Consider the following 113,614-nt stretch of genomic DNA (forward strand, 5'->3'; position numbering starts at 1 on the left):
GCCCGAATGGGTCGACGTCCCGAACCCGGAAGGGGGCGGCGAGGCCCAGCTGGACATGTCGGCGTCCTCGACCGGACGGTCGCCGGCGCCGCCCTCTCCCGACGAGCGGTTCTACGCCATGACGCCGCGCCAGATCGCCGAGCTGCCCACCGATCCGAAGGCGCTGGAGAACGCCCTGCTCGGCCTCAAGGACTATTGGCGCGCGGTCTCCAAGGACGGCGTCGGCCCGGAGCCGATGCGCGCACTGCGGGGGGAGGAGCGCGTCCGGGCGCTGACGGACGTGGCCGGAACCCTGCTGTCCACGGCGCCCGCTCCGCCCGAGGTGCGCGCGGCGGTGTTCCGGATGCTCGCGAACCAGCCCGGCGTCAGGGACGAGGGCCAGACGACCGACCCGCTGGGCCGCAGGGGAACGGCCGTCTCGCTGCCGCTGAAGACCACCACGGCCCTCGGCGTCTACACCGCTCCCAAGCAGCTCGGCACCTACCGGCGTCAGTTCATCCTCAACCCGGACACGGGGACCCTGCTCGCCATCCGGGACCTCGTGGCCGACCCGCCGCGCGGCAGCCGGAAACTGCCTCCGGGCGACGACGGCCAGCCGCGCTCCCTGCGGGCGGAGGACATGCCCGACCGCTTCCACCGTTCCGGTGAACTGGCCTCCTACCAGGCGTTCGCCGTCACGGAATGGACGAACACCGAGCCGCCGCACTGAACCCGCCACCGCTCCGCGGGAGGGCCCGTTCCGCCCGGAACGGGCCCTCCCGTGTGCAAGGCCTGCGTTCAGCGGCCGGACGGCTCGTCAGCGGACGAATTCGGTGCGGACGCCTAGCAGCCGTACGGGACGGCGTCGGGTGAAGGCGTCGAGTGCGGCGAGGGCGGCGTCCTCGATCAGGTCGGGCTCGGCGGACGGGGTCTCCAGCGTCCGGCCATGGGTCTGGGTGGTGAACGGCGCGTACCGGACCTTGACGACGACGCGGGCGACGTCCCTGCCGTCCTCGGCGATGTCGTCGGCGACGTGCCGCGCCAGCTTGGAGACTTCGCGGCGGACGTCGTCCCAGTCCGGCAGATCGCGCTGGAACGTGGTCTCCCGCCCGCGCGACCTCGGGACGTGCGGCGCGTCGCTCACCGGCGAATTGTCGAGGCCCCGCGCGAGCAGCACCAGCCACGGCCCGTTCGTCGGCCCGAACTCCTTGGCGAGGACGTCGGGATCGGCGGCCGCGAGTTCGCTGACCGTGGCGATGTCCAGGCTCTTCAGCCGCTTGGCGGTCTTGGCGCCGATGCCCCAGAGCGCGTCCGCGGGACGGTCGCCGAGGACGTCGAACCAGGTCGACCCGGTGAGGCGGAAGATCCCGGCGGGCTTGCCGAAGCCGGTCGCCAGCTTCGCCTGGAGTTTGTTCTGCCCGATGCCCACCGTGCATTCGAGTCCCGTCGCCGCGCGCACCCGGTCACGGATCTCCTGGGCCACCGCTTCCGGGTCGTCGCCGTCGACGGCGAGGAACGCCTCGTCCCAGCCGAGCACCTCGACGACGACGCCGAGGCTCCGCAGCGCCGCCATGACCTGGTCGGATGCGGCCTCGTACAGGTCCCTGTCGACGGGCAGGAACACCGCGTCCGGGCATCGGCGTGCCGCCGTTCGCAGGGGCAGCCCGGAGTGCACGCCGTAGGCGCGGGCCTCGTACGAGGCCGTGCTCACCACGCCGCGCTTCGTCGGATCGCCGTCACCGCCGACGACGATCGGCCGCCCGCGCAGTTCCGGGTGGCGCAGCACCTCGACGGCGGCGATGAACTGGTCCAGATCGACGTGCAGGACCCATCGAGCCACCCCACCATTGTCGCTCTACCAGCGCAAACGTCCTACAGCCGGGGGTCGGCGGGGTGAGACGACCGGCGGCCTGTCCCGCCGGGCGGACGCCACACCCACTTGCCGCAACGGAAAGTTGTGAGTTGACATGTTGGAAACTAAGCATCATAGTTTCCAACATGGAAACACACGAGGACGCAGGCGACGCGAGCCCCCGGCCGACCCCCGGCGAAGCAGCGGCGGCACTGCACGAGGTCGAGCGCACCCAAGCCGAGATGGACGCCATCCGGACCCCGCTGTGGTACTTCGTCGCCCTCGGGATCTGGACAGCGCCGATCGGCCCCCTGGTGGCGATCACACCGGACCCGCCGGCGGGCGTGGTGATCCTGCTCGCCGGGGTGGCGGTCTGGGCGGCGGGGCTCGCGACGCTCATGCACGTGGTCGTCAAGCGGATGCGGGTGCTGATGTGGCTGACCGATCGGCAGCTGCGGCCGTTCGCCATGATCATGCTCCCGCTGCTGGGCCTGTACGCCCTCGTGGAGAGCACCACCGAGCCGCCGTGGGGCCCCGAGGCCGTCACCGTGGTGGCCGCAGTGGGGATCATCGCCTTCGGCGTTCATCACCGGCTGACGGGCCGCCGGAGGACGGACGGCCCGACGCCATGACCCGACGGGCCGAAGCGGCCAAGGCGGCCAAGGCGGCCGACGCCACCGACGATGCCACCGGTGCGTTCGACACCGTCGTCCACGCGCCGCAGCGGCTGCGCATCTGCGCGATGCTCGACGCGGTGACCCAGATCGAGTTCGGCCTGGTCCAGGAGCGGCTGGGGGTCAGCGCCTCGGTGCTCAGCAAGCACGTGAGCGTCCTGATGGACGCCGGTTACGTCGAGCAGCGCAAGGCGGTTCGCGATACGCGCCAACGGGTGTGGCTCGTACTCACCGCCAAGGGCCGCGCCGCCTACCGGGGCCATGTCGCCGCCCTCCGCGAGATCGTCGACCAGCCGCCGGAATAGCGCCCGCCGCGCCCGCCGCGCGCGGACAGGGCGGTCAGTCGATGAGGCCGCCGATGCCCTTGCCGAGCAGCACGACGCCGATGACCAGCAGGAGCATGAACATCACCGTGGTGCTGTTGCGTTCCAGCCACGCCTTCAACGCGTCCAGCGGGCCGCGCACTCGTTCGGCGTCGGCGGCGTACACCGCCACCGGGACCGCGACGGTGCACGCCGCGATCACGGTGAAGACGGCGACCGCCACGACTTCGCCGCCGACGCTCATGTCGCCCTGCGAGATGGCGATCCCGGCCGCGACGCACATGATCAGGTTCTTGGGGTTGACGGCCGACAGCAGCAGCCCGAACGACGCCGCTCTGGCCGGGGTGAGCTCGTCGACCGCCCTCATCCAGGCGGGCGTCCCGGCGTCCGCGTGGTCCCCCTGGCGGGACGTCCACTGCCTGGCGGCGAGGGTCAGCAGGAGCACGCCCAGCAGCAGCTCGATCCACGAGACCGGCGTCTTGGGCTCGCCGGCCGAGCCGTTCATCCCGATGGCGTTCGCGATCAGCACCAGCACGGTCGTGGCGATCACGATTCCGGCCGCCCATCCGGCCAGGAACCCCGGCCCGGTGGTGCGGGCCCGCGGCGCCAGCAGCATGAGGATCACCGCGATGATCGGGATCGGGCTGATCGCGACCCCGACCGCCAGCGGCAGCAGCTGCCCGATGACCTCGCCCATGTCAGGCCCCCTCTCCGATGTCCGCTGCGGTCAGGGCGTGACGATGGGGAAGTCGGGCTCGGCGCCGTCCATGACGGCGAGCAGCCGGTGCAACGCCGCCGCGTCGCCGGTGCTGGTGATGCCGTCGGTGCCGCCTCCCGCGATGAGCGCGAACAGGTCCGGACGGCTGAGCGTCAGCGTCAGATCGGCGCCGTCGCCCGGGTCGCCGATGGTTCGCCGGTGGATGAGGACGCCGTTCGACAAGATCATGCGGTACCGGTCGCCCGTGTCGGTGAAATCCCAGTCGATGGTCAGGTGCTCGTCCCACGCCTTGGGGCCGTTCACCCGGATCGCCATCGAGTCGAAGACCTGCTCGATCGTCAATCCCGCCGTCATTCCTCCGGCGATGCTCGTCGGGAAGGGTTTGGCGCCTTCACGCAGTTCCATGGCGCCGGTGAGGTAGAAATTGCGCCACGTCCCGCATTCAGCGCCCTGGCCGAGCCGCTGGTATACGTCCGCGAGAGCGCTTTTCGCGTCGGCGTTGCCGGGGTCGGCGAACACCACGTGGTTCAGCAGCGTCGCGGCGAACCGCAGATCGCCCTGGCTCGTGTAGTCGCGGGCCATCGCCATTACCCTGGACGCGCCGCCCATGCATTCCACGTACCGTTTCGCCGCCTCGACCGGCGGATGCTCCCACAGATGGGCGGGGTTCCCGTCGAACCAGCCCATGTACCGCTGGTAGATCGCCTTGACGTTGTGGCTGACCGACCCGTAGTAGCCGCGGGCGTGCCAGGCCCCGGCCAGGGCGGGCGGCAGGTCGATCATCTCGGCGATCTCGATGCCGGTGTGCCCCTGGTTGAGCAGCCGCAGCGTCTGATCGTGCAGGTAGGCGTACAGGTCCCGCTGCTGCGACAGGTACGCCACGATGTCGTCGCGGCCCCAGGTCGGCCAGTGGTGGGACGCGAACGCGACGTCGGTGCCGTCGGCGAACAGCGTGATGGCGTCGTCCAGGTAGCGCGCCCAGACCCGCGCGTCGCGGACGAGCGCACCCCGCAACGTCAATATGTTGTGCAGATTGTGCGTCGCGTTCTCGGCCATGCAGAGCGCGCGCCGCTCCGGGAAATGGAAGTTCATCTCCGCCGGGGCCTCGGTGCCCGGCGTCAATTGAAACACGATCCGGACGCCGTCCAGGACCTCTTCCTGTCCGGTGCGCGTGATGTCCTTGTTCGGCAGGACGAGCGACACCCGCCCCGAGGACGCGGTCTGCCCGAGCCCCGTCCCGACCATTCCGTCCGGGCTCCGCTCCAATTGGACGCCCGTGTGGTAGGCGCCGCGACGCGCCATGGCGGTCCCGGCGTACACGTTCTCCGAAACGGCGTTCTCCAGGAACCCGGCCGGAGCCAGAATCGGCACCCCACCGGGATTCCCGGGCTCGATGACGCCTTCCGCGCCGCCGAAATGGTCGACGTGCGAATGGGTGTAGATCAGCCCAGTGACCGGACGGTCACCACGGTGCTCCCGGTACAGCGCCAGCGCCGCCGCCGCGGTCTCCACCGACACCAGCGGATCGACCACGATCACCCCGCGGTCGCCCTCGACCAGCGTCATGTTCGACAGGTCCAGGCCCCGGACCTGGTAGATGCCGTCCGTCACCTCGAACAGGCCCTGCTTGGCGCACAGCTGCGACTGCCGCCACAGCGACGGGTTCACCGTCTCCGGGCACGGGCCTTCGAGGAACGCGAACACGTCGTTGTCCCAGACGACCCGTCCGTCGGCGTCCCGCACCACCCCGGGCGACAGCGACGCGACAAGCCCCCGCTCGGCGTTCTCGAAATCCGTCCGGTCCCCGAACGCAAGATCCCCCATGCCCAGCATCTATCCACGCCGCACCAACCCAAAGCCGCCGCGCAGCAAAGACTCTGTGCACTCCAGCCCGGCGACGCGCGCGACAGACGCCGGTGCGGCCCGACGCGGCTCCGTCGTATGGCGGTGCCTGGCGGGAAAGGCTAGCTCGACTGTTCGGTGACGAGATCCGCCAAATGGAACGGAACGGTTCGGCCGATCTGGTCCCCGATCTGCTGGACCAGTTTGGCGGCCTGATCGGAGAAGTATCCGTACTCGGCGGCCAATGTGCCGCCGACGTCCTCGACGTTCACCAGGAGATGGCGCTTGAGGTGGCTCTTGCCGTCGGCGGTCGTGATCCGGAGTTCCACCACGCCCAAGCCGCGGACGACGGAATCGTCCTGACCGGCGGGCGACGTCTGCGCTCCCTGGAACCTGGCCGTGGCGCTCGCCTCGACGACCGAGTCCTTGATCTTTTCGAGCCACTCCAGAAGTCCACGCTCCTGGAGATCGGTGTCCAGCCAGAAAGCGCGCACGTCGGGACGGGGTGTTTCGGCGAAGCGTTCCCGCACGAAGTCCTTGTCGAGAAAAGCCAGCAGATTGCCCGCCTTGGGGCCGGAGGACCGGGCGAGCAGCGCGCAATAGATCGCTTGGAACGCCTTGGGCTGGGCCAGCGGGATAAGCCTGGCGGTATCGAAGATACGCGTTTGGATCTTGTCCGGATGCCAGCTGACTTCGGCCAGGTCCTTCGAGAGCTGGTGCAGGAACTCGCGCTGCGCCGGAGCGAGCTCTCCGACCTCTCGCGGAAGCGTTTCCTGGAGTTCCAGGCGGTCTTCGTCCTGCGCGTAGGCGTCGAGCCAAACCTGCGCCGACCGCACCCGCGCGCGCAGATGCTTGAGGTCCAGCTCGGTCAGCTCGGCGCCCTTGAGCCCGGTCACCTCTCGCTCCACGTCGAGGTGGGGCATCTGCACCACGCTCAGCAGAAGGTCGAAAGGCGGCGCGTAGTAGTCGTCCTCCAATGTGACCTGGGCGACGTCGTACAGGCGCTTTTCGTTGGGGTTCTCGTCGGGCTGCCTCGCCTTGGCGCGCAGCCGGTCGAAGTCGTCGTACAGACGGACGATCTTGTCGTGCTCGGGCGCGAAATCCACCGGACGCTTCGGCTGGGACCTGATCATCAGAAAGCGCAGCAGTTCCGGTGACAGCAGGTCGGCCATCTCCCGGGCCGAGACGCCGACCCCCCGCGAGGAACTCATCTTGGCACCGCGGACGAGAAAGAACTCGTACGGAATGTTCATCGGCCCCGGCTTGCCGAATATCTCGCCCAGGCAGCGGACGGCCACCTCACGCGAGCCGCCCCGGGTGTTGTGGTCCTTTCCGGCGCCCTCGATGGTGACCCCGAAGTTGTTCCACTTGGCCACCCACTCCAGCTTCCAGGAGAGCTTGCCGTTGCCGCCGAACGGAGAGATCCGCCCGGAGTGGCCGCACCCCGTCGCCCACTTGACCAGGTTCGGCTCGCACCGGTAGGTGACCTGCTCGCCGTCATAGTGCGTGACGCGGGTGGTGCCGATCCGACCGCACTGCTCGCAGATGACCTGGAAGGGGTGCCAGTCGTCCGGGCGTTGCGCGTTGGCGACCTCCCGGTCGACGCGCCGCACCACGTCGCTGTTCCGGAGGATCTGGTCTATCTCGGCGTCGAACCGCCCGCTGCGATAGATGTCCCGCATCCGATAGACCTCTGGGTCTACGCCGAGTTCGGCGAACACGTCCAGGAATTCGGAAATGTAGTACTCGGCCAGATCGCCGGCCTCCGACCCCGCCGGGGCGGGCACGTTGCACAGCGGCATTCCGAGATACTCGCGAAAGAGTTCACCGCCGACCGGCGGCAGCTCGTCCAGCGGATCGTAGTCGTCGATGCCGTAGAGATAGCGAGCGGGAACGCCGCGCAATTCCAGGGCGCGATAAACGGCATCATGGATCAGGACACCGCGCAGCGATCCCACATGCACACGACCCGAAGGCGTTTTGGAATCGTTCACGACTTGCGGGACGCTCACCTGGCTGGCAAGTTGGTCATACCAAAGCACGGCGGTTCCTTAATGCGTACGTCAGGATCAGATCCGGCAGAGCGCGGACGCCGCCTGCAGACCGGCGGCGTGGCATCGGCCTCGCGTGCTGCGCGAGCCTACGCGCGAATCAACGCCCGGCAGTCTAGCATCCGCCCCGGCCACGGCCGCGATCACCTTTCCAGCGGCCGATCATCAAGGAGCCGGGCAGAGGAAGAAGTATTAGCTCGTGAGCGACTTCGGGCTTTCATCGCGGCTTGTGATCAGCAGGGTGAGGACGGTCATCGCGGAGAGGACGCCCCAGACCGGGGTGAAGCTGCCGGTCACGTCCTTGAGGAGTCCGAGGGCGGGCGGGGCGAGGATGACGGCGGTCTGGGTGACGGCCATGGCCAGGCCGAGGGCGAATCCCGTCTGGCCGGGCGGCGCCGATTCGGCCAGGTAGGCGACCCATGGGCCGTACCAGCCGATTCCGAAGAAGCCGAGCCAGACGAACAGCAGGGAAGCCGCGACGGGCGAGTGCCCGGCCGGGGTCATCAGCGCCGTCATCCCGGCGGTGACGGCGACCATGCAGGTCATGACGGTTCCGTAGCGTCCGGAGCCGACTCGGTCGCTCCAGGCCGCCAGGCAGACGCGTCCGGCGGCGCCGGCTCCCTGGGCCGCGACGAGGACGAGCGCCGCGGCCCCGGCTCCGACGGACGCCGTCTCGTGGAGGTACAGCACGGTCAGGACGTTCACACCGCTGTGCACCGAGATCAGGCACACCCCGGAGAGGATGATCTTCGCCATGGGCGGTTCGCGGAGCGTCCGCAGGCGGGCCCTGAGCGGGGCTTGCGGTCGTCCTGCGTGGGCTTCCCGGGGAGAGCCTTGGACGGGCGGCCTGCGATAGAAGCCCATGAACGCGGCGGCTCCGAGGAGCGCGACGAGTCCGCCGGTCGTGAGGGTCGTCCGCCAGCCGTGGGCGGCGGCGAGGGCGGGCATCGCCGCGGCGGCGACCACGCCGCCCAGCGGCAGGCCCGCCTGGCGTACGCCCATCGCCAGCCCGCGCTGGGACTCGTCGAACCAGGACGCCACCGACTTGCTCCCGCCGGGCTGGACGGTGCTGTACCCCGCGCCCACCATCAGCAGGACGAGGAGCAGCGACGTGTATCCCGGCGCCATGCTGCCCACGCCGAGGCTCACGGCGACGACGGCCGCGCCCGTCCCGACGACCCAGCGCTCGTTGTAGCGGTCGAGGAGTTCCCCGGCCACCAGCAGTCCGGCCAGGGGGACGAGTTGGGCCGCCGAGATCAGCAGCCCCAGCTGAGCCGTGCTCAGGTGCAGGTCACGCTGCAGATGGACGCCCATCGCCCCGATGCCCTGCACGAAGAAGCCGGACGCGGCCTGGGTGAAGGTGGCGACCCCGAGGATGACCCACCGATAACGCCAGCCGTGGTGCGGCGGCGGCCCGGCTCCGGTGGCCGCTCGCGGTCGGACGTTCGTCACGGGCACCTGCACAAGTCGTGACGCGAGACGGCGGAGGTCATCACGGGCGCCAGCACAGGGCGGGGTCGGGGTGGTCGAAGAAGCCGAGGTCCCGGTAGAGCGGTTCGCCGTCGTGCGAGGCGTACAGGTCGACTCGGACGGCGTCGCGTTGACGGAACCAGCCGAGCAGGCCCTGCATGATCGCGCGCCCGTGGCCGCGCCGCCGGTGCGCCGGGTCGGTGACCATGCCGATCACGTGCCCGATGCGGCCGTTCCGCGAGTGCGGGCCGGGGAACCACTGCTCGACCGTCCCGATGCCGCAGGCGGCCAGACCGCGGTCGCCGTCCACGACCAGGATCCGCGCGTCGTCGGACTTCAGCTTCTCCCTGAAGACCTGGGCCAGGGCGTCCCGCCAGTCGTCGCCCGCCGAGGCGGGGTTGAAGAAGTCGCCGCCGAGGGTGTCGAACAACAGCGCGCGCAGGCGGACGAGCTCCGGGATGTCGGTCTCCTCCGCCTGCCGGACCCGGGTGTGGTGTGCCATGGCCTCCACGGTGCTGTAATAGGCTTATGCACCTCAACCCTTACGGTGCGGACGCCGTGAACCTGGCCGCGGACCTGGCCAACCGGCGACCGGCCACCGCCGAAGAACTCGCGGACCGCTGCCGCGCCGCCGGGCTGCTGGTGGAACGTCCGGTCACACCGCGGGACCTGGAGCAGACCCTCGCCCTGCTGGACGCCTGGGAGGACGTCGTCGACGCGCCCGGCGAGCCCGAACGCGCCGAGTTGGTCAACCGGCTGCTGGCGGCGGCCGCGGCCTACCCGCGGCTGACGGACCACACGGGCAGCGGCTGGCACCTGCACTACCGCGACGACGTGCAGCCGCTCGGCACCGTGCTGTCCGCGCTGATCCCCGTCGGCACCGCGCTGCACCTGGCCGGACGCGGCATGCACCGGCTCGGACGGTGCGCCGTCCACGAGTGCACCACGATCTTCGCCGACACGACCCGCCTCGGACGCCAGCGCTACTGCTCCCACCGGTGCGCCAACCGCGACGCCGTCCGCCGCCACCGCGCCCGAACCGCCCAACCGGTCACGCCATAATCGTCCGTCTACCGCTTGATATCCGACAGCAGCGCCGCGAAAGCACGGCGGTCCACCAGCAGCTTCGGGCCGTCCGGATCCTTGCTGTCGCGGACGGCCACCGTGCCGGGAACTGAGGCCAGCTCCACACAATCACCGCCATTGGCAGTTGTGTAGCTGGACTTACGCCACACGACGCTGGTCAGGTCCATCGTTTACCGCCTGAGGTCGGACAACAGCGCGGCGAACGCACGACGGGTCACGAACAGCTTGGGCCCGTCCGGGTCCTTGCTGTCACGGACGGCGACCGTGCTGCTGACGGGTGCTAGCTCGACACAGTCACCACCGTTATTGGTGCTACGGCCAGCCTTGCGCCAAACAACGTTGTTCACGTCCATCATCTACCGCCTGATGTCGGACAGGAGTGCCGCGAAGGCGCGGCGGGTCACGAACAGCTTGGGCCCATCCGGATCCTTGCTGTCACGGACGGCAACCGTGCTGCTGACGGGTGCTAGCTCGACACAGGCACCACCGTTATTGGTGCTGCGGCTGGCTTTGCGCCACTGAATGTTGCTCACGTCCATCGTCTACCGCTTGATGTCGGACAGGAGCGCTGCGAAAGCGCGGCGGGTCACCAGCAGCTTCGGACCGTCCGGGTCCTTGCTGTCACGAACGGCCACCATTTCGGGAACTGCGGCCAGCTCCACGCACTCACCGCCGTTAGGGCCGGTGTAACTGGACTTACGCCAACCAGCCTTGGTCAGGTCCATTTTTCCTGTACCACCTTACGGATTAATTCGATCGACTGATCTACAGACAGAGCCCGCGAACGGACTGAGATGAGAGCCCGGCTGACAGCCGCGATGTCTTCCGAGTCGGTGAGCGTGACTCCACGCACCACCATGTCGGCGTAGGCGATTTCGCTTCTGTCGGGCATCGTAGCGAGCGTGAACGAGCCGAGGTTGCCGAGATGCTCGCCTCTGCTCGGCAGCACCTGAAGGGTGACCACGCCTTGCTCGGCGAGGTAGATGACGTGCTCCAGTTGCTCCTTCATGATCTCGGGGCTGCCGGTCAGGCGGTTGAGGGACACCTCGTCCTGGAGGACGGAGAAGTCGGGCGGGGGCGGGCTCTCCCTGGTCAGGACGCTCTGGCGGTTGATGCGCGCCTCAACCGCCTCCTTGTCGCCTTTGAGGAGCGCGGAGGCGTAGGCGGGGGTTTGGAGCAGGCCGTGGATGAGGAGCGGCTGGTACGACTGGAGCATGTCCGCCTCGGGTTCGACGGTGTGCCAGTCGAACCACGTCGGGAACGTGGCGTCCTTGACGAGGTCGTCGTAGAGGTAGAGCAGCTCGCCGTTCGCGTCGAGGTGGTGGTCCATCGCCTCGGCGAATTCGCGGGTGCAGCGGGTGCGGCCGTTCTCGACGGCTCCGATGTACTGCGGTGTTACGCCCTGGCCGTCGTTCGCGCGTCGCGCCAGGGCGTCCTGCGTCCAGCCCTTGGCCTCCCGGAGCCGCCGGAATCGGCGGCCGAACGCGAGCAGCGTCGGCGAGACGGTCCCGCGCTTCCGCTGTGGAGCCATGTCCTCATCCTCCCTTGTAAAGGGCGCCCAACCAACACCCAAGTGAGGCGGACGCAACGCACCTGACTTGCCACCCATGGTCTGCGATTTGTAACGCAGAGTACTTCCATTGTGGCTGACTGTGGCTGGAAATTCTCGTCATAGTCAAAAGGTGGTGCCTGATGCCTCCGACAGTTGTTGCGCCTGAGGTGCCGACGATCGTCCTTCCGCCGTCCGAGCGGGCGCCGGGGCTGGCGCGGCGGTTCGTCGGCGGGCAGTTCCGGGGATGGGGGATCGCGGACGACGCGGACGCGCTGGTCATCGTGTCCGAGCTGGTCACGAACGCGCTGCTGCACGGGGGCGGGGCGATCGTCGTCCGGCTGCTGCGGGACGGGCGGGACGGGCGGCCCGTGATCGAGGTGTGGGACGGCGGCGACGGGCGTCCCGAGGTCCAGCCGGAGGATCACGCGACGACGAGCGGGCGCGGGTTGCTGATGGTGTCGCTGCTCGCGGCGGACTGGGGCACGCGGCCGCTGCTCGAAAACGGGAAGGCCACGTGGGCGAAGTGCTGAGCGCCCGGACGGAGCGCCTGCTGCTGTGGTGGCGGACGCAGACGGGGCGGGAAACCGCGACGGAGTATCTGGACGCGCTCGCGATGGCGCTCCGTCCGCAGGGCTGGCGGTTCGTCAGGTACTACCGGCCGGAGGAGTTCCTCGTCCCGCTTCCGCTGCTCTGGGTCTACGCGAGCGGGGGCGAGGACATCGGGATCGTGGTGAACGTCCTCGCCACCCCGGGCGGGATGTGGGCGTACCACGAGGCCCAGCGCGGGCGGCGCGGCTACCTGCACCCGTGCGGCGACGTCGAGGCGGCGGCCGCGGTGCTCGACGACCTGCTCAGGCACCGCGTGTCCGTTGCCGCCTTTCGCGGGCGGCGTCAGGCGCGCCTCGGACGGTAGCGCGTCGAGATGATCCCCGACGGGTAGGGCTTGGCCTCGACGAGGTCCAGGTCCAGGCGGCCGAGGTCGTCGGGGAAGAGTCTCCGGCCGTCGCCGATGGCGACGGGGACGACGCGGAGTTGAAGCTCGTCCAGCAGGTCCGCCCTGGTCAGCGCGCGGGCCAGCGAGAGGCTGCCCCAGACCATGAGGTCCTTGCCGGGCTGCCGCTTGAGGTCGGCGACCTTGGCCGCCGCATCGCCCTTGACGACTTCTGCCGGACGCCACGTCCCCCACGGCGCTTCGTCCAGCGTCGAGGAGAAGACCAGCTTGGGCATGGTGTTCACCATGGCGGCGACCGTCTCGTCGGCCGTGGGCCAGTACTGCACGAACATCCGGTAGGTGTCGGCGCCCAGCAGGACGGTGTCTACGTCCTCCAGAATCTGGAGGTTGTCCCGGTCCACATGGCTGTAGTCGGAGACGGAGTCGAAGAAATCGAGCTCCCCCTGGGGCCCGGCCACATAACCGTCGACGGTGACCAGTTCTTGGACGATGAGTCTGCGCATAAGACTGTGACCCTACGAGTCGGCCGGACTCATCGGTGTCTCAGACGCGCGGCATCACGTGCAGGGCTTCCAGAGGAGGTCGTAGGTGGCGTAGTCGTCGGGAGTGTCCAGGCCCATGATGTTGGTCTTGGACGGGTCCGAGGTGCCCGCGGACACGCTCAACTCCGAGTCGAGGCTGAGGTCGCGTCCCTCGCCGCAGGGGTTGAAGGCCAATTGATCGACGGGGATCTGGTCGTCGAACACGAAGGGCGCGGCGTAGGGCCCGGGGAGCTCATGGACCCAGGTCTGGGACGGCGGCGTGCCCACGAAGTTGTGCTGCGACTTCAGCACGCCGTTCGCTCCGGCCATCAGTTCGGCGGATCCGACGAAGTGGAGCCCGCTTATCGCGTAGGTGAAGCCCGGCACACCGGCGGCCACCCTCAGGACGACCTGGCACTTCTGCTGGTTGTCTTCAGGGTACGAATCGCGTCCCGCCAGGGCGTGGAAGCCCCAGTAGCGGACGGTGAACTTGGTCGAGGAAGGGTGCACCGTCACCTCCCCGACCTCGCAGCCCTCGCTGACGCTCACCACGGTGACGGTCACTCCGGGCGGCGGCGGGTCCGCAGGGGCGGCCGACGCGCCGGGAGCCATCATGGCGGACGGGACGACAACGGCACCGAATATCGCGATCGCCTTGCGCAAGACATGCGTCATGGCCTGTCTCCGAAATCAGGCAGTGGATTCAATCGCGACAGTAAATCTGCCCAAGAAAGGCGTCAACACGGATGCCTTTTCGATCCTTATTGACTTTTAACTTCGCCTGGTCAGCCGAAGGCGCGGCACTCCACCTCGGCGCGGCGTTCGGTCATGCCCTGCTGGACCGCCGAGGTCACGCACGCGCGCTGCTTCTCGTTGAGCCGCGGCTCGCCGCACTCTGTGGCACTGGAGTAGGTGCGGCAGTCCTGGCGCGTGGTCTGCTCGCCGGAGGACGAGGCGGCGGTGGCGCTGCCGAGTCCCCCGATCCCCAGGACGGCGACGATCAATGCCCCGGTCATGACCCGCTTCATCTGTGTCTCTCCCCCGTCGCGTGCATCGTCAACGACGAGGTACCTCCCCGTCCGCACCACCACAAAACACAGCAAAGGGTCAAGAAATTCGGAATACCCGCAGGTCAAGCTCGTCAGGCCCGCGTCACGCCCGGCCGAGCCGGGGCGCGAGGACGCCCAGGGCGCCCGTCACGATCAGCAGCACGGCCATGGTGACGCGCAGCCCGGCCGCCTCCGCGACGCCGCCGACGATCGGCGGTCCGGCGAGGAAGCCGACGTAGCCGACCGTGGACACGGCGGCGATCGAGGGGCCCGGCCCTCGCGGAGCGCGCGACGCGGCATGGGTGAACGCCACCGGGACGACCGGTGCCAGCCCGAGGCCGATCAGGGCGTAGGCCGCCAGGCCCGTCCCCGGGGCGGGCACGGCGAGAGCGAGTACGGCGCCGGTCCCGGCGAGGAGCGAGCATCCCTGGACGAACCGGTCCGTTCCCGCGCGGGCGCGCATCCGGTCGGCGGCCAGCCTGCCGACGACCATGCCCGCCGAGAAGACCGCGAAGCCGGCGGCCGCGGCGCCGGCCGACGAACCGGCGACGTCCTGCAGATAGACGGCACCCCAGTCGTTCATCAGGCCCTCGCCCATCAGCGCGGAGAGCGCGACGAGCGCCGGGGCCCACAGGCCCCGGGCGGGGAACGCGAACGTCGGCCCCGCGACACCGGTGCTCGGCGCGTCCGGGAGCAGGAAACTCGTCGCGACGGCGCAGACGGCGAGGAGGATGACCGCGGTCAGCAGGAAATGCGTTCCGGCTCCCACGCCCCCGGCGGCCGCCAGGCCGCCGGCCGCCGCACCCGAGATCCCGCCCAGGCTGAACATGGCGTGGAAGCCGCCCATCACGGGACGGGAACTGGCGCGTTCCACCAGCACGCCCTGGGTGTTCATGGCGACGTCGACGGCGCTGTTGCCGGCCGCGAACATCGCCGCCGCCACGGTCAGCGGCACGAGACCCGGCGCCGACGGGATCAGCGGGAGCGTTCCGAAGAAGAGGACCGCGCCGCCGATCAGCGTCCGGCGGCTGCCCCACCGGGCCACCAGGACGCCCGCCAGCGGCAACCCCGCGAGCGCGCCGGCCGCCAGCCCGGCGAGCGCCACGGCCAGCCCGCCCGTGGAAATGCCCAGGCCGTCCCGGACGGCCGGCACCCGCGCGGCCCAGGAGGCGAACGCGGCGCCGTTGGCGAAGAAGACGCCGCGGACGGCGACACGCGCCGCCCGGCTCCGGGCGGCCGGCGACGCGGCGCGCCCCGGGGCCGATACGCGCGCGGGTACGGAACGGGCCAAACCCTTGATCTCGTTCACGGTCTCCTGCCTTGACGGTCTCCTGCCTTGGCCGTCCGGGCCGTCCGGGCCGTCCGGGCCGTCCGGGCCGCCGGGCCGTCGCTCAGGGCTGCGGGACGCGCTCGCGACGGAAGATGGCCGTCGTCGACGGAAGCTCGGGGAAGGGGCCGAGCCGGTCGGCGAGCGACGCGAGGCCGCTCTCCAGCGTGACGCCGGGCCGGAAGCCCAAGGACCGGAGCTTGGAGATGTCGGCCACCAGCCGGAAGCTGTCCTCCAGGCTGGAGGCGTCCGGTCGCAGGCGGGCCGGACGCCCGGTGGCCTTCGCCACGGCGTCGGCGAGGTCGCGCATGGACACCTCCCGCCCGCTGCCGATGTTGTAGACCTCCCCGGGGGCCCCGGCGTCCGCGAGAGTGATCAGGGCCTGGCACACATCGGAGACGTGGACGAAGTCGCGGGTCTTGCGGTCGACGTCCCCGACCAGCGGGATCGGCAGCTCGTTGAGCTGCCAGCGCAGGAACTGCGAGACCTCGCCGCCGGCGGAGCGCGGGTCCTCGCCCGGCCCGTAGACCACGAAGGAGCGGCCGATCACGACCGGCAGGCCGACGGCGTCGTACAGGCTTCGCAGCGCGAGCTCGCCCGACAGCTTGGACGCGCCGTAAGGCAGGAACGGCCGCGTCGGATGCTCCTCGGTCATGGGGAATCGCTGCGGGACGCCGTAAACGATCGCCGAGGAGAGGCAGACCAGACGCCGGACGCCGAGCTCGACGCACGCGTTTCCCACATTGCAGGAGCCGAGCCCGTTGATCTGGAAATCGAATCTCGGGAACTCCACCGAGCGGGAGCCGCTCGCGTTTCCCGCCAGATGGAAGACCGTGTCGGCGCCGCGCAGCGCCAAGATCGTCTCGCCGTAGTCGCGCACGTCCGCGCGCACATGCCGGACGCCGGGAAGGGCGGCCAGTTCCGGCGGCGGATCGGCCAGATCGACGATCGTCACGCTCCTGCCCGCCCCGCTCAGCGCGGTGACGAGGTGGCCGCCGACGAAACCGGAGCCGCCGGTGACGGCGACGTCTGCGGTCTCGGAGCCAGTGGATTCCTGCAACGTTCCAGCCATGGGGGAACCTCCAGTTCTCACGCATGCGAAAGGGAGCACGTGATGGTGCGGAAGTCGGGAAAGGTCGGGGGTCCGTCCGCCCCGATCGCGGGGCGCGTCGGTCACCGGTTCGCGGCGAGCCTCGCGACCCCTCGGGACACGGCGCCGATCATGTGCTCCACCTGGTCGTCGGTGAGGTGGTCATAGATCGGCAACTGGATCTGACGCTCGAAGTAGGTCTTCTCCGCGACCGGGCACTCGCCGTAGCGGTGCCCCAGCGCCCGGAACTCCGGCAGCAGGTGAATGGGGAAGTACCGGATGACGATCTCGATCCCCTCCCGTTCCTGCAGGTGCCGGATGAACTCGTCCTTCGGGGCGCCGACGGTCTCGGGATCGTAGAAGAGGGTGTAGAGGTGGTGGACGTGGCGGGCGTAGGGCTTCTCGTTCTGGACGCCGATGCCGGGCACCCGCCGCAGCCCTGCGTCGAGGCGGTGCGCGATGTCACGGCGCCGTCCGTTGAGGCGGTCCAGCTTGCCGAGCTGGACGATGCCGAGCGCCGCGCTCAATTCGCTCATCCGGTAGTTGTTGCCGACGAGATAACGCCCGTCGACGTAGTCGTGCGTGTAGGACCTGCGGACGTGCGCGTCCCGGTAATACGCCGGTTGCCGGTACGGGCCGATGCGAGGATCGCCGCGCTCGCTCATCTCGCCCCACACGTGAATGGTCCCCAGCGCGCGGGCCATTTCCGCATACCGATCGTTGCCGGTGACGAATGCTCCGCCCTCGCCGGTGGTCATGTTCTTCAGGGAATGGAAGCTGAAACATCCGATATCGCCGATGGCGCCCAGCGGCCGGCCTTTGTAGGTGCCGCCGGCGACATGGGCGCAGTCTTCGACCACGCTCAAACCGTGGCGCCGGGCGATGGCCATGACCGGGTCCATGTCCACGGCCTGGCCGCCGTAGTGGACGACCCATATCGACCTGGTCCGTTCGGTGATGAGAGGCTCGATCGCGGCCGGATCGAGATTGAGGCTGTCGGGATCGATGTCGGCGAACTTGATGACGCAGCCGCGGGCCTGCAAGGGCCAGGTGGTGACCCAGAAGGTCTGCGGCGTCGTGATGACCTCGTCGCCCGGACCCAGCCCGAGCACCTGCGCGGCCAGGAACAGGGCGGTGGTGCAGGAGCTGGTCGCCTGCACGTGGCGGGCGTCCAGCAGCTCGGCGAAGCGCCGCTCGAACTCGGCGCCCGCGGGGCCCATCGCCAGGGTGTCCTGCGACAGCACGTCGGTGACGGCCTTGATCTCTTCCGCGCCCAGCCGGTTGGAGATGCCGCTGTACGGCACCATGTACGTCATGCACCCGCTCCTCTCAGTCGACCTCGGCATTCTCCGGTGAAACCTTGTTCTCGCCGGTAAGGGCCACAATCGGGCCGCGTCGGTTAATAGGAGGTGAAATTGCGTCGACCTTTGCCTGCGACTCGCTCGACAACCGATTCATGGGGTATGCGTCATGATCTCTGTCATGAAGATATCGACCTCATCTGCTCGACGGCAAGCCCCCAATTGAACACGCGGCGCGGGAAAACGGGACCAGCAGCTCGTTTTGCCTTGATTTTACCGCTGCCCCGTGCCGCCGAAGTGACGTGGCTCACCGTCACGGGCGCGCGAGTATACCCATATGTTCGAGCAGATTAAGTGCGAGTTTCCCGGAGTTGTTTCCGATGGACCAAGACCAAGACCAGGACCAGGACCAGGACCAGGACCATGACCAGGAGCACGACACGACCGGGCGGAGAGTGGCCTTGGTGACCGGTGCGTCCAGAGGGCTCGGCGCCGCGATCTCGGCCGCTCTGGCCCGCGACGGCGCCGCCGTGGCGATCAACTACCTGCGCGACCGGTCCGCGGCCGAGGTCCTGCGGGACGAGATCGCCGCGGCGGGCGGCCGCGCCGCGCTCTTCCGCGCCGACGTCACCGACGAGGACGAGGCCGACGAGCTGTACCACCGGGTGCTCGCCGCCTTCGGCGGGATCGACATCCTCGTCCTCAACGCGACCGGGCCCCAGCCCGACCTGCCCATCGAGGACCTGACCTGGCAGGACGTCCTCGACCAGCTCGCCTTCTTCGTCAAGAGCCCGCTGCTGCTCACCCAGCGGGCGATCACCGGCATGAAGCGGCGCGGACACGGCCGCATCATCCACATCGGATCGGACGTCGTGGAGCTGGGGCCGCCCGCGTCCAGCGCCTACGTCGCGGCCAAGGCCGCCCAGCTCGGGCTCACCCGCTCCTGGGCACGCGAGCTCGGCCCGCACGGGATCACCGTGAATCTCGTCGCCCCCGGCTGGATCCCCACCGACCGGCATGCGGACATACCCGACGGGGCCAGGGGCGAGTACGCCGGACGCCTGCCGCTGGGACACATGGGCGTCCCCGGCGACGTCGCGGAGGCCGTCGCGTTCCTCGCCTCGGACAGGGGCCGTTTCATCACCGGCCAGAAGATCGCCGTCAACGGCGGCGCCACCCTGACGTGACGGCCGGAGAACGGCAGACGGCCGGAAACGGCGGAGGGCCGCCGCCCGCGCGATGCGGGTGACGGCCCTCTGCGTGTCGTGCGTTACCGGTTGTACTGGCCGAAGTCGTACTCCTCCAGCGGGACGGCCTCGCCGGAGCCCTGCCCGAAGGCGTACTCGGCGCCGTCGTCGTAGGAGCCGACGGAGTACACCGCCGCCTTCGCCTCCTCGGTCGGCTCGACCCGGACGTTGCGGTACTGCGGCATGCCGGTACCGGCCGGGATGAGCTTGCCGATGATGACGTTCTCCTTGAGGCCGAGCAGCGGGTCGCTCTTGGCGTGCATCGCGGCCTCGGTGAGCACCCGGGTCGTCTCCTGGAAGGACGCCGCCGACAGCCACGACTCGGTCGCGAGCGAGGCCTTGGTGATGCCCATCAGGACCGGACGGCCGGCGGCGGGGACCCCGCCCTCGGCGACGACGTTCCGGTTCGTCTCCTCGAAGATCGGACGCTCCACCAGGTCACCCGGGAGCAGCGAGGTGTCGCCCGACTCGAGGATGTTCACCCGCTTCAGCATCTGGCGGACGATGATCTCGATGTGCTTGTCGTGGATCGACACGCCCTGCGACCGGTACACCTCCTGCACCTCCTGGACGAGGTGCAGCTGCACGGCGCGCGGGCCGAGGATGCGCAGCACCTCGTGCGGGTTGATCGCACCCGCGATGAGCTGCTGGCCGACGCCCACGGACTCGCCCTCCTTGACCAGGAGGCGGGACCGCATCGGAATCGGGTAGGCGATCTCGTCGGAGCCGTCGTCCGGGACGATGACGACCTTGCGGGCCTTCTCCGTCTCGTCGATCTTGACGCGGCCGGCGACCTCGCTGATCGGCGCCACACCCTTCGGGATGCGGGCCTCGAACAGCTCCTGCACGCGCGGCAGGCCGTGCGTGATGTCGCCGCCCGCCACACCGCCGGTGTGGAAGGTCCGCATGGTGAGCTGCGTGCCGGGCTCGCCGATGGACTGCGCGGCGATGATGCCGACGGCCTCGCCGACGTCCACCCGCTTGCCGGTGGCCAGCGAACGGCCGTAGCAGGCGGCGCAGACACCGATCTTGGCCTCGCAGACCAGGGCGCTGCGGGTGCGGACGCGGTCCACGCCGGCCTCGACCAGGCGGGACACGACCGCGTCGGACAGGTCGGTGTCGGCCGGGAAGATGACCGTCCCGTCGACGACGACGTCCTCGGCGATGGTGCGGCCCACCAGGCTGGTCTCCGACGTGGCCAGCTTCACCAGCGTGCCGTCGGCCAGCTTCTCGGCGACCTCGAACGGGATCGTGCGGTCGGTGCCGCAGTCCTCCTCGCGGACGATCACGTCCTGTGCGACGTCCACCAGGCGCCGGGTCAGGTAACCCGAGTCGGCGGTGCGCAGCGCGGTGTCGGCGAGGCCCTTCCGGGCGCCGTGCGTCGAGATGAAGTACTCGACGACCGACAGCCCCTCACGGAACGACGACTTGATCGGACGCGGGATCGTCTCGCCCTTCGGGTTGGAGACCAGCCCGCGCATGCCGGCGATCTGGCGGAGCTGCAGCGGGTTGCCGCGGGCGCCCGACTGGATCATCATCCAGATCGGGTTGGCCCTCGGGAACGCCTTCTCCATGTCCACCGCGACGTCCGCGGTGGCCTTGTTCCAGATCTCGATGAGCTCCTGCTTGCGCTCGTCGTCGGTGATCAGGCCGCGGTTGAACTCCCGCTGCACCTTGTCGGCGCGCTGCTCGTAGCCGCCCAGGATCTCCTGCTTGTTCGGCGGCGTGATGACGTCGTCGATCGCGATCGTGACGCCGGACCTGGTCGCCCAGTGGAACCCGGTGCTCTTCAGCGCGTCCAGCGCGTTGGCGACGGCGACCTTCGGGTACGTCTCCGCCAGCTCGTTGACGATCGCCGAGAGCTGCTTCTTGCCGATCTCGTCGTCGACGAACGGGAAGTCGTCCGGCAGCGTCTCGTTGAAGATGGCGCGGCCGAGCGTCGTCTCCAGCCGGTACGGCTGGCCGGGGTCGTAGCCCTCCGGCGCGATCCACTCGCGCGGCGGCGGGACGTCCTTCAGCCGGATCTGGATCTTGGCCTGGAGGTCCAGCTCGTTCCGGTCGTAGGCCATGATCGCCTCGGCGACCGAGCCGAACGCGCGGCCCTCGCCCTCCGCGCCGTCCTTCTGCGTCGTCAGCCAGTACAGGCCGATGACCATGTCCTGGGTGGGCATGGTGACGGGCTTGCCGTCGGACGGCTTCAGGATGTTGTTCGTCGACAGCATCAGGATCCGCGCCTCGGCCTGCGCCTCGGCGGACAGCGGCAGGTGCACGGCCATCTGGTCGCCGTCGAAGTCCGCGTTGAACGCGGTGCAGACGAGCGGGTGGATCTGGATGGCCTTGCCCTCGACCAGCTGCGGCTCGAACGCCTGGATGCCGAGACGGTGCAGGGTCGGCGCCCGGTTCAGCAGCACCGGGTGCTCGGTGATGACCTCTTCGAGGACGTCCCACACCACGGGGCGGGCGCGCTCGACCATGCGCTTCGCGGACTTGATGTTCTGCGCGTGGTTGAGGTCGACCAGCCGCTTCATCACGAACGGCTTGAACAGCTCCAGCGCCATCTGCTTGGGCAGGCCGCACTCGTGCAGCTTCAGCTGCGGGCCGACGACGATGACCGAACGGCCCGAGTAGTCGACGCGCTTGCCCAGCAGGTTCTGCCGGAACCGGCCCTGCTTGCCCTTCAGCATGTCGGACAGCGACTTCAGCGGACGGTTGCCGGGCCCGGTGACCGGACGGCCGCGGCGGCCGTTGTCGAACAGCGCGTCGACGGCCTCCTGCAGCATCCGCTTCTCGTTGTTCACGATGATCTCGGGCGCGCCGAGGTCGAGCAGCCGCTTGAGCCGGTTGTTCCGGTTGATGACCCGGCGGTACAGGTCGTTCAGGTCGGACGTCGCGAAACGTCCGCCGTCCAGCTGCACCATCGGACGCAGGTCCGGCGGGATGACCGGGATGCAGTCCAGCACCATGCCGAGCGGGCTGTTGCGGGTGTTGAGGAACGCCGAGACGACCTTCAGCCGCTTCAGCGCGCGGGCCTTCTTCTGGCCCTTGCCGGTGCGGATCGTGTCGCGCAGGCGCTCGGCCTCGGCGTCGAGGTCGAAGTTCTGGAGCCGCGCCTGGATGGCCGCGGCGCCCATGCCGCCCTCGAAGTACTTGCCGAACCGGTCGCGCATCTCGCGGTAGAGCAGCTCGTCGCCCTCAAGGTCCTGGACCTTGAGGTTCTTGAAGCGGCTCCACACCTCGTCGAGACGGTCGAGTTCGCGCTGCGCGCGGTCGCGCAGCTGCTTCATCTCCCGCTCGGCGCCGTCGCGCACCTTGCGCTTCTGGTCGGCCTTCGCGCCGGCCTCCTCCAGCTCGCCGAGGTCGCCCTCCAGCTTCTGCTGGCGCGCCTCGACCTGCGCGTCGCGGGCCTGCTCGATCTGCTGGCGCTCCACGGAGATGTGGGCCTCCAGCGTCGGCAGGTCGCGGTCGCGCCGCTCGGCGTCCACACTGGTGATCATGTAGGCCGCGAAGTAGATGATCTTTTCGAGATCCTTCGGGGCCAGGTCCAGCAGGTAGCCGAGCCGGGACGGGACGCCCTTGAAGTACCAGATGTGCGTGACCGGCGCGGCCAGCTCGATGTGGCCCATCCGCTCACGGCGCACCTTGGCCCGGGTCACCTCGACGCCACAGCGCTCACAGATGATGCCCTTGAACCGGACGCGCTTGTACTTGCCGCAGTAGCACTCCCAGTCGCGGGTCGGACCGAAGATCTTCTCGCAGAAGAGCCCGTCCTTCTCCGGCTTCAGGGTGCGGTAGTTGATCGTCTCCGGCTTCTTGACCTCGCCATGCGACCACTGGCGGATGTCGTCAGCGGTCGCCAGGCCGATGCGTAGCTCGTCGAAGAAGTTGACGTCAAGCAACAGATTTCCCCTTGAGTTGATCAGACCTCTTCGACACTGCTCGGCTCACGCCGGGACAGGTCGATGCCGAGCTCCTCCGCCGCGCGGAAGACGTCCTCGTCGGTGTCGCGCATCTCGATGGACATGCCGTCGCTGGAGAGCACCTCGACGTTGAGGCACAGCGACTGCATCTCCTTGATGAGCACCTTGAAGGACTCGGGAATGCCGGGCTCGGGGATGTTCTCGCCCTTGACGATGGCCTCGTACACCTTCACGCGGCCGAGGACGTCGTCGGACTTGATGGTCAGAAGCTCCTGCAGGGCGTAGGCGGCGCCGTACGCCTCCAGCGCCCACACCTCCATCTCACCGAAACGCTGGCCGCCGAACTGCGCCTTACCGCCGAGCGGCTGCTGGGTGATCATGGAGTACGGACCGGTCGAGCGCGCGTGGATCTTGTCGTCGACCAGGTGCAGCAGCTTAAGGATGTAGATGTAGCCGACCGAGATCGGGTCGCGGTAGGGCTCGCCGGTGCGGCCGTCGAACAGCTTCGCCTTGCCGCCGGGACCGACCATGCGCTTCCCGTCGCGGTTCGGCAGGGTGCTCTCCAGCAGGCCGGTGACGTCGTCCTCACGGGCGCCGTCGAACACCGGCGTGGCGGCGTTCGTCCACGGCGGCGCCTCGGACGCGCCGATGGCGTTGAGCGCCTTCTTCCAGTCCTGATCGTCGCCCTCGACCTTCCAGCCGCGGGACGCGACCCAGCCGAGGTGGGTCTCCAGGACCTGGCCCACGTTCATGCGCCCGGGGACGCCGAGCGGGTTCAGGACGATGTCGACCGCGGTGCCGTCCTCAAGGAACGGCATGTCCTCGACGGGGAGCACCTTGGAGATGACGCCCTTGTTGCCGTGCCGGCCCGCCAGCTTGTCGCCGTCGGTGATCTTGCGCTTCTGCGCGACGTACACCCGGACCAGCTCGTTCACGCCGGGCGGGAGCTCGTCGCCCTCGTCGCGGGAGAACACCCGGACGCCGATGACCTTGCCCTGCTCGCCGTGCGGCACCTTCAGCGACGTGTCCCGCACCTCGCGGGCCTTCTCGCCGAAGATCGCGCGGAGCAGCCGCTCCTCCGGGGTCAGCTCCGTCTCGCCCTTCGGCGTGACCTTGCCGACCAGGATGTCGCCGGGGACGACGTCCGCGCCGATGCGGATGATGCCGCGCTCGTCGAGGTCGGCGAGGACCTCCTCGGAGACGTTCGGGATGTCCCGGGTGATCTCCTCGGGGCCGAGCTTGGTGTCGCGGGCGTCGACCTCGTGCTCCTCGATGTGGATCGAGGACAGGACGTCGTCCTGCACCAGGCGCTGGCTGAGGATGATCGCGTCCTCGTAGTTGTGGCCCTCCCACGGCATGAACGCCACGAGGAGGTTCTTGCCGAGCGCCATCTCGCCGTCGTCGGTGCAGGGGCCGTCCGCGATGACCTGGCCCAGCTCGACCCGCGCGCCCTCGTCCACGATCGGCTTCTGGTTGAAGCAGGTGCCCTGGTTCGACCGCTTGAACTTGGAGACGCGGTAGGTCGTCCTGGTGCCGTCGTCGTTCATGACGGTCACGTAGTCGGCGGAGACCTCCTCGACGACGCCGGCCTTCTCGGCCGTGATGACGTCGCCGGCGTCGGTCGCCGCGCGGTACTCCATGCCGGTGCCGACCAGCGGCGCCTCGCTGCGCAGCAGCGGGACGGACTGGCGCTGCATGTTGGAGCCCATCAGCGCGCGGTTCGCGTCGTCGTGCTCCAGGAACGGGATCATCGCGGTGGCGACCGAGGTCATCTGCCGCGCCGAGACGTCCATGTACTGGACCTCGCGGGCGGGGACCAGCTCGACCTCGCCGCCCTTGCGGCGGACCAGGATGCGGTCGTCGACGAAGGTGCCGTCGTCGTTGAGCAGGGAGTTGGCCTGCGCGATGACGTAACGGTCCTCCTCGTCGGCGGTGAGGTAGTCGATGTCCTCCTGGACGACGCCCTCGGTGACCCGCCGGTACGGGGTCTCGACGAACCCGAACGGGTTCACCCGGCCGAACGCGGCGAGCGAGCCGATCAGGCCGATGTTCGGGCCTTCCGGCGTCTCGATCGGGCACATGCGGCCGTAGTGCGACGGGTGGACGTCGCGGACCTCCATGCCCGCCCGCTCACGGGACAGGCCGCCGGGGCCGAGCGCGTTCAGGCGACGCTTGTGCGTCAGCCCGGCCAGCGGGTTGGTCTGGTCCATGAACTGGGACAGCTGGCTGGTGCCGAAGAACTCCTTGATGGAGGCGACGACCGGCCGGATGTTGATCAGCGTCTGCGGCGTGATCGCCTCGACGTCCTGGGTGGTCATCCGCTCGCGGACGACGCGCTCCATCCGGGCCAGGCCGAGCCGGACCTGGTTCTGGATGAGCTCGCCGACCGTGCGCAGCCGCCGGTTGCCGAAGTGGTCGATGTCGTCGACCTCGATCGGCACCGGGACGGCGCCGAGGGTCGCCTCCTCCTCACCGGCGTGCAGCCGGACGAGGTACTCGATCGTCCCGACGATGTCGTCCTCGGTGAGGGTGCCCTGGTTCATGTCCAGGTCGAGGCCCAGCTTCTTGTTGATCTTGTAGCGGCCGACCTTGGCGACGTCGTAGCGCTTCGGGTTGAAGTACAGGTTCTCCAGGAGCGTCTGCGCCGACTCGCGCGTGGGCGGCTCGCCCGGGCGCAGCTTGCGGTAGATGTCGAGGAGCGCGTCGTCCTGGCCTGAGGTGTGGTCCTTCTCCAGGGTCACGTTGATCGACTCGTAGGAGCCGAAGCGCTCGCGGATGCGGGCCTCGTCCCAGCCGAGCGCCTTGAGCAGCACCGTGACGGGCTGCTTGCGCTTGCGGTCGATGCGCACGCCGACGTTGTCGCGCTTGTCGATCTCGAACTCGAGCCACGCGCCGCGGCTCGGGATGACCCGGCAACCGTAGATGTCCTTGTCGGAGGCCTTGTCGAGCGCGCGGTCGAAGTACACGCCCGGCGACCGGACGAGCTGGGAGACGACGACGCGTTCGGTGCCGTTGATGATGAACGTGCCCTTCGGGCTCATGAGCGGGAAATCGCCCATGAACACCGTCTGGCTCTTGATCTCGCCCGTGGTGTTGTTGATGAACTCCGCCGTGACGAACATCGGGGCGGAGTAGGTCATGTCCTTGTCCTTGCACTCCTCGACGGAGTACTTGGGCGGCTCGAACCGGTGGTCGCGGAACGACAGCGACATGGTTCCGGAGAAGTCCTCGATCGGGCTGATCTCTTCGAAGATCTCCTCCAGCCCCGACTGGGTCGGGACGCTCTTACTTCCGGCCTTCTGGGCCGCCTCGACCCGGGCCTTCCACCTCTCGTTGCCCAGCAGCCAGTCGAAAGAGTTGGTCTGCAGAGCAAGGAGGTCCGGGACTTCGAGCGGCTCCTTGATGCGCGCGAAGGAGACGCGGTTCGGACCGGTTGCGGTATTCGAGGCGTTGCGCGAGGCTGCCAAGAGTGGTCCTTCCGAGGGCTCGCGGCGTAACTGGTGACACGCACGCCAGACGATCCACGTCCGAGACCTGCACAGAGAGGTCCTATACGGACCGGGGCAGGGGTTCTCTCACACGCGGATAGTCAGAGGGCAGCGCAAAGGGGCAGTGTAGCCGACATGCCACACCGCTCGCAACTCTAGCGCCGCAGTATGCATCACGTTGCCATGGAGCATCGCCCCTCAGCGCCTTTCAGTCAAGAGCGGACTTGGACTTTTCGGGCTCTGACCTGCAGTGAGGAAAGACACGTTTAGCCCAGGGGGAACGCCCCCCTGGACGCGGGTCTGACCCGTCCTCCTGCGGCTATGAGATGACGGTGAGTTCGGAGGCCAGCCACTTGCCGTCCTTCTTCACCATCGTCAGCCTGATGCGGAGCGGCTCGGGCAGGCGCTGCTGCTTGTCGGCCTTGGTGGCGGACGAGCGGTTCGCGTAGACGAGGGCGACGACCTTGTCGGGCGTGGCGTCCACGACGCCGACCTTCATGACGGTGGTCGTCGAGACGGCCTGCTGCTGGACGGCTACCGTCCTGAGCTGCTGGGCGAGCTTGTCGTAGTCGGTGCGGAGCTTGCCGGTCGTCGTGGCGGACGCGGACTTCAGGTCGGCGTCCAGCGTCTGGAAGTCGTACGACGACAGCTTCTGCGCCGCGCGGGACGCGGCGAACGAGGCCTCCTTGCTCGCCGTCTCGGTCGCGTTCTGCTCGCGGACCTTCAGGGCGAGGACGGTGGTGCCGGTGCCGAACGCGATCGCCAGGACGGCCAGGACGGCGATGACCATCGTGAGGCTTCCCGAACGGAACCTGCCGCGAGGCTCGAACCTCGTGGTCTTTGTGGTCCTCGTAGTCCTCGTGGCCTTCGGCTCGTCGGTGGCTTCGTCCGCGGCTTCGTCGGCGGTCGCGGAGGCGACCTCCGGGGGCGCTGAGTCTTCTTCTGACGGGTTGTCGCCGTCGGGCGTGTCTTCGGAGCCCTTCAGGTCGTCTTGAGACTTCTGGAGGGATTTGGCGGCTTTCTCGGTCTCTTCGGGCTGCTCGTCGGATTCTTCGGCCTCGGCGGCGGCCTCCTCCGCGGCGAGCTGCGCGAGCCGTGCGGCCTCGCGGGCCTTGGCCGCGGCCTCCTCGGCGAGACGGGCGGCCTCGGCGGCCTCCTCCGCCTTGGTCGCCTTGTCCTTCGCGTTCTTCTCGGAATTCGCGTTCTTCTCAGAATCGGAGCGCTTGCCCCGGCCGAGCATCGTCACGGGACAACCTCCAGTCCGGACACGAGCCATCGATCGTCGACCCGCGTGAGGTCCATCTGGTAGCGATAGCCCTGGGGCGTGCCGTTCTTCACCTTGTCGTTGGTGACGGTGCCGTTCAGGGAGACCATCACTTCGGCAGAGTCGTCGTCGATGGAGACCAGTGCGGCGTCTACGTCGCTGACCGTCGACGTGGCCTTGTGCTTGGTGACCTGGTCCATGAAGGCCTTCGACTGTGACGCCAGCTTGTTCTTCAGGTCACCGGTGGTGCCGTCCACGATGCGGTCGAGGTCGCGCTGGGCGGTGGTCGCGCTCAGCGACATCAGGTTGACGCCCATCTGCCTCGCCGACTGCGTCGCCTTGGCCTTCTGGTCGGCCTCGTCCCGGTTCTGGAGGGTGACCACGCCGAGCCAGCCGGACGCGACGGCCAGGGCGATCACGACGGCGCTCAGGGCGATGACGATCGCCAGAGCCTGGCGGCGCCTCATTGGCTCAGCGGTCCGAGAAGGAGCCACTTCCACGAGGATTCCTCTCCCAACTGACGGGTACCGGCGCTGCGGGGCATGACGTATCGCTTGCCGTCGGGGCCGTAGACCGCACCGGTCGTTGGATCGTATCCAGCGAACTCGACTGAGTCGGCCGGATACGACAGGTAGAGCCGTCCGTCGGACAACTGGCCGGTCGGGGCCGCCGCGGTCTTGGTGCCGCCGGTGTTCTCGGTGGTGTTCTTGCCCGAGCCCTTGGCCTCGGACTTGCCGTCGTCGTTCCCGGTGGCGCCGCCTTCGGGGAATCCGGCGCCCGCGGTCGCGCCCGGCGGGACCTGCGGGTACGGGGCGACGGCGTCGCGCGGGAAGTTGCGGGTGCCGCGCACGCCCGTGGGCGCGTCGTGCGGGGCCTTGCAGCCAGCGTCGAGGCGCGGCTTCTTCTTCGATGTGTCCTGCGGCCACCGGTGCTTGGTCTTCTCGTAGCCCTCGGTGCACGCGGGCGGCGCGTCGATGTTCAGCGCGAGACCCAGGTGCTGGGTTCCGTCGCCGGGGTTGACGGTGGACGCGCCCGCGACCGTCACCGGGTACAGGATGAACAGCGAACGCAGTCCCGCCTTGCGCGACGAGATGATCTGGCCGGTGGTGGTGAGGTTCGCCAAGAAGACGGGCAGTGTGGGCGCCAGTTGATCGATGGCTTTGTGGGTTTCGTCGACGGTGCCCGGTGCGCCTTCAATGGTCTTGCGGAGGGCCGGGTCGTCATTGCGCAAGGACGTGGTCAGATCGTTCAGGTTGCGGGCGAAACCCTGGATGTTCGCGGCCTGGCCGCGCTGGGTGTCCAGGACGGTCACGCTGTTGTCCAAGAGCCGCTTGGTGTCCGGGTAGGCGGCGTCGGCGGTCTTCAGGAGGCGGTCGGTGTCGTCCAGGATCGACTGGAGGTCCTCGGCGGAGCCGGAGAACGCCTTGTCCAGCTCGTCCACGATGACGCCGAGGTCCTTGGTGTTCACCGAGCCGACCAGCGAGTCGACGTTGCGGAGCAGCTCGGCGGTCGACACGGGCAGCGTGGTGCGGGTCCGCGGGATCGTGTACGGGTCGCCCTCGTCCAGGTAGGGGCCGCTCTTCTTGGTGGGCTCCAGGTCGATGTACTGCTCGCCGACCGCCGATCTGTTGGCGACGACCGCCTTCGTCCCGTCGCGTGGGATCCGCTTGCCCCGTTCGAGGAGGAGCTTGACGCGGATGCCGTCCTCGGTGAGTTCGAGCGGCCCGACCCGTCCGACCGGGACGCCCCGGTAGGTGACCTCGGCGTTGGTGAACACGCCACCGGAGTCGGTGAGGTCGACGTAGGCGGTGTACTCCTTGCCGAGCAGGCCGCGGCCGACGCCGATGTAGTTCACCGACACGATCGTCACGCCGACGGCGGTGATGACCGCGAAGGCGATCAGCTGGAGGATGACGCCGCGTTTGAGGATCACGGGTTGCCCCCCTTCTTCGTGCCGGACGGTGCCTTCGTCGGCGCCGGAGTGGTCGCCCCCGGAACCCCCGGAGCCCCCGGCATGCCGGGGAGACCGGGGAGGCCCGGCAGGCCGCCGCCGGAGCCGGTGTCGCCCGGCATCGGCGGCAGGACGCCCAGCGGGGTGTCGGGCAGCGTGACGTTCGGCACCTGGAGCATGGTGCGCATCTCCTGGCCGGTGCCGAGCAGGCCCTCCAGGTCGGTGCCGCCGAGCAGGTTCTGGGCGATGGCCTCAAGATCCAGGTCAAGGGACAGCCGGACGTTGCCGTAGTCGCCCTCGATCGTGTTCCCGAACGTCGCGGGGAACGGGAACGTGATCAGCGACTCCAGCGACTTCGGCAGGTCGGAGCCCGCCTTGTTGAGGTTCCGCAGGATCTTGTCGAGGCTCTGGAGGTTCGCGAGCAGGTCGGCCTTCGACTGGTCGATCACGGAGGTGGTGGTGCGGCTGAGCTTGTTCAGCGCGACCAGCATCTTCGTCAGGTCGGCGCGGTTGCGGTCGAGGACGGCGATCGCCGGGCCAGTCTTGTCGACGGTGTCCTGGATCGTCTTGCGCTCGTCCGACAGCTTGCCGGTCAGCCGGTCGATGCTGTCCAGCGCGCGGGTGATCGCGGCGCGGTTGCGGTCCAGCGTCCCGGCGAACGTGTCGACCTGGTGGAGCACCGACCTGATCGTGGGTTCGCGGCCGCGCATCGCGGCCTGGAGCTCGTGGCTGATCGTGGAGACCTGCTCAAGGCCGCCGCCGTTCAGCAGCAGCGACATCGCCGACAGCACCTCTTCGATCTCGGTGCCCTGGGTCGTGCGGTTCAGCGGGATCAGGTCGCCGGACGCCAGTTCCCCGGACGGGGTCTCGTTCTTCGGCGGCTCGATCTGCACGAACTTCTCGCCGAGGAGGCTGGTCTGGCCGATCGTGGCGACGGCGTTGTCGGGCAGCTCGACGTCGCCGCGCATCTTGACGGTGATGACGGCGTGCCAGCCGCGCCGTCCACCCGGCCCGCCAGGCCCGCCTTGTCCGCCGCCTCCGCCGGCGAGCTCGATCTTGTCGACCTTGCCGACCGAGACGTCGTTGACCTTGACCGCGGACTGCGGGACGAGGTCCAGCACGTTCGCGAACTCGATCTTCACGGTCTTCGGGTTCGAGCCGAGGTCGGGGCCGCCAGGCAGCGGCAGGGACTCCACGCCGGTGAACGAGCAGCCCGACAGGGCCACCGCGCCCGCCGCGGCCGCCGCGACGCCGAACAGCCGGGCCCGCCGTGTCGTGGTCATCGGCCACCTCCGGGCAGAAGCGCGGTGACGTCCTTCGGCTTGCCTGCGTTGCCGTTCCCGTTCGTGGTGTTCGACTTGGGCGGGCCCTGCGGGCCGTAGGCGTCCGGTGGGATCGGGACGGGCTCGTAATGCGTGGTCAGCGCCGTGATCCAGGACAGGTCGAGGCTGAAGCCCGTCAGCGCCTTGCCGATGCCGTTGATCGGAGTGAGGAAGTCCAGGCACTGCTTCGCGGGCGCGCCCACGGAGTAGGCGAGCGAGCAGAGCCAGTCGGCGAGGTCGTGGAACTGGCGGAAGTTGTCGCGGGTGTGGATGGTGCCGCTGATCGGGTCGTACGCGCGGGCCAGGTTGTTGATCGCGAGCGGGCCCGCGGTGAGGATCTCGGCGAGCGAGTCCTTCTCCTTCACCAGCACGCCGGTGATCTGGGCGAGCTGCCGGACGTTCGCGGCCAGCTCCGTCCGGTTGTCCTTGACGAACCGCTGCACGTTCCGCAGCGTCGGCGCGAGGGTGTTGAGGGCCGCGCTGAGCTCCTCCTTCTCCCCCGCGAGCTGCCCGGACACGCCGTTGAGGTGCCCGGTGAACGACTTGATCTGCTGGTCGTTCGCCTTCATCGCGTCGGTGATGATCCGCAGGTTCCTGATCGTCGCGGCGACGTCGCCGCGGTCGGTGCTGAGCGTGCTGAGCGCCTTGGACGCGTCCGCGATCGTCTGCCGGATGTCGTCGCCCTGCCCGTTCAGGTTCGCCGCGCCGACCTGCAGCAGCCGCGACAGCGAGCCCTCCTGACCGCCCGGGCCCGGCGCGTTCGCGCCCTGCGGGCCCAGGGCCTTGGACAGGTCGTTCAGGCTGCCGCCGACCTCGTCCACCTCGACCGGGACGGCGGTGCGGCTCGTCGTCAGCGTCGCCCCGTCGGCGAGGACGCCGCCGCCTTTGTAGACGGGCGTGAGCTGGATGTAGCGGTCCGCGACCAGGGTCTGGTTGATGATGACGGCCTGCGCGTTCGCGGGCACCTTGTACTTGGCGTCGTACTTCAGCTCGACCTTCACCGAGTCGCCGACCGGCTCCACGCTCGTGACCTCGCCGACCGGGATGCCGAGGATGCGGACGTCCGCGCCCTTGTACAGCCCGACGGTCTTGGTGAAGTACGCCGTCAGATGACGCTGCTCCGGCCCCTGCAACAGCAGCGTGACCGCGGCCGCCAGCAACGCGACGGCGAGGACCGCGCCGCCGAGGCGAAGGATGGTTGCGGAGTTGCGCACTGGGACCTGCCTGCTAGATCACGGGAGGAAGGGGAGGGGGTTGTCGGTGCCGCCGGTCTGGCCGCCCTGCTTCTTGTTCGAGGTACCGCTGCCGCCCTTCGGGGCCTGGATGGACGCGGGGATCGGGATCAGGTTCTGGATCCAGGAGTCGAACCAGCGGCCGGTGCCGGTGACGTCCGCGAACTGGCGGGCGAACGGCGCGAACAGCTGGAGGATCCGGTCGAGGTTGTCCTGGTTCTTGAGGAGCACCTGGTTGACCTTCGCCAGGTTGTCCAGCATCGGCTTGAGCTGCTTCTCGTTCTCGTTGATCAGGGCGTTGACCTGCTGCGACAGGGCGACGGTGTTGAGCAGGAGCTGGTGGATGACCGCGCGCCTCGCCTGGACGGCCCGCAGCACCCTGTCGCCGTCCGCGACGAGCTCGGCGAAGTCCTGGTTGCGGTCGGCGAGGAGCTTCGACACGTCCTTGGCCTTGCCCGCCAGCTCGTGCAGCTGGTCGTCGCGCGACGCGACCGTGTTGGAGAGGCGGCGCAAGCCCTGCAAGGACGCGCGGACCTCCTCCGGGGAGTTCTTGAACGTCTCCGACAGCACGTCGAACGACTTCGCGACCTGCTTGACGTCGATCGCGCCGACCCGCCGGCTCAGCTCGCTGATCGCCGGGACGACCTCGAACGGGACGTGCGTCCGCTCGATCGGGATGTGCCGGCCGAGCCTGCCCTTGCCGCGCGGCGTGAGCGCCAGGTAGTGCGCGCCGAGCACCGTCTTGATCTTGATGCCGGCCTCGGTGCGGTCGCCGAGCCGGACGCCGTCGTCCACCCGGAAGGTGACCTTGACGTGGTCGCCGTCCAGTTCGAGATCGGTGACCTTGCCGACCTTGACGCCCGCGATGCGGACCTCCTCGTCCTTCCGCAGCCCGGCGGCCTCCTTGAACGCGGCGGTGTGCGTGTCGCCGCCCGCGACGAACGGGATGCTCTCCAGGTTCATCGCCAGCAGCACCAGGACGAGGATGACCGCGAACCCGCCGAAGGCGATGGGCACCGGGTTGCGCTCCCGGAACGAGACCCTCATCTACTTGCACCTCGCGTTCTCGTTCATGATCGCCGGTGTCTGGTAGACGGGCCCGCCGGGGAGGCGCACCTTCGCGTCCATGCCGCAGATGTACATGTTGAACCAGGACCCGTAGGACGAGATGTTGACCAGCTTCTCCAGCCGGACCGGGGTCCGCTGCAGGCCCTTGTCGAGGTCGCGCTCGTTGGCGTCCAGCGTCGCCGTCAGCCTGCGGAGCCCGGCGATGTCGTTCCTCAGGCCGGGGCGGGCGTCGGCGAGCAGGTCCTGCGTGGTGCCGGTCAGGTCGTTGATCGCCGTGACCGAGTCGAAGATCGCCTGCCGGTCGTCGGAGACGCCGCTGACGAAGCTCCGCAGGTCCCTGATCAGCCGGTCGACCTGGTCGTGCCGCTGGTCGATCGTGCCGAGGACGCTGTTCAGGTTGTCGATCACGCGGCCGATGACCTTGTCCCGGTCGGCGAGCGTGTTGGTCAGCGACGCGACGTGCGCGAGCAGGCTGTTGATCGTCCCGCCCTCGCCCTGCAACACCTGGACAAGCTGCATCGCGAGCGTGTTGACGTCCTTCGGCTCCAGCGCGCGGAACAGCGGCCGGAACCCGTTGAACAGCGTCGTGAGGTCGAGCGCCGGCTCGGTCTGCGTGACCGGGATCGTGTCGCCCGCGTCGAGGTAGGCGTTGGACGCGCCCGCGCCGTCGGTCAGCGCGAGGTACCGCTGGCCCATCAGGTTGCGGTAGCGGATCTGCGCCTTCGTGGACGACGGCAGCCCGCTCCTGAGCGCGCCGCCGTCCTCGACGCTGAACGTCACCTCCGCCTGGTTCCCCTTGTACAGCCGGATCTTCTCGATCTGACCGACCCGGACGCCGGCGACGCGGACGTCGTCGTTGTCCAGCAGCCCGGTCACGTCCGTGAAGATCGCCTTGTACTCGACGGTGTCCCGGAACCGCAGGTTGGAGATCGTCATCGCCAGCACGCCGGTGGCCACCGAGGTGACGACCACGAAGATCGTCAGCTTGATCGCGGCGCCGGTCGTCTTCACTTGATCGTCACCACCGATCCGTTGCCGAGCAGCGGGCCGAACAGCAGCGACGACACATCGGAGACCTCGTCGGCGGGAGTCCGGGTCATCGGCCCGACCACGTTCTTGATCTTTTCCTTCTCGCTCATGGAGCCGGGGTCGACGAACACGTTGGACAGCGCCCGGCCACGGTTGCCGGCGGGGGCGTTCGGGTCATCGGGGTTCTTCCACCACAGGTCGTCTTCGGTGCCGTCCAGGGCCAGGTAGTCGGGGAAGGGGACCTTCGGGTTCGGCAGGCCGTAGCAGCGCGGGTTGCGCTGGTCCTTCGCCTCGGGCAGGTCCAGCGGGTACTTGTAGCCAGGCCGCGGCTTGACGATCTCGATGGTCAGGTTGAACGTCTTGGAGCCGTTGCCGCCGCCCGCCTCCTCGGCGTCCGGCCTGATCTTGGTGAGGCCGGCGAACACGCACGGCAGCGAGGGCGCGTAGCGGGCGACCACGCCCAGCCCGTCGCGGTTCGCGATGTTGACACCGATGATCTTCGGGCCGTTGTGCCGCATGAACGCGTCGGCGTCCAGCGCCAGCGCGGTCGTCGCCGGGATCAGCTCCTCGATCGTCGCCCTCTCGTCGGTGATCGTCCGGCTGGTCACGTTGAGGTTGCGGAGCGTCTGCAGCAGGTCGGGCGCCGCGCGATGGTAGATGTCGGACACGTCCGCGAGGCCGTTCAGGTCGTGCACCAGCGTGCCGAGCTGCGGGTTGATCTTCTTCAGCAGCGCGTCCGCCTGCTCCAGGTTGCGGCCGATCTGGTCGCCGCGGCCCTGCAGCGCCGTCGCCAGCGCGTTCAGCGTCGCGTTCAGCTCCGCGGGCTTCACCGCCCGCAGCAGCGGCAGCAGGTCGTTCAGCACCTTGTCGATCTCGACGGCGGTCTGCGAGCGGTCCTGCTGGATGACGGCCCCCTCCCGCAGCCCCAGCGCGCCCGGCCGCTCGGGGATCTCCAGGTCGACGTACTTCTCGCCGAACAGCGTCTTCGGCAGCAGCCGCGCCTGGACGTTGCGCGGGATCAGCTTCGCCTTGCCCGGATCGAGCGCGAGGTGCAGCGTCGCGCCCTTCGCGGTCGCGTCGGCGCCGCGGACCTCGCCGACGATCAGGCCGCGGACCTTCACGTCCGAGTGCGGCAGCAGTTGCAGACCGGCGCGCTCGGCGTCCACGGTCACCTCGGTCACCGGGGTGAACGCCTTGTTGAACAGCGCGACCGTCAGCGCCAGCAGCAGGACGATCACGATGACCATCGCCGTGCCGAGCAGCCGATACCGGATCCGTTCGCTCATGTAGTCATCACCCCGCGATCGGGACCTTGGGAACCGGGCCCCAGATCGCCATTCCGAGCATCAGGTCCACCACGTTGATCACGACGATGCTGGTGCGCACCGCACGGCCCACCGCGACGCCGACGCCCGCCGGGCCGCCGCTCGCGTGGTAGCCGTAGTAGCAGTGGATCAGCATCACCAGCACCGAGAAGATGATCACTTTGCCGAACGACCAGAGGATGTCGTCCGGCGGCAGGAACAGATGGAAGTAGTGATCGTAGGTGCCGGTCGACTGCCCGTAGAACACGGTCACGATCAGCCGGGTCGCGCCGTAGGACGCGAGCAGGCCCACGATGTACAGCGGGACGACCGCGATCATCCCGGCCAGCAGCCGGGTCGTGACGAGGAACGGCATGGACGGGACCGCCATGACCTCCAGCGCGTCGATCTCGTCCGAGATCCGCATCGCGCCGAGCTGCGCGGTGAACCCGCAGCCGACCGTCGCCGACAGCGCCAGCGCCGACACCAGCGGCGCGATCTCCCGCGTGTTGAAGTAGGACGCGACGAACCCGGTGAACGCGGCCGTGCCGATCTGGTCCAGCGACTCGAAGCCCTGCAGGCCGACCTGGCTGCCGGTGAAGAACGTCATGAAGCCGACGATCGCCACCGAGCCGCCGATCACGGCGAGGCCGCCGGTGCCGAGGCTGACCTCCGCCAGCAGCCGCAGCACCTCGCCGCGGTAGCGGCGCAGCACCCGGAACGTCCACGCGAACACGCGGGCGTAGAACGACATCTGGTGGCCGAAGTCGTCCAGCCGCTGCAGCGGGGCGTTCACCACCCGGGAGACCGTCTTCCCCGTCTTTCCAGGCGCCGCCATCACATGCCCTTCGCGGGGACGAGCTGGAAGTACAAGGTGGAGATCAGGAAATTCTCCAGGAACAGCAGCATGAACGTGATGACGACGGTCTGGTTGACGGCGTCCCCGACTCCCTTCGGGCCGCCCTTGGCGTTCAGGCCCTTGTAGGCGGCGACGAGCCCGGCGGTGAGACCGAACACGAACGCCTTGAACTCCGCCTGCAGCAGGTCGGGCAGCTGCGCGATCGCGTTGAAGGACGCCAGGTACGCGCCGGGGGTGCCGTCCTGCAGCATGACGTTGAAGAAGTAGCCGCTCATCAGGCCGACCACCGACACCAGGCCGTTCAGGAACACCGCGACGAACGCGCACGCGAGCATCCGCGGGACGACGAGGCGGTGCAGCGGGTCGATGCCCAGCACCTCCATGGCGTCGATCTCCTCGCGGATCTTCCGGGAGCCGATGTCGGCGCACATCGCCGACCCGGCGGCGCCCGCGACCAGCAGCGAGGTGACCAGCGGGCTGGCCTCCCGGACGATCCCGACCACCGCGGTCGCACCGGTGAACGACTGCGCGCCGAGCTGCCGGATCAGCCCGCCGATCTGCAGCGACAGGACGCCGCCGAACGGGATCGCGACCAGCATCGTGGGGACGACGGTGACGCTGACGATGAACCAGGCCTGCTGGACGAACTCGCGCCACTGGAACGGCCATCTGAACATCGCGCGGAACGTGTCCAGGCACAGGGCGAAGAACCGTCCCGGCTCCCTGACCAGGACGTTGGCCGCGCCGTCCCCGACCTTGCGAAACGTGACGGAGGAGCCGCCGCCCTTCCCGCCCCCTCGCCGGTCCGCGCCGGCACCGGTATCAGGAGCGGACATCAGTACCCTGCACCCGCCCCGGGGTGGCCTGGCGGCGGGCTGCCCGGGAAGTTCCCGCCCGGGCCGGCGGGCGGCTGGCCACCGGGCGACGGGCCACCCGGAGGCGGGCCGCCGGGTGCGGCGTGCGCGCCGACCGGTCCCATGGACGCGACGTACCGCGGCCACTCCTCCACCCAGTTGCGTCCCAGGTCGTCGACGAACGAGCCGGGCGGCGGGGTGACGCCGTGCGCCGCGCACCAGGCGCCGGGCGCGTGCATCCCGGCGCGGAGCATCCCGTTGCTCGGCATCTGCTGCGGCGGGATCGGCGGCAGCTTGCCGGGGTCGTGGCCGAGTTTCGCCTCGGCCTCCAGCTCGGACTCGTCCTTCTCCTCGGACATGCCGATCGGGCCGACCCTGCTGGCGTTGAGGAACTGCCGGACGACCGGCTCCTCGCTGGTCAGCAGCATCTCCCGCGGCCCGAACATCGCGAGGTGCCGCTGGTACAGCAGGCCGATGTTGTCGGGCAGCGTGCGGGCCGTGTTGATGTCGTGGGTGACGATCAGGAACGTCGCGCCGATCTGCGCGTTGAGGTCGATGAACACCTGGTTCAGGAACGCGGTGCGGACGGGGTCGAGGCCGGAGTCGGGCTCGTCCACCAGGAGGATCTCGGGGTCGAGCACCAGCGCGCGGGCCAGCCCGGCGCGCTTCTTCATCCCGCCGGAGATCTCGCCGGGCAGCTTGTGCTCGGCGCCGAGCAGGCCGACCATCTCCATCTTCTCCAGGACGATGCCCTTGATCTCGGACTCGCGCTTCCTGGTGTGCTCGCGCAGCGGGAAGGCGATGTTGTCGAAGAGGTTCATGGAGCCGAACAGGGCGCCGTCCTGGAACAGGACGCCGAACAGCTTGCGCGTCTCGTAGAGCTGCGACTCGGGCAGGCGGGGCAGGTCGCGGTCGCCGATCCAGATGTGCCCGCGGTCGGGCTTGAGCAGCCCGACGAGGGACTTCAGGAACACCGACTTGCCGGTGCCGGACGGGCCCAGCAGAACGGAGATCTCACCCGCGGGAATGGTCAGCGACACGTCCTGCCAGATCACCTGGCGGCCGAAGGACTTGGTCAGGCCCTCGACTCTTATCTCGACGCCCACTCGTCACCTTTCGTCCAGGCCGGGGGGAAATCCCGAACCAATGAGCGAGTAGCACTCAGGCTCTGTCGTTCGTCACGCGCCGTCTGCCGCACGCGCTGTCTGCTCGTCGCACGTCCTGTCGTCACACCGGGTGGCCACCGTCTTACTACCGCTCGGTAGCCGGAAGGGTTCAACTACCGTAGCGGCACTCCGGCCAAATGGAAGAGGTTCCCGCCCAGATCAGCGGCCAAATGCGACGTCGTAAGACAATCGTTACTTACAACCCCTATGAGACCGGGCGTCCAAGACCGGCGCGGCCAGGTGTGGCCAAAGTGACGGAACCGGACGCTACGCGGTCGGCGGAGAACCGCACAACCCCCGGACCGACACGCGGCGGAGAACCGCACAACCCGGGCCGACACGCGAAGGAGGCGGCCGCGCCCACCCTGGGGTGGGACGACCGCCTCCCGAGAAGCGGTGGCTCCGAAGAGCCGCAGAGAACGTCTCCGGAGCGCCCTACTTGACGGTGACCGAAGCGCCGGCCTTCTCCAGGGCCTCCTTGGCCTTGTCGGCGGCCTCCTTGTTGACCTTCTCCAGCAGCGGCTTCGGCGCGCCGTCGACCAGGTCCTTTGCCTCCTTGAGGCCGAGGCTCGTCAGCGCGCGAACCTCCTTGATGACCTGGATCTTCTTGTCGCCGGCACCCTCCAGGATGACGTCGAACTCGTCCTGGACCGCGGCCTCCTCGGCCGGGGCCGCGACGCCCGGCGCGGCGGCCACGGCCGCGACCGGCGCGGCGGCCTTGACGTCGAAGACCTCTTCGAACTCCTTCACGAACCCGGAGAGCTCGAGAAGGGTCATCTCCTTGAACGCGTCGATGAGCTCGTCGGTGCTGAGCTTCGCCATGATCTTTCCTCCGCTATGGCTTGAGAACTGGGGATTGTGGACCGCGGGTGCTATTCGGCTGACGCCTCGGCGGCGGGGGCCTCGTCGGCCGGGGCTTCGGCCGGGGCTTCGGCCGCGGCCGGGGCCTCGGCGGTCTCGCCGCCTTCCTCGCGCTTGACGCGCAGCGCCTCGGCGAGCTGGGCCGCCTGCGTCGGCAGGGCGTTGAAGAGCGCGGCCGCGTTCGCCATGGAGCCCTTCATCGCGCCGGCGAGCTTCGCGAGGAGCACCTCGCGAGACTCCAGGTCCGCCAGCTGGGTGATCTGCTTGGCGTCCATCGACTGACCGTCGACGAAACCGCCCTTGATCACCAGCATCGGATTGGCCTTGGCGAAGTCGCGCAGGCCCTTGGCGGCCTCGACCACGTCGCCGCGCACGAACGCGATGGCCGACGGGCCTTCGAGCAGGTCACGGAACCCCTCGTCGACACCGGCCTCGTTCGCCGCGCGCTTGGTCAGCGTGTTCTTCACCACGCGAAACCGTGCGGTCTCGCCGAGGTTGCCGCGCAGCTCCTGCACCTGCGCGACGGTCAGCCCGCGGTACTCGGTCAGCACGGCGCCGTTCGAGCTCTCGAACTCGTTCTTGAGCTCGGCGATCGCCGCGTCCTTATCGGCCTTGGCCATGCGGCCTCCTTCCGATTACCTGGGTGGTCACGATCCTCATCCCGTCCCGGAGACGTCCGGGAGACGTCCGGGGGCGGGTTCCGATCGACCAAAAAACGCCCCGGCGCAGGCGCGCGGGGCGTCCAGGCACGGCACGGGAGGCCATGCGGAAGCTCTCGTCATCACCTGCGCAGGCCGCCCGAACAAGTCGGGTCCTTCGGCCGCTCCATGCTGGAGCGACGACCGGCGGTCTTCGGCGTCAAGCAGGTTACATCATTCAGTTGACGATTGAAAAATCCGTCACGCGCCGAAGGGCCGCACCGGTGGTGTTCCGGTGCGGCCCTTCATTCGGTCGGTCTTTCGGGTGTCCGGGTGTTCGGTCTTCGGGTGCGGGTGTCAGCTGCCCGGGAGGGCGCCACCGCCGCCGAGGCCGTTCAGCATCTGGCTGAAGTCGGTGGTCTGGCTCTCCGGCGGCGCGGTGATCTCCACCGGCTTGCCGTAGTCGCGGTACGTCATCGTCATGTTCATGACGCCCGCGGTCGTCTGCCCCGACTTCATCGCGAGCTTGCGGGGGAACTGCTTGTCGTCCACCCACAGGTCGAAGTTCATGTTCTGCATGCCGCTCCCCGCGTAGCTCTTGCGGAGAGTCTCCCGCGTCTCGGCCGGCAGCTTGGAGAGCGCGTCCTCCATCCGGTAGGTGCCGGTGTAGTGCGTCGTCTGGACGCCGTCCACCGTCTCCTTGCCGACCTCGCGCACGTCCTTGGACGCCGTGAGCATCTTGGTGTTCTGGACGGGGTCCATCTGCTGCGACTGCTGGAGCAGCTGCTCCAGGTTCATCCCGGACTTCTTGCCCAGCTCGTCCAGCGAGATCTTCAGCCACGGCTTGGCCGCGGACCCGGCGCCGAGCTGCGACAGCATCGGGATCTTCATGTACATGGTCCGGTTGACCAGGACGTACTCCATGCCGCCCATCGACTTGCCGCCCACCGTCATCTGGTCGAAGCCCATGCTGTAGGCGAGGTCGGGCTTCGTCCGGTACTGCATCTGGCCGGTCGCCGAGACGTTGCCCTCGCTCGACCCGGTCATCTGCATCGAGAGGTCGGCCTTGAACGAGTCGACCTGGCCGGTGTTCTCTGCGGTCTTGCCCAGCACCTGCGCGGCCGACAGCTTCAGGTTCTTGCCGGCCTCGTCCACCTTGTTGCCGGCGTCCCCGAGACAGCCGGTCAGCGAGAGGGCGAGGCCGGTCGCCAGCGCCGTGCCCGCGGCGAAACGACGGATCATGTGGGGGGTCTCCTTGGTCTGCTGCTTGCGCCGGTGTCGCTGTGGCGCGCTCCGGCCTTCGAGCCGAATGCTAGATCAGACGCGAAGGAGACCCCGATGGTTCGCACAAGTCCGAAGATGCCGGGGAAAACGGGATAGCGCGACGGGCGGGCGGCAGGTCCTAGTTCCCGCCTAGGAATCCACCGAGCGACAGCTGTCCCACCTGGTCGGACGGGGGCGGGTTCACGCTGAACGACTTGCCGTAGTCGCTGTAGAGGACCGTCACCGTGCCGTCCTCACCCTGCGGGCCCGTCGACTTGGACACGAGCTTGCGCGGCAGGTTGTCGCCGTCCGTCCACAGATCAAACTTGATCTTGGAGTTGGCGCGGTCCTTCGGCAGCCACTTGCCCACCTTCTCGCGGGACTGCGCGTCGAGGCGGTTCAGCGCGTCCTGGACGGTCACCGTCCCGGCGTAGTGCGTCGTCTTGACGCCGTCGATCGTCTCGCCGCCGACCCGGCGGGCGTCCTTGGAGCCGGTGAACATCTTCGTCTGCTCGGCCGGGTCCACCTGCTGGACCTGCTGGAGCAGGCCCTGGACGTCGAAGCCGGTCCGCTGCTCCATCTGGTTCACGTCGATCTTCAGCCACGGCTTGCCGTCGCTGACGAACTTGGCGAACTTCGGCACCTTGGCGTACAGGACGTTGTCGGTGAACAGCGCCTGGCCCTTGGCCCCGGGGACTGTCCGCCCGTTGGTGCTGAACTCGTCCAGCTTCGCGCTGAACTTCAGCTTCGGACGCAGCTGGAACTGGCCGTCGGCGTGGACCTTGCCGCCGTGCTCGCCGGTGCCGGTAACCGTGAGGTCGGCCTTGAACGTGTCGGTCTGGCCGGTCTTCTGGGACGTCTTCAGCAACGCCTGGTCGGCGCTGAGCTTCATGTTCTCGGTGCTCGTCGTCCCGTCCCCGCCGCATCCGGACAGGAGGAGCGCGGCACCCACGGCGGTGCCTCCGGCCGCCACCATGAGTCGTCGGTTCATAAGGGTTGAGCCTCCCTTGATCGCCCTGCTGGTGTTCCCAGTCTCCCGACGCGGTAACGGCACGGCATCCCCCGGTGGTACGAATGGCGGCCGCGTCGGTACGACCCCCGGCGTAGCCGGGAGCGAGCCGAACGGCCGCTGCCAGCGACGTTCACTCAGCCGGACGCCGCGCTCACTCAGCCAGGTGCCGCGCTCACTCAGCCGGACGCGGAGCGTTCACACGGGCGGACGCGAGACGATCGGTCAGCCGGATGCCGGGCGTTCGGCGAGGCGGGCGCGGAGGCCCGACTTGCGGATCTTGCCGGTGCCGGTGCGCGGCAGCGCGTCGACGAACTCGACGCGGCGCGGCGTCGTGAACCCGGCGAGCCTGGCCCGGCATGCGCGGATCAGCGCGTCGCCGTCCGGCGGGACGCCGTCGGGCACGATCACCGCGCACACCGACTGGCCCCAGCGCGGATCGGGCAGCCCGATCACGGCGACCTGGCCGACGCCGGGCACCGTGCGGAGCACGTCCTCGACCTCGCGGGACGAGACGTTCTCGCCCCCGGTGATGATCACGTCCTTGAGGCGGTCGACCAGGTAGAGGTAGCCGTCGCCGTCGATCCGGCCGACGTCGCCGGTGCGGAACCAGCCGGCGCCGGTGAACGCCTCCGCGGTGGCGTCCGGATCGTCCCAGTAGCCCGCCGTCACCTGCGCGCCCCGGACGACGACCTCGCCTGGCTCGCCGGGCGGGAGCGGCGTCCCGTCCGCGCCGATCACCGCGATCTCGACGCCGTTGCCCGGACGGCCCGCGGAGGCCGCCAGCTCGGGCCTGGACGCGATGGCGGCACGATGGTCGTCCGGCGACAGGAACGTGGCGTTGCCGGACAGCTCGGTCATGCCGAACCCCTGGTTGAGATCGCAGCCCAGCAGGTCGTCGGCACGTCGCAGCAGTGGGACGGGCATCGGCGCCGAGCCGTAGGAGACCACCCGGAGGGTGGCGCGCAGCGCGTCCCGTGCCTCCGGGTCGGCTTCCACGTGCGCGAGCAGGTCTTCCAGCATCGTCGGGGCCAGCGACAGGCTCGTCACCCCGTGCCCGCGCGCCGCGTCCACGAGGGTCGCCGCGTCGAACCGGCGCAGCACGACCGCGTGGCGGCGGATCTACCAATCAGCCGGTCGGCTGGAGGCGTGCGTTCCACTGAGCGGACGGGAGGCCGCACAACGCGGCAGGGCGCCCCCGCCACGGCGGGGACGCCCTGCGCACTAATGCCCGAGGTGCTGCTCGGTGCCGCTCGGTCAGACCTCTTCGAGTTCCGCGGTGAGGTTGCGGATCGCGTTCGGGTCCACCGGGATGCTCGGGCCCATAGACGTCGTCAGGATCGCCTTCTTGACGTACCGGCCCTTGGCGGCGGACGGCTTGAGCCGCTGGATCTCGTCGATCGCGGCGGCGTAGTTCTCCACCAGCTGGCGCTCGTCGAAGGACGCCCTGCCGATGATGAAGTGCAGGTTCGCGTGCCGGTCGACACGGAACTCGATCTTGCCGCCCTTGATGTCGGTGACGGCCTTCGCCACGTCCATCGTGACCGTGCCCGTCTTCGGGTTCGGCATCAGGCCGCGCGGGCCGAGCACCCGGCCGAGGCGTCCGACCTTGCCCATCTGGTCGGGCGTCGCGACGACGGCGTCGAAGTCCAGGAAGCCGCCCTGGATCCGCTCGATCAGGTCGTCGGAGCCGACCAGGTCGGCTCCCGCGGACTCCGCCTCCTGCGCCTTCGCGCCGACGGCGAACGCCAGCACGCGGGCGGTCTTCCCGGTGCCGTGCGGCAGGTTCACGGTGCCGCGCACCATCTGGTCGGCCTTGCGCGGGTCGACGCCGAGCCGAAGCGCGACCTCGACCGTCGGGTCGAACTTGACGACCGACGTCTCCTTGGCCAGCTTCACGGCCTCCGCCGGGCTGTACAGACGCTCCCGGTCGATCTTGTCCGCGGCCGAGCGGTAGCCCTTGCTGCGCTTCATGTGCGTTCCTCCACTGGAACTCGTGGTACGGGCCAGCGCCGGCCCTTCCACTGGGGTGACCTTTGACCTACTTGACCTCGATGCCCATCGACCGCGCGGTGCCCGCGACGATCTTCTCGGCGGCGTCGAGGTCCTTGGCGTTGAGGTCGGGCATCTTCGTCGTGGCGATCTCGCGGACCTGGTCGCGGGTGACGGAGCCGACCTTGGTCTTGTGCGGCTCGCCGCTGCCCTTCTCCACGCCCGCGGCCTTCAGGATGAGCTGCGCGGCCGGCGGGGTCTTGGTGACGAAGCTGAACGACCGGTCCTCGTAGATGGTGATCTCTACGGGGATGACGTTGCCGCGCTGGGAGTCCGTGGCGGCGTTGTACTGCTTGCAGAAGTCCATGATGTTGACGCCGTGCGGACCGAGCGCGGTACCGACCGGCGGCGCAGGGGTCGCTTGGCCCGCCTGCAACTGGACTTTCACCAGGGCCGCAACCTTTTTCTTGGGAGGCATGCCTCTCCCTAAGTGTTCCGTTTCACTGTGGTCCCGACTCCCGAACACCGGGCAACACGGCGGGCGGAACATAACCGTCGTGTTGGGACCCTGTAGACCCCAAACCCCGCGTTCGCGGGGAGCAGTGAAGCTGCACATTGACGAGCGTGGCGATCTTGGGGCCAACCCCGCGTAAGCGGGGACAACCCGTCCAGGATACGGCCTCGGCGAAGTGAGTCGGTCCACTCTGCTGACCTGGCCTGGCAAACGCCCCGTACGCGAGACGCTCGGACAAGCGTGCGGGCCGTCCCGTGTTGGCGGGACGGCCCGGACGTGGCCTGATCGGCCCTCAGATCTTGGAGACCTGGTTGAAGGACAGCTCGACCGGGGTTTCGCGGCCGAAGATCGACACCAGGACCTTCAGCTTCTGCTGTTCGGCGTTGATCTCGTTGACGGTGGCGGGGAGGGTGGCGAACGGGCCGTCCATGACGGTGACGGACTCGCCGACCTCGTAGTCGACGGTCGCGGCGGCGGCCTTCGCGGCCTCCTTGGCGGGCGCGGTGCCCTCCTCCGGCTCGGGGGCCAGCAGGTTGGCGACCTCGTCCAGGCTCAGCGGGGACGGCTTGTTCAGCAGGCCGACGAACCCCGTCACGCCCGGCGTGTTGCGGACCGCGGCCCACGACTCGTCGGTCAGCTCCATGCGGACCAGGATGTAGCCCGGCAGGACCTTCTCGTTGACCTTCTGGCGCTTGCCGCCCTTGATCTCGGTGACCTCGTGCTGCGGGACCTCGATCTGGAAGATGTAGTCCTCCATGTTGAGGGTCTGGGTGCGGGTCTCGATGTTGGTCTTGACCCGGTTCTCGTACCCCGCGTAGGAGTGCACGACGTACCAGTCGCCCGGCTGGAGGCGGAGCTGCATCTTGAAGTCGGCGTACGGGTCGACGGGCGGCTCTGCGGCGGCCTCGTCCTCACCCTCGTCCTTCTCGTCCGCGGCCTCGGCGCTCTCCTCGTCGGCGGCTTCCTCGCCCGCGACGGCGTCGGCGAGATCACCGGCGTCCGCGGCGGCGTCCGGCTCGGGGCCCTCGCCCTCGAGCTTCGTGTCCGCGGGTTCAGCGTCGCCGGCGGAGACGGCCGCCTCGGCCGTCTCGTCGGCGGGCTGCGCCGCCTGGTCCGCCGCAGCAGCCGCAGCGGACTGGGCCTCGTCAACGGCCTCGTCGTAGGGCTGTGAGGGCTCGGACACGGTGACTCTTTCTGTCGGTCTTCGGTGATGAACTTGCGATGGTGCGGGGCGGTCGTCCCCGAAAAGCGCCGGACGGCTCCGGACGCGGCGTCAGCCGAAGACGGCGTAGACGCCTTCCTGCAGCCCGTAGTCCACGGCGGAGACGATCGCGACCATGATCAGCACGAAGACGAGGGACACGGTCGTGTAGGTGACGAGCTCCCGCCGCGTCGGCCAGATGACCTTGCGCAGTTCGGTGATGATCTGGCGCACGAACAGCGCCGGAGACGTCCGCCTGGAGGGGGACCTCTCCTTCTTGCCCTTGCCTTCGTCCTTGGCCTCGGGCTCGTCGCGCTCGTCAGTCTCGGTCGCCATTGCCGCCGTTCACCTCATCGGTCGTGATCCAACCACCATGTGGTTGCCGCACGGTCCCGCGCCGCGGAGAGCCACGGGGTCGCCGTGACGCGGCGGGCACGGGTGCGCGCACCGCACCTCGCAGGGCAGGAGGGACTCGAACCCCCAACCGCCGGTTTTGGAGACCGGAGCTCTACCAATTGAGCCACTGCCCTTCATACCTCCGGCCATGGGGCCAGAGTGGTGTCGCGTCCCAGCTTACGACCTCATCCCGCACCGGCGTGCGGACAGGTTCGTATACCGGCGACGCGTCACTAGGACGGTGAGTCTACGGCCACGAGGCCCCCGCGTCGAACCAGATGGACCGTGGAATCTCGCGGGGGCGCGGCGCGCGGGCGGGGCGCGGTCGCGGCGATGCCGGGGCGTGCCGTCCCACCGGCCCGGATATATCGCTCGGGCGCCGGGACGGCGTCTGTAACGATAGGGGCATGAGCATCGACCGTCCTCGTATCTCCAAGCGCATCGCCGCGATATCCGAGTCCGCCACGCTGGCCGTCGACGCCAAGGCCAAGGCGCTGAAGGCGGCGGGCCGCCCGGTCATCGGGTTCGGCGCGGGCGAGCCCGACTTCCCGACCCCCGGCTACATCGTCGAGGCAGCGGTGACCGCGTGCAGGGTGCCGCGCTTCCACAAGTACACGCCCGCGGGCGGGCTGCCCGAGCTGCGCGCCGCCGTCGCGGAGAAGACCGAGCGCGACTCCGGGTACCGGGTCGAGGCCGCGCAGGTCCTGATCACGAACGGCGGCAAGCAGGCGGTGTACGAGGCGTTCGCCGCGCTGCTCGACCCGGGCGACGAGGTGATCGTCCCGACGCCGTACTGGACGACCTACCCCGAGTCGATCAAGCTGGCGGGCGGGGTCCCGGTGGACGTCGTCGCCGACGAGACCACCGGTTACAAGGTGAGCGTCGAGCAGCTGGAGGCGGCCCGCACCGACCGGACGAAGGTGCTGCTGTTCGTGTCGCCGTCCAACCCGACCGGCGCCGTGTACTCGCGCGACGAGGTCGAGGCGATCGGCCGCTGGGCGGACGGGCACGGCCTGTGGGTCATCACGGACGAGATCTACGAGCACCTCGTGTACGGCGACGCCGAGTTCCACTCGATGCCCGTGGTGGTGCCCGAGCTGGCCGACCGGACGCTCGTCCTGAACGGCGTCGCGAAGACGTACGCGATGACGGGCTGGCGGGTCGGCTGGATGGTCGGCCCCGCGGACGTCGTGAAGGCCGCGCAGAACCTCCAGTCGCACGCGACGTCCAACGTGGCGAACGTGTCGCAGGCGGCGGCGCTCGCCGCGGTGACCGGCGACCTGTCGGCGGTGGCGGAGATGCGCAAGGCGTTCGACCGGCGCCGCAAGACGATCGTGCGGATGCTGAACGAGATCCCGGGCGTGGTGTGCCCCGAGCCGGAGGGCGCGTTCTACGCCTACCCGTCGGTCAAGGCGCTGCTTGGTCGGGAGATCCGCGGGAAGCGTCCGGAGACGTCGGTGGAGCTGGCGTCGCTGATCCTGGAGGAGGCGGAGGTCGCGCTGGTGCCGGGCGAGGCGTTCGGCACGCCGGGGTACTTCCGCCTGTCGTACGCGCTCGGCGACGACGACCTCGTCGAGGGCGTCTCGCGTGTCGCGAAGCTGCTCTCCGAGGCCGGGTAACTGGACGGGATGCGGGCTGTTGTCACGAGCCGGCCCCGGGCGCACACGTTGCCCGGGGCCGGTCCCGTGTGGAACGGGTCCGCCTCCTTGATCCCGTTCCCGGATGTCCGGCGGGACGTCCCGCCGCGGCCCCTCTCCGCCGCGGAACGTCCCGCCGGAACGGGGTCACTGCGTTGTCTGGTTCGGCTGTGCCAGCCGCTTGGGCTGCGCCGGGCGGGTCAAGGGCGGACGCCTTCGGCGATGCGCATGAGCTGGGTCGTGACCGATCCGCCCGCGGACACCGTCACGCCGACGTCGGGCCCGGCCAGCCAGGAGATCTGGCGTCCGGAGCCGGGCAGGTCGCCGGTGAGCGCTGGCGCCCCGCGCACGGACGTGCGGCCGGGAATGCCCGTCGACTTCATGAGCTCCTGCGGTCCGGCGAGCCCGCCCTTCACCAGGACGATCTCCACCCAGCCGGCGTGCCCCCGCCACTTGCACGTCGTGGTCTTGCGCTGGGCGGTGCCCGTCACGGCGCACGGCGCGGTCGCGGCGAGGCCGTCGGGGATGTAGGTGATCCAGCTCGGCAGGCCCACGACGCCGCCGATGCCGGGCTTGCGCGGGCCGCCGTCCGGTCCGCCGGGCGGGTGGCCCCCGGGGTGCCGGGTGGCTCCCGCCCCGGGCCGTCCCTTTTCTGACGGGGGCCGGGCAGGGCCCGGGGCGGGAGGTCGTTCCGGCTGCTGGAACGCCGAGACAGTGCTCGTCGGACGTGTCGTCTCGGAGTTGCCGGCAGGTGTGGCCCGGAACGACTGATAGGTGGGCACCAGGGCGAGCGCGACGACCGAGGCGGCGACCGCGCCGGCGGCCGCGTGGATCCGCGTCCTCCTGCGCCGGTGGCGGCGCTTGACGTCCGCGACGAGCGACGGCGACGCGGACGCGCCGGCCACCTGCTCGGCCATGGCCTTCCGCAGTTCACTCTCCAGATCCATCGCTCATCTCCCCAGTGGCGCCAGGTTCTTGTCGAGGCGTTCCCGGAGCCTGGCGAGCCCCCGGGACGCCTGGCTCTTGACCGTTCCGACCGAACAGCCGAGCGCCTGCGCCGTCTCCGCCTCCGACAGGTCCTCCCAGAAGCGCAGGACCAGTACGGCCCGCTGCCGCGGACCGAGCTTGCGCAGCTCGTCCATGAGCGTCCCCCTCAGCTCGACGGCGTGGTTCGGCGAGACGGCCGGTGTCTCCGGAAGCCTCGCCATGTGGATCTCCCGTAGTACCTTCCAGCGCCGGGACCGGCTGATCACGAGGTTGACCAGGATCCGGCGGACGTAGGGTTCCGGATCGCTGCCCGCCTCCAGCCGGCCCCAGTGCCGGTAGGCCTTCTCCAGCGCGGTCTGCAGGATGTCCTCGGCGTCCTGCCGGGCCCCGCACATCAGTGCCGCGGTGCGCAGCAGGGCATCGCCGCGTTCCGTCACGAACTCCACGAACGACTTGTCTTCTCGACGCCCCACTGTGCTCCGTCCCGGCTAGAGCGGATCCGGCGTGTTTACCGAGAGCGGGCGGCCTCCGCGCCGGGCCGCCCGCCCGCGTCTCTCCTTCGGGCCGCTCCCGCGCGCGGCGCTCGCGCGATGAGCACCGGCGCGCGTTCGCGGCCCGGACGCGGGCGGCCCGCGTCCCTCAGGCCGCCCGCGTCTCCATATTCTTTTTGCGGCTTGTGTTAGCCGTCTGGCTGCGCCTGCGCCTGCGCGTCCCTTCCCTTACCGGGCCCGGCGGGCCTTTCCTTGCCGGGCCCGGCGGCAGGTCTCCTCCTTGCCGGACTCGGCGCAGAGGGCCTCCCGCCGGACGCGGCGCGGGGACGCAGGGCCTCCTACTGGGCCTGGCGCAGGGCGGTGGTCACGTCCTGCAGGCCACCCGCGAGGACGGGGCTGCCGTTGACGAACAGCGAGTAGCCGCTCGGGTCGAACAGCAGCACGCCGCTGCCACCCGGAGCCATCCAGCCGGCCGCCCCGGACACGGTGATCGGGGTGCCGCCGTTCGGCAGATTCAGCGCCTGCTGGAGCTGATTCTGCGTCATTCCGGCGGGCGTCTTCAGCGTTTCGACGGTGATCCACTGGCCGGCCGGGCCGGTCCACTTCTGCGTGACGGCGCAGATGTTGTGCTTGCGCAGGTCAGCGGCGCCCGGAACGGTCGAGGTGTGGTGGAGGCCCTTCGTCAGCATGACGGTCTTCTCGACCGGGCCGCCGACCTTCACCGCGGGCGGCAGCTTGCTGCAGTCGAGCTTCGGCACGGCGGGCAGGCCGGGCTTGCCGGGGACGCGCGCGTCCGGCTTGGGCGCCGGGAGCGTCTTGCCGAGGTCGCCGGTGGACGGCGCGCAGGTGGGCAGGTTCTTGGGAAGCGTCTTGGCGTCCGGGGCCTTGACGCCGCCGGGCAGGTCGGTCTTCGGCAGGTTCCCGGGGACGCCGGGGTTCGGGACATTACCCGGGACGCCGGGGTTCGGGACGTTCCCGGGGACGCCCGGCTTCGGCAGCTGACCGGTCGGGACGTCGGTCTTCGGCAGCTGGCCCTGCGGGAGGTCCTTGGTGACCGGGTTCTGCTTCAGCTGCTTCTCGATCTCCTTCTTCGTCGCCGCGTCGGGGAGCTTCCCACCGGGGAGCTTCGCGCCGGGCACGCCGGGCTGGGCCGGCAGGCAGGTCGGAGGCGTGTTGGGCGCCTTGTCCGTGACCTGGCGCTCGGCCGCGGGCGCCTTGGCGCCGAGGGGCTGCGGGGTCGCGGGGTCGGAGGCGCCGGTCATCGCCCACGTCGCGCCGCCGCCCACGGCGATGGTGCCGACGGCGGACGCCGCGATCAGAGCGGCCTTCAGCGTGATCATCGTGTATCCCTTCTGCCCGTCTTCCTTGCGGGGGGTGTGCCTGTCTCTCTCTGGCGCCCCTCGTATACGCACGGTGCCGGGACGGGGTTGCACGTGATTCCAAAGTTTTTTCTGCGATGCCCATGGGCGGGATGGCCGTGGCGTGTCATGCGAGGTAGTCCGGTGTGGTGATCCTGCCGGGCCGGTGGTTCGGCGGGGCCGAAGATCCGGCAACATTGGCTCATGGAGGCCCGTACCGTTTCACCCCGCCCGGAGCACGCCCGCGTCGCGTGCGGCTCCCACCGTCCGGACGTGGCCCTGCTCCCCAAGGCGCACCTTCACCTGCACTTCACGGGATCGATGCGGCATTCCACGCTGGTGGAGCTCGCCGGGCTGCACGGCGTCCACCTGCCGGACGCGCTCGTCGAGGACTGGCCGCCCCGGCTGCACGCCACCGACGAACGCGGCTGGTTCAGGTTCCAGCGCCTGTACGACATCGCGCGCTCCGTCCTGCGGACGCCGGACGACCTGCGCCGGCTGCTCCGCGAGACCGCCGAGGACGAGGCGGCCGAAGGCTCGGGCTGGCTGGAGATCCAGGTGGACCCGAGCGGCTACGCGGCGCTGTTCGGCGGGCTGACCCCCACCGTCGAGCTGGTGCTGGACGCGGCGCGGGAGGCGTCGGACGCGTCGGGCGTCGGCATCGGCGTCGTGATCGCGGCGAACCGGACCCGGCACCCGCTCGACGCCAAGACGCTCGCGCGGCTGGCCGTCCGGTACGCGGACAGGGGCGTCGTCGGGTTCGGGCTGTCCAACGACGAGCGGCGGGGGCGGGCGTACGACTTCGAGGGCGCGTTCCGGATTGCGAAGCGCGGCGGACTGCTGTCCGTGCCGCACGGCGGCGAGCTGCTCGGACCGGCGAGCGTCCGGGAGTGCCTGGAGACGCTGGACGCCGACCGGATCGGCCACGGGGTCCGCGCGATCGCCGACCCTTCGCTCGTGGCGGCGATCGTCGAGCGAGGCGTGACGCTGGAGGTCTGCCCGGCGTCGAACGTGGGCCTCGGGGTGGCGGCGACGGCGTCGGAGGTCCCGGTGCGGCGGCTGTACGAGGCGGGCGCGTCCATCGCGCTGGGCGCGGACGACCCGCTGCTGTTCGGTTCGCGGCTGGCCCGGCAGTACGACCTCGTCCGCACGGAGCACGGCTTCTCCGACGCGGAGCTGGCGGACCTGGCCCGCCAGTCGATCACGGCGTCGGCGGCGCCCGACGCCGTCCGAGGACGACTCCTCGCCGGCGTCGACGCCTGGCTCAACGACTGATCCTTACGCCCGGCCGAATGGGTTCGCCCTGTTCGGTGGGTTGGTTTGGTGGTTTGGTGGGTTTGGTTCGGAGGGTTGGTGGGTGCTTCAGGTGGTGAGGCCTTCGATGAGCAGTAGGACGCCGAAGATGGCGAACCCAGCGGACGCGCCGTACTTGATGACCCGCTCGGGGAGCTTCCTGCCGAGGATCTGACCGACCACGATGGCGAGCGCGTCGGCGGCGACCATGCCGACCGTCGAACCGGCCCACACGCCGGTCAGCGCCAGGAATCCGCCGTTGTCGGCGGCGAGGGTGACGGTGGCGAGCATCGTCTTGTCGCCCAGTTCGGCCAGGAAGAACGCCGCGCCGACGGCCAGGATCGCCGAGCCCGTGGCGTGCCGGGCGCGGTCGCGTTCGGTGTCGTCCAGTTCGTCGCCGCGCAGCGTCCACAGCGCGAAGCCGAGGAACGCCAGACCGGCGAGGATCGAGATCGGGCCGGTCGGGAGCGCGGCCCCGAGCGCGGCGCCAAGGGCGACGCTCGCCAGGTGGACGATCGCGGTCGCCGCGGTGATGCCGATCAGCACCGGGAGCGCCCGGAATCGGGTGGCGAAGGTCATGGCCATGAGCTGGCTCTTGTCGCCCAGCTCGGCGACGAAGATCACGGCCATGCTGATGAGGAAGGCGGACACCGGTTCCCTCTCGCTCGGATGCCGAGCGGAGGGCGGGAGCTTCTGGGAGCATCGGCCTCGGCCCGGCATGGGAATACTTTTCATCCGGCCTGTCCGCGCCAACATGGCTCGTTCGCGCCGACCGAGGATGAAAAGTGTTCATTGCCAGGCCGAAGGTCTCGTCCGCCCGGATCGGGACCGGGCCCGCGTGACCGGGCGCCACAGGCGGCGCCAGTATGTCGATGCACGCGATTGGGACTACTCCCCCTCGACGTTTCGACACTATCAAGCGCTGGTCAGAGTCCCGCTGTTCGAAACGTCACACACGGAGTCGGGGAGCCGGCCCCGAGGCGGAGGCCACCCCGGGGTGCAGCGCACGCACGCCAGGGCGGGCGGACGGTGCTCGGAGGTTAGAGGGTTACGCCGATGAGGACTGGTTCGTTGACCAGGTCGACGCCGAACGCGGCGCGGACGCCGTCGCGGACCTCGCGCGCGAGGGCCAGCAGGTCGGCGGTGCTGGCGCCGTCCGGGTTGGTGAGGGCCAGGGTGTGCTTGGTGGAGATCCGCGCGGGTCCGAGGGTGTGGCCCTTGGCGAACCCGGCGTGGTCGATGAGCCACGCGGCGGACGTCTTGACTCGTCCGCCGGTCTCCGGGTAGCGGGGGAACGTCACGTCCGGGCCGAGGCGTTCGGCGACGCGGCGTTCCAGGTCGGCGAGCTGGACGGGCTCCAGGATCGGGTTGGTGAAGAACGATCCGGCGCTTCGCGTGTCGGGGTCGGCGGCGTCCAGGACCATGCCCTTGCCGCGGCGCAGTTCGAGGACGGCGTCGCGCGCCTCCTTCAGCGTCACCCTGTCCCCTGGCTGGACGCCGAGTTTGCGCGCCAGCTCCGCGTAGGCGATCGGCTGCGATTCCTCGGTCTCGCGTAGCGCGTACGTCACGTCCAGGACGACGTACCGGTCGTGGCCTTTGAAGGCGCTGTGCCGGTAGGTGAACCGGCAGGCGTCGCGGTCGAGGGCGATGTGGGCGCGGGCGTGCCGGTCGTAGGCGCGGACCTCGACGATCGTCTCGCTGACGTCCTGGCCGTAGGCGCCGACGTTCTGGATCGGCGTCGCGCCGACGCGGCCGGGGATGCCGGACAGGCACTCGACGCCGGCGAGGCCGTCGGCGACGCAGCGGGCGACGAAGGCGTCCCAGTCCTCGCCCGCCTGGACGCGGACGTGGACCCTGTCGCCGTCGGCGCCGACGCGTTCGGCGCCCCGGGTCCCGACATGGACGACGGTGCCGGGGAACCCCGCGTCGGACACGACCAGGTTGCTGCCGCCGCCGAGCACGAGGACGGGTTCGCCCGCGTCGTCGGCCGCGCGGATCGCGGCGACGAGCTCGGCCTCGGTCGTCGCCTCGACGAAGCGCCGGGCGGGTCCGCCCAGCCGAAGCGTGGTGTATCCGGCCAGGTTCACCTCTTCAGCGAACACCGCCACGTCGTCCTTCCCCTCCCGTACGTGCCCCGCGACGGTCAGGCGAGCCTGACGACCGCCTTCGCGCGAGTGAGGACCTTCTGCCCCTCCGACCTGGCGGTGAGCGCCACGACGACCTTGTTGTCGTCGAGTTTCTCCTCCACCTTGCCGCTGATCTCCAGCGCCGCGCCGCCCTCGTCGGGGACGACGACCGGCGAGGAGAACCGTACCCCGTAGTCCACCACGGAGCCCGGGTCGCCGGCCCAGTCGGTGACGTACCGGCCGCCCTGCGCCATCGTGTACATGCCGTGCGCGATCACGTCCGGGAGACCGACGGCCCTCGCGGCTGACTCGCGCCAGTGGATCGGGTTGAAGTCGCCCGACGCGCCCGCGTACATGACGAGGTCGGCGCGGTCGATCGGGTACGTCCGTGCGGGGATCTCGGTTCCGACCTCGACGTCTGCGTACTTCACGGTGGCGGTCATCAGGCCCCTCGCTCCACGATGGCGTTGTAGGACTTGCAGATCAGCTCGCCCTCGACGCTCCGGACGTCGGTCTCGAGTGTGAGCTTCTCGTTGCTGCCGATCGACTTGATCTCGGTGATCGTGGTGGTGCAGGTGACGACGTCGCCGGCGCGGAGCGGGCGGGTGTACTCGAACCGCTGCTCGCCGTGGACGACCATCGCGTAGTTGAGCCCGAGGTCGGGGTCGGCGAAGCCGACGTCGCCGAAGGCGACGACGATCGGGAAGGTGGGCGGCGCGATGACGTCGGGGTATCCGGCCGCCTTGGCCGCGTCCTGGTCGCGGTAGAGGGGGTTGGGGTCGCCGATGGCGTCCGCGAACTCGCGGATCTTCACCCGGTTGACCTCGTACGGCTCGGTGGGCGGGAAGGTCCGCCCGATGAAATCACGGTTGAGTGCCATGCAGTCCCGTCCCTCCAGGGTCGAACCGGACTCCGCGCCGCCCGGTCCGGTTCGTCTCGGACGGACGGTAACAGAACGACGTTCAGCCCGCCCTCGCGGGTCTCGCCGGCGAGGACGGGCTGATCGAGTCGGGGCAAGCGTGCGAAGAAGCAGCCGCTTCGCGGGCCGTCGAAGGCCCGCTCAACCGTCGGGGTTTCCCGGTGCTAGCGGGTTTCCCGGTGCGGACGGTGGGTCCGGCAGTTGGGGCAGTACTTCTTGATCTCAAGGCGGTCCGGGTCGTTGCGCCGGTTCTTCCGCGTGATGTAGTTGCGGTGCTTGCACTCCTGGCAGGCCAGCGTGATCTTCGGCCGGACGTCGGTGGCAGCCACGATGGAGTGCCTTTCTGGGCTAAGGGACAGGAACGTGCGGACGTCGGTCGCCCGGAGCGGACGGCCGGCGGATCGACCCAGGCCCGCCCACCTCCGGTACGGAGGTGAGAGACATGGGTAGTAGCGAGGGCCGGACTTGAACCGGCGACACAGCGATTATGAGCCGCTTGCTCTGCCTGACTGAGCTACCCCGCCGCGATGGTCGGTGTGGACCGGATTGCAAGGATACCGGATGCTCACCGAACCCTGGAAACACGAAAACCCGGTTCACGATCGGGATTCGGTTTCGAGGGCTCCCCCGAACCGTCCCCCAGGCTAGCGGGTGAGCCGATGACCTGCGAAACGTCGGACTGGAACCGGTGGGACGGTACCACAGGCCCCTGTATGGAGCGAATCCGGGCCAGTCGGACCCTCGTCCGGACCTTCGTCGGGCGTCCGGCCGGGACCTCGGCCGGTCGGGCTGTCGGCCGGTCGGGCTGTCGGCCGGTCGGGCTGTCGGCCGGTCGGGCTCTCGGCCAGCCGGGCTCTCGGCCAGCCGGGACCTCGGCCGGTCGGGTGCTTGGAACGACGAAGGCCGCCGTCCTGATTCGGATGGCGGCCGGAATGCCGTGAGCCCCTTTACGGAATCGAACCGTAGACCTTCTCCTTACCATGGAGACGCTCTGCCGACTGAGCTAAAGGGGCCTGCGCCGTTCGCGCAGTGAAACCATACACGGCCTGAGCTGATGGTGCGAACCGGTTTGGGGCCCCCGCGTCCGCGCTGATCAGCGCATCAAGTCGCGGGCGATGAGCCGTCCCCTACCCCCGGGCAGATGGACTAGAAGCGGACCAGTACCGCGGTGGCGTCGTCGTGGCGTTTACCTCGGGCCCCGTCCGCTGACGCCTCCGCCTCCCTGGTTCTTCTGACCAGTTCGCGCGGGCCCTCCTCGTCCAGGAGACGGAGCAGGTCGTCCCAGCCCATCTGGCCGAAGCGCTCCACCAGCCTGGACGCGCCGTCGCTCAGTACCGCCGCCCGTCGCAGGCCCGCCACCGGCACCTCGCCGGTCAGGCCCTCGTACGCGGCCTCCGGTTTCGTGCTCGCCACCCAGAACCCGCCGGGGCTGTTCCGCGACTTCCGGACGCCTTCGAGCGTGTAGCTGGGCAGATGATCGACGCGGTCGTCCCGGAAGACCCGGACCTCGCCGACGTCCACCACGATCGGCGAATCGGCCAGGACGAACCACTCCACCGCGTCGCCGCGTCGCCGCAGCAGCGACACCGTCGCCGACGGGCTGTCCGGGTTTTGGAGATCGCACGTCCTCGTGTGCGCCTCGCCCGTCACCTTGATCGCCTCGGCCACCAGGTCGGGGAGCGGCTTGCCGTCCTCCAGCGCCAGCAGCGCCGCGATCCGTCCGCCCAGCCTGCGGACGAGCCACGCCGGGTCGTGGCGGCATCCGCTGTCGACCCCCGCGGGGGCCGTCGCCCCGTCCAGCAGCACGACCCACCCGGGGCCGGCCGCGACGAAGTCCTCGTTCTCCCGTCCCGGAGTCGCCTCACTCACATAACTCACCTGCACAGATGCAGGTCTACCCGGTGAACCGCGCCTACGGGGACAGGTAGACCAAACCCTCACCCCGCGTCCCGCGGACCTGCCCCGCTCAGGTATTGACGCACGCCGTGGCGCCCGCGGACCTCGCGTGGGAGGGATCAGGGCTCGCCGAGGACGGCCCTTCTCTCCTCGGCGATGATGGACCCGACGTCGAGGTCGTAGTTGCAGAGGATGACGCCGATCCAGTCGCTGTCGCGATAGAACGTCCAGTTGGTGTTGCCGCCCGCGATTCCGCCGCCGTGCCCGACGAGCCGCTGGTCGTGGGAAATGCTGGCCACCGGGCCGTAGGCCGCGAACCCCGCCGTTTCGCGGCCGGAGTCGCCCAGTGGCTTTCTCGGGAATTTCATGCCCATGAACAGTTCGGTGTGGGCGCGTCCGGCCAGCTTGCCGCTTTCCAGCGCGAACGTGAACCTGACCAGGTCGGACGCCGTTGAGAAGGCTCCTCCACCGCCCGAGCCGATGAAGGCGCGGGCCGCGTTGCTGCCATTCCCGCCGTTCAGGACCGCGCCCGCGTCGAGATTCCGGACGCCGTCGACGCGTGAGCCGTCCTCCTGGTAGATGTAAGGGTGGGCGATCCGTTTGTTGGTCAGCCAGTCGGGACGGGTGTAGTACGCGGTGCTGGTCATCTTCGCGGGCGCAAAAATGTTGTCGGCTACGTACTTGTGGAAGGACTTCTCTGTAGACACCGTCGCGACGAGTTCTCCGAGGATGGAGAAGCCGACACTGCTGTAGGAATGCTGGGTGCCAGGGGTGAACATCGGCTTCGCCTTGCGATGGCCTTCACTGCGGAGCCGCATCTCCTCCTCGACGCTGTTGGTGACGCGCTTGTCGTCGCCTTCGCCGGGAAGGATGTGGTTCGCCAGCCCCGACGTGTGCGTGAGCAGCTGGTGGACGGTGACGTGCTTGGCGACCTCCTCCGGATAGCCGTCCAGGTAGGTCCCCAATGGCTCGTGGAACTTGATGGCGCCTTTCCGCGCGAGCTGGACGACCGCCAGCCCGGTGAACGTCTTCGCGGTCGAGGCGAGGTTGTAGATGGTGTCAGCCCTGTTGGGTGCGGATCGCTCCTTGTCGGCCATGCCATAGGCCCTGGCCAAAACGGGACGGCCCCGATAGGCGAGCAGCACCGTCCCGGAGAACTCGTCCTGGTCGGCCAGTCGCTTCAGGAACCGGTCATAGGCGCCGCCCGGCCGCGGACCGTTGTGCGATGTTCCCGCGGCCGCCTCCGCCGTTTCCGAGGACGACGCCAGCACACCGCCCGTGGCCAGGGGCAAGGCGCCGAGAAGTCCGAGCGTGAAACGTCGCGAAGGCTGCAAAGGCTGCAAAGGCTGCGAATCCGTTGACTTCCGGTGTAGAGCCATGCGCATGTCTCTTCCATTCGGGGATGGAACAGCAACAACGCCACATGCAACACACCGTCACGTTTCTTCCCCGTTTCCGAGGCGTGGGGAACCCGCTGAGCTTTGGCGGGGCGGCGCTTTGGCGGGGCGGGGTGCGGTGTCAGGGCTGGGTTCGGGGCTCGGGGAGGGCTTTGATCAGGGCGGCCGGGTCGTCGGCGAAGAAGCGGATCGTCCGGACCGTGGCCCGACCGCCCAGGGGACGGACGGCGACGATCGGCTCGCTGAGTTCCACGACCACATTCGTCTGCGCCGAAACCGCCACCGACAATCTGTCGTCCTTCACCTTGACCATGCCGCTCTCATTGAAATTCCGCGCGAGCCGCACCGACGAGATCAGGCCGCGTGGAACGCGCAGGTCGAAGAACGCCCCGTACCGGACGCGCAGTTCCTCGTCCGACACCACGTGGGGCCGGGTCACGCACGCCGCGACGATCGCCACCACGACCAGGATCGAATACAGATCGACCACCAGGACCACCGTGCGCAGTCCCTCGGCCGCGCCGATCCCCCGCAACAGCAGTTCGGCCACGGCGGCCTCCACGACCATCGCGAACAGAAACGCCAACTGGAAGGTCAGCTGCCCGCCCGCGTACGGCAGACCCGTCGCCCCGGGCGGCACTCCGTGCCGGCGACGCACCAGCAGGAGGCCGACGCTGACCAGGCCCTTGAAGTCGAACGCCATGAGCCTGCGGACCCGTTCCGGCACCAGCCGGTCGACGCTCCGGAAGGCGGCCCACCATCCGGCGCCGTCCCGCCGCCGCTCCCGCACCAGGAGGCCCGCGGCCGCGACCTCCAGCACGATCACCGCCGCGACCACGGCCTCGGCGGCCAGAACCACGGAACGCGGCAACGGAACACCGGCCACGAGCAGGACGACGAGCATCAGCTCGGCCGGCGCCACCCCGTACAGCGCGGCCCGCGCGATCCTCAGCACGCCCGGTCCCGCAGCATCGTCAGGACCGTCCGGAAGACCTCGCCCTGCGCGGCAGGCATCTCGTCCAGCCACCCGCCGCGCGGGCCCTCCGCGACCATGAGGTCCGCGAGGGCCGCCGGCAGAAGGTCCACCAGATCTTCGGCGATCCCCGTGATCCGCGGATCGTCCGCCGCAGCGTCGGCGATCTCGTCCAGGCGCGCGTAGAGCCGTTCCGCTCGCGCCACCGCCTCCGGCTCGGTCAACGGCCGCAACATCGCCGCGAAACCGGGTCCCGCCACGGTCTCGACCAGCGCCAGCATCCCCCGGTCCGCCTCGGCGAACCGCGAACCGCTCGGCAGCCCCCGCAGGACGTCCGCCATCTCCGGCGAGACCGCCGAGTCTGCGCCCAGGTCCGCGTCCGCCGGCAACGCCGCCAGCCTCGCCCTGCGCGCCGCGATCGCCTCCTGCTGCCTGGCCAGGTCCGCGTCCAGCTCGGCCAGCACCTCGCGCAGGTCCCGTCCCCGCTCGTCGGCGAGGACGTCCCGGATCTCGTCCAGGGCCAGCCCCAGCTCCGCCAGCCTCCGCACCCGGGCGAGCACGACGGCGTCCCGCAGCCGGTACTCGCGGTACCCGTTGGCCAGGCGCGCGGGCTCGGGCAGCAACCCCAGATGGTGGTAGTGCCGCACGGTCCGGGTGGACACTCCGACCAGCGCGGCCAGCTCGCCGATGCGCATGCGCCCATTTAAGACGTTGACGCTACGTCAATCTCAAGCGCGCCTTCGGCGGACCACCTGGTCCGCTGTTCGAGTGAGTTTCGGACATGGGCAGTGGGCCACTGAAGTCAACCCTGAACTGGGATGATCATTTTTCGGTCAGACCTGGCGGCCGATTCCGGACAGCGATCTTTGTAACCCGGGCCGCCGCATACCCCGGCCGCCGTCACCGGCCGGCACGTCACCGGCGATCGGCGGTTGCCGGTGTTTTTGCAGGTCAGGGGCCGATTTCTAGGCATGCTCGGCGGGCTGCTGGCCCAGAGAACCTTGGCTGGACGCCCCCGGCGCGAGGACCATCGTCCGGCTGACCATGACCGTCCGACCTCACTCGCCACATCCCGTTCATCTGCGGCTTTACCCATCAGAAGTGGCAAACCTTCACAATGAGCCCGTACTGGTCACCGGCGCCGCGTTCCGCGCGCCACCCTCAGCGGCGAACGGGAGAGGAGCGTGTTCCGTGGTGCATCGGGGCCGGCGGTCGCGTGTCGTGGCGGCCATCGCCGTCGCGCTGTCCGGCCTGGTCATCGCTGTTCTCCTGGTCGTGCTGGCCTTCCGGGAGCACCCGGCCACCGCCGCCCCGCCCGCGCGCGCCACCGCCGCTCCGCCCGCGCGCGCCCCCGGCGCGCCGACCGACACCGGGCCGGGCCCTGCCGCAACCACCACCGCACTGCCGCGTTCGGTACCGCTCCGTCTGGACGTGCCGCGGATCGACGTCCGGACACCGCTGATGAAGCTGGCCAAGAACCCGGACCAGACCGTCGAGACGCCGCCGCTCGCCCGGGCCGGGGAGGCCGGGTGGTACCGGCTCGGCGCCGCGCCCGGCAGCCGCGGCGCGGCCGTGATCATCGGGCATGTGGACACGGCCACCGGCCCGGCGGTCTTCGCCCGGCTGCGCGACCTCCGTCCCGGCGACCGCGCGGACGTGCTGCGCGCCGACGGCCGCACCGCCGTGTTCCGCATCGACTCCGTCGAACGCGTCGGCAAGAACCGGTTCCCCACCGGGCGGGTCTACGGCGATCCCGGCCACGCCGCGATCCGGTTGATCACCTGCGGCGGACGGTTCGACCGCCGCGCCGGCCACTACGCCGACAACGTCATCGCCTTCGGTCGTCTGGTACGCATCATCGGCACGGGGGCGCGCTGACATGCACCCCGACTTCGGGCGCGAGGCCCCGCGCCCGCCCACCGGGCACCATCTGGGACGCCACCGGTTCTCCCGGCTGCCCGAGCACCATGGACGCCACGGCGCGCCGGTCCCGCCGGCCGTGCCGAGCCCGGGGCACCTGACGTCCACGGCGGCGTGGGGGTCCGCCTCCCCGACCGCGACGATCCCGGACCGGATGGCGCCCCCGGTCGCGCCCCGGCCGCCACGGCACCGGCTCGTCTCGCCGCCGCCTTCGCCTTCACCTTCACCTTGGCTTCCGGCTCCGTCTTCGTCTTCGTCTTCGCCTTCGCCTTCGTCTCCCGTCCGTCCGCGACCGGAGCCCGCACCGCCGAGGGTCCACCGCAACGACCGGGACGGCCGACTAGACCTTCCGCCCCTCCCCGCGGACACGATGCGGGTGACGGTGCTGATCCCGGCGCACAACGAGGCGAAGCAGATCACCGAGACGATCGCGTCGCTGCGCCGGCAGGAACGCCCGCCGGACCACATCGTCGTGATCGCGGACAACTGCACCGACGCCACCGCCGCGTTCGCGCAGCTCTGCGGCGTCGAGATCGTCGGCACGCGCGGGAACGAGCACAAGAAGGCGGGCGCGCTGAACCAGGTCCTCGACCGGCTCCTGCCGATCTTCGGCCCGGACGACGCGATCATGGTGATGGACGCCGACTCGGCGCTCGACCCCGGGTTCATCCGGCACGGCGTCGGCTACCTCGCGACCGGCCGCTACGCCGCCGTCGGCGGGACGTTCACCGGCAAGCCGGGCGGCGGAGCGGTCGGCATGTTCCAGCGCAACGAGTACGCCCGCTACGCCAGGGACGTCCGAAGGCTCCAGGGCAAGGCGCTGGTCCTGACCGGCACGGCCACCCTCTTCCGCGCCACCACCCTCCAGGAGGTGGTCGCCGCCCGCCGGGGACGCCGCCTTCCCGGCCTCCCGCACGTCTACGACGTCCGCGTCCTGACCGAGGACAACGAGCTCACCCTGGCGATCCTGCACCTCGGCTTCCGCATCCTGTGCCCCAAGGAATGCACCCTCACCACCGAGGTGATGCCGACCTGGCGAGAACTGGCCCAGCAGCGGCTTCGCTGGAAGCGCGGCGCCTTGGAGAACCTCCTCGACTACGGCTGGACGCCGATCACCCGCCCCTACTGGGGACGGCAGCTACTCTCCCTGATCGGCATCCTGGTGATCACCGCCTACCTGTCGTCGCTCGTCTATTCGGCGGTCTGGCTGGGCGGCATCCAGATCAGCCCTGTGTGGGCCGGCGTCACGGTCATCTTCATGGTCGAGCGGGTGGTCACCGTCCGGCGGCGCGGCCCCGTCCAGATGGCCCTCGCCGGCGTCATCGTCGTCGAAATGATCTTCGACGTCTTCCTCCAGATCGTCCAGGCCCGCGCCTTCTGGCAGGCCGCCTGGCGCAAAGAAAGGAAATGGTAGGCATGTACAACACTCCCCCCGTCGGCGGCGTGGCCGCCGGCTTCGGCGGCGCCGCGGCGGCCTCGCCCTGGCTCGGCCTCCAGGCCCTCTGGATCGGCCTGGCCCTGTTCACCCTCGTCTCCGCGACCCTCGCCGTGAAGCGAATCCTCCCCACCCGCAAGAGCTAACCAAAAAAGGCCGGGGCCCCACCGCCCCGGCCTTCCCAATAGGTTCGCCACCATTTCTGAACTGTCAGACGGTGACTGCGGCAATGGCGACGAACAACTCCTCACCGCTCTCCAGCTCAACACTGAACATGCCCGTCTCGTCCTCCACGATCTCCGTTCCGACGGCCCCAGGGAAACCCGCAGCGGCCTCAACGAGATGGTTACGCAGCGCAACAATCGTGTCCTTAGCCACGAACTCTCCTCCCAGACGACTGAAAAAGCCCCACACCCCAGATCCTCCCGCACTCTCAAGAGCCCGCGCACCCGTCCAAGGACCGCCCTCAGCCCGGTACCGGCTCCATCCACACCAGCAGGTCCCTGTTCGCCCTCGAACCCACGCAAACGATGCCGCCCCCCGCGGAGCCCCGCAGTCATCTGACTGAGCACCGCAAACCGCGGCGACTACTGAAGGTCCTGCGCCTCAAGCGCTTTACCGAAACCGAACAGCAAAGCTCGTGGCCTTTGACGGGCTCCAAACGCCGCCATTCTCGACGACTCAGGACCGGAGGCCCGCACCCATCCAGCCCAGCCCGTATGCCCTGTCAGTGGTGCCTGCTGGAATGCGGGGATGAGCGATTCCCCTCAACTGGTCACACAGCTGCTCAAGGCAGTGGTCGCATACACATGGTTCTTCGAGAGCTGCGACGAGACGGTGGTGGACGACGACACGGCGATCGAGCAGCAGGAGTACGCCGGTTACCTCCTCAACCAGCTCTCCGACGCGGACAAGCAACGGGTTGCCGACGAGCTGACAGCCCTGGCAGCGCGTGAGACGGACCAGGTGTACCGAGAGTTCATGGAGACATTCGCCTTCGCCATGGGCCTGGCGGCGTCCGAGAACGAATGAAGCAGCGACACGCCCCCGCGGCCTCCGGGGCAAGGGCCAGAACGAGAACAGCCCCCGCCCGCACACACGGGCCAGAGGCTGTTTCTGGTGGGGTGGCGGGTCCAGGATTCGAACCTGGGTAGGCTAAGCCGACGGATTTACAGTCCGCTCCCATTGGCCACTCGGGCAACCCGCCGTGGCGTCGCTGTCGCGACGGCACTGGAAAGGATAGCGGACGGTGGGGGCGGGTGTGACATCGAGCCGGGTGTGGGCTTGATCGTCGGGCGCTAGGCTCTCTGGATCGTGAACAGCGCTGGTTAGGGGATGTGTGCGATGGCAGCCGACAGTTCTTTTGACATCGTCAGCAAGCTCGACCGGCAGGAGGTCGACAACGCGTTGAACCAGGCCGCCAAGGAGGTGGCGAACCGATTCGACTTCAGGAACGTGGACGCGGGGATCAAGTGGTCGGGGGAGTCGATCGAGGTCCAGGCGAACACGGAGGAGCGGGCGAACGCCGTGCTGGATGTGTTCAGGGACAAGCTCGTCAAGCGGGGGATCTCGCTGAAGGCGATCGACGCGGGCGAGCCGAAGCTGTCGGGGAAGGTGTACAAACTGGGCGTGGCCCTGAAGGAGGGCATCGCCCAGGAGGACGCCAAGAAGATCAGCAAGATCATCCGGGACGAGGGGCCGAAGGGCGTCAAGGCGCAGATCCAGGGGGACGAGCTGCGGGTCAGCTCGAAGAAGAAGGACGATCTGCAGCAGATCATCGCGCTGCTGAAGGGCAAGGATCTGAGCGTCGCCCTCCAGTTCGTCAACTACCGGTAGGACGTGGGGAGCGCGCCGGCCCCATCCCCCGCAGAAGTGGCCGGCGCGCTCTCGTGTGTTATGACGCGGCCATGTCCGGGATGGTTCGGCCGAATTTGTCCCGGTTCTGAGCGGGGTCGGGTCAGCGGCGGTGGCCGGCCATGCGCTCCAGGCGGGCGATGCGCTCGGCGGTCGGGGGGTGGGTGGAGAAGAGGCGGCCTATGCCGGCGCCCGTGAAGGGGTTGGCGATCATCAGGGCGCTGGTGGTGGCGAGTTCGGGGTCCTGCGGGAGCGGCAGGGCCTGGGTGCCGGCGTCGATCTTGCGGAGGGCGGCGGCCAGGGCGAGGGGGTCGCCGGTGAGGCGGGCGCCGGCGGCGTCGGCGGAGTACTCGCGGGTGCGGCTGATCCCCATCTGCACGACGGCGGCGGCGACCGGGCCGAGGACGAGCATCAGCAGCGCGCCGAACGGGCCGGGGCCCTCGTCGTCGTCGGAGCGGCCGATCGGGATGAAGATCGCCAGGTGCGAAAGGTAGGTGATCACGGTGGCGATGGCGGCGGCGACGGACGAGATGAGGATGTCGCGGTTGTAGACGTGGGAGAGTTCGTGGCCGAGGACGGCGCGCAGTTCGCGTTCGTCCAGCATCTGGAGGATGCCGCGGGTGCAGCAGACGGCGGCGTTGCGCGGGTTTCGGCCGGTGGCGAACGCGTTGGGCTGGCGGGTCTCGGAGACGAACAGGCGCGGCATCGGCTGGTGCGCGGACGTCGCCAGTTCGCGGACGAGCCGGTACAGCACCGGCGCCTCGACCTCGCCGACCTGGTGCGCGCGCATGGAGCGGAGCGCGATCCGGTCGCTGAACGCGTAGGCGACGCCGTTGGTGGCGAGCGCGATGACCAGCGCGATCGTCAGGCCGGCGCCGCCGCCGATCACCCATCCGGCGGCGAGCATCAAGGCCGACAGCGAGCCGATCAGCGCTGCCGTTTTGACGCCGTTGAACTGCACTTCCGCATGCCTCCCCGTTGGCTCCCGCACGAACATCAACGGTTTGACCTGGGTTAACGTTCCCGCTAGGTGGCTTGGGTCACCGTCTGTAGGACGATTTGCGGGGCCGTTGAGAGTACAAGCGCGGCGGTCGCGGTTGCGGTGATGGCGGCGCGGACGGGCAATCCGGGCGCCGGGTCGTACGCCGGGCCCGTCCCCGGGGACGCCTCGGGGGTGAACAGCCGGACGGCCCAGACGAGGTAGTAGTACAGGCCGATCACCGTGTTGATCGCCATCACGACGGCCAGCCAGGTGACGCCGCCCGCGACGGTGGCGCGGAACACGACGACCTTGGCGAACAGGCCCATGACGCCGGGCGGGAGGCCGGCGAGGCAGATGAGGAAGAACGCGAGGGCGGTGGCGACGGCGGGGCTGCGGCGGGCGAGGCCGCGGTAGTCGTCGAGGGTGTCCCAGGACGGGGTCAGGGGTGCGTTGCGGCGGCGGAAGCCGATCACGACGGCGAACGCGCCGAGGTTCATGACGGCGTACAGCGCGACGTAGGCGGTGGTGGCGGCGACGGCCTCCGGGAGCCGGTCGTCGCCGACGGAGAGCGGCGCGAGCATGTAGCCGGACTGGGCGACCGACGACCAGGCCAGGAGGCGGATCGCGGTCCGCTGGCGGAGGGCGACCAGGTTGCCGATGGTCATGGTGAGCGCGGCGAGGACGGCGATCACCGGGCCCCACACGTGCGCGTAGGCGGGCAGGCCCAGGGCCAGGACGATCGCCAGGCCCGCGAACCCGGCCGCCTTGGAGACGACGGAGAGGAACGCGGCGACGGGCAGCGGGGAGCCCTGGTAGACGTCCGGCGCCCAGAAGTGGAACGGGACGGCGGCGACCTTGAACGCGAACCCGGCGAGGACGAGCACCGACCCGGCGGTGGCGACCGGGTCGAGGTCCGAGGGGAGCCGGGAGAGCGCGGGGGCGATGCGGTCGAGGTGCATGGCGCCGGTCGCGCCGTACACGAGGCTGATCCCGAACAGCATCACCGCCGTGGAGACCACGGAGACGAGGAACAGTTTCAGCGCGGCCTCGGACGCCGTCCCGTCGTAGCGGCGCAGCGCCACCAGCGCGAACACCGGCAGGGAGAGGGTCTCCAGCGCGACGAGGAGGAGGACGAGGTCGCGCGCGGCGACGAGGGTGAGCGCGCCGATGACGGCGGCGAGCAGCAGGAAGTGGTACTCCCCCGCCGGGATCTTCGAGTCGGTGATCTCCTGGAGGGACAGCAGCACGACGACCACGGCGGCGCCCAGGACGATGCCCTGGAACAGGAGGGTGAAGTCGTCGGCGACGTAGGAACAGGAGCGGGGGCCGCCGCCGCGCAGGCCGTCCGGGAGGCAGAGGGTGTCGCGGCGGTCGCCGGACGCGAGGGCGACGACGGCGATCAGCGCGACGGCCAGGGAGCCGCCGCTGAGCAGGGACAGGACGCGGCGGGGCGCGTCGAACGCGTCCGCGAGGAGGAGGCCGATGGCGGCGACGGCGAGGATCAGCGGCGGCGCGATCGCCGCGTAGTCGATGCTCTGGATCATCAGCCGCCTCCGAACAGGGCGCGGACGGGCTCGGTGGTCACGTCCAGCAGGGTCTTCGGCCACAGGCCGACGAGCAGCGTCAGCGCGATCAGCGGGACCCAGGCCGCGTACTCCTGCAGGGACACGGCCGCCGGGGCGCCGCCGCGCGGCGGGGCGGCGCCGCCGGACGGGCCGTGCGTGAGCTTGGAGAGCATGCGCAGGAAGTACGCGGCGGTGAGCACCGCGCCGAGGGCCGCGACCGCCATGAACGTCACGAACGTCTCGCGCGGCAGGTCGGCGTGCGGGCGGTACGCGCCGAGCAGCGCGAGCATCTCGCCCCAGAACCCGGCGAGGCCCGGCAGTCCGAGTGACGCGACGGACGCGAACGTCAGGATGGACGCGAGCCGCGGCGACGTGCCGAGCATCCCGCCGCCGATCGCGGTCATGTCGGCGGTGCCCCAGCGTTCCTTGACCGACCCGGCCAGGAAGAACAGCAGGCTGGTGATCAGGCCGTGCGCGATGTTGCCGAAGAGGGCCGCGTTGACGCCGACCGGGGTGAGCGTCGCGATGCCGAGCAGCACGAAGCCCATGTGCCCGACGGACGAGTAGGCGATCATCCGTTTCAGGTCGCGCTGGGCGAGGCAGGCGAGCGCGCCGTAGATGATGCCGATGACGGCGAGGAGGCCGAGCCACGGGGCCCAGAACTCGGCGCCGTCCGGGGCGAGGGGCAGCGCGACGCGGATGAGCCCGTACGTGCCCATCTTCAGCAGCACCCCGGCGAGCAGCACGGACCCGACGGTCGGGGCCTCGGTGTGCGCGTCCGGCAGCCAGGTGTGCAGCGGCCACATCGGCGCCTTGACCGCGAACCCGAGGCCCATCAGCGCGAACGCGGTGACCTGGAGGCCGTGCGACAGGCCCGCCCCATGCCGGGCGGCGAGCTCGGTCATGTCGAGCGTGCCCACCTTCGCGCCGACGAGCAGCATCCCGGCGAGGAGGAGCCCGGAGCCGAGGAGGGTGTAGAGGATGAACTTGGTGGCGGCGGCGCGGCGTCCGGCCCCGCCCCACAGCATGATCACCACGTACATGGGGATCAGGACGGTCTCGAAGAACACGAAGAACAGCACGAGGTCGAGCGCGACGAACGTGCCGATCAGCCCGATCTCCAGGACGAGCAGCAGCGCGGTGAGCAGCCTGATCCGGCCGCCCTCCGGCGGGTGGCGCAGCGTGTAGAGGAAGCACAGGAACGTCAGCAGCGCGGTCAGGACGACGAGCGGGAGCGAGATCCCGTCGACGCCGAGGTGGAAGCGCAGGCCGATCGCCGGCGCCCACTCGCGGTCGACTTCGAGCTGCATCCGGGACGTGTCGCCGAAGTCGAACGCCGTCGCGGCGGAGATCGCGACGAGCAGCGTCGCGCCGGACACGGCCGTCCCGAACACCCGGACGGCGAGGTCGCCGCGCAGGAACCGGTTCGCGGGGACGAGCATCGCCAGCGCCCCGGCCAGCGGGATCGCCATCATCAGCACGAAGATCATAGGAAGATCACCACTCCGGCCACGATGACGACGACACCGGCGAGCAGTCCGGTCAGGTAGGTCTGCGCGTTGCCGTTCTGCGGTGTGCGGAGCACCCCGCCGAGGCGGCGGGCGCCGCGTCCGGCCCCGACGACGGCGCCGTCCACGCGGCGGCCGTCGAAGCTCACGACAAGGCGCGCCAAGGCCCGTATTGGCCGGACGATCGTCAACGCGTACAGCTCGTCCACGTAGAAGGCCCGTGCGAACACCGGACGGGCCGGGCCAAGCGCGCGCGCAGGGTCCAGTGCCGGGTCACGGTTCCAGATAAGGAACGCGGCTCCCGCACCGAGCGCGACCAGCAGCAGGCTCAGCAGCGCGGCCCCCACGTGCGGACGCAGTTCCTCCGCCCCGAGCCCGAAGAAACCGAGGATCGCCGCCGGGACGGCCAGCACGGCGACCGTCCACGACATGAACTTGGACGGCTCACGGATCTCGTACGAACCGCGCGGCTCTCCGAAGAACGTCATCAGCCACGCGCGCATCGCGTACGCCGCCGTCAACGCGACCGTCAGCAGCAACCCGAGGTAGACCAGCCACGCGACACCGACCGGCAGCTCCACGTTGTAGATGAACGCGTGAGACACCAGCCCGTGCTTCTGCGTGACCTCCTGTACAGGAGCGCAGGCGACCGAAGGATCGACGCCCACGCACTTCGGCGACAGGCCAGACGGGGACGGAGACAGGGACGGAGGCGGAGGCGGCGCCAGAGCACCGAAGCCCCCGCTCATGGGCGTATAGGAGAACCACCCGGAAGGCGCGGCCACGGTAGCGGACTCGCCGCCGTGCAGGGCCGAGTGCTGGGCGGCCTCGATGACGGAGTCCTTGCTGAACCAGCCGCTGAACGGCGGGACGCCCGCGAGCGCGGCCAGACCGACCGTCATCGACCAGAACGTGACGGGCATGCCGCGCCGGAGCCCGCCGTAGTGCGCCAGCATGTTGGAACCCGCCACGACGATCACGCACCCGGCGGCGAGGAACAGCAGCGCCTTGAACGCGCCGTGCGTGAGCAGATGGAAGATCGCGGCCGTGTCGGCGCCGACCGCGAGCCCGGCGGCCATCACGGCGAGCTGGCTGATCGTCGAGTACGCCAGGACGCGTTTCAGATCGTCCTGCGCGAGGGCCGCGAGCGCCGAGCCGACCATGGAGATCACCGCGACGACGCCGAGCACCACCAGCGATGCCGGTGCCGACACGAACACCGGGTACAGCCGCGCGACGACGTAGATCCCGGCCGCGACCATCGTGGCCGCGTGGATCAGGGCGCTGATCGGGGTCGGGCCCGCCATCGCGTCCGGGAGCCAGGTGTGCAGCGGGAACTGTGCGCTCTTGCCCGCGACCCCGGCGAGCAGCAGCAGCGCCGCCGCCGTCACGGTCGTGTCGGGCAGGGCCCCGGCCTTGGCCAGGATCTCGTCGATCTCGAACGTCCCGGCGCCGATGCCGAGCACCAGGATCCCGATCAGGAAGCCGACGTCGCCGAGCCGCGTGACGAGGAACGCCTTGACCGCCGCCCGCGAGTTCGCCCGGTCCTCCCAGTGGTGGCCGATCAGGAAGTACGAGCAGATGCCCATGACCTCCCAGCCCGCGTACAGGACCAGAAGATCACCGGAGTAGACCACCAGCAGCATCGCGGCCGTGAACAGCGACACGAACGCGGCGTACGACGAGTACCGCTCGTCGTCCCGCAGGTAGGCGATCGAGTACACCTGGACGGCGAGCGCCACGCAGCAGACCATGAGGCCGACGACGGCTGCGAGCCCGTCCACCTGGAGGCCGACCCGGATCGGCACCGAGCCGGTCTCGATGAGCGTGAGCGTGCCCGTCCGCGCGCCGGGGTCGCGCCAGACAATGAACGCGGCGATCGCCGCGAGGACGAGCGACGCCGCGATCGGCAGGCAGGCGAACACGGCCGGGCCGTTGCGCGACGGCGGCGTCCCGGCGCCGGGGCGGCCGCCGAGGAAGCGGGTCAGGGACGGGCCGAACAGCATCCCGGCGAACGCGGCGAGGAACGGCAGCAGGGCCACCAGCGAGGCGAGCCAGATCACGGGGCGGCCTCCTCGACGACCGTGTCCCCGGGTTCGGGCTCAGGCTCGGGCTCGGATCCGGCGGGACGCGGACGGACCGGGTCCTCCGCCAGGGCGCGGAGCCGGTCGACGTCCACCATCTGCCGGTTCCGGTACACCAGCAGGACGATCGCCAGGCCCAGCCCGACCTCCGCCGCCGCGATCACGATGGTGAACAGCGTGAGGACCTGCCCGCCGTGCAGGCGGTCCTGGTACCAGACGTCGAACGTGACGAGGTTGAGGTTCACCGCGTTCAGCATCAGCTCGACCGACATCAGGACCAAGATGGCGTTGCGGCGCGCCAGCACCCCGTACACGCCGACGGAGAACAGCAGCGCGGCGACGACCGTCGGGTAGGCGAGATGCATCAGCCGTCGCCCTCCTCGGGGCGGGCGCGGATGTCGGAGCGGGACAGGACGATCGCGCCGACCAGCGACGCGAGCAGCAGCACCGACAGCACCTCGAAGGGCAGCACCCACGTCCGGAACACGGCCGCGCCGAGCTCCTCCGCCGATCCGGCGCCCTCGCGCAGCGGCATCCGCTCGTCCCTGAACCCCATGGCCATGACCGTCACGAGGACGGCGGCGGTCGCGACGGCGACGGCCGCGGCGGCCCACCGGTTGCCGGAGTCCAGGTCGGCGGACTCGCCGATCGGCGCCCGCGTCAGCATGATCCCGAACAGCAGCAGCACGACGATCGCGCCGACGTAGATCAGCACCTGCACCCAGGCGACGAACTCCGCGGTCAGGACGAGGTAGCCCCCCGCGAGCGCGCCGAACGACACCACCAGCCACAGCGCCGCGTGGACGAGGTTCCGCGTCGTCACCACCAGGATCCCGGCCCCGACGGCGACGACCCCGAGCAGCACGAACACAACCTCCTGCCCGCTCATGTGCGCCTCCGGCGGGGCGCGGCGGCCGGGTCCGATCCGCTCATGTCCGCTCCTCGCGTGGCGGCCGGGTGGCGCGGGCGGCGGCCTTCTCCGCGGCGGCCACCTCCTTCGGCGGCTCGGCGGACGGGTCGTGCGCCTGCGGCGGCGGGACCGTCCACATCCATTCGCGGAGCCGGTCCTTCTCGTGCGTCAGCTCCGCGATGTCGTACTCGGCGTACTCGAACTCCGGCGACCAGAACAGCGCGTCGAACGGGCACGCCTCGATGCAGATGCCGCAGTACATGCACAGCGCGAAGTCGATCGCGAAACGGTCGAGGACGTTGCGCGTCCGGGCCCGTCCGCCGCCTTCGGCCGGGAGGGTCTCCTTGTGGGAGTCGATGTAGATGCACCAGTCGGGACACTCACGGGCGCACAGCATGCAGACGGTGCAGTTCTCCTCGAAGAGCGCGATGACTCCCCTGCTGCGCGGAGGCAGGTCGGGCTGCACTTCCGGGTATTGACGCGTTATGGAACGCCGCGTCATCGTTCGCAACGTGACCGCCAGCCCCTTGGCCAGCCCGCCTCCTGGTAGCCGTCCCACGCGCCCCATGATTGCGCACGATCGCCTTCGGGGGAACGCGGTCGGGTCCGCGTTCGTCGTACCAGGCGTAGGCCCCGAGGTCAGCGCGGGGGTCGCGGGCAGGGAGGGCATGTGAACCATCACGCGGACCGCCCTGGGCACCGGCCGACACAGCGGCCGACGCAGCGGCCGTACGGGCCGCCGCCCGACTGGCGGCCCCCGTATCAGGGACGGCCCGTCCCGCCCGTTCCGCCGATCCCTCCGCCGCCGCCCGCGCCGATGCCGTCCGCCGAGACGGCGCGTGGCGTCCTGTGGGCGTTCGTGCCGTTCATCACCCTCGGGTACGGGACGCCGGTCTCGTTCCTGTACGCGGCCGTACGGCGCGGGTCGTGGGGCCTCGGCGCGACGGCGGTCGGGTACGGCGCCGGGTCGGCCGCCGTCCTCACGCTGATGCAGGCCGGCAACCCGTTCCTCATGGTCTTCGGCGGGTTCATGGCGGTCATGCTGTGGATCGCGGGCACCGCGCACGCGTTCGCCGTGCGGTCGTCCGTGTTCCCCCGCGAGGTGCCGCGCAACCGGCTCAACCAGCACGCCATCGAGGTCGCCAAGTACCGCAGGACGCTGCGCGAGGAGGCCCGCGCGCTCGCCGCCGAGGACCCGGCGCTCGCCCGGGAGCTGCGGATAGGCCGTCCCGACGTGCCCCGCACCTACGACGACGGCGGTCTCGTGGACGTCAACCACGCGCCGCCGGAGATCCTCGCCGCGCTGCCCGGCATGACGCCCGAGATGGTGGAGCGGGTCGTCCGCCGCCGCGAGGAGCACAACGGGTTCGTGTCCGCCGAGGAGATGGCGGTGGACGCCGACATCCCGCCGGACGTCCTCCCGGAGATGGCCGACTTCACCATCTTCCTGCGCTGACGCATCCCGCTTCCCACGTCCCGCTCGCTTCCCGTCTTCCTGCGGTGACGGCCCGGACGGTTCAGAGGGCGACCTTGAGGACGCCGGTCAGGGCGAGCTGCGCGAGTGAGAGCGGCACCAGCCAGGCCCACGCGAGCTTCTGCAACTGGTCCTCGCGCATGCGCGGGTAGCTGACCCGCAGCCAGATCACGCAGAACGCCAGCACGCCGACCTTGATCAGCGTCCAGAGCCAGCCGAGCTCGGTGTTCAGGAACGGGCCCTTCCAGCCGCCGAGGAACAGCACCGTCGTCAGCGCGCACAGCACGACGATCCCCGCGTACTCGGCCAGCAGGAACAGCGCGAACCGCAGCCCGCCGTACTCCGTGTACGGGCCGAAGATGATCTCGGAGTCGGCGACCGGCATGTCGAACGGCGGACGGCGCAGTTCGGCGAGCCCGGCGACGAAGAACACGACGGCGCCGACCGCCTGCCAGGGCAGCCAGTACCAGCGCCACTCGTCCACGACGCCCTGCATCGACAGCGTCCCCGCGGCCATCGCCACCGACGACGCCGCGAACACCATCGGCAGCTCGTACGACATCAGCTGCGCGGCCACCCGCATCCCGCCGAGCAGCGAGTACTTGTTCGCGCTGGCCCAGCCAGCCATGATCGCGCCGATGACGCCGACGCCCATGACGGCGAGCGCGAAGAAGATCCCGGGCCCGAGGTCGAGCGCCACCTGCCCGCCGGGCCCGACCGGGATCACCAGCAGGACCAGCAGGTACGGGACGAGCGCCACGCCAGGGGCCAGTTTGAACACCCACCGGTCGGCGTCGCGCGGGACCACGTCCTCCTTCTGCACGAACTTCACGCCGTCGGCGACGAGCTGCGCCCAGCCGTGGAAGGCGCCCGCGTACATGGGGCCGAGACGGCCCTGCATGTGCGCCATCACCTTGTGCTCGGCCTGCCCGATGAGCAGCGGCAGCAGCGCGAACGCCGCGGCGACCAGCGCCAGCTTGACGGCGACCTCAAGCATCGGGCCCCTCCCCTTCCGAGCCGGCGGAAGGTTCGCTCTCCGCGTCCGCGGGAGGGGCGGCGCGGCGGCGTCCCGCGCGTTCGGCCGCGGCACCCCAGGCGCCCTCGTCGGGCACGCCCGGCGGCCGGACGCGGCGGCGGCTCGGCGCGCCGTGGCCCGATTCGCCCGGTTCCTTGGCGCCCGGCCACGGCTTGGCGACGCGGGCGGCGAGCACGAAGTCCTTGCGCAGCGGATGGCCCTCGAACCCGTCCGGCAGCAGCAGCGGGACGAGGTTCGGATGGCCCTCGAACAGCACGCCGAACATCTCCGACGTCTCCCGCTCGTGCCACTCGGCCCCGCGATAGACGCCGGTCGCCGACGGCAGGACGGGCGCCCGCTTCGGCACGCGCGTCCTGATCAGCAGATGGTGGCGGCGTTCCAGCGAGTACACGTGGACGACGACGGCGTAGCCCTCGTCCAGCTCGTCCACGCCGGTCAGCCAGTCGAAGAAGCCGCAGGACAGGTCGTCGCGGGCGAAGGTCAGCGCGTCCAGCCAGTGCTCGGGCGGCACACCGACGGCGAGGCCGCCGAACGTCTCCTCGGTGCTGATCTCGTCGCCGAAGTGGGCGGTCCAGGCGTCGGTCAGCGCCTGCTGGACGGGCTGTCCCGCCGGGTCGGCGCTCACCGGTCGCGTCCGATCTCGTCGTCGTGCCCGTCGTCGGTCAGCCCCGGGATGATCGACGGATCGTGATCGTTCTCAGCGCCCTCGTCGTCGGCCACGGGCGGGACGGGCATGGTGACGTCGTCGGCCGGATGCACGCCGGGCGGCGTCTCCGAGACGGCAGGGACGGGCCGCGTCTCGTCCTCCTCGGGCCGGACAGGCGCCGCCACCCCCTCGGCCGCAGGCTCCACGACCGGAACCTCCTCCGTCGGCCCCTCAACGGTCGGCACCTCGGCGGTCGGCGCCTCGGGGCCCTCGGGCGGCGGCTCCAGGACCGGGACCTCGGCGGTCGGGGCGTCAGGGCCTTCGGTCGGGGTTTGGGGGGCGGTGTCGCCGAGGTGCCAGACGGGCACGGTCTCGTCGTTCGGCCCCGTCCCGTCGCCGCTCTCGGGACGCTCCGTCTCGCCGTCCGCGAGGCTCCAGTCGGCGTCCGGTGTGGGCGGCGGCTGGATCGGACGCCGCAGGACGGTCGCCGAGAGCGGACGAGGCGCGGGCGGCGGCGTCACCGGTTCGCCGCCCAGCCCGTTCGAGGCGTAGCGGTCGCCGAGCGACTCGCCCGCGATCTTCTCCTGGAGGCGGACGATCCCGTGCAGCAGCGCCTCCGGACGGGGCGGGCAGCCGGGCACGTACACGTCCACCGGGATGACCTGGTCGACGCCCTTGGTCACGCAGTAGGAGTCCCAGTAGGGCCCGCCGCAGTTGGAGCAGGCGCCGAACGAGATGACGTACTTCGGTTCGGGCATCTGCTCGTACAGGCGGCGCACCGCGGGCGCCATCTTGTCGCTGACGGTGCCGGACACGACCATGAGGTCGGCCTGCCTGGGCCCCGGCGCGAACGGGATGACGCCGAGCCGGATGAAGTCGTGGCGGCTCATCGACGTGGCGATGAACTCGATGGCGCAGCAGGCCAGGCCGAAGTTGAAGACCCACAGCGAGTAGCGGCGTCCCCAGTTGAGCACGAACTTGACCGGCTTCGGCGCGAGCCGCGACAGCGGTCCCACGCTCGGCGGAGGTAGATCGATAGTGCCCACGGGAGCATTGTTACAGCCCGCCGCGATCTCGCCAGGGCCCCGGACGGATCAATCCGGACCGGACGTCCCACCACCGGACGTCCCACCCAGGAAGGACCGCGCGTCCCACCACAGGGCGTCACACCCAGGACAGCACGCCCTTCTTGCCCGCGTACGCGAGCCCGGCGGCGAGGAACGCCAGGAAGACGAACATCTCGCCGAGCGTCGTCGCGCCGTAGCCGGGGGCGGAGAAGACCGTCGCCCAGGGGAAGAGGAACACGGCGTCCACGGCGAACACCACGTACAGGTAGGCGAACACGTAGTACCGGACGTACGAGTGCGCCCAACCCTCGCCGACGGGGTCGACGCCGCATTCGTACGTGGTCAGCTTCTCGGCGGTGGGACGGTGCGGACGCAGCATCCGGTTCGCGGCGAGGCCGCCCACGACGATCCCGGCGCCGACGACGAGCAGTACGACTACGACGACATATGTGTCGAAATAGTTATGCACCAGATCCTCCTCGCCTGCGTCGTACCAAGTATCCCCCGCAACGCCGTCCGGGGGAATGTGACCGCGTACCTCCACATCCGAGGCGCGCGATGTCATGGTTTTACTGCAGACTAGGCTTGGCATTGGGGTCAGTTGACCTGGAAGGACGTGACCAGATGAGCAACCCTCCGCCGCCCCCGGGGTGGGAGTCCCCGGGCGGTGGCTCCTGGCCGCCTCCGCCGCCGCCCGCCGGCCCCGGCGGACCCGGTCCGGGCGGGCCTGGAAGCCCAGGTGGGCCCGGGGGTCCCGGTGGGATGGGCGCGCCGCCGCCACCGCCGCCCGGCGGTTTCGGCGGGCCCGGAACTCCGCCGCCGTTCTTTCCGCCTCCGCCCGGCAGCCCGATGGGCCCGGCCATGCCGCCGCCGCGGCGCGGCGGTGGCGGCGCGCTGATCGCGGCGCTGCTCGGCGGCGGCCTCGTCGTCCTGGTCATCATCGGCGTCGTGGTGTACGTGCTGGTCGCGAATGGCGGCAAGACTCCGGAGGAGAAGCTGACCGCCGCCGCCTCCACCATGTCGGCGGCGCGCGCCGTGGGGCTCAAGGGCACCTTCGGCGGCGCCGGGACGCTGACCGGTGAACTGGACGTCACCAAGGGCGGCCGCGCGGCCGGCCCCGTCACCTGGAACGGCGACCGCGTCAGTGTCCTGGCGACCGACGGCAAGCTGTTCGTGAAGGCCGACCAGGCCTACTGGAAGCGGGAGATGTCGTCCTCCGACGACGCGTTCTTCCTCACCTCCGGCGAGCAGTGGGGACGGCTGGACGCCGACGAGCTCAACATCGACTTCAAGACGCAGCTGTCCCCGGCGGCGCTGGCGGGAAAGATGCAGGCCGCGAAGACGTCGAGCGTCAAGCCGCTCAAGACGCGCTGGGCGGGCCAGAAGGCGCTGAAGTTCAGCTCGTTCTCGTCCACGATCTACATCAGCGACGAGGACGACGCGGAACTGCTGCGCTACGAGTCCACCACCCCGCGCGTCCGCGTGGACGTGACCGCGAAGGGCTCGAGCGACGCCTCGTCCATCATCTCGGAGATGCGGACGAACATCGGCGAGCTGAAGGACTCCTTCAACGGCTCGGCGCAGCCGCGGGTCTCGGAGTGGAAGCGGGGCGGCTGCAACGGCAACTCCGGCTGCACGGTCGAGGCCAAGATCCGTCCGCCGTACGACGTGGAGACGCCCGTCACGATCGACGTCCGGTTCCGGCTCACCGCCGGCACGCTGACCGGCCGGGACCTCGGCAACTGCACGACCCGCATCACGCTGACCAGCTCGACGCCGCAGTGGGCGAGCTGCCGCGTCACCAGCAGCGCGTGGTCGAGCTGGGCCAGGGGGACCGGCGGGACGTTCTACAAGCACGCGTCGTACAAGGTGATCGGCGCCACGGCCGAAGAGGTCCAGTCGATGCAGAACGGGCTCGACAGCGAGTGAGGCCGCGACCAAATCGCAGGTGACGCGCTTCGCGCGCTGATCCGGCGCCGGCCTCGCCGCCAGGGTGCCCGGCGGCGCTCTCCCCCCACCGCGGGGAAAGCGCCGCCGGGCACCCTTATGCTCGTGAGGACGCCGCTCCAGGGCCGACGGCGCCCCCCCATCCAGCCGAACGCAGGTCGGCACCCCCTGGAGGACGTCTTCAGACCCCCTTGCTTTGGCCTGACTGTCGGGCCCGGTACCGGGCCCCGGAAGTGAGCAGAGTGAGCCCCCAGTGAGCCCCGAACAGGACGACCCGTCGAGCGGAACTCGTCCGTCGAATGGCGGTGGGCGAAGGCTGGAGGACGGCCCGTCCCCGACGAGCGCCCCTCAGCCCCCACCGAGCCCCCCGTTCCCACCAGGCGCGTCCTTCCCACCGGGTGCCCAGTTCCCAGCGGGTGCCCAGTTCCCACCGAACACGCCGCACCCGCCCCCGCCCCCGAACCCGCCGCCGTACGTTCCCGCTGCGTCCGGGCCTGCCGGGCCTGCCGGGCCTGCCGGGCCTGCCGGGCCTGCCGGGCCTGCCGGGCAGCGGCGGAAGCGGCGGCGGTTGATGATCGCGGGTGGAGCGGCGGCGATCGCGGTGGTGGTCTGCACGGTGATCGTCGCGGTGCTGGCGGGGGGCGGGGATCCGTCCGGCAAGCGGGGCGAGCCGACCGTTCCGGCGGGGCCGCCGGCGTGGTCGCTGGCGGCGGGGCAGTGGCTCACGTCCGGGAAGGGCATGCGGTACGACGGGACGATGACGCTGGGCGGCAAGCCCGTCCAGGCGCATCTGCGCGTCACGCCTTCCGGCTCGGCCTCCGGCGCGCTGACGGCGGGCGTGCTGAAGGCGGACGTCGTGGCGGTCGACGGCGTCACCTACATCAAGGCCGGGACGGCGTTCTGGCGCGACTACGCGGGCGAGACCCGCCACCCCGACTACTACGCGGGACGCTGGTCCAAGGCGCCCGCGTCCGTGCCGGGCTTCGACGTGCCGGACGTGCTCGGCCCGAAGTCCATCGCGCGACTGCTCACGAAGACACCGGCGAAGACGCCCACGGAGAACGTCGGCGGCGTCCCCGCGTACAAGGTCAGGACGCCGGTCGCGGAGTATCTGGTGGCGAAGGCGGCGCCGCACCGGCTGCTGTCCGTCCACTCGACGGCACAGAACGCCAAGCAGAACGCGGCGCGTTTCGCGGCCGCGCCCGTCATCGCACCCGCGACGCTGTTCGCCGAGCTGCGCCCGCGCGTCGCCGCGCTCGGCGGCGCCGCCGACCCGTCGCTGGCCTTCCGGCCGGGGACGCTGACGTTCCACAACTGCGACCAGAACACGAACGGCTGCACGGTCAGCGTCCCGGCAACGCTGACATCGCCGCAGGGCGCGGCCCCGTCCGGCGCGCGGGCGGCGCTGCGGGCGTCGATCACGTCCCGGGGCGCGCCGCTCGGCTCGTGCACGGCGTCGGGGCCGGTTCCGGCCGATCGGGCGCTGGTGCTGCGCTGCACGGTGACGAGCAGGCTGTGGCGGCGGTGGGTGCGCGCCGCGCTCGACAACCCCGGCTCGTACCCGTACTCGGCGACGGCCCACGTGATCGGTGAGGCGGTGGGCGCGGGCGACGTCCCGAAGCTGCTCTCCCTGGTAGACCGCGAGCGCCGCGCCGTCCTGAGGCCGCAGCCGAAGCCGTCCGGGACGTCCAGGACGCCGTAGCCCGGAACTCCGCCGGGACGTCCGGAGGCCCGCCCGGTCGGCATCACCGTCACGACCTTGACAGCCGACCGTGGCGGGGGCGGTGCGGTCGAACAGGATTCCGGCTGTCTACACTTCGGGACGTGAACTCCACGCCCGTGGGGAGCCGCGGCTCCTCGACGTACTCCGCGCAACGGCTGGTCAGACGGCTGCACGTCGACCTGTGCCGGCAGCGCAGCAGCCTGTGTTCCGGATGAACTCGGGGACCCGTCCAGGTCGTACCACCCGATAGGACCCGCCCGAAGCCGGGGGTCCGCGTGAACCCCGCACCGAAGTGATACGTCTTCTATAACAACGGGGTCACGACCTCCCTGGAAGCGGGACGTCACATGACGGGCGGAGCGGCGGCCGCGGTCCATGCCTCCCATGACCGGCGGCCACCCAGAACCGGGCGACGACGCGGGCCGAGTCGAGCCGCCGCCGTCGTTCCGGTGAACAGTCCGTTCCCAATTACACCACCCGATCCCGGACATACCATGAAGGTAAGCCTTAGTAGCATCACGATCCCGAGCGCCTCCCTCGGGACGGGTGCTGCGCGTCGAGGAGGTCTTCCTCTGTGACCAAACAGGTCCAGCAGCTCGACCGCGTCATCATCCGTTTCGCCGGTGACTCCGGCGACGGCATGCAGCTGACCGGCGACCGCTTCACCCAGGAGACCGCGGCATTCGGCAACGACCTGTCGACGTTGCCGAACTTCCCGGCCGAGATCCGCGCGCCCGCCGGCACCCTCCCCGGCGTGTCCAGCTTCCAACTGCACTTCGCCGACCACGACATCCTCACCCCGGGCGACGCGCCCAACGTCCTGGTCGCCATGAATCCCGCCGCCCTCAAGGCCAACCTCGGGGACCTCCCCCGCGGGGCGGACCTCATCGTCAACACCGACGAGTTCACCAAGCGCAACCTCGCCAAGGTCGGCTACGAGACGAGTCCCGTCGAGGACGACTCGCTCGCCGAGTACCGGGTGCACGCGCTGCCGCTCACCTCGATGACCGTCACCGCCCTCACCGGCTTCGACATCTCCAAGAAGGACGCCGAGCGCGCCAAGAACATGTTCGCGCTCGGGCTGCTGTCCTGGCTGTACCACCGCCCCACCGAGGGGACGATCAGCTTCCTGGAGAAGAAGTTCGCCAGCAAGCCCGAGATCATGAAGGCGAACATCGCGGCGTTCCAGGCGGGCTGGTCCTACGGCGAGACCACCGAGGCGTTCTCGGTGCAGTACGAGATCAAGCCGGCCGAGCACGAGCCCGGCCTGTACCGCAACATCACCGGGAACCTCGCGCTGGCGTACGGGCTGGTCGCCGCGGGCGTGCAGAGCGGGCTGCCGATCTTCCTCGGCTCGTACCCGATCACGCCGGCGTCCGACATCCTGCACGAGATCTCCAAGCACAAGAAGTTCGGCGTGCGGACGTTCCAGGCCGAGGACGAGATCGCCGCGGTCGGCGCGGCGCTCGGCGCCTCGTTCGGCGGGTCGCTCGGCGTGACGACGACGTCCGGTCCCGGCATCGCGCTGAAGAGCGAGACGATCGGGCTCGGCGTCGCGACGGAGCTTCCGCTGCTGGTCATCGACGTGCAGCGGGCCGGTCCCTCCACCGGGATGCCGACCAAGACCGAGCAGGCCGATCTGTTGCAGGCCATGCACGGCCGCAACGGCGAGGCGCCCGTCCCGATCGTCGCGCCGCAGTCGCCGTCCGACTGCTTCGACGCGGCACTTGAGGCGGCGCGCATCGCCGTGAAGTACCGCACGCCGGTCATCCTGCTGTCGGACGGCTACCTCGCCAACGGCTCCGAGCCGTGGCGGCTGCCGGACGTCGCGTCCCTCCCGAAGATCGAACCGAACTTCGCGGCGCCCCCGTCGCCGGAGGACGGCGAGTTCCAGCCGTTCCGGCGCGACCCCGGCACGCTCGCGCGCCCCTGGGCCATCCCCGGCACCGAGGGCCTGGAGCACCGGATCGGCGGGCTGGAGAAGGCCGACGGGTCGGGCAACATCTCCTACGACCCCGCCAACCACGACCACATGGTCCGGATCCGGCAGGCCAAGGTGGACGGGATCGCCAACGACATCGCCCCGCTCGCGGTGGACGACCCGTCCGGCGCGGCCCGCGTCCTCGTGATGGGCTGGGGCGGGACGTACGGCGCGATCTCCGCGGCCGTCCGGCGCGTCCGCGCGGCCGGGCAGCACGTCGCGCAGGCCCACCTCCGCCACCTCAACCCGTTCCCCGCGAACCTGCCCGAGGTGCTGCGGTCCTACGACAAGGTCGTCGTGCCGGAGATCAACCTCGGCCAGCTGGCACTGCTGCTGCGCGGCCGGTTCCTCGTCGACGTGATCGGCTACAACCAGGTCCGCGGCCTGCCGTTCAAGGCGGAAGAGCTGCAGGGCGTCATCCAGGATGTGATCGACAGTGAGTGACAACGGAGACACCGGAAACGGGTCCAGCGGGAACGGCGACGGGAACGGCGCCGTCAACGGGAACGGGAAGACGCTGCTCTCGCTGGTCCCGAAGACCGACGTGAAGCAGACCATGAAGGACTTCAAAACCGACCAGGAGGTGCGCTGGTGCCCCGGGTGCGGTGACTACGCGATCCTCGCGGCGGTCCAGTCCTTCCTGCCCGAACTCGGGTTGCGCCGGGAGAACATCACGTTCATCTCCGGCATCGGCTGCTCGTCGCGGTTCCCGTACTACATGAACACCTATGGATTCCACTCGATCCACGGCCGCGCGCCCGCGATCGCGACGGGGCTGGCCACGTCCCGTCCGGACCTGTCGGTGTGGGTCGTGACCGGCGACGGCGACGCGCTGTCGATCGGCGGCAACCACCTGATCCACGCGCTTCGCCGCAACGTCAACCTGAAGATCCTGCTGTTCAACAACCGGATCTACGGGCTGACGAAGGGCCAGTACTCGCCGACGTCCGAGGTCGGCAAGATCACCAAGTCGACGCCGATGGGTTCGCTGGACGCGCCGTTCAACCCGCTGTCGCTGGCGATCGGCGCGGAGGGCACGTTCGTCGCCCGCACGATCGACTCCGACCGCAAGCACCTCCAGTCGGTGCTGCGGGCCGCGGCGCAGCACCGCGGCACCGCGCTCGTCGAGATCTACCAGAACTGCAACATCTTCAACGACAACGCGTTCGAGCCGATGAAGGACGCGTCCGTCCGCGACGACGTGACCGTCCGGCTGGAGCACGGCGAGCCGATCGTGTTCGGCGCCGACCGCTCCAAGGCGCTGCGGCGGTCGCCGTCCGGCTCGTTCGAGGTCGTGAAGGTCGCGGACGTCGACGCGTCCGAAATCGCCGTCCACGACGCCCACAATCCGGACCCGTCGATGGCGTTCGCGCTGTCGCGGCTGGACCAGCCGGCGTTCGAGCACACCCCGATCGGCATCTTCCGCGACGTGGACCGTCCGTCCTACGACGAGCTGATGCGGGCCCAGCTCGACGAGGCCGTCGAGGCGCAGGGCGAGGGCGACCTCGCCGCGCTGCTCGGCAGCGGCGACACCTGGCGCATCGACTGAGCCAAGGTTTCGGAGTCTTTACGCAGGCCCGGCCCCGGTTCGTCCGGGGCCGGGCTTTTTCGCGCATTGAAACGGCGAGAACGGGGCACGGTTCATCACGCGGGTGAGCAATCGGACGGCCCATGCGCGTCTTCCGGACGCGCCCCGTCGCGTAACGGTGTCTCGTCCTGCAAGACTGAGGAGATCAAGAAGCCGGGGAGGTGACGATGCGGGTCATTCCGCGCCGCAGCAAAGGTCGTCGGCGGGACGAGGGTCCCGCCCCCGCCTCCGCGCCTCCTGACCCGTCCACCGCCCCCCGCGACCCCGGGCCCGCCGACCCCGGCGCGACGAGGCGTCCACCCGCGCCCCCGGCCGCGCCGGCGGTCGAAGCGGCCCAGCCGTTCTATCCGGAGAAGGCGCCGCCACCCGCGCGAGGACGCGTCGATCCGGCGAAGGCGTCGGTCCAGCCGCCCGTCCGCGACGAGAAGACCCTCGGGCAGCCGACCCCCTACGGATCGCAGCCCCCGCGCAGACCCGAGCCACCCCGCGGACCGGAACCACCGCTCGGAGCCCCCCAGGCATCACGCGGGCCCGAGGCGACGACGGCCGTTCTGCCTGCGCCGGCGGTCGCGGATCCGGCTGCGCGGCGGCGGGCGCGGGTGGCGGAGCGGCGGCGTGCGGCGGCGGAGGCGAAGCGGAGCCGGGCGGCGCGGCGGGAGCCCCGTCCGTTCCGGGAGCCGGCGGCGCAGGCCAAGGCCGCCGACCAGCACCGGTCGGCGCTGCTGGTCATGGTGCTCACGCTGGGGCTGCTGATCGCGGCGGTCGCGGTGACCGGCGCGATGATCGCGTCCTCGATGCGGACGCGGCCGGTGACGCTGGGCTCGCCGCTGCACATCTATCCGGTGACGCAGGCGACCCCGGGGCAGTGCCCGGTGGGGACGCAGGGCATCACCGGGCAGTCCGGCGCCGGTCCGGCGTGCTACCGGCTGGCGCAGGGGATCGCGATCCACAAGGTCGCGGACCTGCGCGTCCAGAAGTCGCGGGTGCGGCCGGGCGGCTACGACGTGGCGGTCACGCTGCGCGCGGTCGACCGGGAGGCGTTCGCCGACCTGACCCGCGCCACGGTCGGCCGCGACCTCGCGTTCGTCGTGCGCAACCGGCTCGTCACGCTGCCCCGCGTCGACATGGCGATCATGGACGGCAAGGTCGTGGTGACCGGCCCACCCGACAGGTCGTCCGCGAACAAGCTGGTCCGGGAGCTCAAGGGCAAGTGACGGCCCGGCGGCCCCGGCCCCTGCGGCGGCCGGACACGTCCGGTGGGGGGCACACGGACGCGCGGGGGGATGCGCGACCGCAGAAGCCGGGGCTTATCTAGGAGGACACCACGAGGCGGTCACCGCGGCGCCGCGGCGGTCATGCGGTGGCGTCGCCAGTAACCCAAGGTCGCCACGGCCAGGCAGGGTCCCCAGAACACCCGGACGCGAGTGGTGCCAGCGCGGCGCCGTGCGCCGCCCGTTTCGCCCATGCCTGTACGCCGTGCGAAAGATTGCCCACGGAACTCTCTTTCGTCGTCGTGTGCGTTCTCAGGTCACCGGGATCGGCGGGATCTGGGCCAGGCAGCCGGTATCGGGCGCGCGACGCGTCTGGAGGAACCGGACCTCCAGGGAGGCGGCGCAGGCGGCGCCGTTGCTCCAGAAGAAGCTGGGGCCGTGACCGGTGTTGGGCACCTCGATCACCTGGGCGCGGCGGAACTGCCGGGCCGCGAGCCGGCCGCTGGCCGTCGGGGTGTTCGGGTCGAGGTCACCCGAGAGCACCAGGACCGGGACGTCGGCGAACGGCCCGCGCGTGGACTGCACGGGGCCGTCACGGTCGGGCCAGCGCAGGCAGATGTCTCCCTGGTCGATGATCGCGTCCGTCCATCCCCGCACGCTGAACGGCCGGTACGGCTCGTCCGGCAACGCCGCACGCCGCTGTTCGAACTGGCGGATCCGGTCCGGGATCGGCGCCCTCCGATTCCACAGCGTGGGGTAGTCGTTGCAGACCACCGCGGCCGTCTGCGCCGGGCTGGGGTCCAGCGCGGGCTCCTGTGGCGACGCCTGCTCCGGGAGTGTGTTGAGCACCTTTGCCATGTCCACCAGGGGCGCAGTGTCGCCGCTGGCCGCTGCCCGCAGGACCCCCGGGAATCGGCCCAGGAGGCTGGGGTTACTGGTGGCCACGTTGTAGCCGATCTGCGCCAGGGCGGTTTCGTCCAGCAGCAGCCTTCTGCCGCCCGCTTCGTAGGGCAGGGGGTGGGCGCGCACCCGTCCGGCGACCGTACCGAGGTCCGCGATCACCTGCCGTGGGCTGCACCTGCCTCGGCTGCGCTCGCACAGCAGGCGCAGCGCCCGGTTCATCGCGCGGGCATTGGGCCGTCCCCACATGTCGAACTTCAGTGGGTAGGCGCTCGACAGGACCATTGAGCGGACACGCGTCGGATGCCTTTGTGCGTACACCGTCATGAGGAACGTGCCGTAGGACAGGCCGTGCAGGTCCAGTTGGGGGATGCGCAGACGTGCCCGGACGGCGTCGAAGTCATCGGCGATCGCGGCCGAGGTGTAGTAGCGGGCTCGGTGGCCCAACGCACGACCACACTGCCCGTAAGCGCGCACCCAGTCCGCCCGGGTGGTCGGACGGAACCTGCCTGGGGCGAGAGCGTCGCAGCCGATAGGGCCGGACTGACCGGTGCCACGAGGATCGATGAGCAGCAGGTCGTGAGTGTTCAGCAGTCCGTGCAGCGCCTTCGCGTACTCCAGGGCGTACGGAATCGTCGGGGCGCCCGGGCCTCCCGGGTTGACCGCGACCGTTCCGCTCGTGGCCGTCCCGTGGTCGCGGCGGCGCATCAGGGCGTAGGCCACGGTCGTGCCGCCCGCCGAAGGCTGGGCGCGGTCGAGCGGTACCCGGATGCTGTCGCAGACGATGTCCACCGGCAGATCGGGAGGCGGCACCGGACACGCGACACCGGAATGGCCGGGACGATGGCGAGTTCCACCGGCCGACGCGGTCACGGGTTGAAGAACCAGGGCCACCGCGGATGCGACCACCAGGCCGGACGCGACTAACCACCGAGAATTCATGCAACAAACCCCCTGCGCTCACGGGCCACGCGGACCATCACCACACACCGCTGAAGACCAGCGATCTGCGCGGCACGCTATTGCCGGTCAGCCCCGCCCGGCCTCCCCCGCCAGCGGGATCCCCCTCCCCCGACCGACCGACGGCGGGATCAGGGGCCGCTGACCCCGGGGCCGGGCGCGGGGGCGTCCTTGACGGGGTCGGCCCGTCCGCTCGATCCGCGCAGCGGGAGTTCCTTCAGCGCGAGGATCGCCAGGAAACCGATGATCGCGACCGGGACGCCGACCAGGAAGACGGTTTCGAGCGAGCTGGTGAACGCGTCCCGGACGATGCCTCTGACCGGCTCGGGCAGCATTTGGATGTCGTCCGGCGAGCCGAGTTCGCCGCTGCCGGACGTCCTCGGGACGCCCGCCGCGCGGAAGCCGGAAGCGATCTCGCTCGCCACCCGGTTGGTGAGGATCGCGCCGAAGGCGGCCACGCCCATCGCGCCGCCGAGGTTGCGGAAGAACGAGACCCCGGACGTCGTCGAGGCCAGGTCGGCGGTCGCGGCGGCGTTCTGCGCGGCCAGGATGAGGATCTGCAGCGTCAGGCCCATGCCGATGCCGAGGACGGCGAGGTCCGCGCCGATGAGCAGCTTCGGCGAGTCGGTGTGCAGCCGCGACAGCAGGAACATCGCGGCGGCGACGCAGAGCATCCCGGCGACCGGGAAGAGCTTGTACCGTCCGGTGCGGGTCACGATCTGGCCGGAGCCGGTGGACGTGATCAGCATCCCGATGACCAGCGGCAGCGTCATCAGCCCTGACGCCGTCGGGCTCATGCCCTTGACGATCTGCAGGAACTGCGGCATGTAGATCATCACGCCGAACATCGCCATCCCGACGCAGATCGAGACGACCGAGGACAGCACGAAGTTCCGGTTGCGGAACAGCCGGGGCGGCAGGATCGGGTCGCGGGCGGTGCGCTCGGCGACGACCGCGAGCAGGAGCAGCACGACGGTTCCGGCGAGCAGGGCGTAGGTCCAGGCGGAGTTCCACGCGAACTGCTTGCCGCCCATGGACAGCAGCAGCATCAGCGCCGCGGCGCCGCCGGTGATCGTGAACGCGCCGAAGACGTCGATGTGGGTGTCGCGGCGCGTCTTCGGCAGCTTCAGCACCCGCTGGATGACGAAGAACGCGACGACGGCGACCGGCACGCAGACGTAGAAGCACCAGCGCCAGCCGAGCGCGTCGGCGTCCACGATGAACCCGCCGACCAGCGGGCCCGCGACGGTCGCGACGCCGAACACCGCGCCCATGAACCCCGCGTAGCGGCCGCGCTGCCGCGGCTCGACCACGTCCCCGAGGATCACCTGGGCCAGCGCGGCCAGCCCGCCCGCGCCGAGGCCCTGGCCCGCGCGGGCGGCGATGAGCTGGCCGATGCCCTGCGACAGCCCGGCGCCGACCGAGGCGACGACGAAGAGGATCAGCGCGGTCTGGAACATCAGCTTGCGGCCCGCGATGTCCGACAGCTTGCCCCAGAGCGGGGTGGATGCGGTCATGGTCAGCAGCGACGCGCTCGCCACCCAGGACAGCTGGTCCTGGCCGCCGAGGTCGCCGACGATCGTCGGCAGCGCGGTCGCGATGATCGAGTTGGAGAGCATCGCGGTCAGCATCGCCAGCATGAGGCCGGAGAGGATCTCCAGGATCTGCCGGTGCGTGTACTGCGGACTCGCTTGCTCTGACGCCGCCGGGCCGTGCGACGCCACGCTCGCCTGAGCCACCCTGCCCCCATGCCTACGAGTGTCCAAAAGAATTACCTGTGCTTTGCATGTATCTTATGTAGGCAGCTGTTTACTTGCAACTCGAAGGACACTGGACACCGACCGTGACCGTCGACAGGATGTGCTGATGCGGGTCAGGGACGAGACCGAGCGCACCGGGGACGTGGCGGCGCGGCGGCCGAAACGCGACCGGGAGGCGACCCGGCGCCGCATCCTGGACGCCGCCCGCGACCTGTTCGGCGAGCACGGCTACGACGGCGTCACCGTCCGGATGATCGCGGCACGGGCCGAAGCGAACATGGCGCTGGTCAACCGGTACTTCGGCTCCAAGGCGGCGCTGTTCGGCGAGGTCCTCGCGGGCGAGTCCCTGATACGCGGGGTCATCGCCGGGGACAGCGCGGGGCTGCCGCGCCGCCTCGCCGAGCACTTCGTCCGGCAGATCGACCAGCGGCCGGCCACCGCCATGGCGCGGATGATCGACCGGTCGGCCGGGCAGCCGGAGGTCAAGGAGATCCTGCTCCACCATCTGGAGGACGTGATCGTCGAGCCGCTGGTCGCACAGCTGGACGGCCCGGACGCCCGCGCCCGCGCGCTGCTCGCGTCCACGATCATCATGGGCGGCGGACCCGTCCGCCGCCTCCTCGGCCTCAACGACCTGCACGCCGCCGACCCGGCCGAGCTCACCGACCGCCTCACCGCGATGTTCACCGCCGCCCTGGCCCCCTGCACCCCCGCGCGCTGACGCGCCGGGCCCACCCCGCACGTCGCGCGGGGAGGGCGGGCCGCCGCGCATAGGGTGCACAGCATGAGGGTCGGGGGCGGGTTCCGCGCGCGGTGCGGCAGGACGGGACGCGCCGCACGCTGGGCCGCGGCCGGGACGGCGATCACCCTCGCGGCCGGAGGCGCGGCTTGGGGCCTCGGCGCGACGGCGGGCCGCGGGACCCGGATCCATGGCTCCGACCAGCGCATCACCGTGATCGACGGCCCGGACGACGACCAGCGCGTCACGCTCGACGCCACGTTCTACCGGCCGTCCGGACGCGCCCGGGTCCCGGCGATCCTGCTCGGGCACGGCTTCGGCGGCAGCAAGCGGGACGTGGCGGACGAGGCGCGCCGTCTCGCCCGCGCCGGTTACGCGGTGCTGACCTGGTCGGCGCGCGGATTCGGGCGCTCGACCGGCGAGATCGCGCTCAACTCCCCCGACTACGAGGTCAAGGACACCCGGCAGCTCATCGACTGGCTGGGCCGGCGTCCCGACGTCCGGCTGGACGGGCCGGGCGACCCGCGCCTCGGCATGGCGGGCGGGTCGTACGGCGGCGCGATCGCGCTGCTGACCGCCGCGTACGACCGGCGCGTCGACGCCATCGCGCCGATGATCACCTGGCACAGCCTCGCGGACGCGCTGTTCCCGAACGCGGTCGACACCCCGAACGCGGCGGGCACCGCGGTCGGCACCCCGAACGCAGTGGGCGCCCCGGACGCCGCCGGTGCGGGACCGTCCGGCGGCGTCTTCAAGAAGCTGTGGGCCGGACTGTTCTTCACCGGCAACGCGGGCCGGACGGCGTGCGGACGCTTCCTGCCGTCCCTGTGCGCGATGTACCAGGAGGTCGCGGAGAGGGGCCGTCCCACGGCGTCGGCGATCGAGACGCTGCGGCGGTCGAGCCCGTCCTCCGTCGCGGACCGGATCAAGGTGCCCACGCTGCTCGTCCAGGGACAGTCCGACTCGCTGTTCCCGCTCGACCACGCCGACGCCAACGCCCGCGCCATCGCCGGGAACGGCGCGCCGGTGTCGGTGGTCTGGTTCCGGGGCGGCCACGACGGCGGCGACCCCGAGACCGAGCGGATCGAGGGGCTGGTGCTCGACTTCTTCGACGCGCGCCTGAAGCGGTCTGACACGGCCTCGCACGGGGACGGGTTCACGGTGACGCGGGAGGGCGGGCTCGACTCGTCCACGCGGGAGGTCATCGTGGAGGAGGCGGCGACGCGGACATATCCGGGCCTTTCTCGCGATCCCGTGCAGCTGCCGCTGGGCGGCGGCCAGCAGACGATCTACAACCCGCCGGGCGGGTCGCCCGCGTCGATCTCCGCGTTGCCGGGCCTGGGGTCGTTGGCCCCGGGAGGAGCGGCCGGTGCTCTCGGTGTTCTCGGCGGGCGGTTCCCGGCCGAGCAGCCAGGGCAGTTCGCCGTGTTCGACACGCGTCCGCTGGAGCAGGCCGTCCAGCTGACGGGCGCGGCCAGTGCCCGGCTCAAGGTGGACGCGGACGGCCCGCTGTTCGCGAAGCTCTACGACGTCGCGCCCAGCGGGACGGCGACGCTCGCGCGACGCCTGGCCGCGCCGTTCCGGGTGTCCCGGGGGCAGGACGTCACCGTCACCCTTCCGGCGATGGACTACCGCTTCGACCGCGGCCACAGGATCCGGCTCGTCGTCGCCACCACCGACCTGGGGTTCGCGACACCGGCGAAGCCCGCGTCGTACAAGGTGCGGGCGGTGTCGCCGCTGGCCGTCCCGACCGTTCCGTCGCTGACGACCGAGCCGACGGGCGTGCCCGCGTGGGTCTGGGGTCTCCCGCTCGCGGCCGCCGCCCTCGCCCTCCTCATCGTCGTTCCCGGACGGCGTCGCCCCGCCCCCGAGCAGGACAGCGACGTCCCGCTGGAGATAACGGGCTTGACGAAGGCGTACAAGAACGGGCATCTGGCCGTCGCCGACCTGTCGTTCCGGGTGGAGAAGGGTCAGGTGCTGGGGCTGCTCGGCCCGAACGGCGCAGGAAAGACGACGACCCTGCGCATGCTGATGGGCCTCATCCATCCCGACTCCGGCGAGATGCGCATCTTCGGGCACCGCGTCTATCCCGGTGCTCCCGTCCTGTCCAGGCTGGGTTCGTTCGTCGAGGGGCCTGGTTTCCTTCCGCATCTCTCCGGGCGCGACAACCTTGACCTCTACTGGCGCGCCACCGGCCGTCCCCTGGACGAAGCCCACCTGGACGAAGCGCTGCAGATAGCCGACCTGGGTTCCGCGCTGGACCGTCCCGTCCGGACGTACTCGCAGGGCATGCGGCAGCGCCTCGCCATCGCGCAGGCCATGCTCGGGCTCCCGGACCTCCTCGTCCTGGACGAGCCGACCAACGGCCTCGACCCGCCGCAAATCCGCGAGATGCGGGAGGTGCTCGTCCGGTACGCCGCCGCCGGGCGGACGGTCATCGTCTCCAGCCACCTGCTCGCCGAGGTCGAGCAGACCTGCACGCACGCGGTCGTCATGGCGGGCGGGCGGCGCGTCGCCGCGGGCCCCGTCGCCGAGATCACCGGCTCCGGCCGCCGCCTGGAGGACGCCTTCCTGGAGATCATCGGAGAGACCCCATGACCGCGCCCGAGACCACGCCCGCGACAGTGAACACGGAGGCGACCGCGTACGACGTCCGGCGGACGCTTCCGCTGCGGGTCGAGGCGGTCCGCCAGTTCCGCCGCCGCCGGACGCTGGTCGCGTTCGGGATCCTGCTCGTCCTGCCGTGGGTGCTGGTCGTCGCGTTCAAGGTCGGCGGCGACCCGGGCCCGGACGGCGTGCCGAGCCTGGTCGACGTCGCGACGTCCAGCGCCCTGAACTTCGCCCTGTTCGCGCTGTTCGTCTCGACCGGGTTCCTGCTGGTCGTCGCGGTGGCCCTGTTCTGCGGCGACACGGTCGCGAGCGAGGCGGGCTGGTCGTCGCTGCGCTACCTCCTGGCCGCGCCCGTGCCGCGCGGCCGCCTCCTGCGCCAGAAGCTGATCGTCGCGCTGTCCTACGCGGTCGTCGCCGTCGTCAGCCTGCCGCTGATGTCGCTGGCCGCGGGGACGGTCGCGTTCGGCTGGGGCGACGTCGAGCTCCCGACCGGCGGCACCGTCCCGGTGCCCACCGCGCTCGGCCGGATGGCGATCATCATCGGCTACGCCCTCGTGTCGCAGCTCGTCGTCGCGGCCCTGGCGTTCCTGCTCTCGGTCACCACCGACTCGCCGCTCGGGGCCGTCGGCGGCGCGGTCGGGCTCGTCATCGTCAGCAACATCCTGGACGCCGTCACCGCGCTCGGCTCCTGGCGCGACTTCCTCCCGACCCACTGGATGTACGCGTGGATGGACGCCCTCCAGCCCGAGATCCCATGGACGGGCATGGCCAAGGGCGCGGCCGTCTCGATCGCCTACGCCGTCATTTTGTTCGCGTTCGCCTTCCGCCGCTTCCGTGCCCGCGACATCGTGTCCTGACCGGCGGAAAGACGGCCGTACGGACACGCACCGCGACGGTCGCGGCGCGAAAATCGGTCGAACCGGCAGAGGTTGTCGCATAAGCTCGGCGAACCTCGCGCAGGGTGAGCGCGTCCTACCTAGAGCAGCGCGACATCGGCTCGATCGCCGGGTTAGATCACGCCCGGCGGGGGGAGATGATCAACATGGCACGGCAGCAGCTCATCAAGCGCCCCAGGCCCCCACGTCAACCGAGCCCGCCCGACCTGCGGACCCCATCGGGCCGCCTCCTGCCGTACTGACCGCTTTCCCCGCAGGGCCTTCCCGCCACCGGGAAGGCCCTGCGCCGTTCACACCCCTCTCCTGACCCGCCGCTCACTCCGGGCGGACGCCTCCCCCATCCGCACGCCTCCCCGACCGACGCCTCACTCCGTCCGCACGTCTCACTCTGGGTGGACGCCTCGTTGTGTCCAGGCGGCCAGGCGGTCGAATGCCGTCAGGAAGTCGGACTGCATCGGCCGGACGAGCGTGGGAAACGCGCCGCTCAACCCATCGGTGTGGGTGCCGCCGGGCACGCGGTGGTAGCGATGCAGATTTCCCCGTCCGGCCTTCCTGACCATCTCCGCGTACACGTCGCCGTTCTTGCTGATCGGCGTGAGCACGTCCAGCGTGCCCTGAACGCTGATGAGCGGACGCTGAATCCGCCCCGTCAACGACACGCGCCGGACCGCCGCGTGCACCTGGCGCGGACGGGAACCGTAGACGTAATCGGTGTCGCATCCCGCGCCCGTCCCCTCCGCGCAGAACGGCGTCCCGGCCTCCCGGTCGCCGTCATAGGACGGGTCGAGTTCCTCCCGGATGATCCGCTGGAAGAGGTCCCAAAGGTTCTTGTGGTGATAGCCCCAGAGCGGCTCCGAACCGGCCGGATATCCGGCGGCGAGCATCTCCTCATGCGCTCCGGGTTTCCCCGCGACGTACCGCGGATAGGCGCGCAGCGCCGGAGGCAGCGTCGTGAGCAGGCTCGGCCCCTTGGCCGTGAAAACCAGCGCGTTCCAGTCGACCCCGCCGGTGTAAAGCCCGGGGAACCGTTCGAGCTGCCCGCGGACGAGATATCCACCGGCCGACAGCCCCGCCGCGTACGTGTACCGCGGCGCGCGACCGTACTTCTGCGCGGCGACCCGCTTGGCCGCCGACGTCAGCTGGGCCATCCGCAGGTGCCATTCCTGAATGGCGTCGCCCGGTCGGCGGCCGTCCGTGTAGATGGTCGGGCCCGTGTTGCCCTTGTCCGTCGCCGCGAACGCGTATCCCCTGGCCAGGACGTGATCGCCGATGATGCGGTCGTTCGCGTACTGCTCCCGGACGCCGGGCGGTCCGCTGACGACCAGCCCGCCGTTCCAGCGGTGCGGCAGCCGGATGACGAACTGCGAGTCGTGATTCCACCCGTGGTTGGAGTTCGTCTTGGACGAGTCAGGAAAATAACCGTCGATCTGAATTCCGGGAACGCCGGACGGGTTGACCGTCCCGGGCGCGTCCAGGCCCGCCCAGTCGTCCGGATCGGTATGCCCGCCCGGAACCGTCCCCGCCGTCGTGAGATCGGAAAGGCACCCCGCGACGGACCGCTCGGCGCCTGGAACCCGCAGTTTCCGTTCACCGCATCCCGGATCGGGCGCACCGCCCGCCGCGGCCGCCCCAGCGGGGACGGCCATCGAAGCCAGCAGGACGGGAACGAACGCCAGAGCACGCAACATGTCGAACACCTTCCGTGAGGGATATCACGCACCGTAATGAGCGCCGCCATTCACGGATAAGTGCGAAACAGCCGGACCCGCCCGGCCGAACGGCACATGACCTTCGGCCAGATTCCGTCCCGCCGCTGGCCGGGGGCGTCCGCGCCCACGTACTCTCCGTCCCATGCCCTCGACGCGCCCGGTCCCCTGGGTGTCGCCCCTTCTCTGCCTCGCGGTCCTGGCCGGAGGCGCGTACTACGCGCTGGTGGACGCCGGCCCGTCATTCCAGGTCGCGGCCTTCGCCGCGCTCCTGCTCCTCCTGATCGGAATCGACGCCGCGGAGCGTCGCATCCCGGCGGCCGTCCTCCTCCTCGCCCGCACCGGGCTCTACGTCGCCGTCAACGCGCTCGACGACTCCGGCATCGCGCGGGCCCTCTTTGTGCTCGTCCCGTTCACCGCCTACTTCACGTTCGGACGCCGCACCGCGATCGTCCTCGGGACGGGCTGCGTCGCGGTGCTCCCGGTGCTGTTCACCGTCCGCGTCCCGGGCTGGCAGACCCGGGCGGAGCACGTCTCGGACGTCGTGATGTTCGCGCTCGGCATCGTCCTCGCGCTCGCGATGGCGGCGGTCGCCGTCCGCGAGCGGGAGGCCCGCGTCCGGCTGGAAGGGATCATGCACGAGGTCGAGGCGCTGTCCGCGGCGCAGGAGCGCAACCGGCTCGCCCGCGATATCCACGACAGCCTCGGGCACCATCTCACCGCGATCGCCGTCCAGCTGGAGAAGGCGGACGCGTTCGCCGAGCTCGACCCGTCCGGCGCCCGCGAGGCCGTCGGCAACGCCCGCTGGTCGGCGGACCGGGCGCTGACCGAGGTCCGGCAGTCGGTGCGCGCGCTGGGACAGCGCCCGTTCCGGCTCACCGACGCCCTGACCGACCTGATCGACCACCTCGGCGGCGACCGCCTGACCATCAGCCTCGACGTGACCGGCGACGAGGAAGGCCGTCCGCTGACGTCGCTCACCGCGCTCTACCGCGCCGCCCAAGAGGCCCTGACCAACGCCTGCCGCCACTCGGGCGCCGCCACCGTCCGCCTGTCCCTCGCCTACGAGAACACTGGCGCGAGCCTGACCGTCACCGACGACGGCCACGGCTTCCCCCTCCAAAAAGCCCATGAGGTCATCGACTCCCATGGCGGGTTCGGGCTGCGCGGTATGCGCGAACGCATCGCGCTCCTCGGCGGCCGCCTCGACCTGGCGAGCGGGCCCGGCGGCACCACGGTCTCGGTCAGGGTGCCGTGGTGAACCCCGTCCGTGTCCTAGTCGTCGACGACCAGGAACTCGTCCGCGAAGGGATCGCGTCGCTGCTCGGCATCCAGCCCGGCATCGAGGTGATCGGCACCGCCGCCGACGGGGCCGCGGCCGTCGAGGCCTCCGCGTCCGCCGACGTCGTCCTGATGGACGTCCGCATGCCCGGCATGGACGGCGTCACCGCCACCGCCGAGGTCCTCGCCCGCCACCCGTCCTGCAAGGTCGTGATGCTCACCACGTTCGACGACGACGAGTACGTCGTGCAGGCCATGCGCGCCGGTGCGTCCGGGTACCTCCTCAAGAACCTCCCGGCGGCCGAACTCGCCGCCGCCGTCCGGCTGGCCCGCTCCGGCGTCGCCCAGCTCGACTCGACGATCGCCCGCCGCCTCGCCGCCGCCCTCCCCGACCCGGGGCTGCTCACCCCGCGCGAGACCGACGTGCTGCGCCTGATCGCCGCGGGCGCCACCAACAAGGAGATCGCCGCGCGCCTCTACCTCAGCGAGGGCACGGTCAAGAACCACATCTCCCGCATCCTGCAACGCCTCGGCCTGCGCGACCGCACCCAGGCCGCCCTCTACGCCCGCGACCAGAACCTCATCTAAGCCAATTCACGCTCAAGTACGGCCGCGACCTCCCGATACCGGCTGACCGGCACCAGATGCACCCCGTCGAACGCCCCGCTGTCCCGGACGGCCAGAACCTGCTCGCAGGCCGCCGCGACCCCCGCCGACCGATCCCCCTCAACGGCCTCGACGAGCTCACCCGGAATATCGATATCCGGAATGGACGCCGCCAGCCGCCGCGCCATTCCCGCACTGGCCAGGACCATCACACCCGCATAAACAGGACCCGCCACCTCGACGCTCTCCCGCCACCGCAGCAGATTCTCCATCGAATAGCTGACCTGGACGAACATGAAATCCGCGTCCTGCTTCCACGCCGGAACCCTCCGCAGACCGGACGCCACCCCGACCTGGAACGGCCCGCACCCCGCGAACACCGCGTCCTCCCCGGCCGCCCGCGTCTCCTCCATCATCGCCCGGACGGTCAGCTCACTCGTCCGCCCGCCCGCGGAAGGCTTGTCCCCGTAAACGAAAAGGAACCGCTCCACTCCATAAGCGGCCGCCGTCAGCAGATCCCGGCGGAAACCCAGCAGGTTGCGGTCACGCGAGTTCAAGCAGGCGATGCCCCGCGCGCCCATCGCCTGGACTTCATGGGCGACGGCCACACTGGACACGGTGGCACGTCCAATATGGTTGTCCGGAATCAGAAACGAATCCGCGACAGGACTCAGCACCCCGATCTGATGCCGCACCCTTGTCAGATCCGGCCGCGTGGGCGGCTCCACCTCGCAAACAACCTCGAACCCCATTCCCCGACCCTACCTTCCGTCCGTTCCATCAGGTGACGGCTTGATCGCCAAGGCCTTTGCTTCGACGTTCGGCGAACTTCCGGTACTGGGCCGCCAGCACATACTGGTACTCCAGCATCGCCCGCGCCAATTCGAGCGCGTCCGAGGCATCGACCCGGTCGACGGGCTTTCCGGTGAAGTGGGCGCCTTCGTTGCCCAGGACCCGCAGGTCGTGTGCCCACTTGCAGAACATGGGGTCCAGCCGACCGGCCTGCTCCATCTTCTTCAGTGACTCGCTGAGATTCCTGCCGGTGAAGCCTTCGTCGGCGCAAACCGCCTCCAGCGTTCGACGCACCATGACGACGGTCGCCGTGAACGCTTTCGCGTTATAACAGGTCCGTGCGTCCGCCAGTTCGCGGAGCAGGTTCTGAGGCACCAGTTTCTGCCTCAATGTCCTATTCAGCGCTCTTCGCGAAGGAGACGCCCGCAGCCACGCCCAACGCGCGAGGACGGCCAGCGCCGCGCCCACCGCAACATAAGCCAGAGCTTCCATGGCAGCAGATTCTCACCCGAACAAGTGATCCTCCGCATCTGAACAACCAAAAAGTCATGCCGACCACCCGGCCCGCTCCAGCCCAATTCGCGCATTAGAGGTTGCGACCAAACGGTCGTTCGGGTCAGGTCGAATCAGGAGGGAAGGCGTGCGAGGAACCTTTCCCGGTCGACGATGATGCGCTCGATGCGTCCGCTGCCCACTACCGTGCCGCGCCCGTCGGTGGCCGTACAAGCGAACACGAGCCGCGCCCCCTCGACCTCCAGCAATTCCGCTTCGACCGTGACGCGCATGCCCACGGGGCTGGCCGCCCGATGCTCCAGGTCCACGCGCGTCCCGACCGAGGTTCGACGTTCGTCCAGGTACGGCGCGATCGCCGCGACCGTCGCCTCTTCCGCAAGCGCGAGCAACCGGGGCGTCCCCAGGACTGGCACATCCCCGCTCCCCAGTCGAATGGCAGTGTCGCCCTGCTCAACGACAACGGACTTTTCTGCACGCAACCCCGCACGCAATTCCATCGCCCCATCCTCCCAAGCCGCCCGACGACCGGGGGTCACCCAGTGGGTGGAGTCGGGGATTTCTTTCGCTCCAGGTAGATGCGCACCAGCGTCACGACACGTCCTCATCCCCCTACAAGGGGTCGCAAGCAACATCATGGACAGAGCACCGCGCTTCGCGACGATGTTGTCCTCATCGCCCCTGCGAGGGAATTTCAGAACCAGGTTCGGCGATGGGCCAGAAGTCGCTTGAGCGGGCTCGAACCAGGGGGCTGCGCCGCCCAACGCAGTTACTGTCCTGGCGGTGCTCGGGATGGGACGTTATGTCGAACTGGGCCGCGACGGCGCTTGCCTGAGCAAGCGGGCCAGCCGCCAAATCGCCGCCGGTGGACGAGGAGTGGAGCAGGACGTCAATTGCCGAAGCAGTCCATCGTGTTCAACGCCGGTCCGAGTATGGGGTTTGACTGGATCCCCTGCCGACTCCGCTTGATCGCCGCTATCAGGTCGGTGGTCGCCGGGGTGAAGGCCGCCATGAACCGGCGAACGTTCGTCGTCGGGATCGCGCGCAACCGCTTCTCCACCGACGAAAGATCTTGGTTGAGCCGGCGGTAGACGCCCAGCAGGTAGCGGTGGGCGCCGGCGGCATCGGCGGCCTTGGGCGGTATGGTCACGGCGAGCTGCTTGGCACTGTTGGCCATTTCGCCCTTGAACCCGCCGGCCGTGCTGAGCACCTGCTCCTTACTCGCCTTCAGATCACCAACGCGTGGCTTTTCTTGCTCGACGGCCTCCTTGAAGTAGCCGATGTAAGCCGCCGCGTTCGCGGCCGGACTGGAGCAGAACTGCTGCAGCCACTGTCTCGCCGCCGCGTCGGCTTCATCTGTGATGGTGCTGGTGGTCGTCGCCGTCGGCGCAGTGGAGGTTGGCGGTGTGGTACTCGGGGCGTGCTGCGCGGGGGAAGAGCCGCCGCACGCCGCCATGGTCAACGCTGCGAGCAGCGTGCCGGTGGTAATGCCCAGCCACGAACGCAGGATCGTCAGCATAGGGCGACCGTAGGTGTGGCCGCCCGAGACCGGTCCCGGGCAGATCATCGGGGCGGGCGGTCGGCCTCCGCGTTCAGCCTCCGGCCACCGCCAGGACCACGCGGCGGATGCTCGACCTCACGGCCGACTTCGCCAGCGACCGCGCGGCCCAGCGAGGCCGCATCGTCCTCACCAAGTTGGAGCCGTTCCGGGATATCCCTGAGGTGCGTGAAGTTCTCGACGCGCGCGTGGCTTGACGGCCGTTCCGGCTCAGCGGCTATTCAGTCTGGGCGACGCCGACGGGGCAGGTCAGGCCGGTGCCGCCCAGGCCGCAGTAGCCGTTGGGGTTCTTGGTGTCGGCCAGGTACTGCTGGTGGTAGTCCTCGGCGTAGTAGAAGTCGGTGGCGGGGGTGATCTCGGTGGTGATGGGGCCGTGGCCGGCCTTGGTGAGAACGGGCTGGTAGGCGTCCCGGGAGGCTTCGGCGGCCTTTCGCTGGTCGTCGGTGCGGTAGAAGACGGCCGAGCGGTACTGGGTGCCGACGTCGTTGCCCTGGCGCATGCCCTGGGTCGGGTCGTGGGACTCCCAGAAGACGCGGAGCAGGTCGCCGTAGGTGATCTTGGCGGGGTCGTAGACGACGCGGACGGCTTCGGCGTGGCCGGTCCGGCCGCTGCAGACCTCTTCGTAGGTGGGGTTCGGGGTGTGGCCGCCCTCGTAGCCGGCGGCGGTGGAGAGGACGCCGGGCGTCTGCCAGAACCGGCGTTCGGCGCCCCAGAAGCAGCCGAGGGCGAACTCGGCGATCTCGGCGCCGTCCGGGAAGGGCGGGGCCAGCGGGGCGTTGAGGACCTCGTGACGCGGCGGTACCGGGATGGGCTCGTCCCTGCCGGGGAGCGCCTTCTCCGGGGTGACCGTCTGGGTCTTCGCGAAGCCGAACATGCCTTCAGGTTAGCTCGCCGCCGGCGGGCCGGGCTCTCCGGCGGAGTCATGACCGTCACACTTTTGGCTGATTACGGGCTGGTAGGTTGCCTTCGTGGCGAAACGGGGGGTGGCGTTCGGGATCGCGGCGTACGCGCTGTGGGGGCTGTTCCCGTTGTACTGGCCGCTGCTGAAGCCGGCCGGGTCGGTCGAGATCCTCGCCCACCGGATCATGTGGTCGCTGGTGGCGGTGGCGGCGGTGCTGGCCGCGCGGCGGAGCCTGCGGTGGGTCAGGACGCTGACCGTCCGGCAGGGCGTGCTGCTGACGCTGGCGGCGGTGGTGATCACCGTCAACTGGGGGACCTACATCTACGCCGTCAACAGCGGGCAGACGATCGAGGCCGCCCTCGGGTACTTCATCAATCCGCTGATCAGCGTGCTGTTCGGCGTGGTCGTGTTCCAGGAGCGGCTGCGGGCGTGGCAGTGGTGCGCCGTCGGGATGGGGACGCTGGCGGTGGTCGTCCTGACCGTCGACTACGGACGGCCCCCGTGGATCGCCCTGGTGCTGGCGTTCGCCTTCGGGACGTACGGGCTTCTCAAGAAGTTCGTCGACATGCCGTCCGCGGAGAGCCTGGCGGTCGAGACGGCCGTCCTGTTCCTGCCCGCGCTGGGGTTCGTGCTCATGCTGGAGGGGCAGGGCGAGGGGACGTTCGGCCACCACGGCCTGGGGCAGGCCGTGCTGCTGGTAGGGGCGGGCGTCGTGACGGCCGTACCGATGATGTTCTTCAACGCGGCGGCGATCAGGCTGCCGCTGACCGTCATCGGCATGCTGCAGTACCTGGCGCCGGTCCTGCAGTTCGTGATCGGGGTGTTCGTCCAGCACGAGGAGATGCCGCCGAGCCGCTGGGCGGGCTTTCTGCTGGTGTGGTTCGCGCTGGTGATGCTGACGTGGGACGGGCTGAACGCCGCCCGCCGCGAAGCGCTCCCCGAGACCGCCTAGCACCCGGGACGGCGACCAGCGAGCGCGGTCAGAAGACCACCGGCACGCTCGGGACGCCGAGGACGCCCGTGGGCCATTCGACCTGGGGGCGAGCGCCGGGGGCCAGCTCGTACTCCGGAATCCGGCGGTGCCATTCTTCGAGCACGATCCGCAGTTCCGTCCGTGCGAGGTGGATGCCGAGGCAGCGGTGCGGGCCGCTTCCCCAGGTCAGGTTGTTGTATTCGCGGCGCGGGTCGAACGCGTCCGGGTCGTCCAGGTCGGCCGGGTCGCGGTTGGCCGCGCCGATGGCGACCGCGACCGCCGCGCCGGCGGGGATGTGCACGCCGGCGAGGTCGACGGCACGCGTCGTCACGCGCGGGACGACGGCGTTGGCCGGGTCGATCCGCAGCATCTCCTCGATGGCGGACGGGATCAGGGCCGGGTCCGCCGCGATCTCCCGGCGTAGCGCGGGACGGGCGGCCAGCTTGGCGAACATCAGGCTGAGGGCGTTGGTCACCGAGTCGACCCCGGCCAGCACGAAGAAGAAGCAGAGCCCGATGGCCTCCTGGTCGGTGAACGGCTCGTCCCCGGGTTCGTCGAACAGGTCCCGCAGCAGCCCCTGGGCGCGGCCCGCCCGGCATTCGGTGACGTGGGCGCTGACATAGGCGAACAGTTCGGCGGCCGACCGCATCGCCTCGGGCGGCGGCTCCCCCGAGCCGGACAGGTCCGCCAGCTTGATGATCACTTCGCGCCAGGCGAGGAGGCGGTCGAGGTCGTCCTGGGGGAGCCCGAACAGGTCGAGGAACACCTTGGCCGGGACGGGACGGGCCAGGTCGGTGACCATGTCACAGGAGTCCCGCTCGGCGATGGCGTCGATGATCGCCCTGACCTGGCCGCGGACGGCCTGCTCGACCGCGGCCGCGGCCCGCGGGGTGAAGAACGGCTGGAGGAGGCGGCGGTACCGGGTGTGGTCCGGCGGGTCGAAGGCGATCGGGACGAGCGGCACCGGGCTGCCGAGCGTGTCGAAGGCCCGCCGGGACGAGTACGTCCCGGGATTCTTGAACACGTGCTCGGCCAGATCGCGGGTGGTGACGAGGTATCCGGCGTCGGACCGCGTCACGGGTCCCGCGGCGCGCATGACGGCGTATCCCTCCCCGCGGTCGTCCGCCATCGGCAGCCGCTCCATCCGGAGCACGTCCTCGCCTGTCGTCTCAGCAGTCATGGCCATCCCACCAGGAAGGTTTCATCCCACGGACAGGCCAGATGGTAGGACTCGCGAAGATGGCCGAGAAGTGCCCTGAACGCCTCATTCGCGTACTTCGTTGCACTTACGCTGACGAATAGCAATAGATGCGACAGGGTCAGATGTATCACCCGTAGGTGCGCTCGACCGGACCAACCAGGCCTTGCCCACCCTAACCCGGCATGTAATACTTCCACAGGTTTTAACCGTTTTCGGCAACTTAATACCCACCTGCGAGCCGGATCCTAATTGGCGCGGAGGAAAGGACCGCGGGGATCACCGAGCGATCGTCAAGCGCCGTCCCTTCCCCGGGCGGTCACTTCGAGGGGCAACCGCGATGTCCGTCACCGCAACCACGACCCGCTCCCGCAAGCCCAAGAACTTCCCCCTCTACCGAACCCTCCCAGGCTTCCTCCGGGACCCGCTCAGGGAGATCGAGCGAATCGGCCGCACCGCGAACGGAGCAGTCCTCCGGCTGGACCTCGGCGGGTCGAAACCCTACGTGGTGACCCACCCCGACGACGTCCAGACCGTCCTGAAAGACGAGTCCGACAACTACGTTCGCGACGGCGTCTTCTGGCGGCCCCTCCACGGACTCATGGGCGACAGCATCCTCGGCGAAGGTGAACTCTGGGCGAAGAGCCGCCGGGTGCTGATGCCTGTCTTCACCGCCAAGAACATCTCCGCGCTCACCGGACGGCTGGCCGACACGATCAACGAGGCCATGGACGAGCTCGTCCCCGCCGCACGGGACGGCCGCCCGGTGGCCGCCGGGGCGGAGATGGCCCGCATCGTCAACCAGACCGTGATCAGGGTGTTCTTCGGCGAGAAGATCCTGCCGCCGCAGATCGAGCGCCTCGGTCCGGCCTTCGAGGCCATCGCCACCCATCTGGCGTTCCGGTTCCTGCTGCCGTTCGTGCCCGATTCCGTCCCCATGCCGGGCGACCGCGCCTACCGCGAGGCCGTCCGCGTCATGGACGACGTGATGTACGAACTGGTCGACCTGTACCGGGACGACCCAGGCGAAGGCCACGACATCTTCACCGCGCTCTGCCGGGCGCGGACGGCGGAGGGCAGCGACCTCGGCGACCGCTGGATCCGCGACAATCTCGTCGCCATGTTCGCCACCGGCACCGAGACCACGGCGACCGCGCTGAGCTGGCTGTGGCCGCTCATCTCCGACCATCCCGAGGTCGCGGCCCGGCTCCGCGACGAGATCGACCGCGTGGTCGGGGACGGCCGCGTCGCCCCCCACCACCTCCAGGACCTCGTCTACACCAAGCAGGTCGTCAGCGAACTGCTGCGGCTGTACCCGGTCGGCTGGCTGTTCCCTCGCATGGCGGTGCGGACGGCGAGTCTCCGCGGAGTGACCGTCAAGGCAGGGCAGGCGCTCATCCTCAGCCCGTACCTGACCCATCGGCTCGACTCGGTATGGGACCGTCCCGCCGAGTTCGATCCCGGCCGGTTCGCGCCCGAGCGCACCGGCCACCGGCACCGCTACGCCTACTTCCCGTTCGGCGGGGGCCCGCACCAGTGCATCGGCATGAACGTCTTCCATGTCGAGGCGCAGCTGATCATCGCGGCCATGCTCGGCCGGTTCCGTCCCGAGCCGCTGCACGACACCCCGTCCCGCCCCAGGATCGGCCCGACCCTCAGGCCGGAACACGACCTGGAGCTGCGGCTGGTTCCGAACCGCACGCCGACCTGCAGAAAGCGGTCTTGACTCCGACCGATGGCGTCCGGGAGCGCCCCCTCCCGGACGGCCGGACCCCACGTGCGCGCGACCTGGACGCGCTGAATTCCGGGAAGATCTGCGCCGTCGCCGGCCAGGCACAACGCCAGATGCGCGCCTGGGCCGCGGACCATCCCGCGTTGTACGACGCCAAGGCGTTCGACCCGGCGCTGTTCAGCACCCTCGCGCTCGCCTCGGCGTTCAGCGGCTCCGGGCTCACGGCGGACGGGCTGCGGATGGCCAACCGCGTCTGCCTCTGGTGCTTCGGGCTCGACTGGCTCATCGACTACGCCGCTTCGTCCCGCGCGGAGGTGACGCGGATCGTGCGGAGATGCGCCACGGTCGCCGACGGCGGGGTCCCCGAGCAGGGCACGCCCGCCGAGGAGGAGCTGACCGGGTTCCTCGCCGACATCCTCGGTGAGCTGTCCGCCCAGCCCGCCTACCCCGCGCTCCGGGACGTCTGGCGGGACGAGCTCGAACGCGTCCTGGACGCGATGGCGCGCGAGTGGGACTGGACGTCCCGGAGAGCGGAGAACCGGCCCGGCCCCACCTTCGAGGAGTACCTGGCGAACGCCGACAACCTGGGGTTCTCGTTCGTGTTCGCCTCGCATTGGATCGCGTCCGGCGGCGGGGGGAGCGTTCCCGCGGTGCGGGAGGCGAGCTGGGCCGTCCAGCGGGTGATACGGCTGCTCAACGACCTCGGCACACATGACCGTGACGTCCAGTGGGGCGATCTGAACGGTCTCCTGCTGGACCGGACGCGCGCCCAGGTCGAGGAACGAATCGGGGAACTGACAGGCGAAGCCCGCGTGCTGCTCCGGCACGCCGCGGAGAGCGCTCCGGAGGCGGCGGAGTACATGGAACGGCAGATGGACTTCTGCGCGGGCTTCTACGGAGTGACCGATTTCTGGGGAACGTTGTGAGCATTGGCGACTGCACTGTGTTGAGAGCCGCCGACACGGCCGGCGCCGTGCGGGACCTCATCGAGGGCCTGGTCTCCCACCCCTGGGGACAGGTCTCGCCATCGGTGTACGAGACCGGTCGTGTGGTGACGTTCACGCCATGGCTCAGCGGCCATGAGAAGCGCGTCGACTTCCTCTTGGAAACGCAACGGCCGGACGGTGCATGGGGGGTCCCGGACGACGGGTACGCCCTCGTCCCCACGCTCAGCGCGACCGAGGCCCTCCTGTCGGAACTGACCGCCCCAGAACAGGCCGCACCGGAACAAGCCGTGCCGCAGCAGGCCGCGCCGGAACAGGCGGGCACGGGACCCCGGCGAGGCGGCGATCGCGAGACCGGCACCGGCGGAGAACGGCTGGCGTGCTCGGTCGACCGCGCTCTGCGCGCGCTCACGGACCGGATGTGCGGCCCGGCCGCCTCGTCGCTCGAAGTCCCCGATCTCCCCGCCATCGAGCTGACGGCACCCGCCCTGACCCGCCGGATCAACGCGTCGCTTGAGCGGCTGGCCGACCGTCCGGTGCCGGGGCTCGGCGCGTGGGCGGGGCGGCGGCTCGGGCCGCCCGCGGGAATGGACGCGACCAAGCTCGACTTCGTCCGGGCGCTGCTCCTGTCGGGCGCGGAGGTGCCGAAGAAGCTGATGCACGCGGTGGAGATAGCGGGCGACGACGCGGCCGGGCTGCGGCGGCTGAGGCCCGAGCCGACCGGCACGATCGGCGCGTCGCCGGCCGCGGCCGCCGCCTGGCTCGGACGGCGGCCGGACGATCCGAACGGCCCGGCCCGCTGGTACCTGGAGACCGTGGTGGAGCAGCACGGCGGGCCGGTGCCGTGCGGATTCCCGCTGACGGTCTTCGAGCGCGGCTGGGTGCTGGCGTGGCTGACCCGCGCGGGCGTGCCGTTCGCCGTTCCGCCGCGGCTCGTCCTCAGCCTGACCGCGCCGCTCGGCCCGGCGGGGACCCCGGCGGCGGCGGGACTGCCCGCGGACGCCGACACCACCGCAGGCGCCCTCTACGCGCTGGCCCTGCTCGGCGCGCCGCACTCGCCCGACCCGCTCTTCGCCTACGAGCTGGACACCCACTTCTGCACGTGGCAGGGCGAGGACGGCGCGTCGGTCACCACGAACGCGCACGTCCTGGAGGCGTTCGGCCAGTACCTGGCGTCCGGTCCGGGCGGCGCGGACCGCGGCCGCCGTACCGCGGCTGTCGCGAAAGTGTCCGGGTGGCTTCGCGAGCAGCAGCGCGCGGACGGGAGCTGGTCGGACCGCTGGCATGCCTCCCCCTACTACGCCACGGCCTGCGCCGGCATCGCGCTCGCGTGCTTCGGCGGGACCGCGTCGTCCGCGGCCGTCGACGCGGCCGGACGCTGGGCCCTGGAAACGCAGCGGCCGGACGGGATGTGGGGCCGCTGGGGAGGGACGCCGGAGGAGACGGCCTACGCGGTCCAGCTTCTCCTGATGACCGGCCGCTCGCGGGAGGTCATGGGCGTCCGGGACGCCGTCGACCGGGCCGTCCCTCATCTTGTGCGCTCACTGGCCGGGACGGAGGACGACCGCGCGGACGAGCCGGCGCTCTGGCACGACAAGGACCTCTACAGGCCGTCGGCGATCGTCCGGGCGGCCGTCCTGGGCGCGCTGCATCTCGCGCGCACGAGGACGGGCACGGACGCCGGCGTTTCGCCGAGGTGAATTCCGCCACACGGTTCAGCCGACGCAACACCCCGACATACCCCTCAAACGCGACAAAGTACCTGTAGTCGACGATTCACCTTGAGGGGGTATGGTCATGTTGCTAGTCTTCTACGTCGTATGGAACGGCGGCCGGACGTCGCCCTTGCACCTTCCCTCACGCAATCCGCGCTGACTTACCCGGGCATCCGCGGCTTGCGGACCAATTCGCATATTGTTGGGGCGATAGTCATGCGTTTCCGCAACTCGCGCCTTAGAATCAAAATCACGGCTCTTTTGCTTTCCTTGACGGCGCTCTGGGTCTTCGCCGCCTGGGTGACGCTTCGCGACGGCCTTAATCTGCTCGGCGTCAGCGCGCTGGACACAGCCCTCGCCCAGCCGTCCGACCCTTTGCTGTCCGATCTGCAGCGCGAGCGCAGGCTGTCAATGGTCTTTATGGCGAGGCCGAGCGCGACGTCCCGGTCCGCACTGGACGCACAGCGAACGCAGACGAACAAGACGCGCACGGAGGCGATCCGGCTGGCGGAGGGCGCCAACGTCGGCCGGTTCGGCAGCGACACCCTGGAACGCCGCGTCGACGACATGCTCGAACGCCTGAAGACCGTCGACGCGACCCGGCGGCGCGTCGACACCGGGGCAGGCGACCGCGACAGGGTCGCTTCCGCTTACACCGAGATTAACGACGCCATTTTCCAGGTCTACGATTCACTCGCCACCCTGGACGACCAGGATTTCGCGCGCGACACCCGAACGCTCATCGCGCTCAACCGCAGCTGGGAACTGCTTTCGCGGGAAGACGCCTTGATGGCGGGTTCGCTCGCGTCCGGCCGCATCACCCAGGCGGACCTCGTCGCGTTCACGCAGACGGTCGGCGCCCGGCGGCTCGACACCGAGCAGGCGCTCGCCTCCGTTCAGGAATCGGACGCTGGCCTCTTTCAGGGATTGACGGAAAACGCGGGGCTGAACCGCGTCGAGGCTCTCGAAAACCAGATCATGCACAGCCGTCCGGCTGTCGGCACGACGGCGAGCACGACGGCGAACACTACGGCGAAGCAGGCGCGCGCCGCGGCTCGGCCCCCGGTCACCGCCGAGCAGTGGGACGCCGCGGCCGCGCCCGCCCTGGCCGACATGCGCGAGCAGATCCAGGGGGCCGGCGACCGCCTCGTCGACCGCGCCACCCCCATCGCCACCGGTGTGATCATCCGGCTGTTGCTGGCCGGTGGGCTCGGGCTGCTGGCGGTCATCGCGTCCGTCGTCGTGTCGATCACCACCGCGCGTGCGCTGGTGCGGCAGCTGGAGCGGCTGCGGCGGGCGGCGTGGGAGCTGGCGGAGCAGCGGCTGCCCGGGGTCGTCGAGCGACTCGGGCACGGCGAGAAGGTGGACGTCGCGGTCGAGGCGCCGCCGCTGGAGTTCGGCAGCGACGAGATTGGGCAGGTCGGGCACGCGTTCAACGCCGTCCAGGAGACCGCGATCCGCACCGCCGTCGAGCAGGCCGAGCTGCGCCGCGGCATCCGGGACGTCCTGCTCAGCCTGGCGCGCCGCACCCAGACCCTCGTGCACCGCCAGCTGACCATGCTCGACACCATGGAGCGCCGCCGCGACATCGAGGTCAAGGAGCTGGAGGAGCTGTTCCGGCTCGACCACCTCGCGACCCGGATGCGGCGCAACGCCGAGAACCTCATCGTGCTGTCCGGCGCGCTGCCCGCCCGCGGGTGGCGCAACTCCGTCCCGATGGTGGACGTCGTCCGCGCCGCCGTCGGCGAGGTCGAGGATTACACCCGCGTCACCGTGCTGCCGTTCGGGCCGGTCGAGCTGGCCGGACGCGCCGTCGGCGACCTCACCCACCTGCTCGCCGAGCTGATCGAGAACGCGGTGTCGTTCTCCCCGCCGGAGACCGTCGTGCAGGTCGGCGGGCACCTGGTGGCCAGCGGCTTCGCCATCGACATCGAGGACCGCGGGCTCGGCATGACCGACGAGAAGCTCACCGAGATCAACGCGCGGATCGCCGACCCGCCCGACTTCAACCTGCAGAGCTCCGTCCAGCTCGGCCTGTTCGTGGTCAGCCGGCTCGCCGAGCGGTACAACCTGCAGGTCTCGCTGAAGCGTTCCGCCTACGGCGGGACCACCGCCGTCATCGTCATCCCCAGGGAACTGATCGTCGAACAGAGCCCGGCGCCGACGTCCCTCGCCGCGACCACGACCCAGAACGGGCTGGAAGTCCGGCAGCCGACCGCGGTCGGCGCGTCCGTGGGCGGGCGCTCCGGGGCGTCCGCGTCGCTGCCGTCCGGGTCCGCATCGCCGAGTTCCGCGGCGGCGCTCCCGGCCGCCACCCCACCGACCTCGCCCACGTCGCCCACTTCGTCGAACACCGGCCCGCAGCCCGCCGGCCCGTCGCTCGTGGCGGTCCCGCCGCCCGGCGACGGCGCCGTCGGCGGCCACACCGCTCCCACCGAACCGGGCGCTCCCGCCGAACCGGGCGGCCCGGACGAATCCGAGACGGAACCGCCCGCGGGGCACGGCGTGCGCCCCGGCAGCGACGGACCCGCTCCCGGAGACGGTGGGCACCCCGCCACCCACGAGCCGGAGGACCGGTCGCCCGTGCCCGACATCTCCATCACACCGTCAGGCCTGCCCGTCCGGGTGCCGCAGGCGAACCTTGCCGAGCCCCTGCGCACCGACGAGCCGGTCGTCGACGAGGGGCCGGAGGACGAGGACCCCGGCCGCTCCCCCGAGGAGATCCAGCGGATCATGGGCTCCTACCAGCGCGGCACCCGGCAGGGCCGCTCCGACGCGGCCCAGTCGGACGAGAGCGGCCTGGACGAGAGCAGCGCAGACGGGAGCGGCGCAGACGAGGGCGGCGCAGACGAGAGCGGTCCGGACGAGAGCGGTCCGGACCGGCGCGGCACACCCCTCGGCACCAACGCAGCGGAAGGCGAGGAAGATCAGTGACGCAGAAGACCGGTTCCTCATCCGATCTGGGCTGGTTGCTGGACGATCTGGTCCACCGGCTGCCGCACGCCCGCAGCGCGGTCGTCCTGTCGGCGGACGGCCTGCTGATGGCCTCGTCCGCGGGCGTGTCACAGGACGACGGCGAGCACCTCGCCGCCGTCGCCGCCGGGATCCAGAGCCTCGCCAAGGGCGCCGGGACCCGGTTCGGCGGCGGGCCCGTCCGGCAGACGATCGTCGAGATGCAGTCGGCGTACCTGCTGGTGACGGTGGCCGGGAAGGGCGCCTGCCTCGCGGTGCTGGCCACGGAGGACGCCGACGTCGGCCTCACCGCCTACGAGATGGCCATGCTCGTCACGGCGATGGGCCACCATCTGACGTCCCCGTCGCGGACGGAAAGCGCCGCGGAGGGACGCGCCACATGATGCCCCCCGAGGACCCCTCGCCCGACTTCTGGGCGGAGGACCCCCCGGCACCGCCCGCGGCGCCGGCGGAGCCGGACGCCCCCGAACGCTGGCTCGACGAGAGCGCCGGGCCGATGGTCCGCCCGTACGTGATGACCAGCGGCCGCATCGAGCCGTCCCGCGGCAGCTTCGACCTGATCACGCTGGTGGTCGCGGTCGGCGTGGAACCCGACACCGCGATCGGGCTCGGGCCCGAGCATCTGGCCATCATCCGGCTCTGCCAGAACGTGATGTCGGTCGCCGAGCTCACCGGCCACCTCGACCTTCCCGTCGCAACGGTGCGGGTGATGCTCGGCGACCTGCTCGACAAGGGGTTCGTCTCCCTGCAGGAACCGGAACCGGAGGCGGACATGCACGACATCAGGCTCTACAAGGCGGTGATCGATGGTCTCCGGGCCCTCTAGACGCGATGTGCGCGCCCGCCGGCTCCCCACCGCGGTCAAGATCGTGATCGCGGGCGGATTCGGGGTCGGCAAGACCACGATGGTGGGCACGGTCTCCGAGACCGCGCCGCTGCGCACCGAGGAACTCCTCACCGACCAGGGCGTCGGCGTGGACGACGTCGCCGGCGTCGAACGCAAGGACACCACGACCGTCGCGATGGACTTCGGCCGCATCACGATGCGGGACGAGTACGTCCTCTACCTCTTCGGCACCCCCGGCCAGAAGCGCTTCTGGTTCATGTGGGACGAGGTCGCGCTCGGCGCGCTCGGCGCCGTCGTCCTCGCCGACACGCGCCGGCTGTCCGACTGCTTCCCCTCGGTCGACTACTTCGAGCGCCGCAACACGCCGTTCGTCGTCGCCGTGAACTGCTTCGAGGGCGCCAAGCAGTACGACCTCGCGGAGATCGAGATGGCCCTCAACCTGGGCTCGAAGGTCCCCGTGATGCTCTGCGACGCCCGCCGGCTCGACTCGTGCAAGCAGGTCCTCATCGACCTCGTCCTGCACGCGATGAAGTACCGCGGCCTCACCGGGGAACCGCAGCCCCAGAACGCCTGAGCCCGCCCGGGCCCGGCCCGGGGTCAGCCCGTCCGCGAGACGACGTAGTCGCAGAGGTGGGTGAAGGCGTCGCGGGCCGGGATGGCGGGGAGGGTGAGGAGCTCGGCGCGGGCGTCCTCGGCCCAGCGGTGCAGGTCGTCGCGGGCGCGGTCCATGGCGGGGTGGGCGCGCAGCAGCGCGAGGGCCTCGGCGTGGAGCGCGTCGTCGGTGAGGTCCTGGACGAGGAGTTCGCGCAGTCGGGCGTCGTCCGGGCCCGAGCCGAGCCCGGCGAGGACGTGGTGCATCGGCAGGGTCCGGATGCCCTCGCGGAGGTCGGTGCCGGGGGTCTTGCCCGACTCCTCCGTCTCGGACGCGATGTCCAGGATGTCGTCGGACAGCTGGAACGCGACGCCGATCTTCTCGCAGGCGGACGTGACCGTCCGCACGATCTGCGGCGACGCGCCCGCGAGGAGGGCGCCGAAGTGGCCGGACACGGCGATCAGGGACGCGGTCTTGTCGGCGACGACCTGGAGGTAGTGCTCCAGCTGGTCGGCCTCGGGACGGGGCCCGACGGTCTCCTGGATCTGGCCGCGGACGAGCCGTCCGAACGCGCGGGCCTGGATGCGGACGGCGTCCGGGCCGAGGTCGGCGAGCAGGTCGGACGCGCGGGCGAACAGGTAGTCGCCGGTGAGGATCGCGACGGTGTTCGTCCAGCGGGAGTTGGCGGACTGCTGGCCGCGGCGGACGGTCGCCTCGTCCATCACGTCGTCGTGGTAGAGGGTGCCGAGGTGCGTCAGCTCGACGACGACGGCGGCCGGGATGACGGCGGGCGCCGACGGTTCGCCGAAGTGGGAGGCGAGCAGCACCAGCATCGGCCGGAACCGCTTGCCGCCCGCTTCGAGGAGGTGCTTGGAGGCGTCGGAGAGCAGCGGGTCCTCGCCGCGCACGCAGTCCAGCAGGAGGGCCTCGACGTCGGCGAGGCGCTCCTTGGCGTCGGCCGCGAGTGCCGTGTCAAGGGAAAGCCCGAACGGGCCGGACTCTTCCGAGGCCGGCCCGCCGGGCTTCTCAGTGGACGGGTGGCTCACCCAGGACTCTCCCTACCGGACGAACATGTGGGTCGTGGCTTGTCCCGCAAGGTCCAGAACGGGCTGTGGGAGCACGCCGAGTACCACAGTAGCCGTCGCGCCGAGCGCGACCGCGACCGCGGTGGCCGGGCCGGCCACGACGACCGGCCCGTCGGCGTCGGGCTCGCTGAAGAACATGACGACGATCACCCGGACGTAGAAGAACGCGGCGACGGCGGACGAGATCACCGCGACGATCACCAGCGGCGTCGCGCCCTCCTCCACGGCCGCCTTGAACACCGCGAACTTCCCGGTGAACCCGCTGGTCAGCGGGATGCCCGCGAAAGCCAGCAGGAAGAAGGCGAACACGCCAGCGACGACCGGGGACCGCTTCCCGAGCCCCGCCCACCGCGACAGGTGCCCGGCCTCGCCGCCCGCGTCCCGCACCATCGTGACCACGGCGAACGCCCCGACGGACGTGAACCCGTAAGCGAGCAGGTAGAACAGGGTGCTCGACAGGCCGTCCGGGGACGAGGCGATCACGCCCATGAGCAGGAAGCCCGCGTGCGCGATCGACGAGTACGCCAGCATCCGCTTGATGTCGGTCTGGGTGATCGCGATGATCGAGCCGATGGCCATCGTGAGAATGGCCACACCCCACATGAACGGCCGCCAGTCCCATTCGAGGGTCTCGAACACGACGTAGTAGACGCGCAAGATCGCGCCGAACGCGGACACGACCGTGCAGGACGCCATCAGCGCCGTGATCGGCGTCGGGGCACCCTGGTACACGTCGGGCTTCCACATGTGGAAGGGGACGCCGCCGAGCTTGAACAGCAGCCCGACCGACAGCAGCGCGGCCCCGGCGAGGAGCAGCGTCTCGTTGCCGGCGTCCTTGCCGATCTGCGCGGAGATGTCCGACAGGCGGACCGACCCGGCGTAGCCGTACAGGAGCGCGGCGCCGTACAGGAAGAACGCCGAGGAGAACGCGCCGAGCAGGAAGTACTTGACGGCCGCCTCCTGCGACAGCAGCCGCCTGCGGCGGGCGAGCCCGCACAGCAGGTACAGCGGCAGCGACAGGACCTCCAGCGCCACGAACATCGTGAGCAGGTCGTTCGCCGCCGGGAACATCAGCATCCCGCCGACGGCGAACATCATCAGCGGGAAGACCTCGGTCTGGATGACGCCCGCCTGCGTGGTGCGCTGCTCGGCCTCGCTGCCCGGCAGCGCGGACGCCTGCGCGGCGAAGTGCCCGCCGACCGCTCCGGCCCGTCCGTCGCCGCGTTCGGCGATCAGCAGGAGGCTGACGAGCGCCAGGATCAGGATGGTGCCCTGGAGGAACAGGGTCGGGCCGTCCACGCCGAGGGCGCCTTCGGCGGCGACGTGGTGCGGGTCGTCGCGCCAGGCGAGCGCCGCCGTCCAGGCGAAACCGCCGGCGAGGCCGAGGAACGCGAGCGGCACCTGCAGGTAGTAGCGCCAGGTCCGGCCGGCGAACGCCTCGACGAGCACGCCGGCGACGGCGACGCCGAAGACCAGCAGCATCGGGGCGATCTGCCCGTACTCGATGTGCGGCGCGGGGATGTCACCTCCCTGCGCGAGGACCATGGCCCCTTGAGCGCCGGTGTTCATGGACGGGCTCCGTTCTCGGCGACGTTACCGGTGATGTCCGGCGCCGGGTCGTGCTTGTCGACCCGCACCAGGGTCTCCTTCACCGACGGGTTGATCACGTTCAGCACCGGCTGGGGGAAGACGCCCATCGCCACGATGATCGCGATGATCGGCGCGACGGCCCACTTCTCGCGGGCGTTCAGGTCCTTCATGCCCTCGACGGCGGGGGCCTTCGGGCCGCCCATGGTCCGCTGGTACATCCAGAGGATGTAGATCGCCGCCAGGACGACGCCGCTGACGGCGGCCGCACCGGCCCACTTGTAGCGGTCGAACGTCCCGACGATCACGAGGAACTCCGAGACGAACGTGGACAGGCCGGGCAGCGACAGCCCGGACAGGCCCGCGACGAGGAACGTCC

General features: G+C 70.2%; 108 protein-coding genes, 4 tRNA genes and 1 pseudogene (2 of these 113 cut by a window edge). 34 read left to right on the plus strand and 79 right to left on the minus strand.

Going from position 1 to position 113,614, the window contains the following annotated elements; all coding sequences use genetic code 11:
• Positions 1–709, plus strand: the 3' portion of a protein-coding gene (locus ACH34T_RS26235; RefSeq protein ID WP_396023572.1) for a CU044_5270 family protein. The gene continues 542 nt to the left of window position 1, outside the view; the window shows 709 of its 1,251 coding nt (coding positions 543–1,251); its start codon lies beyond the left edge, outside the window; its stop codon occupies positions 707–709.
• An 87-nt stretch (positions 710–796) separates the two neighbouring features.
• On the opposite strand, the gene ACH34T_RS26240 is transcribed toward ACH34T_RS26235, so the two are convergent.
• Positions 797–1,819, minus strand: coding sequence for a DNA polymerase IV (locus tag ACH34T_RS26240; protein ID WP_396023573.1), 1,023 nt, complete (start codon positions 1,817–1,819; stop codon positions 797–799).
• A gap of 158 nt (positions 1,820–1,977) precedes the next feature.
• On the opposite strand from ACH34T_RS26240, the gene ACH34T_RS26245 reads away from it, so the two are divergent.
• Both ACH34T_RS26245 and ACH34T_RS26250 read left to right on the plus strand, forming a co-directional pair.
• Positions 1,978–2,463: a hypothetical protein gene (locus ACH34T_RS26245; RefSeq protein WP_396023574.1), complete on the plus strand. Its 486-nt coding sequence runs from the start codon at positions 1,978–1,980 to the stop codon at positions 2,461–2,463.
• Complete coding sequence (locus ACH34T_RS26250; protein WP_396023575.1) at positions 2,460–2,810, plus strand: transcriptional regulator; 351 nt, start codon at positions 2,460–2,462, stop codon at positions 2,808–2,810. The genes ACH34T_RS26245 and ACH34T_RS26250 overlap by 4 nt, the downstream gene beginning before the upstream one ends.
• A gap of 34 nt (positions 2,811–2,844) precedes the next feature.
• Here ACH34T_RS26250 and ACH34T_RS26255 read toward each other — a convergent pair whose 3' ends face one another.
• From ACH34T_RS26255 to ACH34T_RS26275, 5 genes are all read right to left on the minus strand, one after another.
• Positions 2,845–3,525: a GAP family protein gene (locus ACH34T_RS26255; protein WP_396023576.1), complete on the minus strand. Its 681-nt coding sequence runs from the start codon at positions 3,523–3,525 to the stop codon at positions 2,845–2,847.
• Positions 3,526–3,555: 30 nt separating this feature from the next.
• Positions 3,556–5,370, minus strand: coding sequence for an alkyl/aryl-sulfatase (locus ACH34T_RS26260; RefSeq protein ID WP_396023577.1), 1,815 nt, complete (start codon positions 5,368–5,370; stop codon positions 3,556–3,558).
• Positions 5,371–5,510: 140 nt separating this feature from the next.
• Positions 5,511–7,430 carry a lysine--tRNA ligase gene (gene lysS, locus ACH34T_RS26265; protein ID WP_396023578.1) on the minus strand — a complete coding sequence of 640 codons (1,920 nt, stop codon included), beginning with the start codon at positions 7,428–7,430 and terminating at the stop codon, positions 5,511–5,513.
• A 201-nt stretch (positions 7,431–7,631) separates the two neighbouring features.
• Positions 7,632–8,891, minus strand: coding sequence for an MFS transporter (locus tag ACH34T_RS26270; RefSeq protein WP_396023579.1), 1,260 nt, complete (start codon positions 8,889–8,891; stop codon positions 7,632–7,634).
• A gap of 40 nt (positions 8,892–8,931) precedes the next feature.
• Complete coding sequence (locus ACH34T_RS26275; protein WP_396023580.1) at positions 8,932–9,411, minus strand: GNAT family N-acetyltransferase; 480 nt, start codon at positions 9,409–9,411, stop codon at positions 8,932–8,934.
• Positions 9,412–9,437: 26 nt separating this feature from the next.
• Here ACH34T_RS26275 and ACH34T_RS26280 point away from each other — a divergent pair, with 26 nt between their 5' ends.
• Positions 9,438–9,971, plus strand: a complete 534-nt coding sequence (locus ACH34T_RS26280; RefSeq protein ID WP_396023581.1) for a CGNR zinc finger domain-containing protein — start codon at positions 9,438–9,440, stop codon at positions 9,969–9,971.
• Positions 9,972–9,979: 8 nt separating this feature from the next.
• Here ACH34T_RS26280 and ACH34T_RS26285 read toward each other — a convergent pair whose 3' ends face one another.
• From ACH34T_RS26285 to ACH34T_RS26305, 5 genes are read right to left on the minus strand one after another with little or no spacing between them, the layout of a single operon-like run.
• Complete coding sequence (locus ACH34T_RS26285) at positions 9,980–10,162, minus strand: DUF397 domain-containing protein (RefSeq protein WP_396023582.1); 183 nt, start codon at positions 10,160–10,162, stop codon at positions 9,980–9,982.
• A 3-nt stretch (positions 10,163–10,165) separates the two neighbouring features.
• Positions 10,166–10,351, minus strand: coding sequence for a DUF397 domain-containing protein (locus tag ACH34T_RS26290; RefSeq protein WP_396023583.1), 186 nt, complete (start codon positions 10,349–10,351; stop codon positions 10,166–10,168).
• Positions 10,352–10,534 (minus strand): DUF397 domain-containing protein, encoded by a 183-nt coding sequence (locus ACH34T_RS26295; protein WP_396023584.1) that lies wholly within the window; start codon positions 10,532–10,534, stop codon positions 10,352–10,354.
• A 3-nt stretch (positions 10,535–10,537) separates the two neighbouring features.
• Complete coding sequence (locus ACH34T_RS26300) at positions 10,538–10,720, minus strand: DUF397 domain-containing protein (protein ID WP_396023585.1); 183 nt, start codon at positions 10,718–10,720, stop codon at positions 10,538–10,540.
• Positions 10,711–11,526 (minus strand): Scr1 family TA system antitoxin-like transcriptional regulator, encoded by an 816-nt coding sequence (locus ACH34T_RS26305; RefSeq protein ID WP_396023586.1) that lies wholly within the window; start codon positions 11,524–11,526, stop codon positions 10,711–10,713. Before ACH34T_RS26305 ends, ACH34T_RS26300 begins: the two co-directional genes overlap by 10 nt.
• A gap of 161 nt (positions 11,527–11,687) precedes the next feature.
• On the opposite strand from ACH34T_RS26305, the gene ACH34T_RS26310 reads away from it, so the two are divergent.
• Both ACH34T_RS26310 and ACH34T_RS26315 read left to right on the plus strand, forming a co-directional pair.
• Positions 11,688–12,077 carry an ATP-binding protein gene (locus tag ACH34T_RS26310; protein ID WP_396023587.1) on the plus strand — a complete coding sequence of 130 codons (390 nt, stop codon included), beginning with the start codon at positions 11,688–11,690 and terminating at the stop codon, positions 12,075–12,077.
• Positions 12,062–12,460: a hypothetical protein gene (locus tag ACH34T_RS26315; RefSeq protein ID WP_396023588.1), complete on the plus strand. Its 399-nt coding sequence runs from the start codon at positions 12,062–12,064 to the stop codon at positions 12,458–12,460. Before ACH34T_RS26310 ends, ACH34T_RS26315 begins: the two co-directional genes overlap by 16 nt.
• On the opposite strand, the gene ACH34T_RS26320 is transcribed toward ACH34T_RS26315, so the two are convergent.
• The 6 genes from ACH34T_RS26320 to ACH34T_RS26345 all read right to left on the minus strand — a co-directional run bounded on the left by ACH34T_RS26320 (position 12,439) and on the right by ACH34T_RS26345 (position 17,802).
• Complete coding sequence (locus tag ACH34T_RS26320; RefSeq protein WP_396023589.1) at positions 12,439–13,002, minus strand: dihydrofolate reductase family protein; 564 nt, start codon at positions 13,000–13,002, stop codon at positions 12,439–12,441. The two genes, ACH34T_RS26315 and ACH34T_RS26320, sit on opposite strands and share 22 nt — an antisense overlap.
• A gap of 54 nt (positions 13,003–13,056) precedes the next feature.
• The gene (locus tag ACH34T_RS26325) at positions 13,057–13,695 is read right to left on the minus strand and encodes a DUF4360 domain-containing protein (RefSeq protein ID WP_396023590.1); all 639 of its coding nucleotides are present in this window, start codon (positions 13,693–13,695) and stop codon (positions 13,057–13,059) included.
• Between the two features lie 110 nt (positions 13,696–13,805).
• Complete coding sequence (locus ACH34T_RS26330) at positions 13,806–14,048, minus strand: hypothetical protein (RefSeq protein WP_396023591.1); 243 nt, start codon at positions 14,046–14,048, stop codon at positions 13,806–13,808.
• 124 nt (positions 14,049–14,172) lie between these two features.
• A complete protein-coding gene (locus ACH34T_RS26335) occupies positions 14,173–15,378 on the minus strand; it encodes an MFS transporter (RefSeq protein WP_396023592.1) in 1,206 nt (401 codons plus the stop codon).
• A gap of 82 nt (positions 15,379–15,460) precedes the next feature.
• The gene (locus ACH34T_RS26340) at positions 15,461–16,468 is read right to left on the minus strand and encodes an NAD-dependent epimerase/dehydratase family protein (protein WP_396023593.1); all 1,008 of its coding nucleotides are present in this window, start codon (positions 16,466–16,468) and stop codon (positions 15,461–15,463) included.
• Positions 16,469–16,569: 101 nt separating this feature from the next.
• The gene (locus ACH34T_RS26345; RefSeq protein ID WP_396023594.1) at positions 16,570–17,802 is read right to left on the minus strand and encodes a DegT/DnrJ/EryC1/StrS family aminotransferase; all 1,233 of its coding nucleotides are present in this window, start codon (positions 17,800–17,802) and stop codon (positions 16,570–16,572) included.
• A 365-nt stretch (positions 17,803–18,167) separates the two neighbouring features.
• Here ACH34T_RS26345 and ACH34T_RS26350 point away from each other — a divergent pair, with 365 nt between their 5' ends.
• Positions 18,168–18,974 carry an SDR family NAD(P)-dependent oxidoreductase gene (locus ACH34T_RS26350; protein ID WP_396023595.1) on the plus strand — a complete coding sequence of 269 codons (807 nt, stop codon included), beginning with the start codon at positions 18,168–18,170 and terminating at the stop codon, positions 18,972–18,974.
• An 83-nt stretch (positions 18,975–19,057) separates the two neighbouring features.
• On the opposite strand, the gene ACH34T_RS26355 is transcribed toward ACH34T_RS26350, so the two are convergent.
• The 23 genes from ACH34T_RS26355 to ACH34T_RS26465 all read right to left on the minus strand — a co-directional run bounded on the left by ACH34T_RS26355 (position 19,058) and on the right by ACH34T_RS26465 (position 46,496).
• Complete coding sequence (locus ACH34T_RS26355; protein ID WP_396023596.1) at positions 19,058–22,930, minus strand: DNA-directed RNA polymerase subunit beta'; 3,873 nt, start codon at positions 22,928–22,930, stop codon at positions 19,058–19,060.
• 20 nt (positions 22,931–22,950) lie between these two features.
• A complete protein-coding gene (gene rpoB, locus ACH34T_RS26360; protein ID WP_396023597.1) occupies positions 22,951–26,418 on the minus strand; it encodes a DNA-directed RNA polymerase subunit beta in 3,468 nt (1,155 codons plus the stop codon).
• A 340-nt stretch (positions 26,419–26,758) separates the two neighbouring features.
• Positions 26,759–27,685, minus strand: coding sequence for a hypothetical protein (locus ACH34T_RS26365; protein ID WP_396023598.1), 927 nt, complete (start codon positions 27,683–27,685; stop codon positions 26,759–26,761).
• Positions 27,682–28,170, minus strand: a complete 489-nt coding sequence (locus ACH34T_RS26370) for a hypothetical protein (RefSeq protein ID WP_396023599.1) — start codon at positions 28,168–28,170, stop codon at positions 27,682–27,684. Before ACH34T_RS26370 ends, ACH34T_RS26365 begins: the two co-directional genes overlap by 4 nt.
• Complete coding sequence (locus ACH34T_RS26375) at positions 28,167–29,636, minus strand: MCE family protein (protein ID WP_396023600.1); 1,470 nt, start codon at positions 29,634–29,636, stop codon at positions 28,167–28,169. The genes ACH34T_RS26370 and ACH34T_RS26375 overlap by 4 nt, the downstream gene beginning before the upstream one ends.
• A complete protein-coding gene (locus ACH34T_RS26380; protein ID WP_396023601.1) occupies positions 29,633–30,937 on the minus strand; it encodes an MCE family protein in 1,305 nt (434 codons plus the stop codon). The genes ACH34T_RS26375 and ACH34T_RS26380 overlap by 4 nt, the downstream gene beginning before the upstream one ends.
• Positions 30,934–32,190, minus strand: coding sequence for an MCE family protein (locus ACH34T_RS26385; RefSeq protein WP_396023602.1), 1,257 nt, complete (start codon positions 32,188–32,190; stop codon positions 30,934–30,936). Before ACH34T_RS26385 ends, ACH34T_RS26380 begins: the two co-directional genes overlap by 4 nt.
• An 18-nt stretch (positions 32,191–32,208) precedes the next feature.
• The gene (locus ACH34T_RS26390; RefSeq protein ID WP_396023603.1) at positions 32,209–33,255 is read right to left on the minus strand and encodes an MCE family protein; all 1,047 of its coding nucleotides are present in this window, start codon (positions 33,253–33,255) and stop codon (positions 32,209–32,211) included.
• Entirely contained in the window at positions 33,256–34,287 is a 1,032-nt protein-coding gene (locus ACH34T_RS26395) for an MCE family protein (protein WP_396023604.1), read from the minus strand. It lies immediately after the preceding gene.
• Positions 34,284–35,591: an MCE family protein gene (locus ACH34T_RS26400; protein WP_396023605.1), complete on the minus strand. Its 1,308-nt coding sequence runs from the start codon at positions 35,589–35,591 to the stop codon at positions 34,284–34,286. Before ACH34T_RS26400 ends, ACH34T_RS26395 begins: the two co-directional genes overlap by 4 nt.
• 7 nt (positions 35,592–35,598) lie before the next feature.
• Positions 35,599–36,447, minus strand: a complete 849-nt coding sequence (locus tag ACH34T_RS26405) for an MlaE family ABC transporter permease (protein ID WP_396023606.1) — start codon at positions 36,445–36,447, stop codon at positions 35,599–35,601.
• The gene (locus ACH34T_RS26410; protein WP_396023735.1) at positions 36,447–37,145 is read right to left on the minus strand and encodes an MlaE family ABC transporter permease; all 699 of its coding nucleotides are present in this window, start codon (positions 37,143–37,145) and stop codon (positions 36,447–36,449) included. The genes ACH34T_RS26405 and ACH34T_RS26410 overlap by 1 nt, the downstream gene beginning before the upstream one ends.
• Positions 37,146–37,303: 158 nt before the next feature.
• Positions 37,304–38,428, minus strand: coding sequence for an ABC transporter ATP-binding protein (locus ACH34T_RS26415; RefSeq protein ID WP_396023607.1), 1,125 nt, complete (start codon positions 38,426–38,428; stop codon positions 37,304–37,306).
• 495 nt (positions 38,429–38,923) lie between these two features.
• Positions 38,924–39,310, minus strand: coding sequence for a 50S ribosomal protein L7/L12 (gene rplL, locus ACH34T_RS26420; RefSeq protein ID WP_396023608.1), 387 nt, complete (start codon positions 39,308–39,310; stop codon positions 38,924–38,926).
• A gap of 50 nt (positions 39,311–39,360) precedes the next feature.
• Positions 39,361–39,969 carry a 50S ribosomal protein L10 gene (gene rplJ, locus ACH34T_RS26425; protein ID WP_396023609.1) on the minus strand — a complete coding sequence of 203 codons (609 nt, stop codon included), beginning with the start codon at positions 39,967–39,969 and terminating at the stop codon, positions 39,361–39,363.
• A gap of 375 nt (positions 39,970–40,344) precedes the next feature.
• Positions 40,345–41,229 carry a hypothetical protein gene (locus ACH34T_RS26430; RefSeq protein ID WP_396023610.1) on the minus strand — a complete coding sequence of 295 codons (885 nt, stop codon included), beginning with the start codon at positions 41,227–41,229 and terminating at the stop codon, positions 40,345–40,347.
• Between the two features lie 160 nt (positions 41,230–41,389).
• Positions 41,390–42,241 carry a hypothetical protein gene (locus ACH34T_RS26435; protein WP_396023611.1) on the minus strand — a complete coding sequence of 284 codons (852 nt, stop codon included), beginning with the start codon at positions 42,239–42,241 and terminating at the stop codon, positions 41,390–41,392.
• Between the two features lie 243 nt (positions 42,242–42,484).
• Positions 42,485–43,363, minus strand: coding sequence for an AMP-binding protein (locus tag ACH34T_RS26440; protein ID WP_396023612.1), 879 nt, complete (start codon positions 43,361–43,363; stop codon positions 42,485–42,487).
• A 153-nt stretch (positions 43,364–43,516) separates the two neighbouring features.
• Complete coding sequence (rplA, locus tag ACH34T_RS26445; RefSeq protein WP_396023613.1) at positions 43,517–44,233, minus strand: 50S ribosomal protein L1; 717 nt, start codon at positions 44,231–44,233, stop codon at positions 43,517–43,519.
• 67 nt (positions 44,234–44,300) lie between these two features.
• On the minus strand, positions 44,301–44,729 hold the full coding sequence (gene rplK / locus ACH34T_RS26450) for a 50S ribosomal protein L11 (protein ID WP_328362965.1): 429 nt from the start codon (positions 44,727–44,729) through the stop codon (positions 44,301–44,303).
• Between the two features lie 328 nt (positions 44,730–45,057).
• Positions 45,058–45,948: a transcription termination/antitermination protein NusG gene (gene nusG, locus ACH34T_RS26455; RefSeq protein WP_396023614.1), complete on the minus strand. Its 891-nt coding sequence runs from the start codon at positions 45,946–45,948 to the stop codon at positions 45,058–45,060.
• A gap of 90 nt (positions 45,949–46,038) precedes the next feature.
• Positions 46,039–46,302 carry a preprotein translocase subunit SecE gene (gene secE, locus ACH34T_RS26460; protein WP_396023615.1) on the minus strand — a complete coding sequence of 88 codons (264 nt, stop codon included), beginning with the start codon at positions 46,300–46,302 and terminating at the stop codon, positions 46,039–46,041.
• 121 nt (positions 46,303–46,423) lie between these two features.
• Positions 46,424–46,496 (minus strand) — tRNA-Trp (locus tag ACH34T_RS26465).
• A 273-nt stretch (positions 46,497–46,769) separates the two neighbouring features.
• On the opposite strand from ACH34T_RS26465, the gene ACH34T_RS26470 reads away from it, so the two are divergent.
• Positions 46,770–47,981, plus strand: coding sequence for a pyridoxal phosphate-dependent aminotransferase (locus ACH34T_RS26470; RefSeq protein ID WP_396023616.1), 1,212 nt, complete (start codon positions 46,770–46,772; stop codon positions 47,979–47,981).
• Positions 47,982–48,199: 218 nt separating this feature from the next.
• On the opposite strand, the gene ACH34T_RS26475 is transcribed toward ACH34T_RS26470, so the two are convergent.
• The 3 genes from ACH34T_RS26475 to ACH34T_RS26485 form a co-directional block, all read right to left on the minus strand.
• Positions 48,200–48,946 carry a hypothetical protein gene (locus ACH34T_RS26475; protein WP_396023617.1) on the minus strand — a complete coding sequence of 249 codons (747 nt, stop codon included), beginning with the start codon at positions 48,944–48,946 and terminating at the stop codon, positions 48,200–48,202.
• 3 nt (positions 48,947–48,949) lie between these two features.
• Entirely contained in the window at positions 48,950–49,459 is a 510-nt protein-coding gene (locus ACH34T_RS26480; RefSeq protein WP_328362950.1) for a SigE family RNA polymerase sigma factor, read from the minus strand.
• Positions 49,460–49,815: 356 nt separating this feature from the next.
• Positions 49,816–50,817, minus strand: coding sequence for a hypothetical protein (locus ACH34T_RS26485; RefSeq protein WP_396023618.1), 1,002 nt, complete (start codon positions 50,815–50,817; stop codon positions 49,816–49,818).
• Between the two features lie 222 nt (positions 50,818–51,039).
• On the opposite strand from ACH34T_RS26485, the gene ACH34T_RS26490 reads away from it, so the two are divergent.
• Positions 51,040–52,110 carry an adenosine deaminase gene (locus tag ACH34T_RS26490; protein WP_396023619.1) on the plus strand — a complete coding sequence of 357 codons (1,071 nt, stop codon included), beginning with the start codon at positions 51,040–51,042 and terminating at the stop codon, positions 52,108–52,110.
• Between the two features lie 87 nt (positions 52,111–52,197).
• On the opposite strand, the gene ACH34T_RS26495 is transcribed toward ACH34T_RS26490, so the two are convergent.
• From ACH34T_RS26495 to ACH34T_RS26545, 11 genes are all read right to left on the minus strand, one after another.
• Complete coding sequence (locus tag ACH34T_RS26495; protein ID WP_396023620.1) at positions 52,198–52,779, minus strand: TMEM165/GDT1 family protein; 582 nt, start codon at positions 52,777–52,779, stop codon at positions 52,198–52,200.
• A gap of 389 nt (positions 52,780–53,168) precedes the next feature.
• Positions 53,169–54,236 carry a UDP-N-acetylmuramate dehydrogenase gene (locus ACH34T_RS26500; protein WP_396023621.1) on the minus strand — a complete coding sequence of 356 codons (1,068 nt, stop codon included), beginning with the start codon at positions 54,234–54,236 and terminating at the stop codon, positions 53,169–53,171.
• 35 nt (positions 54,237–54,271) lie between these two features.
• Positions 54,272–54,697, minus strand: a complete 426-nt coding sequence (locus tag ACH34T_RS26505) for a MaoC/PaaZ C-terminal domain-containing protein (protein WP_396023622.1) — start codon at positions 54,695–54,697, stop codon at positions 54,272–54,274.
• Positions 54,697–55,134, minus strand: coding sequence for a MaoC family dehydratase N-terminal domain-containing protein (locus tag ACH34T_RS26510; RefSeq protein ID WP_396023623.1), 438 nt, complete (start codon positions 55,132–55,134; stop codon positions 54,697–54,699). The genes ACH34T_RS26505 and ACH34T_RS26510 overlap by 1 nt, the downstream gene beginning before the upstream one ends.
• Positions 55,135–55,337: 203 nt before the next feature.
• Positions 55,338–55,502, minus strand: coding sequence for a 50S ribosomal protein L33 (rpmG, locus tag ACH34T_RS26515; protein ID WP_026404241.1), 165 nt, complete (start codon positions 55,500–55,502; stop codon positions 55,338–55,340).
• 121 nt (positions 55,503–55,623) lie between these two features.
• Positions 55,624–55,697: transfer RNA gene (locus ACH34T_RS26520), tRNA-Met, on the minus strand.
• A 416-nt stretch (positions 55,698–56,113) separates the two neighbouring features.
• Positions 56,114–56,186: transfer RNA gene (locus tag ACH34T_RS26525), tRNA-Thr, on the minus strand.
• 133 nt (positions 56,187–56,319) lie between these two features.
• A complete protein-coding gene (locus ACH34T_RS26530; RefSeq protein WP_396023624.1) occupies positions 56,320–57,042 on the minus strand; it encodes a hypothetical protein in 723 nt (240 codons plus the stop codon).
• A 146-nt stretch (positions 57,043–57,188) separates the two neighbouring features.
• Positions 57,189–58,361: a serine hydrolase domain-containing protein gene (locus ACH34T_RS26535; protein ID WP_396023625.1), complete on the minus strand. Its 1,173-nt coding sequence runs from the start codon at positions 58,359–58,361 to the stop codon at positions 57,189–57,191.
• Positions 58,362–58,587: 226 nt separating this feature from the next.
• Positions 58,588–59,421 carry a hypothetical protein gene (locus ACH34T_RS26540; protein WP_396023626.1) on the minus strand — a complete coding sequence of 278 codons (834 nt, stop codon included), beginning with the start codon at positions 59,419–59,421 and terminating at the stop codon, positions 58,588–58,590.
• On the minus strand, positions 59,415–60,134 hold the full coding sequence (locus tag ACH34T_RS26545) for a MerR family transcriptional regulator (protein WP_396023627.1): 720 nt from the start codon (positions 60,132–60,134) through the stop codon (positions 59,415–59,417). Before ACH34T_RS26545 ends, ACH34T_RS26540 begins: the two co-directional genes overlap by 7 nt.
• 496 nt (positions 60,135–60,630) lie before the next feature.
• Between ACH34T_RS26545 and ACH34T_RS26550 the strand changes: the two genes are divergently transcribed.
• The 3 genes from ACH34T_RS26550 (at position 60,631) to ACH34T_RS26560 (ending at position 62,940) form a co-directional block, all read left to right on the plus strand.
• Positions 60,631–61,317 (plus strand): class F sortase, encoded by a 687-nt coding sequence (locus ACH34T_RS26550; RefSeq protein ID WP_396023628.1) that lies wholly within the window; start codon positions 60,631–60,633, stop codon positions 61,315–61,317.
• Between the two features lie 418 nt (positions 61,318–61,735).
• A complete protein-coding gene (locus ACH34T_RS26555; RefSeq protein ID WP_396023629.1) occupies positions 61,736–62,773 on the plus strand; it encodes a glycosyltransferase family 2 protein in 1,038 nt (345 codons plus the stop codon).
• Positions 62,774–62,775: 2 nt separating this feature from the next.
• Entirely contained in the window at positions 62,776–62,940 is a 165-nt protein-coding gene (locus tag ACH34T_RS26560) for a hypothetical protein (protein WP_396023630.1), read from the plus strand.
• 64 nt (positions 62,941–63,004) lie between these two features.
• On the opposite strand, the gene ACH34T_RS26565 is transcribed toward ACH34T_RS26560, so the two are convergent.
• A complete protein-coding gene (locus ACH34T_RS26565; RefSeq protein WP_396023631.1) occupies positions 63,005–63,172 on the minus strand; it encodes a hypothetical protein in 168 nt (55 codons plus the stop codon).
• A gap of 375 nt (positions 63,173–63,547) precedes the next feature.
• Here ACH34T_RS26565 and ACH34T_RS26570 point away from each other — a divergent pair, with 375 nt between their 5' ends.
• Complete coding sequence (locus tag ACH34T_RS26570) at positions 63,548–63,826, plus strand: hypothetical protein (protein ID WP_396023632.1); 279 nt, start codon at positions 63,548–63,550, stop codon at positions 63,824–63,826.
• Positions 63,827–63,919: 93 nt separating this feature from the next.
• On the opposite strand, the gene ACH34T_RS26575 is transcribed toward ACH34T_RS26570, so the two are convergent.
• A tRNA-Tyr gene (locus tag ACH34T_RS26575) sits at positions 63,920–64,001 on the minus strand.
• A 137-nt stretch (positions 64,002–64,138) separates the two neighbouring features.
• Here ACH34T_RS26575 and ACH34T_RS26580 point away from each other — a divergent pair.
• The gene (locus ACH34T_RS26580; protein WP_396023633.1) at positions 64,139–64,630 is read left to right on the plus strand and encodes a YajQ family cyclic di-GMP-binding protein; all 492 of its coding nucleotides are present in this window, start codon (positions 64,139–64,141) and stop codon (positions 64,628–64,630) included.
• Positions 64,631–64,751: 121 nt separating this feature from the next.
• Here ACH34T_RS26580 and htpX read toward each other — a convergent pair whose 3' ends face one another.
• The 7 genes from htpX to ACH34T_RS26615 form a co-directional block, all read right to left on the minus strand.
• Positions 64,752–65,609 carry a zinc metalloprotease HtpX gene (gene htpX, locus ACH34T_RS26585; RefSeq protein WP_396023634.1) on the minus strand — a complete coding sequence of 286 codons (858 nt, stop codon included), beginning with the start codon at positions 65,607–65,609 and terminating at the stop codon, positions 64,752–64,754.
• 65 nt (positions 65,610–65,674) lie between these two features.
• Positions 65,675–67,174, minus strand: a complete 1,500-nt coding sequence (locus ACH34T_RS26590) for an NADH-quinone oxidoreductase subunit N (RefSeq protein WP_396023635.1) — start codon at positions 67,172–67,174, stop codon at positions 65,675–65,677.
• Entirely contained in the window at positions 67,174–68,685 is a 1,512-nt protein-coding gene (locus ACH34T_RS26595) for a NuoM family protein (RefSeq protein ID WP_396023636.1), read from the minus strand. Before ACH34T_RS26595 ends, ACH34T_RS26590 begins: the two co-directional genes overlap by 1 nt.
• Entirely contained in the window at positions 68,682–70,766 is a 2,085-nt protein-coding gene (locus tag ACH34T_RS26600; RefSeq protein WP_396023637.1) for an NADH-quinone oxidoreductase subunit L, read from the minus strand. The genes ACH34T_RS26595 and ACH34T_RS26600 overlap by 4 nt, the downstream gene beginning before the upstream one ends.
• On the minus strand, positions 70,763–71,152 hold the full coding sequence (gene nuoK, locus ACH34T_RS26605; protein ID WP_396023638.1) for an NADH-quinone oxidoreductase subunit NuoK: 390 nt from the start codon (positions 71,150–71,152) through the stop codon (positions 70,763–70,765). Before nuoK ends, ACH34T_RS26600 begins: the two co-directional genes overlap by 4 nt.
• Positions 71,152–71,676, minus strand: a complete 525-nt coding sequence (locus ACH34T_RS26610; RefSeq protein ID WP_396023639.1) for an NADH-quinone oxidoreductase subunit J — start codon at positions 71,674–71,676, stop codon at positions 71,152–71,154. Before ACH34T_RS26610 ends, nuoK begins: the two co-directional genes overlap by 1 nt.
• A 40-nt stretch (positions 71,677–71,716) precedes the next feature.
• Positions 71,717–72,199, minus strand: coding sequence for a 4Fe-4S binding protein (locus tag ACH34T_RS26615; RefSeq protein ID WP_396023640.1), 483 nt, complete (start codon positions 72,197–72,199; stop codon positions 71,717–71,719).
• Between the two features lie 168 nt (positions 72,200–72,367).
• Between ACH34T_RS26615 and ACH34T_RS26620 the strand changes: the two genes are divergently transcribed.
• Complete coding sequence (locus tag ACH34T_RS26620; protein ID WP_396023641.1) at positions 72,368–73,153, plus strand: helix-hairpin-helix domain-containing protein; 786 nt, start codon at positions 72,368–72,370, stop codon at positions 73,151–73,153.
• 61 nt (positions 73,154–73,214) lie between these two features.
• Here ACH34T_RS26620 and ACH34T_RS26625 read toward each other — a convergent pair whose 3' ends face one another.
• From ACH34T_RS26625 to ACH34T_RS26640, 4 genes and pseudogenes are all read right to left on the minus strand, one after another.
• On the minus strand, positions 73,215–74,168 hold the full coding sequence (locus tag ACH34T_RS26625) for an NADH-quinone oxidoreductase subunit H (RefSeq protein WP_396023642.1): 954 nt from the start codon (positions 74,166–74,168) through the stop codon (positions 73,215–73,217).
• A complete protein-coding gene (locus tag ACH34T_RS26630) occupies positions 74,161–74,832 on the minus strand; it encodes an NADH-quinone oxidoreductase subunit C (protein ID WP_396023643.1) in 672 nt (223 codons plus the stop codon). Before ACH34T_RS26630 ends, ACH34T_RS26625 begins: the two co-directional genes overlap by 8 nt.
• A gap of 596 nt (positions 74,833–75,428) precedes the next feature.
• A pseudogene (locus ACH34T_RS26635) lies at positions 75,429–75,926 on the minus strand (NADH-quinone oxidoreductase subunit B); the annotation flags it as partial.
• A gap of 91 nt (positions 75,927–76,017) precedes the next feature.
• A complete protein-coding gene (locus ACH34T_RS26640; RefSeq protein WP_328362599.1) occupies positions 76,018–76,389 on the minus strand; it encodes an NADH-quinone oxidoreductase subunit A in 372 nt (123 codons plus the stop codon).
• 293 nt (positions 76,390–76,682) lie between these two features.
• Between ACH34T_RS26640 and ACH34T_RS26645 the strand changes: the two genes are divergently transcribed.
• From ACH34T_RS26645 to ACH34T_RS26665, 5 genes are all read left to right on the plus strand, one after another.
• Positions 76,683–77,849, plus strand: coding sequence for a hypothetical protein (locus ACH34T_RS26645; protein ID WP_396023644.1), 1,167 nt, complete (start codon positions 76,683–76,685; stop codon positions 77,847–77,849).
• A gap of 589 nt (positions 77,850–78,438) precedes the next feature.
• The gene (locus ACH34T_RS26650; protein ID WP_396023645.1) at positions 78,439–79,569 is read left to right on the plus strand and encodes a hypothetical protein; all 1,131 of its coding nucleotides are present in this window, start codon (positions 78,439–78,441) and stop codon (positions 79,567–79,569) included.
• Positions 79,570–80,164: 595 nt separating this feature from the next.
• A complete protein-coding gene (locus ACH34T_RS26655) occupies positions 80,165–82,015 on the plus strand; it encodes a 2-oxoacid:acceptor oxidoreductase subunit alpha (RefSeq protein ID WP_396023646.1) in 1,851 nt (616 codons plus the stop codon).
• Positions 82,008–83,120 (plus strand): 2-oxoacid:ferredoxin oxidoreductase subunit beta, encoded by a 1,113-nt coding sequence (locus ACH34T_RS26660; protein ID WP_396023647.1) that lies wholly within the window; start codon positions 82,008–82,010, stop codon positions 83,118–83,120. The genes ACH34T_RS26655 and ACH34T_RS26660 overlap by 8 nt, the downstream gene beginning before the upstream one ends.
• Positions 83,121–83,326: 206 nt before the next feature.
• Entirely contained in the window at positions 83,327–84,373 is a 1,047-nt protein-coding gene (locus tag ACH34T_RS26665) for a SecDF P1 head subdomain-containing protein (RefSeq protein WP_396023648.1), read from the plus strand.
• 309 nt (positions 84,374–84,682) lie between these two features.
• On the opposite strand, the gene ACH34T_RS26670 is transcribed toward ACH34T_RS26665, so the two are convergent.
• Together ACH34T_RS26670 and ACH34T_RS26675 are read right to left on the minus strand one after the other, a co-directional pair.
• Entirely contained in the window at positions 84,683–86,083 is a 1,401-nt protein-coding gene (locus ACH34T_RS26670; protein WP_396023649.1) for an alpha/beta fold hydrolase, read from the minus strand.
• A gap of 278 nt (positions 86,084–86,361) precedes the next feature.
• Entirely contained in the window at positions 86,362–87,969 is a 1,608-nt protein-coding gene (locus ACH34T_RS26675; RefSeq protein WP_396023650.1) for an MDR family MFS transporter, read from the minus strand.
• Between the two features lie 127 nt (positions 87,970–88,096).
• Here ACH34T_RS26675 and ACH34T_RS26680 point away from each other — a divergent pair, with 127 nt between their 5' ends.
• The 3 genes from ACH34T_RS26680 to ACH34T_RS26690 all read left to right on the plus strand — a co-directional run bounded on the left by ACH34T_RS26680 (position 88,097) and on the right by ACH34T_RS26690 (position 92,196).
• Positions 88,097–88,711, plus strand: a complete 615-nt coding sequence (locus tag ACH34T_RS26680) for a TetR/AcrR family transcriptional regulator (protein WP_396023651.1) — start codon at positions 88,097–88,099, stop codon at positions 88,709–88,711.
• A 63-nt stretch (positions 88,712–88,774) separates the two neighbouring features.
• Positions 88,775–91,327, plus strand: a complete 2,553-nt coding sequence (locus ACH34T_RS26685; RefSeq protein ID WP_396023652.1) for an alpha/beta fold hydrolase — start codon at positions 88,775–88,777, stop codon at positions 91,325–91,327.
• Positions 91,324–92,196: an ABC transporter permease gene (locus ACH34T_RS26690; RefSeq protein WP_396023653.1), complete on the plus strand. Its 873-nt coding sequence runs from the start codon at positions 91,324–91,326 to the stop codon at positions 92,194–92,196. Before ACH34T_RS26685 ends, ACH34T_RS26690 begins: the two co-directional genes overlap by 4 nt.
• Positions 92,197–92,618: 422 nt before the next feature.
• Here ACH34T_RS26690 and ACH34T_RS26695 read toward each other — a convergent pair whose 3' ends face one another.
• On the minus strand, positions 92,619–93,923 hold the full coding sequence (locus ACH34T_RS26695) for a tannase/feruloyl esterase family alpha/beta hydrolase (RefSeq protein WP_396023654.1): 1,305 nt from the start codon (positions 93,921–93,923) through the stop codon (positions 92,619–92,621).
• Between the two features lie 163 nt (positions 93,924–94,086).
• Here ACH34T_RS26695 and ACH34T_RS26700 point away from each other — a divergent pair, with 163 nt between their 5' ends.
• Positions 94,087–95,202 (plus strand): sensor histidine kinase, encoded by a 1,116-nt coding sequence (locus ACH34T_RS26700; protein WP_396023655.1) that lies wholly within the window; start codon positions 94,087–94,089, stop codon positions 95,200–95,202.
• Positions 95,199–95,810 (plus strand): response regulator, encoded by a 612-nt coding sequence (locus ACH34T_RS26705; protein WP_396023656.1) that lies wholly within the window; start codon positions 95,199–95,201, stop codon positions 95,808–95,810. Before ACH34T_RS26700 ends, ACH34T_RS26705 begins: the two co-directional genes overlap by 4 nt.
• Here the strand turns inward: ACH34T_RS26705 and ACH34T_RS26710 are convergent.
• The 4 genes from ACH34T_RS26710 to ACH34T_RS26725 all read right to left on the minus strand — a co-directional run bounded on the left by ACH34T_RS26710 (position 95,807) and on the right by ACH34T_RS26725 (position 98,649).
• Complete coding sequence (locus tag ACH34T_RS26710) at positions 95,807–96,580, minus strand: methylenetetrahydrofolate reductase (protein WP_396023657.1); 774 nt, start codon at positions 96,578–96,580, stop codon at positions 95,807–95,809. The two genes, ACH34T_RS26705 and ACH34T_RS26710, sit on opposite strands and share 4 nt — an antisense overlap.
• A 28-nt stretch (positions 96,581–96,608) precedes the next feature.
• Positions 96,609–97,112 carry a DUF4145 domain-containing protein gene (locus tag ACH34T_RS26715; protein ID WP_396023658.1) on the minus strand — a complete coding sequence of 168 codons (504 nt, stop codon included), beginning with the start codon at positions 97,110–97,112 and terminating at the stop codon, positions 96,609–96,611.
• Between the two features lie 134 nt (positions 97,113–97,246).
• Positions 97,247–97,630, minus strand: a complete 384-nt coding sequence (locus ACH34T_RS26720) for a thioesterase family protein (RefSeq protein ID WP_396023659.1) — start codon at positions 97,628–97,630, stop codon at positions 97,247–97,249.
• A 389-nt stretch (positions 97,631–98,019) separates the two neighbouring features.
• On the minus strand, positions 98,020–98,649 hold the full coding sequence (locus ACH34T_RS26725; RefSeq protein WP_396023660.1) for a hypothetical protein: 630 nt from the start codon (positions 98,647–98,649) through the stop codon (positions 98,020–98,022).
• A 107-nt stretch (positions 98,650–98,756) separates the two neighbouring features.
• Between ACH34T_RS26725 and ACH34T_RS26730 the strand changes: the two genes are divergently transcribed.
• On the plus strand, positions 98,757–98,885 hold the full coding sequence (locus ACH34T_RS26730; RefSeq protein ID WP_396023661.1) for a hypothetical protein: 129 nt from the start codon (positions 98,757–98,759) through the stop codon (positions 98,883–98,885).
• Between the two features lie 20 nt (positions 98,886–98,905).
• Here ACH34T_RS26730 and msrA read toward each other — a convergent pair whose 3' ends face one another.
• Positions 98,906–99,562 carry a peptide-methionine (S)-S-oxide reductase MsrA gene (gene msrA / locus ACH34T_RS26735; RefSeq protein WP_396023662.1) on the minus strand — a complete coding sequence of 219 codons (657 nt, stop codon included), beginning with the start codon at positions 99,560–99,562 and terminating at the stop codon, positions 98,906–98,908.
• Between the two features lie 94 nt (positions 99,563–99,656).
• Between msrA and rarD the strand changes: the two genes are divergently transcribed.
• Positions 99,657–100,541 (plus strand): EamA family transporter RarD, encoded by an 885-nt coding sequence (gene rarD, locus ACH34T_RS26740; RefSeq protein ID WP_396023663.1) that lies wholly within the window; start codon positions 99,657–99,659, stop codon positions 100,539–100,541.
• 28 nt (positions 100,542–100,569) lie between these two features.
• Here the strand turns inward: rarD and ACH34T_RS26745 are convergent, their stop codons facing one another.
• Positions 100,570–101,742: a cytochrome P450 gene (locus tag ACH34T_RS26745; RefSeq protein ID WP_396023664.1), complete on the minus strand. Its 1,173-nt coding sequence runs from the start codon at positions 101,740–101,742 to the stop codon at positions 100,570–100,572.
• A 358-nt stretch (positions 101,743–102,100) separates the two neighbouring features.
• Here ACH34T_RS26745 and ACH34T_RS26750 point away from each other — a divergent pair, with 358 nt between their 5' ends.
• The 7 genes from ACH34T_RS26750 (at position 102,101) to ACH34T_RS26780 (ending at position 110,545) form a co-directional block, all read left to right on the plus strand.
• Positions 102,101–103,486, plus strand: coding sequence for a cytochrome P450 (locus tag ACH34T_RS26750; protein WP_396023665.1), 1,386 nt, complete (start codon positions 102,101–102,103; stop codon positions 103,484–103,486).
• A complete protein-coding gene (locus ACH34T_RS26755) occupies positions 103,483–104,418 on the plus strand; it encodes a terpene synthase family protein (RefSeq protein ID WP_396023666.1) in 936 nt (311 codons plus the stop codon). Before ACH34T_RS26750 ends, ACH34T_RS26755 begins: the two co-directional genes overlap by 4 nt.
• A 47-nt stretch (positions 104,419–104,465) precedes the next feature.
• Entirely contained in the window at positions 104,466–106,136 is a 1,671-nt protein-coding gene (locus ACH34T_RS26760; protein ID WP_396023667.1) for a prenyltransferase/squalene oxidase repeat-containing protein, read from the plus strand.
• A gap of 285 nt (positions 106,137–106,421) precedes the next feature.
• Positions 106,422–109,085: a nitrate- and nitrite sensing domain-containing protein gene (locus ACH34T_RS26765; protein ID WP_396023668.1), complete on the plus strand. Its 2,664-nt coding sequence runs from the start codon at positions 106,422–106,424 to the stop codon at positions 109,083–109,085.
• On the plus strand, positions 109,082–109,507 hold the full coding sequence (locus ACH34T_RS26770; RefSeq protein ID WP_396023669.1) for a roadblock/LC7 domain-containing protein: 426 nt from the start codon (positions 109,082–109,084) through the stop codon (positions 109,505–109,507). The genes ACH34T_RS26765 and ACH34T_RS26770 overlap by 4 nt, the downstream gene beginning before the upstream one ends.
• Positions 109,504–109,950 (plus strand): DUF742 domain-containing protein, encoded by a 447-nt coding sequence (locus tag ACH34T_RS26775; protein ID WP_396023670.1) that lies wholly within the window; start codon positions 109,504–109,506, stop codon positions 109,948–109,950. Before ACH34T_RS26770 ends, ACH34T_RS26775 begins: the two co-directional genes overlap by 4 nt.
• Complete coding sequence (locus tag ACH34T_RS26780; RefSeq protein ID WP_396023671.1) at positions 109,931–110,545, plus strand: GTP-binding protein; 615 nt, start codon at positions 109,931–109,933, stop codon at positions 110,543–110,545. Before ACH34T_RS26775 ends, ACH34T_RS26780 begins: the two co-directional genes overlap by 20 nt.
• Positions 110,546–110,568: 23 nt before the next feature.
• Here ACH34T_RS26780 and ACH34T_RS26785 read toward each other — a convergent pair whose 3' ends face one another.
• From ACH34T_RS26785 to ACH34T_RS26795, 3 genes are all read right to left on the minus strand, one after another.
• The gene (locus tag ACH34T_RS26785) at positions 110,569–111,483 is read right to left on the minus strand and encodes a polyprenyl synthetase family protein (RefSeq protein WP_396023736.1); all 915 of its coding nucleotides are present in this window, start codon (positions 111,481–111,483) and stop codon (positions 110,569–110,571) included.
• A 138-nt stretch (positions 111,484–111,621) separates the two neighbouring features.
• On the minus strand, positions 111,622–113,217 hold the full coding sequence (gene nuoN, locus ACH34T_RS26790) for an NADH-quinone oxidoreductase subunit NuoN (RefSeq protein WP_396023672.1): 1,596 nt from the start codon (positions 113,215–113,217) through the stop codon (positions 111,622–111,624).
• Positions 113,214–113,614: the final stretch of an NADH-quinone oxidoreductase subunit M gene (locus ACH34T_RS26795; protein WP_396023673.1), read on the minus strand. It continues 1,180 nt past the right edge of the window; only the last 401 of its 1,581 coding nucleotides appear in the window; its start codon lies off the right edge, out of view; the stop codon is at positions 113,214–113,216. The genes nuoN and ACH34T_RS26795 overlap by 4 nt, the downstream gene beginning before the upstream one ends.

The organism is Actinomadura sp. 9N215, from assembly GCF_044326345.1.
Classification (GTDB): domain Bacteria; phylum Actinomycetota; class Actinomycetes; order Streptosporangiales; family Streptosporangiaceae; genus Spirillospora.

Coding starts and splice junctions, on each gene's coding strand:
- ACH34T_RS26245 (WP_396023574.1), top strand. CDS start 1,978: ATGGAAACACACGAGGACGCAGGCGACGCGAGCCCCCGGCCGACCCCC.
- ACH34T_RS26250 (WP_396023575.1), top strand. CDS start 2,460: ATGACCCGACGGGCCGAAGCGGCCAAGGCGGCCAAGGCGGCCGACGCC.
- ACH34T_RS26255 (WP_396023576.1), bottom strand. CDS start 3,525: ATGGGCGAGGTCATCGGGCAGCTGCTGCCGCTGGCGGTCGGGGTCGCG.
- ACH34T_RS26260 (WP_396023577.1), bottom strand. CDS start 5,370: ATGGGGGATCTTGCGTTCGGGGACCGGACGGATTTCGAGAACGCCGAG.
- ACH34T_RS26275 (WP_396023580.1), bottom strand. CDS start 9,411: ATGGCACACCACACCCGGGTCCGGCAGGCGGAGGAGACCGACATCCCG.
- ACH34T_RS26280 (WP_396023581.1), top strand. CDS start 9,438: ATGCACCTCAACCCTTACGGTGCGGACGCCGTGAACCTGGCCGCGGAC.
- ACH34T_RS26285 (WP_396023582.1), bottom strand. CDS start 10,162: ATGGACCTGACCAGCGTCGTGTGGCGTAAGTCCAGCTACACAACTGCC.
- ACH34T_RS26290 (WP_396023583.1), bottom strand. CDS start 10,351: ATGATGGACGTGAACAACGTTGTTTGGCGCAAGGCTGGCCGTAGCACC.
- ACH34T_RS26295 (WP_396023584.1), bottom strand. CDS start 10,534: ATGGACGTGAGCAACATTCAGTGGCGCAAAGCCAGCCGCAGCACCAAT.
- ACH34T_RS26300 (WP_396023585.1), bottom strand. CDS start 10,720: ATGGACCTGACCAAGGCTGGTTGGCGTAAGTCCAGTTACACCGGCCCT.
- ACH34T_RS26305 (WP_396023586.1), bottom strand. CDS start 11,526: ATGGCTCCACAGCGGAAGCGCGGGACCGTCTCGCCGACGCTGCTCGCG.
- ACH34T_RS26310 (WP_396023587.1), top strand. CDS start 11,688: ATGCCTCCGACAGTTGTTGCGCCTGAGGTGCCGACGATCGTCCTTCCG.
- ACH34T_RS26320 (WP_396023589.1), bottom strand. CDS start 13,002: ATGCGCAGACTCATCGTCCAAGAACTGGTCACCGTCGACGGTTATGTG.
- ACH34T_RS26325 (WP_396023590.1), bottom strand. CDS start 13,695: ATGACGCATGTCTTGCGCAAGGCGATCGCGATATTCGGTGCCGTTGTC.
- ACH34T_RS26330 (WP_396023591.1), bottom strand. CDS start 14,048: ATGAAGCGGGTCATGACCGGGGCATTGATCGTCGCCGTCCTGGGGATC.
- ACH34T_RS26340 (WP_396023593.1), bottom strand. CDS start 16,468: ATGGCTGGAACGTTGCAGGAATCCACTGGCTCCGAGACCGCAGACGTC.
- ACH34T_RS26345 (WP_396023594.1), bottom strand. CDS start 17,802: ATGACGTACATGGTGCCGTACAGCGGCATCTCCAACCGGCTGGGCGCG.
- ACH34T_RS26350 (WP_396023595.1), top strand. CDS start 18,168: ATGGACCAAGACCAAGACCAGGACCAGGACCAGGACCAGGACCATGAC.
- ACH34T_RS26370 (WP_396023599.1), bottom strand. CDS start 28,170: ATGAGGCGCCGCCAGGCTCTGGCGATCGTCATCGCCCTGAGCGCCGTC.
- ACH34T_RS26380 (WP_396023601.1), bottom strand. CDS start 30,937: ATGACCACGACACGGCGGGCCCGGCTGTTCGGCGTCGCGGCGGCCGCG.
- ACH34T_RS26390 (WP_396023603.1), bottom strand. CDS start 33,255: ATGAGGGTCTCGTTCCGGGAGCGCAACCCGGTGCCCATCGCCTTCGGC.
- ACH34T_RS26400 (WP_396023605.1), bottom strand. CDS start 35,591: ATGAGCGAACGGATCCGGTATCGGCTGCTCGGCACGGCGATGGTCATC.
- ACH34T_RS26405 (WP_396023606.1), bottom strand. CDS start 36,447: ATGGCGGCGCCTGGAAAGACGGGGAAGACGGTCTCCCGGGTGGTGAAC.
- ACH34T_RS26410 (WP_396023735.1), bottom strand. CDS start 37,145: ATGTTCAGATGGCCGTTCCAGTGGCGCGAGTTCGTCCAGCAGGCCTGG.
- rplL (WP_396023608.1), bottom strand. CDS start 39,310: ATGGCGAAGCTCAGCACCGACGAGCTCATCGACGCGTTCAAGGAGATG.
- rplJ (WP_396023609.1), bottom strand. CDS start 39,969: ATGGCCAAGGCCGATAAGGACGCGGCGATCGCCGAGCTCAAGAACGAG.
- ACH34T_RS26430 (WP_396023610.1), bottom strand. CDS start 41,229: ATGATCCGTCGTTTCGCCGCGGGCACGGCGCTGGCGACCGGCCTCGCC.
- ACH34T_RS26435 (WP_396023611.1), bottom strand. CDS start 42,241: ATGAACCGACGACTCATGGTGGCGGCCGGAGGCACCGCCGTGGGTGCC.
- rplA (WP_396023613.1), bottom strand. CDS start 44,233: ATGAAGCGCAGCAAGGGCTACCGCTCGGCCGCGGACAAGATCGACCGG.
- rplK (WP_328362965.1), bottom strand. CDS start 44,729: ATGCCTCCCAAGAAAAAGGTTGCGGCCCTGGTGAAAGTCCAGTTGCAG.
- secE (WP_396023615.1), bottom strand. CDS start 46,302: ATGGCGACCGAGACTGACGAGCGCGACGAGCCCGAGGCCAAGGACGAA.
- ACH34T_RS26470 (WP_396023616.1), top strand. CDS start 46,770: ATGAGCATCGACCGTCCTCGTATCTCCAAGCGCATCGCCGCGATATCC.
- ACH34T_RS26475 (WP_396023617.1), bottom strand. CDS start 48,946: ATGGATCTGGAGAGTGAACTGCGGAAGGCCATGGCCGAGCAGGTGGCC.
- ACH34T_RS26485 (WP_396023618.1), bottom strand. CDS start 50,817: ATGATCACGCTGAAGGCCGCTCTGATCGCGGCGTCCGCCGTCGGCACC.
- ACH34T_RS26490 (WP_396023619.1), top strand. CDS start 51,040: ATGGAGGCCCGTACCGTTTCACCCCGCCCGGAGCACGCCCGCGTCGCG.
- ACH34T_RS26505 (WP_396023622.1), bottom strand. CDS start 54,697: ATGACCGCCACCGTGAAGTACGCAGACGTCGAGGTCGGAACCGAGATC.
- ACH34T_RS26510 (WP_396023623.1), bottom strand. CDS start 55,134: ATGGCACTCAACCGTGATTTCATCGGGCGGACCTTCCCGCCCACCGAG.
- ACH34T_RS26545 (WP_396023627.1), bottom strand. CDS start 60,134: ATGCGCATCGGCGAGCTGGCCGCGCTGGTCGGAGTGTCCACCCGGACC.
- ACH34T_RS26560 (WP_396023630.1), top strand. CDS start 62,776: ATGTACAACACTCCCCCCGTCGGCGGCGTGGCCGCCGGCTTCGGCGGC.
- ACH34T_RS26570 (WP_396023632.1), top strand. CDS start 63,548: ATGAGCGATTCCCCTCAACTGGTCACACAGCTGCTCAAGGCAGTGGTC.
- ACH34T_RS26580 (WP_396023633.1), top strand. CDS start 64,139: ATGGCAGCCGACAGTTCTTTTGACATCGTCAGCAAGCTCGACCGGCAG.
- ACH34T_RS26590 (WP_396023635.1), bottom strand. CDS start 67,174: ATGATCCAGAGCATCGACTACGCGGCGATCGCGCCGCCGCTGATCCTC.
- ACH34T_RS26595 (WP_396023636.1), bottom strand. CDS start 68,685: ATGATCTTCGTGCTGATGATGGCGATCCCGCTGGCCGGGGCGCTGGCG.
- nuoK (WP_396023638.1), bottom strand. CDS start 71,152: ATGCATCTCGCCTACCCGACGGTCGTCGCCGCGCTGCTGTTCTCCGTC.
- ACH34T_RS26610 (WP_396023639.1), bottom strand. CDS start 71,676: ATGAGCGGGCAGGAGGTTGTGTTCGTGCTGCTCGGGGTCGTCGCCGTC.
- ACH34T_RS26615 (WP_396023640.1), bottom strand. CDS start 72,199: ATGACGCGGCGTTCCATAACGCGTCAATACCCGGAAGTGCAGCCCGAC.
- ACH34T_RS26625 (WP_396023642.1), bottom strand. CDS start 74,168: ATGCTTGAGGTCGCCGTCAAGCTGGCGCTGGTCGCCGCGGCGTTCGCG.
- ACH34T_RS26645 (WP_396023644.1), top strand. CDS start 76,683: ATGGGCGCGCCGCCGCCACCGCCGCCCGGCGGTTTCGGCGGGCCCGGA.
- ACH34T_RS26650 (WP_396023645.1), top strand. CDS start 78,439: ATGATCGCGGGTGGAGCGGCGGCGATCGCGGTGGTGGTCTGCACGGTG.
- ACH34T_RS26665 (WP_396023648.1), top strand. CDS start 83,327: ATGCGGGTCATTCCGCGCCGCAGCAAAGGTCGTCGGCGGGACGAGGGT.
- ACH34T_RS26680 (WP_396023651.1), top strand. CDS start 88,097: ATGCGGGTCAGGGACGAGACCGAGCGCACCGGGGACGTGGCGGCGCGG.
- ACH34T_RS26685 (WP_396023652.1), top strand. CDS start 88,775: ATGAGGGTCGGGGGCGGGTTCCGCGCGCGGTGCGGCAGGACGGGACGC.
- ACH34T_RS26690 (WP_396023653.1), top strand. CDS start 91,324: ATGACCGCGCCCGAGACCACGCCCGCGACAGTGAACACGGAGGCGACC.
- ACH34T_RS26695 (WP_396023654.1), bottom strand. CDS start 93,923: ATGTTGCGTGCTCTGGCGTTCGTTCCCGTCCTGCTGGCTTCGATGGCC.
- ACH34T_RS26700 (WP_396023655.1), top strand. CDS start 94,087: ATGCCCTCGACGCGCCCGGTCCCCTGGGTGTCGCCCCTTCTCTGCCTC.
- ACH34T_RS26710 (WP_396023657.1), bottom strand. CDS start 96,580: ATGGGGTTCGAGGTTGTTTGCGAGGTGGAGCCGCCCACGCGGCCGGAT.
- ACH34T_RS26715 (WP_396023658.1), bottom strand. CDS start 97,112: ATGGAAGCTCTGGCTTATGTTGCGGTGGGCGCGGCGCTGGCCGTCCTC.
- ACH34T_RS26720 (WP_396023659.1), bottom strand. CDS start 97,630: ATGGAATTGCGTGCGGGGTTGCGTGCAGAAAAGTCCGTTGTCGTTGAG.
- ACH34T_RS26725 (WP_396023660.1), bottom strand. CDS start 98,649: ATGCTGACGATCCTGCGTTCGTGGCTGGGCATTACCACCGGCACGCTG.
- ACH34T_RS26730 (WP_396023661.1), top strand. CDS start 98,757: ATGCTCGACCTCACGGCCGACTTCGCCAGCGACCGCGCGGCCCAGCGA.
- msrA (WP_396023662.1), bottom strand. CDS start 99,562: ATGTTCGGCTTCGCGAAGACCCAGACGGTCACCCCGGAGAAGGCGCTC.
- ACH34T_RS26745 (WP_396023664.1), bottom strand. CDS start 101,742: ATGACTGCTGAGACGACAGGCGAGGACGTGCTCCGGATGGAGCGGCTG.
- ACH34T_RS26750 (WP_396023665.1), top strand. CDS start 102,101: ATGTCCGTCACCGCAACCACGACCCGCTCCCGCAAGCCCAAGAACTTC.
- ACH34T_RS26775 (WP_396023670.1), top strand. CDS start 109,504: ATGATGCCCCCCGAGGACCCCTCGCCCGACTTCTGGGCGGAGGACCCC.
- ACH34T_RS26780 (WP_396023671.1), top strand. CDS start 109,931: ATGGTCTCCGGGCCCTCTAGACGCGATGTGCGCGCCCGCCGGCTCCCC.
- nuoN (WP_396023672.1), bottom strand. CDS start 113,217: ATGAACACCGGCGCTCAAGGGGCCATGGTCCTCGCGCAGGGAGGTGAC.